Origin of the sequence: Aeromonas sp. DNRA1 (genome assembly GCF_963888745.1) — a bacterium.
GTDB lineage: Bacteria > Pseudomonadota > Gammaproteobacteria > Enterobacterales > Aeromonadaceae > Aeromonas > Aeromonas hydrophila.
In genome coordinates, this window is the sequence record NZ_CAWPKQ010000003.1 from 286,489 (window position 1) to 401,831 (window position 115,343).

Annotated in this window: 88 protein-coding genes, 1 other RNA gene and 1 pseudogene (1 of these 90 running past the window's edge); 46 read left to right on the top strand and 44 right to left on the bottom strand. The window is 61.3% G+C overall.

The genetic code is table 11. The features are described from left to right. Positions 1-32: 32 nt before the first annotated feature. Positions 33-785 (top strand): hypothetical protein, encoded by a 753-nt coding sequence (locus AACQ43_RS11330; RefSeq protein ID WP_168967314.1) that lies wholly within the window; start codon positions 33-35, stop codon positions 783-785. 60 nt (positions 786-845) lie between these two features. On the opposite strand, the gene AACQ43_RS11335 is transcribed toward AACQ43_RS11330, so the two are convergent. From AACQ43_RS11335 to AACQ43_RS11345, 3 genes are all read right to left on the bottom strand, one after another. Then, a complete protein-coding gene (locus AACQ43_RS11335; RefSeq protein ID WP_043166862.1) occupies positions 846-1,316 on the bottom strand; it encodes a DUF2919 domain-containing protein in 471 nt (156 codons plus the stop codon). A 142-nt stretch (positions 1,317-1,458) separates the two neighbouring features. Beyond that, positions 1,459-2,406, bottom strand: coding sequence for a magnesium/cobalt transporter CorA (gene corA, locus AACQ43_RS11340; protein WP_011705843.1), 948 nt, complete (start codon positions 2,404-2,406; stop codon positions 1,459-1,461). A 511-nt stretch (positions 2,407-2,917) separates the two neighbouring features. Continuing rightward, positions 2,918-4,561, bottom strand: coding sequence for an electron transfer flavoprotein-ubiquinone oxidoreductase (locus AACQ43_RS11345; RefSeq protein ID WP_168967315.1), 1,644 nt, complete (start codon positions 4,559-4,561; stop codon positions 2,918-2,920). 124 nt (positions 4,562-4,685) lie between these two features. On the opposite strand from AACQ43_RS11345, the gene AACQ43_RS11350 reads away from it, so the two are divergent. The 5 genes from AACQ43_RS11350 (at position 4,686) to aroG (ending at position 10,502) form a co-directional block, all read left to right on the top strand. Beyond that, a complete protein-coding gene (locus AACQ43_RS11350) occupies positions 4,686-5,435 on the top strand; it encodes an electron transfer flavoprotein subunit beta/FixA family protein (protein WP_026080108.1) in 750 nt (249 codons plus the stop codon). 100 nt (positions 5,436-5,535) lie between these two features. Then, positions 5,536-6,462, top strand: a complete 927-nt coding sequence (locus tag AACQ43_RS11355) for an electron transfer flavoprotein subunit alpha/FixB family protein (protein WP_168967316.1) — start codon at positions 5,536-5,538, stop codon at positions 6,460-6,462. A gap of 223 nt (positions 6,463-6,685) precedes the next feature. Further along, positions 6,686-7,774, top strand: a complete 1,089-nt coding sequence (gene serC, locus AACQ43_RS11360; RefSeq protein ID WP_024943986.1) for a 3-phosphoserine/phosphohydroxythreonine transaminase — start codon at positions 6,686-6,688, stop codon at positions 7,772-7,774. Between the two features lie 171 nt (positions 7,775-7,945). Next, on the top strand, positions 7,946-9,229 hold the full coding sequence (aroA, locus tag AACQ43_RS11365; RefSeq protein WP_168967317.1) for a 3-phosphoshikimate 1-carboxyvinyltransferase: 1,284 nt from the start codon (positions 7,946-7,948) through the stop codon (positions 9,227-9,229). Between the two features lie 217 nt (positions 9,230-9,446). Then, positions 9,447-10,502, top strand: coding sequence for a 3-deoxy-7-phosphoheptulonate synthase AroG (gene aroG / locus AACQ43_RS11370; protein ID WP_168967318.1), 1,056 nt, complete (start codon positions 9,447-9,449; stop codon positions 10,500-10,502). A 106-nt stretch (positions 10,503-10,608) separates the two neighbouring features. Here aroG and AACQ43_RS11375 read toward each other — a convergent pair whose 3' ends face one another. Then, positions 10,609-12,204 (bottom strand): methyl-accepting chemotaxis protein, encoded by a 1,596-nt coding sequence (locus AACQ43_RS11375; protein WP_065018078.1) that lies wholly within the window; start codon positions 12,202-12,204, stop codon positions 10,609-10,611. 262 nt (positions 12,205-12,466) lie between these two features. On the opposite strand from AACQ43_RS11375, the gene hutW reads away from it, so the two are divergent. After that, positions 12,467-13,837: a heme anaerobic degradation radical SAM methyltransferase ChuW/HutW gene (hutW, locus tag AACQ43_RS11380; protein ID WP_168967319.1), complete on the top strand. Its 1,371-nt coding sequence runs from the start codon at positions 12,467-12,469 to the stop codon at positions 13,835-13,837. A gap of 74 nt (positions 13,838-13,911) precedes the next feature. Here hutW and xseA read toward each other — a convergent pair whose 3' ends face one another. From xseA to AACQ43_RS11410, 6 genes are all read right to left on the bottom strand, one after another. Continuing rightward, entirely contained in the window at positions 13,912-15,276 is a 1,365-nt protein-coding gene (gene xseA, locus AACQ43_RS11385) for an exodeoxyribonuclease VII large subunit (protein ID WP_168967320.1), read from the bottom strand. Positions 15,277-15,383: 107 nt separating this feature from the next. Further along, on the bottom strand, positions 15,384-16,292 hold the full coding sequence (locus AACQ43_RS11390) for a DMT family transporter (protein ID WP_168967321.1): 909 nt from the start codon (positions 16,290-16,292) through the stop codon (positions 15,384-15,386). Between the two features lie 138 nt (positions 16,293-16,430). After that, complete coding sequence (locus AACQ43_RS11395) at positions 16,431-16,850, bottom strand: ExbD/TolR family protein (RefSeq protein ID WP_011705855.1); 420 nt, start codon at positions 16,848-16,850, stop codon at positions 16,431-16,433. Further along, the gene (locus tag AACQ43_RS11400; protein ID WP_010633777.1) at positions 16,850-17,605 is read right to left on the bottom strand and encodes a MotA/TolQ/ExbB proton channel family protein; all 756 of its coding nucleotides are present in this window, start codon (positions 17,603-17,605) and stop codon (positions 16,850-16,852) included. Before AACQ43_RS11400 ends, AACQ43_RS11395 begins: the two co-directional genes overlap by 1 nt. A gap of 2 nt (positions 17,606-17,607) precedes the next feature. Beyond that, positions 17,608-18,387, bottom strand: coding sequence for an energy transducer TonB (locus AACQ43_RS11405; protein WP_168967322.1), 780 nt, complete (start codon positions 18,385-18,387; stop codon positions 17,608-17,610). 250 nt (positions 18,388-18,637) lie between these two features. Beyond that, positions 18,638-20,506: a potassium transporter Kup gene (locus tag AACQ43_RS11410; RefSeq protein WP_211162535.1), complete on the bottom strand. Its 1,869-nt coding sequence runs from the start codon at positions 20,504-20,506 to the stop codon at positions 18,638-18,640. Positions 20,507-20,972: 466 nt separating this feature from the next. On the opposite strand from AACQ43_RS11410, the gene guaB reads away from it, so the two are divergent. The 4 genes from guaB to AACQ43_RS11430 all read left to right on the top strand — a co-directional run bounded on the left by guaB (position 20,973) and on the right by AACQ43_RS11430 (position 26,503). After that, positions 20,973-22,436: an IMP dehydrogenase gene (gene guaB, locus AACQ43_RS11415; RefSeq protein ID WP_011705859.1), complete on the top strand. Its 1,464-nt coding sequence runs from the start codon at positions 20,973-20,975 to the stop codon at positions 22,434-22,436. Between the two features lie 83 nt (positions 22,437-22,519). After that, positions 22,520-24,109, top strand: coding sequence for a glutamine-hydrolyzing GMP synthase (gene guaA / locus AACQ43_RS11420; protein ID WP_168967324.1), 1,590 nt, complete (start codon positions 22,520-22,522; stop codon positions 24,107-24,109). A 378-nt stretch (positions 24,110-24,487) separates the two neighbouring features. Next, the gene (locus AACQ43_RS11425; RefSeq protein ID WP_010633780.1) at positions 24,488-24,760 is read left to right on the top strand and encodes a hypothetical protein; all 273 of its coding nucleotides are present in this window, start codon (positions 24,488-24,490) and stop codon (positions 24,758-24,760) included. Positions 24,761-25,858: 1,098 nt separating this feature from the next. Then, on the top strand, positions 25,859-26,503 hold the full coding sequence (locus AACQ43_RS11430) for a hypothetical protein (RefSeq protein ID WP_168967325.1): 645 nt from the start codon (positions 25,859-25,861) through the stop codon (positions 26,501-26,503). 336 nt (positions 26,504-26,839) lie between these two features. Here AACQ43_RS11430 and AACQ43_RS11435 read toward each other — a convergent pair whose 3' ends face one another. Beyond that, a complete protein-coding gene (locus AACQ43_RS11435; RefSeq protein ID WP_106552449.1) occupies positions 26,840-27,667 on the bottom strand; it encodes a bifunctional transcriptional activator/DNA repair enzyme AdaA in 828 nt (275 codons plus the stop codon). Positions 27,668-27,718: 51 nt separating this feature from the next. Next, the gene (locus tag AACQ43_RS11440; RefSeq protein WP_168967326.1) at positions 27,719-28,483 is read right to left on the bottom strand and encodes an SDR family oxidoreductase; all 765 of its coding nucleotides are present in this window, start codon (positions 28,481-28,483) and stop codon (positions 27,719-27,721) included. A 311-nt stretch (positions 28,484-28,794) separates the two neighbouring features. On the opposite strand from AACQ43_RS11440, the gene AACQ43_RS11445 reads away from it, so the two are divergent. Together AACQ43_RS11445 and AACQ43_RS11450 are read left to right on the top strand one after the other, a co-directional pair. Next, entirely contained in the window at positions 28,795-30,144 is a 1,350-nt protein-coding gene (locus AACQ43_RS11445) for a leucine-rich repeat-containing protein kinase family protein (RefSeq protein WP_168967327.1), read from the top strand. 215 nt (positions 30,145-30,359) lie between these two features. Further along, complete coding sequence (locus AACQ43_RS11450; RefSeq protein ID WP_168967328.1) at positions 30,360-31,013, top strand: thiopurine S-methyltransferase; 654 nt, start codon at positions 30,360-30,362, stop codon at positions 31,011-31,013. 308 nt (positions 31,014-31,321) lie between these two features. Here the strand turns inward: AACQ43_RS11450 and AACQ43_RS11455 are convergent, their stop codons facing one another. Continuing rightward, positions 31,322-34,096 carry an insulinase family protein gene (locus tag AACQ43_RS11455; protein ID WP_168967329.1) on the bottom strand — a complete coding sequence of 925 codons (2,775 nt, stop codon included), beginning with the start codon at positions 34,094-34,096 and terminating at the stop codon, positions 31,322-31,324. Between the two features lie 162 nt (positions 34,097-34,258). On the opposite strand from AACQ43_RS11455, the gene sixA reads away from it, so the two are divergent. The 3 genes from sixA (at position 34,259) to AACQ43_RS11470 (ending at position 36,184) form a co-directional block, all read left to right on the top strand. Then, positions 34,259-34,726, top strand: a complete 468-nt coding sequence (gene sixA / locus AACQ43_RS11460; RefSeq protein ID WP_045526853.1) for a phosphohistidine phosphatase SixA — start codon at positions 34,259-34,261, stop codon at positions 34,724-34,726. A gap of 133 nt (positions 34,727-34,859) precedes the next feature. Continuing rightward, complete coding sequence (locus tag AACQ43_RS11465; protein WP_016350921.1) at positions 34,860-35,066, top strand: DUF1107 domain-containing protein; 207 nt, start codon at positions 34,860-34,862, stop codon at positions 35,064-35,066. 200 nt (positions 35,067-35,266) lie between these two features. Further along, complete coding sequence (locus AACQ43_RS11470) at positions 35,267-36,184, top strand: DMT family transporter (RefSeq protein WP_168967330.1); 918 nt, start codon at positions 35,267-35,269, stop codon at positions 36,182-36,184. 48 nt (positions 36,185-36,232) lie between these two features. On the opposite strand, the gene AACQ43_RS11475 is transcribed toward AACQ43_RS11470, so the two are convergent. Continuing rightward, positions 36,233-37,849 carry a peptide ABC transporter substrate-binding protein gene (locus AACQ43_RS11475; protein WP_168967331.1) on the bottom strand — a complete coding sequence of 539 codons (1,617 nt, stop codon included), beginning with the start codon at positions 37,847-37,849 and terminating at the stop codon, positions 36,233-36,235. A gap of 384 nt (positions 37,850-38,233) precedes the next feature. Between AACQ43_RS11475 and fbp the strand changes: the two genes are divergently transcribed. Further along, the gene (fbp, locus tag AACQ43_RS11480; protein ID WP_029300647.1) at positions 38,234-39,268 is read left to right on the top strand and encodes a class 1 fructose-bisphosphatase; all 1,035 of its coding nucleotides are present in this window, start codon (positions 38,234-38,236) and stop codon (positions 39,266-39,268) included. Positions 39,269-39,354: 86 nt separating this feature from the next. Here the strand turns inward: fbp and mfd are convergent, their stop codons facing one another. Then, positions 39,355-42,819, bottom strand: a complete 3,465-nt coding sequence (mfd, locus tag AACQ43_RS11485) for a transcription-repair coupling factor (protein ID WP_168967332.1) — start codon at positions 42,817-42,819, stop codon at positions 39,355-39,357. Between the two features lie 9 nt (positions 42,820-42,828). Next, positions 42,829-43,404: a PilZ domain-containing protein gene (locus AACQ43_RS11490; RefSeq protein WP_168967333.1), complete on the bottom strand. Its 576-nt coding sequence runs from the start codon at positions 43,402-43,404 to the stop codon at positions 42,829-42,831. Positions 43,405-43,480: 76 nt separating this feature from the next. Here AACQ43_RS11490 and AACQ43_RS11495 point away from each other — a divergent pair, with 76 nt between their 5' ends. The 3 genes from AACQ43_RS11495 (at position 43,481) to lolE (ending at position 46,732) form a co-directional block, all read left to right on the top strand. Then, positions 43,481-44,716 (top strand): lipoprotein-releasing ABC transporter permease subunit, encoded by a 1,236-nt coding sequence (locus tag AACQ43_RS11495; protein ID WP_168967334.1) that lies wholly within the window; start codon positions 43,481-43,483, stop codon positions 44,714-44,716. Positions 44,717-44,792: 76 nt separating this feature from the next. Beyond that, complete coding sequence (lolD, locus tag AACQ43_RS11500; RefSeq protein ID WP_043166342.1) at positions 44,793-45,491, top strand: lipoprotein-releasing ABC transporter ATP-binding protein LolD; 699 nt, start codon at positions 44,793-44,795, stop codon at positions 45,489-45,491. Continuing rightward, the gene (lolE, locus tag AACQ43_RS11505; RefSeq protein WP_168967335.1) at positions 45,491-46,732 is read left to right on the top strand and encodes a lipoprotein-releasing ABC transporter permease subunit LolE; all 1,242 of its coding nucleotides are present in this window, start codon (positions 45,491-45,493) and stop codon (positions 46,730-46,732) included. The genes lolD and lolE overlap by 1 nt, the downstream gene beginning before the upstream one ends. An 86-nt stretch (positions 46,733-46,818) precedes the next feature. Here lolE and yfbR read toward each other — a convergent pair whose 3' ends face one another. Together yfbR and AACQ43_RS11515 are read right to left on the bottom strand one after the other, a co-directional pair. After that, positions 46,819-47,409 (bottom strand): 5'-deoxynucleotidase, encoded by a 591-nt coding sequence (gene yfbR, locus AACQ43_RS11510; RefSeq protein WP_168967336.1) that lies wholly within the window; start codon positions 47,407-47,409, stop codon positions 46,819-46,821. A gap of 73 nt (positions 47,410-47,482) precedes the next feature. Next, positions 47,483-47,917: a YccF domain-containing protein gene (locus tag AACQ43_RS11515; RefSeq protein ID WP_011705879.1), complete on the bottom strand. Its 435-nt coding sequence runs from the start codon at positions 47,915-47,917 to the stop codon at positions 47,483-47,485. A 428-nt stretch (positions 47,918-48,345) separates the two neighbouring features. On the opposite strand from AACQ43_RS11515, the gene tig reads away from it, so the two are divergent. The 6 genes from tig to ppiD all read left to right on the top strand — a co-directional run bounded on the left by tig (position 48,346) and on the right by ppiD (position 56,861). Then, positions 48,346-49,656, top strand: coding sequence for a trigger factor (tig, locus tag AACQ43_RS11520; protein ID WP_016350912.1), 1,311 nt, complete (start codon positions 48,346-48,348; stop codon positions 49,654-49,656). A gap of 86 nt (positions 49,657-49,742) precedes the next feature. Next, entirely contained in the window at positions 49,743-50,366 is a 624-nt protein-coding gene (gene clpP, locus AACQ43_RS11525) for an ATP-dependent Clp endopeptidase proteolytic subunit ClpP (RefSeq protein ID WP_005301526.1), read from the top strand. 146 nt (positions 50,367-50,512) lie between these two features. Further along, positions 50,513-51,787, top strand: coding sequence for an ATP-dependent protease ATP-binding subunit ClpX (clpX, locus tag AACQ43_RS11530; RefSeq protein ID WP_005301524.1), 1,275 nt, complete (start codon positions 50,513-50,515; stop codon positions 51,785-51,787). A gap of 141 nt (positions 51,788-51,928) precedes the next feature. Further along, positions 51,929-54,283, top strand: a complete 2,355-nt coding sequence (gene lon, locus AACQ43_RS11535; protein WP_011705882.1) for an endopeptidase La — start codon at positions 51,929-51,931, stop codon at positions 54,281-54,283. Between the two features lie 240 nt (positions 54,284-54,523). After that, the gene (gene hupB / locus AACQ43_RS11540; protein ID WP_005315375.1) at positions 54,524-54,796 is read left to right on the top strand and encodes a nucleoid-associated protein HU-beta; all 273 of its coding nucleotides are present in this window, start codon (positions 54,524-54,526) and stop codon (positions 54,794-54,796) included. Between the two features lie 151 nt (positions 54,797-54,947). Next, the gene (gene ppiD / locus AACQ43_RS11545; protein ID WP_168967337.1) at positions 54,948-56,861 is read left to right on the top strand and encodes a peptidylprolyl isomerase; all 1,914 of its coding nucleotides are present in this window, start codon (positions 54,948-54,950) and stop codon (positions 56,859-56,861) included. 225 nt (positions 56,862-57,086) lie between these two features. Here ppiD and AACQ43_RS11550 read toward each other — a convergent pair whose 3' ends face one another. The 5 genes from AACQ43_RS11550 to AACQ43_RS11570 all read right to left on the bottom strand — a co-directional run bounded on the left by AACQ43_RS11550 (position 57,087) and on the right by AACQ43_RS11570 (position 63,404). Continuing rightward, the gene (locus tag AACQ43_RS11550; protein ID WP_011705884.1) at positions 57,087-58,679 is read right to left on the bottom strand and encodes an ABC-F family ATPase; all 1,593 of its coding nucleotides are present in this window, start codon (positions 58,677-58,679) and stop codon (positions 57,087-57,089) included. Positions 58,680-58,914: 235 nt separating this feature from the next. After that, a complete protein-coding gene (locus AACQ43_RS11555; protein WP_017408234.1) occupies positions 58,915-60,570 on the bottom strand; it encodes a cation acetate symporter in 1,656 nt (551 codons plus the stop codon). Next, the gene (locus AACQ43_RS11560; protein ID WP_168967338.1) at positions 60,567-60,878 is read right to left on the bottom strand and encodes a DUF485 domain-containing protein; all 312 of its coding nucleotides are present in this window, start codon (positions 60,876-60,878) and stop codon (positions 60,567-60,569) included. Before AACQ43_RS11560 ends, AACQ43_RS11555 begins: the two co-directional genes overlap by 4 nt. A 109-nt stretch (positions 60,879-60,987) precedes the next feature. Then, positions 60,988-61,614 (bottom strand): 3'-5' exonuclease, encoded by a 627-nt coding sequence (locus AACQ43_RS11565; RefSeq protein WP_146062823.1) that lies wholly within the window; start codon positions 61,612-61,614, stop codon positions 60,988-60,990. Between the two features lie 2 nt (positions 61,615-61,616). Further along, positions 61,617-63,404 carry a putative nucleotidyltransferase substrate binding domain-containing protein gene (locus AACQ43_RS11570; RefSeq protein ID WP_168967339.1) on the bottom strand — a complete coding sequence of 596 codons (1,788 nt, stop codon included), beginning with the start codon at positions 63,402-63,404 and terminating at the stop codon, positions 61,617-61,619. A 175-nt stretch (positions 63,405-63,579) separates the two neighbouring features. On the opposite strand from AACQ43_RS11570, the gene AACQ43_RS11575 reads away from it, so the two are divergent. The 3 genes from AACQ43_RS11575 to AACQ43_RS11585 all read left to right on the top strand — a co-directional run bounded on the left by AACQ43_RS11575 (position 63,580) and on the right by AACQ43_RS11585 (position 67,275). Beyond that, positions 63,580-64,386, top strand: a complete 807-nt coding sequence (locus AACQ43_RS11575; protein WP_168967340.1) for a crotonase/enoyl-CoA hydratase family protein — start codon at positions 63,580-63,582, stop codon at positions 64,384-64,386. Positions 64,387-64,797: 411 nt separating this feature from the next. Continuing rightward, complete coding sequence (locus AACQ43_RS11580; RefSeq protein WP_168967341.1) at positions 64,798-65,049, top strand: ogr/Delta-like zinc finger family protein; 252 nt, start codon at positions 64,798-64,800, stop codon at positions 65,047-65,049. Between the two features lie 282 nt (positions 65,050-65,331). Further along, a complete protein-coding gene (locus tag AACQ43_RS11585; protein ID WP_168967342.1) occupies positions 65,332-67,275 on the top strand; it encodes an acyltransferase family protein in 1,944 nt (647 codons plus the stop codon). Positions 67,276-67,984: 709 nt separating this feature from the next. Here the strand turns inward: AACQ43_RS11585 and AACQ43_RS11590 are convergent. Together AACQ43_RS11590 and AACQ43_RS11595 are read right to left on the bottom strand one after the other, a co-directional pair. After that, positions 67,985-68,999, bottom strand: a pseudogene (locus tag AACQ43_RS11590) (replication endonuclease); the annotation flags it as partial. Positions 69,000-69,091: 92 nt separating this feature from the next. Continuing rightward, a complete protein-coding gene (locus AACQ43_RS11595) occupies positions 69,092-70,591 on the bottom strand; it encodes an alanine/glycine:cation symporter family protein (RefSeq protein WP_024943954.1) in 1,500 nt (499 codons plus the stop codon). 314 nt (positions 70,592-70,905) lie between these two features. Here AACQ43_RS11595 and AACQ43_RS11600 point away from each other — a divergent pair, with 314 nt between their 5' ends. Continuing rightward, positions 70,906-71,343 (top strand): GNAT family N-acetyltransferase, encoded by a 438-nt coding sequence (locus AACQ43_RS11600; RefSeq protein ID WP_168967343.1) that lies wholly within the window; start codon positions 70,906-70,908, stop codon positions 71,341-71,343. A gap of 18 nt (positions 71,344-71,361) precedes the next feature. Next, positions 71,362-72,171: a zinc-dependent peptidase gene (locus AACQ43_RS11605; protein WP_168967344.1), complete on the top strand. Its 810-nt coding sequence runs from the start codon at positions 71,362-71,364 to the stop codon at positions 72,169-72,171. Between the two features lie 82 nt (positions 72,172-72,253). Here the strand turns inward: AACQ43_RS11605 and AACQ43_RS11610 are convergent, their stop codons facing one another. The 9 genes from AACQ43_RS11610 to AACQ43_RS11650 form a co-directional block, all read right to left on the bottom strand. After that, positions 72,254-72,850 carry an acetate uptake transporter gene (locus tag AACQ43_RS11610; protein ID WP_011705937.1) on the bottom strand — a complete coding sequence of 199 codons (597 nt, stop codon included), beginning with the start codon at positions 72,848-72,850 and terminating at the stop codon, positions 72,254-72,256. A 668-nt stretch (positions 72,851-73,518) separates the two neighbouring features. After that, positions 73,519-76,419, bottom strand: coding sequence for a DUF748 domain-containing protein (locus AACQ43_RS11615; RefSeq protein WP_168967345.1), 2,901 nt, complete (start codon positions 76,417-76,419; stop codon positions 73,519-73,521). 48 nt (positions 76,420-76,467) lie between these two features. After that, on the bottom strand, positions 76,468-77,229 hold the full coding sequence (locus AACQ43_RS11620; RefSeq protein ID WP_168967346.1) for a substrate-binding periplasmic protein: 762 nt from the start codon (positions 77,227-77,229) through the stop codon (positions 76,468-76,470). 37 nt (positions 77,230-77,266) lie between these two features. Next, a complete protein-coding gene (locus tag AACQ43_RS11625) occupies positions 77,267-77,689 on the bottom strand; it encodes a MerR family transcriptional regulator (protein ID WP_017408247.1) in 423 nt (140 codons plus the stop codon). A gap of 11 nt (positions 77,690-77,700) precedes the next feature. Beyond that, positions 77,701-78,657, bottom strand: coding sequence for a hydroxymethylglutaryl-CoA lyase (locus tag AACQ43_RS11630; protein ID WP_043161733.1), 957 nt, complete (start codon positions 78,655-78,657; stop codon positions 77,701-77,703). Beyond that, complete coding sequence (locus tag AACQ43_RS11635; protein WP_168967347.1) at positions 78,654-80,618, bottom strand: acetyl/propionyl/methylcrotonyl-CoA carboxylase subunit alpha; 1,965 nt, start codon at positions 80,616-80,618, stop codon at positions 78,654-78,656. The genes AACQ43_RS11630 and AACQ43_RS11635 overlap by 4 nt, the downstream gene beginning before the upstream one ends. Before the next feature lie 109 nt (positions 80,619-80,727). Then, complete coding sequence (locus AACQ43_RS11640) at positions 80,728-81,567, bottom strand: enoyl-CoA hydratase-related protein (RefSeq protein WP_168967348.1); 840 nt, start codon at positions 81,565-81,567, stop codon at positions 80,728-80,730. Between the two features lie 9 nt (positions 81,568-81,576). Beyond that, positions 81,577-83,178, bottom strand: coding sequence for a carboxyl transferase domain-containing protein (locus AACQ43_RS11645; RefSeq protein WP_168967349.1), 1,602 nt, complete (start codon positions 83,176-83,178; stop codon positions 81,577-81,579). Then, entirely contained in the window at positions 83,175-84,323 is a 1,149-nt protein-coding gene (locus tag AACQ43_RS11650; RefSeq protein WP_168967351.1) for an isovaleryl-CoA dehydrogenase, read from the bottom strand. Before AACQ43_RS11650 ends, AACQ43_RS11645 begins: the two co-directional genes overlap by 4 nt. A gap of 243 nt (positions 84,324-84,566) precedes the next feature. Here AACQ43_RS11650 and AACQ43_RS11655 point away from each other — a divergent pair, with 243 nt between their 5' ends. The 9 genes from AACQ43_RS11655 to ffs all read left to right on the top strand — a co-directional run bounded on the left by AACQ43_RS11655 (position 84,567) and on the right by ffs (position 94,095). After that, positions 84,567-86,078, top strand: coding sequence for a CoA-acylating methylmalonate-semialdehyde dehydrogenase (locus AACQ43_RS11655; RefSeq protein ID WP_168967353.1), 1,512 nt, complete (start codon positions 84,567-84,569; stop codon positions 86,076-86,078). Positions 86,079-86,142: 64 nt separating this feature from the next. Next, on the top strand, positions 86,143-87,300 hold the full coding sequence (locus AACQ43_RS11660) for an acyl-CoA dehydrogenase family protein (RefSeq protein WP_026080114.1): 1,158 nt from the start codon (positions 86,143-86,145) through the stop codon (positions 87,298-87,300). A 137-nt stretch (positions 87,301-87,437) separates the two neighbouring features. Next, positions 87,438-88,250 (top strand): enoyl-CoA hydratase, encoded by an 813-nt coding sequence (locus AACQ43_RS11665; protein ID WP_168967354.1) that lies wholly within the window; start codon positions 87,438-87,440, stop codon positions 88,248-88,250. Between the two features lie 59 nt (positions 88,251-88,309). Continuing rightward, positions 88,310-89,413 (top strand): enoyl-CoA hydratase/isomerase family protein, encoded by a 1,104-nt coding sequence (locus AACQ43_RS11670; protein ID WP_168967356.1) that lies wholly within the window; start codon positions 88,310-88,312, stop codon positions 89,411-89,413. A 27-nt stretch (positions 89,414-89,440) separates the two neighbouring features. Next, a complete protein-coding gene (mmsB, locus tag AACQ43_RS11675) occupies positions 89,441-90,361 on the top strand; it encodes a 3-hydroxyisobutyrate dehydrogenase (RefSeq protein ID WP_168967359.1) in 921 nt (306 codons plus the stop codon). 68 nt (positions 90,362-90,429) lie between these two features. Then, positions 90,430-91,191 carry an SDR family oxidoreductase gene (locus AACQ43_RS11680; RefSeq protein WP_168967361.1) on the top strand — a complete coding sequence of 254 codons (762 nt, stop codon included), beginning with the start codon at positions 90,430-90,432 and terminating at the stop codon, positions 91,189-91,191. 389 nt (positions 91,192-91,580) lie between these two features. Then, positions 91,581-93,017: an arginine-ornithine antiporter gene (arcD, locus tag AACQ43_RS11685; RefSeq protein ID WP_168967363.1), complete on the top strand. Its 1,437-nt coding sequence runs from the start codon at positions 91,581-91,583 to the stop codon at positions 93,015-93,017. 90 nt (positions 93,018-93,107) lie between these two features. Continuing rightward, entirely contained in the window at positions 93,108-93,896 is a 789-nt protein-coding gene (locus tag AACQ43_RS11690; RefSeq protein WP_168967365.1) for a sulfite exporter TauE/SafE family protein, read from the top strand. A gap of 102 nt (positions 93,897-93,998) precedes the next feature. Then, an RNA gene (gene ffs / locus AACQ43_RS11695) (signal recognition particle sRNA small type) lies at positions 93,999-94,095 on the top strand. A 475-nt stretch (positions 94,096-94,570) separates the two neighbouring features. Here the strand turns inward: ffs and AACQ43_RS11700 are convergent. The 6 genes from AACQ43_RS11700 to AACQ43_RS11725 form a co-directional block, all read right to left on the bottom strand. Further along, a complete protein-coding gene (locus tag AACQ43_RS11700; RefSeq protein WP_168967368.1) occupies positions 94,571-98,743 on the bottom strand; it encodes a putative Ig domain-containing protein in 4,173 nt (1,390 codons plus the stop codon). Positions 98,744-98,857: 114 nt separating this feature from the next. After that, on the bottom strand, positions 98,858-99,394 hold the full coding sequence (locus tag AACQ43_RS11705; protein WP_168967370.1) for a GNAT family N-acetyltransferase: 537 nt from the start codon (positions 99,392-99,394) through the stop codon (positions 98,858-98,860). Beyond that, a complete protein-coding gene (locus AACQ43_RS11710) occupies positions 99,394-99,933 on the bottom strand; it encodes a phage tail protein (RefSeq protein ID WP_168967372.1) in 540 nt (179 codons plus the stop codon). The genes AACQ43_RS11705 and AACQ43_RS11710 overlap by 1 nt, the downstream gene beginning before the upstream one ends. 30 nt (positions 99,934-99,963) lie before the next feature. After that, a complete protein-coding gene (locus tag AACQ43_RS11715; protein WP_076360655.1) occupies positions 99,964-100,539 on the bottom strand; it encodes a phage tail protein in 576 nt (191 codons plus the stop codon). A 35-nt stretch (positions 100,540-100,574) separates the two neighbouring features. Then, the gene (locus AACQ43_RS11720; protein ID WP_076360656.1) at positions 100,575-101,129 is read right to left on the bottom strand and encodes a phage tail protein; all 555 of its coding nucleotides are present in this window, start codon (positions 101,127-101,129) and stop codon (positions 100,575-100,577) included. Positions 101,130-102,054: 925 nt separating this feature from the next. Beyond that, complete coding sequence (locus AACQ43_RS11725; protein ID WP_168967374.1) at positions 102,055-102,957, bottom strand: LysR family transcriptional regulator; 903 nt, start codon at positions 102,955-102,957, stop codon at positions 102,055-102,057. Positions 102,958-103,114: 157 nt separating this feature from the next. Between AACQ43_RS11725 and AACQ43_RS11730 the strand changes: the two genes are divergently transcribed. Then, positions 103,115-104,548, top strand: coding sequence for a glycoside hydrolase family 1 protein (locus tag AACQ43_RS11730; protein WP_076360658.1), 1,434 nt, complete (start codon positions 103,115-103,117; stop codon positions 104,546-104,548). Positions 104,549-104,655: 107 nt separating this feature from the next. Here the strand turns inward: AACQ43_RS11730 and AACQ43_RS11735 are convergent, their stop codons facing one another. Next, a complete protein-coding gene (locus AACQ43_RS11735; protein WP_168967376.1) occupies positions 104,656-106,581 on the bottom strand; it encodes a putative bifunctional diguanylate cyclase/phosphodiesterase in 1,926 nt (641 codons plus the stop codon). Continuing rightward, positions 106,581-107,066 (bottom strand): molybdopterin-dependent oxidoreductase, encoded by a 486-nt coding sequence (locus AACQ43_RS11740; protein ID WP_168967378.1) that lies wholly within the window; start codon positions 107,064-107,066, stop codon positions 106,581-106,583. Before AACQ43_RS11740 ends, AACQ43_RS11735 begins: the two co-directional genes overlap by 1 nt. Before the next feature lie 303 nt (positions 107,067-107,369). Between AACQ43_RS11740 and AACQ43_RS11745 the strand changes: the two genes are divergently transcribed. After that, positions 107,370-108,659 carry an HD-GYP domain-containing protein gene (locus tag AACQ43_RS11745; protein ID WP_168967380.1) on the top strand — a complete coding sequence of 430 codons (1,290 nt, stop codon included), beginning with the start codon at positions 107,370-107,372 and terminating at the stop codon, positions 108,657-108,659. Positions 108,660-108,703: 44 nt separating this feature from the next. Here the strand turns inward: AACQ43_RS11745 and AACQ43_RS11750 are convergent, their stop codons facing one another. After that, positions 108,704-109,459: an SDR family NAD(P)-dependent oxidoreductase gene (locus tag AACQ43_RS11750; RefSeq protein ID WP_168967382.1), complete on the bottom strand. Its 756-nt coding sequence runs from the start codon at positions 109,457-109,459 to the stop codon at positions 108,704-108,706. Positions 109,460-109,585: 126 nt separating this feature from the next. Here AACQ43_RS11750 and AACQ43_RS11755 point away from each other — a divergent pair, with 126 nt between their 5' ends. Further along, entirely contained in the window at positions 109,586-110,512 is a 927-nt protein-coding gene (locus tag AACQ43_RS11755; RefSeq protein WP_168967384.1) for a LysR substrate-binding domain-containing protein, read from the top strand. Here the strand turns inward: AACQ43_RS11755 and AACQ43_RS11760 are convergent. Then, positions 110,492-111,502, bottom strand: a complete 1,011-nt coding sequence (locus tag AACQ43_RS11760; protein WP_168967386.1) for a helix-turn-helix transcriptional regulator — start codon at positions 111,500-111,502, stop codon at positions 110,492-110,494. The two genes, AACQ43_RS11755 and AACQ43_RS11760, sit on opposite strands and share 21 nt — an antisense overlap. Before the next feature lie 231 nt (positions 111,503-111,733). Here AACQ43_RS11760 and AACQ43_RS11765 point away from each other — a divergent pair, with 231 nt between their 5' ends. The 3 genes from AACQ43_RS11765 to AACQ43_RS11775 all read left to right on the top strand — a co-directional run. After that, positions 111,734-113,770 (top strand): glycoside hydrolase family 3 protein, encoded by a 2,037-nt coding sequence (locus AACQ43_RS11765; RefSeq protein ID WP_168967388.1) that lies wholly within the window; start codon positions 111,734-111,736, stop codon positions 113,768-113,770. Between the two features lie 168 nt (positions 113,771-113,938). Continuing rightward, entirely contained in the window at positions 113,939-114,784 is an 846-nt protein-coding gene (gene nfo / locus AACQ43_RS11770) for a deoxyribonuclease IV (protein WP_168967390.1), read from the top strand. A gap of 33 nt (positions 114,785-114,817) precedes the next feature. Further along, a protein-coding gene (locus AACQ43_RS11775; protein WP_168967392.1) for a Gfo/Idh/MocA family protein crosses the window boundary here: on the top strand, positions 114,818-115,343 show its 5' portion. It continues 464 nt past the right edge of the window; the window shows 526 of its 990 coding nt (coding positions 1-526); the start codon lies at positions 114,818-114,820; the stop codon falls past the right edge of the window.

Genomic DNA, 115,343 nt, shown 5'->3' on the forward strand with positions numbered 1-115,343 from the left:
CAGTTGGCCGCCGAGTGGGACGGGAGGAGAAGATGAGAAGATGGCGCGGGTTTGGATTCTGGCTGCTGTGGGGGCTCTGGTGCCTGCCGCTGCGGGCCGAGGTGAAGGTGATCCCGGTATTCGAGACCCAGGCGGCGGTGCAGACCCTCAAGGATCTCTATCCGGAGCTGGGGGTGAGCGCCATGGGCAACCAGCTGGTGCTGAGCGGCAGCGCCGCCCAGCTGCAGGAGGCCGAAGCGGCGCTGGCCAAATTCAACCAGCCGCCCCAGAGTCTGCTCATCGAGTGGCGGGTGGACGGCGCTTCCAGCAGTCAGCAGGCCGGTGTGGGGCTGGGCCGGGATGCCGCCAAGCGGCAGTGGCTGCTGGAGGGAAATGCCCAGCAGTATCAGCGCAGCCAGAACGACAGCTGGCAGGTACGCGGCCTGTCGGGTCGGCCGGTGCTATTGCAGATGGGCACCTATCAGCCGGTCACCTTCTATCAGTGGCGCGGAGGTCAGGTAGTGGGGCTGATGCCGCTGGTGAACGGCCTCTACGCCACGGCTACCCTGATTGGCGACAGGGTGCAGATAGCGCTTAGCAGCGAGCAGGCCAGGCTGGAGCAGGGCACCATCAACCGGGGGCAGAGCGCCACCGAGGTGAGCGGTGCCTCCGGTCAATGGCTGACGGTGGGGGAGCTCTCCACCAGCGCGGTGCAGCAGGGCAGCAGTCTGGGCACCCAGTTGCAGGGGGGCAGTGGCAGTCAGAGCGATCGCCAGACCCTGCAGATCCGGGTCACGCGCCAGTGAGGTGCCAGACTGATTTCGTCGTTCCTCGGGTGCCTGGCCATTCTGGTTGAACCTGTCTGATCAGTTGCTGGCGTGGGGCTGATCGGCCGCGTATTCACGCAGCTGGCGGCTGCGCAGCAGATACCAGAGCGACCAGAGGGTAGCGACCAGCACCAGAGCGGTGGGCCAGCTGAACGACCACTTCTGCAGATTGAGGCTGTGCAGTTGCATCAGCAGGCCACTGACGGCAGAGCAGAGCAGCAGCAATGGGCTGTGGCGCCTGAGCCAGGCCCGGAGGCTGCGGGTCTGCTGATAGGTGCCGCCGCAGGCGAGCAGCGCCAGTATGGCTGGCACGTCGGTCAGCAGGCTGATGTAGAGGGCGAGCCTGTCCGGGTAGAAGAGGGTCAGGATGGCGCTGCCGCTCTCGCGGGTGACGCCGGCCATCAGAAACAGCCAGACCGAGCGGGTCAGCAAGAGGGCGATGGGCCAGAACCAGAGCGGGGGACGCAGCTGGCCGTGATCGTCGTATCTGTGTTCGGGGTAGAGGGTCATGGTTGCCCGGGGTCGTCTGTGCAAAGGATGAAGGGGATATGGGGCGAAGGGGCGCCCTTTGCAAGGCGGGCGAGGGGCGGGAATTAATCGGGGGGCCATGCCCCCCAATCCGCTTATCTCTTTTCGTGTCAAGCCGCCGGCGTCACAGCCAGCCTTTTCGCTTGAAGAACAGACCGGTGCCGAGCGACGACATCACCATCAGTACCAGGGAGAGCGGATAGCCGTACTCCCAGGCGAGTTCCGGCATGCGGCCGAAGTTCATGCCGTAGATACTGGCGATCAGCGTCGGCGGCAGGAAGATGACCGCGGCCACCGAGAAGATCTTGATCACCTTGTTCTGCTCCAGGTTGGTGACCCCCATGGAGGCTTCCAGCTGGAAGTTGATCTTGTCGAACAGGAACTGGGTGTGGGGCAGCAGTGACTCCACGTCGTGCAGCATCTCGTCGATCCACTTGTTCTGCTCGTTGCTCATCCGCTGGCGCAGGCTGCGCTTCAAGAAGCGCAGGGCGCGACGGGTATCGTGCAGGGAGAGACGGATCTGGCCGTTGGCCTCTTCCTGGGCCATCAACTCCTTGAGCATGGGATTGATCTGATCCGGCTCGAAGATCTGATCGGCGGTGTTTTCCAGGGTCTTGTAGCCATCTTCGATGAGATCGGAGAGGTATTCGACTTTCAGATTCTGCACCTCCAGCAGGATGTCGAGGGCGTCCTCCACCTCCAGCCGATCCTGGCGCATATAGTGGCGCAGCAGGCGCACCAGACCGATGTCATCCTCGCGGATACTGATCAGCAGGTTGTTGCGCAGGGTAAAGGAGACGTGGACACCCTTGGTGTCACGGCCGATCCGCTGGGGAAACAGGGAGTGAATGTGCAGACCGTCGGTATCCCAGTAGAAACGGGCGGATGCTTCGATGTCATCGAGCTCCTCCTTGTCGGGCACCTCTTCCAGAAACAGGCCCGTCAACCATTCTCGTTCCGCCGTGTCCGGCTTGTAGGCATCCAGCCAGACGGTGTTGTCAGGCACTATGTCGTCAGGCCCGAGCGTGACTATGTCCAGTACCTTGTTATTGAGAATGTAGGCGGTGATCATCTGTCCCCCCTTAAGAAGTCATGGGTAATCAGGGATGGTTGCACAGGTCATGCGGCCTTAGAGCGCGTAGAAAGCGATCCCGTGGACAAGCTGAACGGGCCGATGGAAAACCTGAATGCGGCGAACTATACAGGGGCGGGCCGCGCTTGTCAGGGCCTATTCATCGGAGGTTCAGCCTGTTCGCTCAAAAAAACAGCGAGGTCGGAGCAGCCACGCCGACCTCGAAACGGGCGATCCCGGCGTCGCCTCCTTTATTCCCCCTGGTATGTGGGAGGAATCGGGCTCACTGGCCGGGATGGCAGGCTCCCGAGCGCCCTGCGACAACCCCCGGCCGTGTGCCGGAAACCGCCTCCATTTGATGTGTTGGGGCTGAGCATTTTTGTTGTCTGCACAGCGGTGTTTTCATCACATATTGGGGTAGTTGGGGCCGCAGCCGCCCTACGGCGGTGTCCAGACGATGTTCTGGGCTGTGCATCCTTGTTATCTGCGCAGGTCTGCATGGGCAAGCCTGTTACATGTTGGGATAGTTGGGGCCTGAGCCGCCCTGCGGCGGTGTCCAGACGATGTTCTGGCTCGGATCCTTGATGTCGCAGGTCTTGCAGTGGATGCAGTTGGCCGCGTTGATCTGCAGGCGGGGCAGGCTCTCTGAACCCAGGATCTCGAACACCCCGGCCGGGCAGTAGCGCTGGGCGGGTTCGGCCCAGGTGGGCAGGTTGACCGCCACCGGGATAGTCTCATCCTGCAGCTTGAGGTGGCAGGGCTGATCCTCGTCGTGGCTGGTGTTGGCGAGATAGACAGACGAGAGCTTGTCGAAGCTGAGCTTGCCGTCCGGCTTGGGATAGTCGATGGGTTGGCAGCGGCTGGCCATGCGCAGTTGGCGGTAGTCCGGCTCCTTGTCCAGCAGGGTGAACGGCGAGGTGCGAGCAAACAGCCGCTGCTCCAGCCAGTTGAAGGTGCCGCCGAGCCAAGGGCCCCAGCGGTGCAGGGCGGCGCCGAAGTTGCGCGCTGTTTTGAGCTCATGGGCCAACCAGCTCTGTTGCAGCGCATCGCCGTATTCGGCCAGATCCCGCCCTCCTTCATCGCCGCCGCGCAGACTCATGGCGACGGTCTTGGCCGCCAGCATGCCGGACTTCATGGCGGTGTGGATCCCCTTGATGCGGGAGAAGTCGAGGGTGCCGGCATCGCAACCGATGAGCAGGCCGCCGGGAAAGTGCATGCGGGGCAGGGAGTGCCAGCCTCCCTTGGCGATGGCGCGGGCGCCATAGCTGATGCGCTCGCCCCCCTGCAATGCCGCGGCGATGAGCGGGTGGTGCTTGAGGCGTTGAAACTCGTCAAACGGGCTGAGCCAGGGGTTGCGATAGTTGAGATCGACGATGAGACCGACCGCCACCTGATCCTGCTCCAGATGATAGAGATAGAAGCCGCCCTGGCTCTTGTCTTCTTTCCCCTCAGAGAGCGGCCAGCCGCTGCCGTGCAGCACCCGGCCCGGTTTGCCCTGACCGGGGGGGAGCTGCCACAGCTCCTTGAAGCCGATGGCGTAATGCTGCGGCTGGGCGGTGTTTTCCAGCTGAAAATCGGCGATCAGCTGCTTGCCGAGATGGCCGCGCGCCCCTTCGGCAAACAGGGTGTAGCGACCGAGCAGCGCCATGCCGGGCACGTGATCCGCTTTCGGATTGCCCGCCCGATCCAGCCCGAGATCGCCGGTGATCACACCCTTGACCCGTCCCGCTTCCATGATGAGTTCGCTTGCGGTAAAACCCGGGTATATTTCGACTCCCAGCTGTTCGGCCTGCTGACCGAGCCAGCGACAGAGGTTGCCGAGGCTGATGATGCTGCTGCCCTCGTTGTGCATGCGCGGCGGTACCGCCCAGTTGGGCAGTTGCAGGGCGCGGCTGTCGCTTTGCAGCAGGTGCACCTGATCGTCGTTGACCTTGACCCCGAGCGGGGCCTGTTGCCAGCTCTCTGGCAGCAGCTCCTTGAGGGCGACGGGATCCAGCAGGGCGCCGGAGAGCAGATGGGCGCCGATCTCCGCCCCCTTCTCCAGCAGGCAGACCGACAGATCGGCATTGTGTTGTTTGAGGGCGATGGCGGCACTGAGTCCCGCCGGGCCGCCACCGACGATGACGACATCAAATTCCATTGCTTCGCGTTCCATCTTGCCTCTGTGCTCGACTTGGCCTAGGGTAGTGCTGGTAGTTTACGTAAACGTAAAGTAAATGTAAGCAAAAAAATGTGAGGGTTTTCATGGATTCACTCAACAGAAGCGAGGGATGCGCGTCATGAAGCTGCTGGTCGCGGTCAAGCGGGTGCTGGATTACAACGTCAAGGTCCGGGTCAAGAGCGATGGCTCAGACGTGGAGCTGGCCAACGTCAAGATGGGGATCAACCCGTTTTGTGAAATTGCGGTGGAAGAGGGGGTCAGGCTGCGCGAAGCCGGCGTGGCGAGCGAGCTGGTGGTGGTGACCTTCGGCCCCGAGGCGGCGGCTGAACAACTGCGTCACGCCCTGGCGCTGGGGGCGGATCGGGCGCGTCATTACGTGACTGGCGAGACCCTGACCCCGCTCACCGTGGCTCGCGCCCTGCAACAGGTGTGCGAGCTGGAGCAGCCCGATCTGGTGCTGCTCGGCAAGCAGTCCATCGATTCTGACAACAACCAGGTGGGCCAGATGCTGGCCGCCCTCAATGACTGGCCGCTCGCCACCTTCGCCTCCGCCATCAAGCTGGTGGAGGGGGAATTGCAGGTGACTCGCGAGATCGACGGTGGCCTCGAGACTCTCGGCATGCCGCTGCCGGCGGTGGTGACCGTGGATCTGCGCCTCAACGAGCCGCGCTTTGCCTCGCTCCCCAACATCATGAAGGCCAAACGCAAGCCGCTCGAGAGCGCGCCCTTTGCCGACCTCGGCGTTGAGCCGGCCGCTCAGACCCGGCTGCTCGGGGTGATGGCCCCCGCTGCCCGCAGCGCCGGCATCATGGTGGGCTCGGTGGATGAGCTGCTGGACAAACTCAAGCACGAAGCGAAGGTACTCTGATGCTGCCAGCAATCAACAGAACTCCACCCGTCGGCGGCAAGCTCGAGGGTGTGATGGGCGCACAGGCAGGGACATCAACGGACGATAGCAAGGGGCAGTCATGAGCGTATTGATCATTGCCGAACATCATCAGGGCCAGTTGGCCGACAACGTGGCCCGTCTGGTCACCGCCGGGAGCCAGCTGGGCGGCGAGGTGCATCTGCTGTTGCTGGGGCAGGGGCTGACCGAGGCGGGCGAGCAGGCCGCCGCCCTGCAGGGAGTGAGCCGGGTACTGCTGGCCGAGCACCCCAGGCTGGCGGAGGGGCTGAGCGACGGGGTCGATCCGCTGCTGGCCCATATCGCGCGGGATTATCAGCACTGCCTGATGGCCGCCAGTACCCAGGGCAAGGATCTGCTGCCACGGGTGGCGGCCAGGCTCGGGGTGGAGATGCTCTCCGAGGTGACCGGCATCGAGAGCGATGATACCTTCCTGCGCCCCATCTATGCGGGCAATGCCGTGGCCCGGGTGGCGAGCAGCGCCCCCATCAAGGTGCTGACCATCCGGCCCACTGCCTTCGCCAAGGCGGCGAGCGGTGGCCAGGCTCAGGTAGAGCGGTTGCCGGTGAGCGAGGTGGCCTGCCGTACCCGCCTCATCGAACGGCGCGCCGTGCGCTCCGCCAGACCCGAGCTCGCGGCGGCGCGGGTGGTGGTCTCCGGTGGGCGGGCGCTGGGCTCCAAGGCGCAGTTCGCCCTGATCGAGGCGCTGGCCGACAAGCTGGGCGGCGCGGTGGGGGCATCGCGGGCCGCGGTGGATGCGGGCTTTGTCGCCAACGATCTGCAGGTGGGCCAGACCGGCAAGGTGGTGGCTCCCGAGCTCTACATCGCGGTCGGTATTTCCGGCGCCATCCAGCATCTGGCGGGGATGAAGGAGTCGAAGGTGATCGTCGCCATCAACAAGGACAGCGAGGCCCCCATCTTCCAGGTGGCCGACTACGGGCTGGTGGGGGATCTCTTCACCTTGCTGCCGGAGCTTACCGCCAAGCTGTAACCTGGTAAAAAAGGGGGCCGGGGGCATTGAGCGCCGGCAAGCGCCCGTTTCCACGCATGTTCTCTGCAAGCCCTGACCCGTTCAGGGCTTTTTTCTGCCAACTGCGCTGGCGGCGGGTCGACAAAAGGTTGAGCCAGCTCCCAAAAAGCCTTTGATCCGGGGGCTGCACTTGTGTAAAACCAGACAAGTCACCGATCACACTCATCCACTCACGGAAAGCGTCATGAGCAAACAGATTTACAACTTCTGCGCCGGCCCCGCCATGTTGCCGGTCGAAGTCATGGAGCGCGCCCAGCGCGAATTTTGTAATTTCCAGGGGCTGGGAGCCTCTGTCATGGAGCTCTCCCACCGCGGCAAGCCCTACATGGCGGTCGCCGCCAAGGCCGAAGCCGATCTGCGCGAGCTGCTGGCGGTGCCAGACAACTACAAGGTGCTGTTCATGCACGGCGGCGGCCGTGGCCAGTTCTCCGCGGTGCCCATGAACCTGCTCGGCGGCGCCAACAAGAAGGCTGACTATCTGCTGACCGGCGTCTGGGCTGCGAGTGCCGTGGACGAGGCGCGCAAGTACGGCGATATCCAGACCTTTGACGGGGTGGCCAAGAGTGCCGAGGGCATTTCCCACCTGCTGCCGACCCCGGCGTTTCGCGCCGATGCGGCCTATGTGCACTACTGCCCGAACGAAACCATCGATGGCATCGAGATGTTCGACATCCCGGCTACCGGTGACGTGCCGCTGGTGGCGGATCTCTCCTCCACCATCCTCTCCCGTCCCATCGACGTGAGCCGCTTCGGCATCATCTATGCCGGCGCCCAGAAGAACATCGGCCCCTCTGGGTTGGCCATCGCCATCGTGCGCGACGATCTGCTGAACCAGGCCCGCGCCGATGTGCCGTCGATCTTCGACTACCAGCTTACCGCCAAGAACGACTCCATGTTCAACACCCCGCCCACCTACGCCTGGTATCTGGCCGGGCTGGTGTTCGAGTGGTTGAAAGAACAAGGCGGCCTCGCCGCGATGGAAGCGCGCAACAAAGAGAAGGCCGATTTCCTCTACGGCTATCTCGATCAGTCGAGCTTCTATGGCAACCAGGTGGATGCCAGCTGCCGTTCGCGGATGAACATCCCGTTCCAGCTGAAAAATGCCGAGCTGGACAAGCTGTTCCTGGCCGAATCGGAAGCCGCCGGCCTGCTGGCACTCAAGGGCCACCGCATCGTCGGCGGCATGCGCGCCAGCCTCTACAACGCCATGCCGCTGGAAGGGGTGAAGGCGCTGGTCAGCTTTATGGACGGCTTTGCCAAGCGCCACGGCTGAGGCGTTTTTCCCCGATTGCCGACGCCGGGGACTCCCCGGCGTCTGTTTTTTCCGTGATGCCGGACCGGCCGCCCCCGCTGCCTGCTTTTGTGCCACCCGCAGTCTTGCCGAGCAGGGCGCGGGCTGCTAACGTCCGGTCAGGTCATTTTTTTGAGATCGTACAGGAAGTCTATGAATTCGTTGCGTTTGGAACCTATTTCTCGTGTGGCCGGTGAGGTCAATCTGCCCGGCTCCAAGAGCGTGTCCAACCGGGCGCTGCTGCTGGCAGCCCTGGCCCGTGGCACCACCCGGCTCACCAACCTGCTCGACAGCGATGACATTCGTCACATGCTGGCGGCGCTGACCCAGCTCGGGGTCAAGTACAAGCTCTCCGCCGACAAGACCGAGTGCACAGTGCACGGTCTGGGTCGCAGCTTCGCGGTATCGGCGCCGGTCAATCTGTTCCTCGGCAACGCAGGCACCGCCATGCGACCGCTGTGCGCAGCGCTGTGTCTGGGCTCCGGCGAATACACCCTGGGCGGGGAACCGCGCATGGAAGAGCGCCCCATCGGTCATCTGGTGGATGCCCTGCGCGAAGCGGGCGCCCATATCCAGTACCTGAAGAAAGATGGCTATCCGCCGCTGGTGGTGGATGCCAAGGGGCTGTGGGGCGGTGACGTGCACGTCGACGGTTCCGTCTCCAGCCAGTTCCTGACGGCGTTTTTGATGGCGGCGCCGATGGCGGCGGGTGACACCCGCATCCACATCAAGGGGGAGCTGGTCTCCAAGCCCTATATCGACATCACCCTGCACATCATGAAGCAGTTCGGGGTGGTCATCGAGCACGACAACTACAAGCTGTTCTACATCAAGGGCAACCAGAGCTACGTCAGTCCGGGTGACTTCCTGGTGGAAGGGGATGCCTCCAGCGCCTCCTACTTCCTCGCGGCGGGCGCCATCAATGGCAAGGTGCGGGTCACCGGCATCGGCAAGCACAGCATTCAGGGCGATATCCACTTCGCCGACGTGCTGGAGAAGATGGGCGCCCGCATCACCTGGGGCGATGACTTCATCGAGGCCGAGCAGGCGCCGCTGCACGGCATCGACATGGACATGAACCACATCCCCGATGCGGCCATGACCATCGCCGTGGCCGCACTGTTTGCCGAGGGGCCCACCTCGATTCGCAACATCTACAACTGGCGGGTGAAGGAGACCGATCGCCTGCACGCCATGGCGACCGAGCTGCGCAAGCTGGGCGTCGAGGTGGAGGAGGGGCGTGACTTCATCACCGTCACCCCGCCAGCACAGCTCAAGCATGCGGCCATCGATACCTACAACGACCACCGCATCGCCATGTGCTTCTCGCTGGTGGCGCTGTCCGATACCGCCGTCACCATCAATGATCCGGGTTGTACCTCCAAGACCTTCCCGGACTATTTCGACAAGCTGGCCAGCATCAGTCAGCGCGCGTGATGAACCCAGGCCCGCCTCGCTGCGGGCCTGTTTCTTTGGGCTGTCCCGCTCTGCTACCTCTCTCTCTCTCTTTACCCTCGCCTAGCAGCATTATTAAAACTTGCAAGGCAGGATAAGAAAATTCTTTCCTAGATAATGTAATTTTCTATTTACACCGCTGTCCGTGCGGGCTAGATTGAAGTCTCTTTATCGCAGTCATCTAGCAGGAAGCCTTGTCATGCAGCATCAAACCGACGACGTTCGTATCAGTGAAATCAAAGAGTTATTACCCCCGGTTGCGGTGCTTGAGAAGTTTCCGGCCACCGAGACCGCATCAAGTACCGTCTTTGAATCCCGTCAGGCCATCCATCAGATCCTGGCCGGTGAAGATCAGCGCCTGCTGGTGGTGATCGGCCCCTGCTCCATTCACGACCCGGCCGCCGCGCTGGAGTACGGCAAGCGCCTCAAGGTGCTGCGTGATGAACTCAAGGGCCAGCTGGAGATCGTGATGCGGGTCTACTTCGAGAAGCCGCGTACCACGGTGGGCTGGAAGGGGCTGATCAACGACCCTTACCTCGACAACAGCTGCCAGATCAACGACGGCCTGCGCATCGGTCGCAAGCTGCTGCTGGATCTCAACGACATGGGGCTGCCGACCGCCTCCGAATTCCTCGACATGATCACCCCGCAATACGTGGCGGATCTGATGAGCTGGGGCGCCATCGGTGCCCGAACCACCGAATCCCAGGTACACCGCGAGCTGGCCTCCGGCCTCTCCTGCCCGGTGGGCTTCAAGAACGGCACCGACGGCACCATCAAGGTGGCCATCGACGCCATCGGGGCCGCCAGTGCGCCGCACCACTTCCTGTCGGTGACCAAGTACGGCCACTCCGCCATCGTCGCGACCCGAGGCAACGCGGACTGTCACATCATCCTGCGCGGCGGTCGTGAGCCGAACTACAGCGCCGCTCACGTGGACGAGGTGGTGAAGGGGCTGGACAAGGCCGGTCTGCCGCAGAAGGTGATGATCGACTTCAGCCACGCCAACAGCAGCAAGCAGTTCAAGAACCAGATGCTGGTGGCCGAGGACGTGGCCGGTCAGCTGCGTGCCGGTAGCCGGGCTGTGTTCGGCGTCATGGTGGAGAGCCATCTGGTGGAAGGGCGTCAGGATCTGGTGGAAGGGTGCGAGCTCACCGTCGGTCAGAGCATCACAGATGCTTGCATCGGCTGGGCCGACACCGAAATCCTGCTGCGCAATCTGGCCGATGCGGTGGCCACCCGCAACGCAGGCTGATTACGGCCTGACTGCGCCGCGTGGCGCGCCTGAACTACGGCATACAAAACAAAAGCGCGACCCTGGGTCGCGCTTTTTTATTGGCCAGAGCGGGCGGCAGGCATGATCACCAGCGGTAGGTCTTGAGCAGCTGCTCGAGCTTGCGGCACTGCTCCACCAGCTGGACGCTGGCGAGGTTGGCGGCGTGGGCCTGACCCAGGGTATCGTTGGAGGTGTTGCGAATGTCGCTCACCGAGCCGTCCACCTCGCTGCAGACCCTGTCCTGCTCCTCGGCGGACTGCGCCATCTGGGCGTTGAGATCGTTGATGCTGCTGATGCGGCCGATGATGTTCTGCATGGCGGCCAGAGTCGCCTCTGTCTTGTGGATGCTCTCGTCCGCTTTGGCCTTGGCATCCCCGATCACCGACACCGCGCTCTGGGCCTCGTTCTGCAGGGCGGCGATCATCTGGGAGATCTCCTCGCTGGCGGCGCGGCTGCGGTTGGAGAGGGCGCGCACCTCGTCGGCCACCACCGCAAAGCCGCGGCCTTGTTCGCCGGCCCGGGCCGCCTCGATGGCAGCGTTGAGGGCCAGCAGGTTGGTCTGATCCGCAATGCCCTTGATCACCTCCAGCACCCCGTCGACCGCCAGACAGCGATTGTCGAGCTGCTGGATCACCTTGTCGACTCGCTCGATCTCTGCCGACATCTCGCCCATGTCGTTGATGGAGTGCTGGGCAAGGCGACTGGTGTTGGCAGCATCTTGGTTGGTGAGGGCGGAGAGCTCGGCGCTCTTGCGGGCGTGCTCGCGCACCTCGTGGGAGCTGGCGGCCAGCTCGCTCACGGCGGCGGCCACCTGTACCGTCATGCTCTCCTGCTGGCGGGCCGAGCCTTCGGTCTGGGTCGCCACCTGGCGGATCTGGTTGGACTCCTGATAGAGCTGGTGGGTGGCGCTCTCCACCTCCTGCAGGCTGTGGCGAAACCCTTGCACCATGTCGCTGACGGCGCGGGTCATCTCGCCCAGCTCATCCCGGTTGGGATTGATCAGGGGGAGGGAGAGATCCCGCTCCTTGGCCATGCGGGTCATGGCCAGCTGCAGATGGCGTACCGGCCGCTTGATGTAGCGTTGCAGCACCCAGCCCAGCAGGCCAAAGCCCAGCCCGAACACCGCCACCAGGCTGCCGCTCAGGATCAGGTTGTTGCGGTGGATCTCGCCAAAGGTGTGGCTGAGATCATAACTGATGCGCACCGCCCCCATGACGGTGCCTTCCGCCACCTGATGGCAGGTGGTGCACTGAGTACCGCGGTACTCCTTGTAGGCCTTGAAGGGCTTGATCAGGGTGAGCTGGTTGCCCTGCTGCTCGAGAATGGTCTCGCCCTGGTTGATGGCGCGCTCATCCAGCTTGTCTTCAATCTGCTGATCCGGGTGGCCGGGGCCGAACAGGCTGGTCACCGCCGGGGCGCGGATCAGACGGGCCTCGACGATGCCGGCCTCGCTCTTGAGCTTGGTCTGCACGATCTGGCGGTTGGCGATGGCCCCCGTCATCATCAGCACGTTGAGCTGATCCATGTAGGTGTTGGCGGCGCTCTCCACCTTTTCACCCGCCAGCCGGATGGCGAGATCCCGTTGCAGCCAGGCGGAGAGCTCGAAGCTGAGGGCGAAGGTGCAGCCGATGACCAGGGCGAGGGGGAGAAAGATTTTCCAGTTCAGAGACAGATTTTGCATCGTTGGCAGGTCCATGCGCAGGTGAGCGATCGTCAATGGTTGATGACTCTCCCCGCGTTCGCTCATCAGAACGGGGGAGATGGTTCTCTATCGGCACACCCTACCTCATCTTGAGTAAATTATCTGTTAACTGGATCTTTGTTGGAGGTTAATGGTGCGTAGCAAACGAGAGCTGTTCGTCGTTGAGTTGATCCAGCACAAACTTGGTGATTATTGATAGTGGTTATCATTTGCATTATTTCACTTGATAACCCTGCCTGCGATGACACCACTGCTGACCCCGACCATGACCGGTCTTGCCACCCCGGATCCCCTCAAGTTCGCCTTTGGCGCCAAGACCTCGGCCCACGCCAGTCGCGGCGGCATGCGCCCGCTCACCCTCGACCATGTCGACTGGCAAGCCTGGTGGCGCCGCGAGAGCGAGGCGGATGAGCGAGCGCTTTATATCCATATCCCGTTTTGCCGCAAGCGCTGCAGCTTCTGCAATTTCTTTGAAAATGGCGCCAACCCGGCCCGCATCACCCGCTATGTCAATGCGCTCTGCCGTGCGCTTGCCAAGGCGGCCGAGACACCCTTCACCCAGAGCCGCCCCTTCTCGGCCGTCTATGTGGGGGGCGGCACGCCGACGGACATGAGCGCCGACGAGCTGGCGATGCTGGCCGCCGCCATCCGTCGTTTTCCTTTGACTTCGGATGCGGAGGTGACCCTGGAGGGGCGCCTCAACGGCTTTGATGATGCCAAGTGGCACAATGCGCTGGCGGGCGGCTTCAACCGCTTCTCGTTCGGGGTGCAGAGCTTTGATACCGAGGTGCGCCAGGAAGCGGCCCGCTTCGATGACCGGGCGACCCTGCTGACCCGGCTGGGGGAGCTGACCCGTCACGACGATGCGGTGATCGTGGCCGATCTCATCTTCGGCCTGCCTGGCCAGGATGATGCCGTGTGGCGTCAGGACATCGCGGATGTGATGGCGAGCGGGGTGAACGGGGTGGATCTTTATCAGCTCATCGCCATGGCCGGCACCAATTTGGCCCGTGCCGAGGCGAGGGGCAAGCTCGGCTGGGCCGCCGACGGCCAGCAGCGGGCCGCCATGTATGCCTATGGCGCTCAGACGCTGGAGCAGGGGGGTTGGCAGCGGCTCTCCTGCAGCCACTGGCGGCGCGGTGAGGCCGAGCAGAGCCGCTACAACCAGATGGCCAAGCGCGGTGCCGAGATCCTCCCCTTCGGGGCCGGGGCGGGCGGCAACGTGCATGGGCACGGCCTCATGTATGGCCGGGATCTGACGCTCTGGCACGAGGCGCTGGCGGCGGATCAGCGGGCCCCCGGCATGGTGATGGGGCGCAATCCCAATGGCCGCCTTGATGGCCTGCTGCGCGGCGCGCTCGACAGCGGCTGGCTGGCGCTGGCCCGTTTGCCGACGTCGCTGCGGGCACATCTGCAACCCTTGTTCGAGGCCTGGCAGCAGCATGGGCTGGCGATGCTGAGCGAGGATCGGCTCGAGCTCACCCTGGCGGGGCGCTTCTGGAACGTCAATCTGCAGGCAGGGCTGTTTGAATACTTGCAGCTCAACCCGCTGACGGGGTTGGGTACGGTACCTGCCGATCCGGCGCAGGCAGTGCGCCATTCACTGGTGTGAGTGCGCTGGCCGAGAGGGCCGGGCAACGAGGAGATGATAAACAAGGGGGGCACCTGATGTGCCCCCCTTGTTCGTTATGGCTGGTGTACCTCTTCCACCCGCACTCGCAGTTGCCCCTCTGCAAGCTGGGTGACCAGCGTCTGGCCGGCATCGACCTGGGCGGCGCGGCTGATCACCTCACCGCTTTGGGTGCGGGTGATGGAGTAGCCGCGCCTCAGGGTGGCGAGCGGGCTCACCCCGTCGAGGCGGGCGCTGAGCATGGCGAGGCGGTGGCTAGCAAGGTCTTGGCGTTTGGCGATGAGGGCATGGAGGCGCTCCTCGGCCAGCTGGTGGCGGCGCTTGCCGGCGGCCAGCAAGCGCTCCGGGCTCTTGCCCTGCAGGCGCAGCTCTAGGTTGGCGAGGCGCCGCTCCCCCTGATGCAGTTTGTGATTCATCAGCTGCTGCAAACGGGCGGAGAGCTCGTCGAGGCGCTGGGATTGCTGCTCCAGCCGCCGCTTTGGATCCTGATGGTCGAGCCGCTTTTGCAGCAGGATGAAATCGTGGCGGGCGGCGGTCTGCTGGCGGTTCATCGCCTGCAGCAGTTGCTGCTTGAGATGGGCGAGGCGCTGGGCGCGGGCGCTCTGATCCGGTGCCACCAGCTCGGCCGCCGCCGACGGGGTCGGGGCGCGCAAGTCGGCGGCAAAGTCGCTGATGGTGACATCCACCTCGTGGCCCACCGCGCTCACCACTGGTATGGCGGAGCCGGCGATGGCGCGCGCCACCGCCTCTTCGTTGAAGCACCAGAGATCTTCGAGCGACCCGCCGCCGCGCCCGACGATCAGCACATCCACCTCGGCGCGGCGGTTGGCCAGGGCAATGGCAGAGACGATCTGGCCGATGGCGGCGCTGCCCTGCACCTGGGTCGGGTAGATAAACACCGGCAGATCCGGCGCGCGGCGCTTGAGCACGGTCAGCATGTCGTGCAGGGCAGCACCGGTGGCGGAGGTGATGAGGCCCACCGCGCGCGGTTCGCGCGGCAGCGGTCGCTTGCGCCCCTCGCCGAACAACCCCTCGGCGCCAAGGCGACGCTTGAGCTCCTCAAAGCGCAGCGCCAGCACGCCATCACCCGCCGGCTGCATCGATTCGATGATCAGCTGGTAGTCGCCGCGCGGCTCATAGAGGGAGACCCGCGCCTGCACCAGCACCTGCATGCCATCCTGCGGGCGAAATGCTACCCGCCGGTTGTTGCCCTTGAACATGGCGCAGCGCACTTGGGCTGACATGTCCTTGAGGGAGAAGTACCAGTGGCCGGAGCTTGGCATCGCCAGGTTGGAGAGCTCACCGGTCAGCCACACCAGCCCCAGATCCTGCTCCAGGATCATGCGCACGGCGCTGTTGAGGCGGGTGACGGTAAAGACCTGCTGTTGTCTGCTTTGACTCGGTTCGTTGCGGTAGTTCAAGGCTGGTCCTGCACTGTGTGCCCCGCCTTGGGGGCGGGGGCATAAAACAATGGTGCCATCTTAACGCAGTTCGGGGCGAACGCCGAGCGGCGCAGCCCCTGTCGGGTTCAGCGTGCGTCCGGATCCTGAGGCTGCGCCCGGGCCTGGCTGGTCACCAGCCAGACCGAGAGGCAGACGACCAGGCCCCCCAGCACGAAGCCCTGGCTCAAGGTCTCGCCCAGCACCAGCGCGCCCCACAAGATGCCAAAAGGGGGAATGAGGAAGGTGACGGTGAGGCTGCGCAGCGGGCCGATATCGGCGATCAGTCGAAAATAGAGCAGATAGGCGAGGGCGGTGCAGACCACGCCGACCGCCAGCACGCTGGCCCAGGCGGTGGGCACGGCCCAGTCGACCGCAGGGCAGGCCGCCAGCTGGTAAGCGAAAAAGGGCAGCAGGAACAGGCAGGCGCCCAGCTGGCTGCCAAAGGCCACCAGTTTGGCATCGAGTCCGCCGCGATGGGTGATCCAGCTGCGGGTGAGAAAGCCGGCGAGGCCGTAGCAGGCGGTGGCAAACAGGCAGGCCAGCACCCCGGACAGCAGATGCCCACCGGCACTCACCTCGCCGGTGGTGGTGATGAGGCTTATCCCGATCACCCCCAATACCACCCCCAGCCATTTGCGCCTATCAAGGCGCTCGTTGAAGCAGGAAAAGCCGATGAGGGCCCCCATCAGCGGCGTGGTGGCGTTGAGGATGGCCGAGTAGCCGGCCGGCAGCCAGAGGGCGGCGATGGCGTACATCAGAAACGGGATGGCGGAGTTGATGACGCCGAGCAGCATGGCGGACTTGAGCTTGCCCTGAAACCCCATGGGGGCGCGCATCAGCAGGAGCATGACAGCAAGCCCGATAAGGGCGAACAGGACCCGCAGGAAGGTGGTGTTGACGGCGCCAAACGCCGGGGCGGCGATGCGCATGAACAGGAAGCTGGCGCCCCAGATGGCGGCCAGCAGGAGCAGGCGCCCATAATCGGCAGCTTTCATGGTGTCGTCCTTGAGGTGATGGTGGCCAATATTGGCGCTGCGTCCGCATGATGCCGACAAGGTGCCTGTGCTGGCAACTGCCAGGATGGTAGCAGGGCATCCATGCCCTGCCATACCAGTGTGTGGGCGAAGGGAGCGTTACGGCTCCGGCTGGCTCACGAAGGCAATCTTGTGCAGACCGTGCTGGGAGGCCTGGGCCATCACCCTGGCGATGATGCCGTACTCCACTTTGCGATCGATGCGCAGCTGGATCTCGGGCAGCTCCCCCTCGGCCTGGCCGGCGCTCTCCATCTTGGCGAGCAGGGCTGCCTCGTCGACCTCCTGATCGTTCCAGTAGATCTTGCCGGCCCCATCGATGGCGAGGTTGATGTCCTGCTTGTCTGGCTGGTTGAGCTGGCTGCTGGCCTCTGGCAGCTCGAGCTTGACCGCGTTGGTGAGCAGGGGGGCGGTGATCATGAACACGATGAGCAGCACCAGCATGACGTCGATCATCGGGATCATGTTGATCTCGGAGAGGGGTTGATCGTCCCCCTCGTCCGACAGTTTGCCAAATGCCATCAGCCGCGCCCCTGTCTGGTTTCCCGCTCGACCAGCGGGGTGACGTTGTTGGTGGCAACCTGCTCGAAGCCGGTCACCAGCAGGGTAAACAGGTCGTGGCCAAACTCCTCCAGCGCCGCGAGCCTGAGGCGATTGCGCCGCACGAAGAAGTTGTAGATGAGCACGGCCGGCAGGGCGACCGCGAGGCCGAAGCCGGTCATGATCAGCGCCTCGCCCACGGGGCCGGCGACCTTGTCCAGACTGCTCTGGCCGGCGGCGCCGATGGCCAGCAGGGCGTGGTAGATACCCCAGACGGTGCCGAACAGTCCGATGAAGGGGGCTGCCGAGCCCACCGAGGCGAGGAAGGCCAGCCCCTGCTCCAGCCGCACCCGCTCCTGGGTGATGGCCCGGCGCATGGCGCGCAGCAGATATTCATCCGGCGAGCCCAGCTTGCAGCTGACCGCACGCTCCTCGGCCCGGTTCAGCTGGGCCACGGCCGCCAGCGCGGCGCCGGTCAGCCGGCCATAGGCTTCCTGCGGCGGCAGGTGGGCCAGCTGGCGCTCCATCTCCTGCACGCTGTCATGCTGCCAGAAATCGGCGACAAAGCGGGCGTTGAGGCGTTGTTCCCGCTGCGCGAGGTAGCCCTTGAGCAGGGCGTAGTAGCAGGTGCCAAGGGACATCAATACCAGCAGGATGAAGGGGATCAGCCCCACACCGCTGTTCTGGCTGAGCAGGTGGGCGATGCCCATGCCGTTGCTTGCGATTTCAGGATCCATGTTCAAGCCCTTAATTTGAAAATGATGGTGACTTTTGCCGAGGCCTCGATGGCCACGTTGTTCTGTTTGGCAGGAATGAATTTCCAACGGCTGACGGTCTTGCGGGCCGTCATGTCCAGCCGCCGATAGCCGCTGCTCTTGTCCACCTCCACCGAGGCGGCGGTGCCCTCGGCCGTCACCCGCACATTGAGGATGACCCGCCCCTCTTCTCCCCGTCGTCTCGACTCATAGGGATATTGGGGCTCGGGGTTGTTGAGCCGTGCATCGCGGGCGATGGGGGCGCTGTTGCCCGCGCCGCCGCCAGCCTTCTGGGCAGGACTCTGACTGGCGCCGCTCGCCTGTGCGGCCGTTGCCGCCGTCGCAGGGGCGGGCGCACTGACCGGTGGTTGCGGACTGCTCACCGGCATGATCTTGGCGGGCTGCACCGGCGGGGTACGGTTTTTAAGCGGTTTGACCACCGGCTTGACGCTTTTCTTGACTGGCTTGGCCGGCGGTTTTTTGGGTGTCGGCAATGGCTTGGCTTTTTGCTGCACTTGTTGTACTTGCTGCACTGTAGGAGCAGGAGCAGGAGCCGCCTTGGCTGGCGCGTCATTGGTTGCGGCCTCACCGACCCAGCGGGCCGACAGGGTCAGCGGCAAGGGCGGGGTGATGGGCGCAGGCTGGTGCGCATAGAGCCACCAGAAGGCGGCAAGATGCAGGGCGATCGCGATGGCAAGGCAAACGAGACGGGCGGCGTCGGGATCGTTGGCGGGCAGTGTTGGTCTCGGGTTGCAGGAGTCCATCACTTCTCTCCCTTCCAAGTCTTCATATTCATACTCAAACGGCTAGTGTGAAGGCGCCAGAACAGGCGTCAGGCCGCTAGCATGCCTGACAACAAGAATGGCAAACAACAACCATTATCAATCGCATTTTAATCGTGGCGAGGCTGACTCGCAGAAAATAAGAAGCCGAGTCGGCAAGCGGCGTTCCCGGCTGGCAATGGATTGAGCGGTGTGTGTTCGCAGCGGTTTTGCCCTCTGTTGGCTGGCGGCGTCACAACTCCAGCAATACCCCCAGTTCGACTACCCGGTTGGCGGGAATATGAAAGAAGTCGGTCGCCTTGAGGGAGTTGCGGTTAATCCAGACGAACAGGCCCTCTCGCCAGCGCGCCATGCCGGGCAGATCGGTGCTGACCAGGTTTTCGTGGGAGAGGAAGAAGGAGGTCTTGGCCATGGTGACCTTCAGATCCTCCTGGGCGCAGGCCTGGAAGATCTCCTCCATGGAGGGCACCTCCTTGTAGCCAAAGTGGGCGACCACCTGCCAGAACCCCTCGCCAAGGTGGGTGAGTTCGATGCGCTCCTTGAAGGAGATCCAGGGTTCGTCCTTGATCTGAACGGTCAGGAAAATGACCCGTTCGTGCAGGATCTTGTTGTGTTTGAGGTTGTGCAGCATGGCGTGGGGCACTGCCTGCACCGACTTGGAGAGAAACACGGCGGTGCCGGGTACCTGCAGCGGCGGGTGTGCCTGCATGTTGTCGACAAACCCTTTCAGCGCCAGTGACTTGTGCTCCAGCTTGTCGAGCACCAGCTCCCGTCCGCGCTTCCAGGTGGTCATCACTATGATGGCCAGCAGCGCAAACAGGATGGGGAGCCAGCCACCGGCCAGAAACTTGGTGGTATTGGCGGCAAAGAAGGTGACATCGACCAGCAGCAGCGGCGCGCACACCAGCGCGATCAGCCAGCGCGACCATTGCCAGCGGCGGGCGGCCACCACCATCAACAGCAGGGTGGTCAGCGCCATGGTACCGGTCACCGCGATGCCGTAGGCGGCGGCCAGGTTGCTTGAATTCTGGAACCAGAGGATGACGATGACGATGCCCCCCAGCAGCAGCCAGTTCACCAGCGGCAGGTAGATCTGGCCTATCTCGTGCTCCGAGGTGTGACGGATCTCCTGGCGCGGCAGGTAGCCGAGCAAAATGGCCTGGCGCACCACCGAGTAGGTGCCCGAGATCACCGCCTGGGAGGCGATGACAGTGGCCAGGGTGGCGAGGATCAGCAGGGGAAAGGCCAGCCAGGAGGGGGCAAGCAGGTAGAAGGGATTCTCGATGGCGGCGGGATTGCGCAGCAGCAGGGCTCCCTGGCCAAAGTAGTTGAGCAGCAGGGCGGGCATCACCAGAGAACCCCAGGCCAGCTGGATGGCGCCACGGCCAAAGTGACCCATGTCGGCGTAGAGCGCCTCCGTACCGGTGACGCAGAGCACGACGGCCCCCAGGGTGATGAAGGCGATACCCGGTCGGCTGATCATGAAATCGAGGGCGTAGAGCGGGTTGACCGCCTGCAGGATGGCGGGGTTTTGCGCGATCTCATAAGCCCCGAGCGCCGCCAGCACCCCGAACCAGAGCAGCATGATGGGGCCGAACAGGCGACCTATGCCGGCGGTGCCGTAATGTTGGGCCCCGAACAGGATCACCAGCACGGTGAGGGTGATGGGCAGCACGAACGGCGCCAGCTCCGGGGTGATCACCTGCAACCCTTCGACCGCCGAGAGCACCGAGATGGCGGGGGTGATCACCGCATCCCCGATGAACAGCCCCACGCCGACCAGACCGAGCAGCATGAGCAGGGCGCGTGGCTTGGCCGGAAGGCGGCGGGAGGCCAGCGAGGCGAGGGTGAGGATCCCCCCTTCTCCCTTGTCGTCGGCCCGAAGCACCAGCAGCACATATTTGAATGAGACCACGATCATGATGGTCCAGAAGAAGAGGGAGACGATGGAGAGGAGCCCCTCCGGCGTGGGCTGCAGACCCAGGTGCCCGGCGAAGCTCTCCTTGAGGGCATAGAGCGGGCTGGTGCCGAGATCGCCATAGACGACCCCCAGTGCCGCCAGGGTAATGGCCATGCGCCCTTGCTGGTGTCCGTGGCTCATCATGAAATTCCATTTCAATTCAGACTGTTAATCATGATACGCAGGCACAGGCTCAAAGCAAACCCGTGCCCCGAAAAGGCCCCTTTCGTTTGGGGTGCCGGTTTGGGTGAATTACCCAGGGTGTTGCTCTGCTGGATTCAGTGTTTGAGGGGGACGGCCAGGCGCGCATGAGCTGGTTGTCGAGAGTGCTCGAGCAGGGCCAAACGGTCTGCAATGGGGGAGGGGAAGCGGGGCTGCCTGAAAAAATGAAACGGGAGCTTTTTTGCATAAAACCGCAATGAGACAACTCTTTTGTCCCCAAAAGGCTGTTTTACGACTGAAAATGTTGGTTTTTTAGCGGCTTGGCGGCTGAAAAGGCCAAAACGCCATAAAAAATTCAAAAAACTTCTTTACCAGTGACCAATGCGTGAGTAAACTTCGTCGGCAATATTTTACACCCCCACTTCCTCAACGGTGAGATATTGCCATGCTCAGGATTGCCAAAGAAGCGTTAACCTTCGACGATGTACTGTTGGTTCCCGCCCACTCCGAAGTTCTTCCCAATACTGCCGATCTGCGTACCAAGCTGACCTCTGCCATCAGCCTGAACATCCCCATGATCTCCGCTGCCATGGACACAGTGACCGAAGCCCGTCTGGCTATCGCACTGGCCCAGGAAGGCGGTATCGGCTTTATCCACAAGAACATGTCCATCGAGCAGCAGGCTGCCGAAGTGCGCAAGGTCAAGAAGTACGAGAGCGGTGTGGTCACTGACCCCGTCACCGTACGCCCCGACATGACCATCGCCCAGATCAAAGAGCTGAGCCACAAGAACGGTTTCGCCGGTTATCCGGTGGTGACCGAGGGCAATCAGCTGGTGGGCATCATCACCGGTCGTGATGTGCGCTTCGTGATCGATCTCTCCCAGACTGTCGAACAGATCATGACCCAGAAGGATCGTCTGGTCACCGTGCGTGAAGGCGCCCCCCGCGAAGAGGTGGTTGGCCTGATGCAGAAGCACCGTATCGAGAAGGTGCTGGTGGTCAACGCCGACTTCAAACTCAAGGGCATGATCACCGTCAAAGACTTCCAGAAAGCCGAGCGCAAGCCGAACGCCTGTAAAGATGACAAGGGTCGTCTGCGGGTGGGTGCTGCCGTCGGTGCCGGTGCCGGCAACGAAGAGCGCGTCGCCGCCCTGGTGGAAGCCGGTGTGGACGTGCTGCTGATCGACTCCTCCCACGGCCACTCCCAGGGCGTGCTGGATCGCATCAAGGCGACCCGTGAAGCCTACCCTGATCTGCAGATCATCGGCGGCAACGTCGCCACCGCCGCCGGTGCCAAGGCGCTGGCCGCTGCCGGCGTCAACGCCGTCAAGGTCGGTATCGGCCCGGGCTCCATCTGTACTACCCGTATCGTGACCGGCGTGGGCGTGCCTCAGATCACCGCCATCTCCGACGCCGTCGACGCGCTGGAAGGTACCGGTATCCCGGTGATTGCCGATGGCGGCATCCGCTTCTCCGGTGACGTGGCCAAGGCCATCGCCGCTGGCGCCAGCTGCGTCATGGTAGGCTCCATGTTCGCCGGTACCGAAGAGGCGCCGGGCGAGATCGAGCTCTACCAGGGTCGCTCTTTCAAATCCTACCGTGGCATGGGTTCTCTGGGCGCCATGTCCAAGGGCTCCAGCGACCGCTACTTCCAGACCGACAACGCCGCCGACAAGCTGGTGCCGGAAGGGATCGAAGGCCGCGTGCCGTACAAGGGCCGCCTCAAAGAGATCATCCACCAGCAGATGGGCGGCCTGCGCTCCTCCATGGGGCTGACCGGCAGCGCCACCATCGACGACATGCGCACCAAGGCCGAATTCGTGCGCATCTCGGGCGCCGGGATGAAAGAGTCCCACGTTCACGACGTGACCATTACCAAAGAAGCCCCCAACTATCGGATGGGCTGATAAAACGGGGCTGCGGCCCCGTTTCTCCACCGCTTTTTTATCCCGTGCTTTTTGTGACAACAGCAGCCTGATGCAGGAATAAAATGACTAAAGACATTCACCAGCACCGTATCCTTATCCTCGACTTCGGTTCCCAGTACACCCAGCTGATCGCCCGCCGCGTGCGCGAAATCGGCGTCTACTGCGAACTGTGGGCCTGGGATGTGACCGAAGAGCAGATCCGCGATTTCAATCCGAGCGGCATCATCCTCTCCGGCGGCCCCGAGTCCGTCACCGAAGCGGGCAGCCCGCGCGCCCCCGAGTACGTGTTCAACGCCGGCGTGCCGGTGTTCGGCATCTGCTACGGCATGCAGACCATGGCCGAGCAGCTGGGTGGCAAGGTGCAATCTTCCACCGAGCGTGAATTCGGCTACGCCAAGGTGGAAGTGCTGGGCAACTCCGGCAAGACCAGTGCCCTCTTGCGCAACATCGAAGATGCCATCGCCGACAACGGCAATGCGCTGCTGGATGTGTGGATGAGCCACGGCGACAAGGTCACCACCATCCCGGCCGACTTCACCACCATCGCCCAGACCGCCACCTGCCCGCACGCCGCCATGGCCAACGAAGCCAAGCGTTTCTACGGCGTGCAGTTCCACCCGGAAGTGACCCACACCCGTCAGGGTGCCCGCATGCTGGAGCACTTCGTCAAAGACATCTGCGGCTGCGAATGCCTGTGGACTCCGGCCACCATCATCGACGACGCCGTTGCCCGCATCCGCGAGCAGGTGGGTGACGACGAGGTGATCCTCGGCCTCTCCGGCGGTGTCGACTCCTCCGTGGTCGCCATGCTGGTGCACCGTGCCATCGGCGATCGCCTGACCTGTGTCTTCGTTGACAACGGTCTGCTGCGCCTGAACGAAGGCCAGCAGGTGATGGAGATGTTTGGCGATCACTTTGGTCTGAACATTGTCAAGGTCGACGCCGAAGAGCGCTTCCTCTCCGCCCTGGCCGGTGAAGATGAGCCGGAAGCCAAGCGCAAGATCATCGGCCGCGTCTTCGTCGAAGTGTTTGACGATGAAGCGAAAAAGCTGAAAAACGCCCGCTGGCTGGCGCAAGGCACCATCTACCCGGACGTCATCGAATCGGCCGCCAGCAAGACCGGCAAGGCCCACGTCATCAAGTCTCACCACAACGTCGGCGGCCTGCCGGAAGAGATGAAGATGGGTCTGGTGGAGCCGCTGCGCGAGCTGTTCAAGGACGAAGTGCGCCGCGTTGGCCTCGAGCTGGGTCTGCCCTACGACATGCTCTACCGTCACCCGTTCCCGGGCCCGGGTTTGGGCGTGCGGGTGCTTGGCGAAGTGAAGAAAGAGTACTGCGATATCTTGCGCCGTGCCGATGCGGTCTTTATCGAAGAGCTGCGCAAGGCCGACCTCTACAATCAGGTCAGCCAGGCGTTCGCCGTGTTCCTGCCGGTGCGCTCCGTTGGCGTGATGGGCGATGGTCGCAAATATGACTGGGTCATTGCGCTGCGCGCCGTCGAAACCATCGACTTCATGACCGCCCACTGGGCACACCTGCCGTACGACTTCCTGGGTCACGTCTCAAATCGCATCATCAACGAGATCAACGGTATCTCCCGCGTGGTGTACGACGTCTCCGGCAAGCCGCCCGCAACCATCGAGTGGGAATAAGCGGCTAACGCCCTTTCACCCTTCAAGCATAAAAATGTAAAAAAGACGCCCTTGCGGCGTCTTTTCTTTTTCCAATCGTTTGCGCCTCACTTTTCCGCTCGCTAGCTGCTTTCTCACCTCCCTGCCTCTGTCATTTCTGACAGGGGGTGTTTTATGGATCTCGCACTAGGCTCAGCTATGCCAATTGAGACCGATGCTGTGAGGCGAGGGTCGTGGCAGTAGGGGAGGGTGACGACAGCAACGTCTTCATGTGCGCTGTCGACACTGGACATACCAAATCTGGTATGGCCCCCGGTGGAGTCCGGACACCACTTGAATAAACGGGGCGGAACCCGAACAGCCAAACGAGTAGGGACAAGAGATCACGGAGGGTTTGTTATGTCAGAACAAGCAGTGTTGTTGGGCGGATGGACTGCCTACCACAAGCTGAGCGCAAAAGATCAGGCCGTATTCAACCAGGCGCTGGAAGGATTTGTCGGGGTGCAGTACACCCCCTTTGAAGTCTCCACCCAGGTCGTCGCCGGTACCAACTATCGTTTTAAATGCAAAACCACGGTGCCGCTGCCCAACCCGATCCACGGGGAAGCCGTGGTGCAGATCTTCCAATCCCTGGATGGCTCGGCCCATATCACCTCCATCACCCCGATCTGATTTGGTGGTGGGGCAAGGCGGGGAGGAGGAATAGCACCTAACCGGTTTGACCCACATCTCAGTGATAAGAAAGACGCCTTAGGGCGTCTTAGTTTATCTGTGATCCTACACCTCTGACATGTTGCCAGCATGATTGTTATCATTATTCATAGAGCTGAAATATTTTTCTTTTCCATATCACACTCGCCCTATTGAATTGTGATTTATCTATCACACAACTCTTGTGGCTACTTATTTCTACATATAACAACATTGCATTTAGAAGATAATCAATGGATCTTTAAATATAATGAAAATATGAAATGATTTTTATATAGGTGGTAGTAAATATAAATGAGCATGTGAGCTAACAAATTAGCGTTTAAAAACGTGGTGAAGAATTATTTTTAATGGTTTTGATGACATTTTAAGAAGGAGATGCGTTATGAGAAAAGTTCAGTTATTGGACGGGTAGTGTATCCAATCTAATCATTATCATAAGTCCATAGGAGGATCGTACCAGTGACAGAGTTTGAAACCATAGATATTACGATGGAAATTATCCTTAACTGTATTATAGTAAGTTGTGTGTTGCGAAAAGAAACACCGACACTACCGAAATGAAAAAATACCAAAAGATACTTTGATGCGCTTGAGAAAGGAGTTACACATATAGAAGAAATTTCATATGTAGCGATAAAGTACTGGGTGTTGATAGTGGAATGTATGCGAATGGTATAGTAAAGAACGCCAAAAAGAAAAATAGGAATCATTTTATATGGTTAAAATGGAGTTCTTAAATATGCAATGATTGTAACGGTATCAACGGTATCAACGGTATCAACGGTATCAACGGTATCAACGGTATCAACGGTATCAACGGTATCAACGGTATCTGAGTTTCAACTATCGCTATGAGGGAGCGCTCCTGCTTAAATCAAGAGATTGTCCAGAGTTTCTAAAGGTTATATGGAGAAATTGTTATGTTGATAAGTCTGGGCGAAACGAAGATAATATGGAGGATGTTCATGATGATTTTCTTAAATTTAGTGGGTATCATTTTTAATTGTTCGTGATTATTGGTTTAGGTTTTTTTTCTTTGACGGGATGGAAGAACAAATGGATAGCACTCTTGTGATTTTGGAAAAGGTAAATCAATTTTACTCGTCGTCATTTGGGCAATTGGTTAGCATTACAATTGGATTGCTCGCATTTGTTGGTGTAATTGTACCTATGTTAATAACCTTTTACCAAAATCGTCAATTTAAGCAAGAGCAAGATTATATATTACGCAAGCTAGAAGAAAGTAAGTCGGAACTTTTTAAACATATTGAAACAGAAGTTTCGAGAAAGTTTGAATCAGAAAAGGAAAAAAGAGTTAAAGAAATGGCTGAACTTAGGGAGGAACTACTAAAAGAAGCATCAAAAAGCAAAGGTGGGGCTTTTTTCATTCAAGCAAATCTACAATTAGACAGTGCTGATATCACCAATGCTATTGAAAGTTATATATATGCAATTCAGAATTTTATGCGTGCGGAAGATGAGTTAAATTTACAGAGAGCCTTAAAGAGGTTAACTTATGATTGCCTTCCTAAAGCATGGAATACAATATTTCAACGCTGGGGTGATTACGAAAAAGACATTAAATCTATAGCTGATGAATTAGGAAAAAGGAATAATAATGGAAGATATACTGATGTAAGAATGGCTTTGGTTGACGCCTTAAACCAAGCGTTGCAACGTACGCATACGTCTAACAAGTAGCTTCGGTAGCTGTACCGTATGGTGCAATAAGTGCCGTAGCCGTAGGGTGCAATGAAATTGCACCTCTACTTTTGTTTCTCATACCTTGCACAAAAGCCGCTCTGCAAACGGTGCAATGAGCTGCGCTTATTGCACCCTACCTGTTTCGTTAATTTGCTGGGGTGGTGTTGCTAATCGCCATGCCTCGCCAAGGCAATAAAAGGGCGATCTGCGCCCCGACTCTTCTAATGCCCCCGCTTTATATCACTGCCTGCTCGTCCGGCATGGTTTGATAGTCTGCTGACTCACTACCAAGATTCCTGTTTTCCTCATCAGGGCGAGCAGAGAAAACCACTTTCACTCATATCTCGCCGCTTCCCAGGCGTGTATCGCCTGTTTGCGGGTTTCTCCCCAGTGATAGCCGCCGAGTTTGCCGTTTTGCTGAATGACTCTGTGGCAAGGGATCATCAAGGCGACCGGGTTGGCACCCACCGCCAGTCCCACGGCGCGGGCGGCCTTGGGGTTGCCGACGGCGCTCGCTACCTGGGCGTAGCTCACCACCTTGGCGGGCGGGATCTGCAGCAGCGCCCGCCAGACGCTGATCTGAAAGTTGGTGCCGCTCACGTGCAAGGAGATGGGGCGATCCGGCGCCTTGCTGCCATCGAACATGGTGTTGATGACTCCCTGGGTGCGTGATGGCGCCTCCCGCAGCTCCGCTTCGGGCCAGCTGTGGGCGAGGGCGGCCAGTGGCGCCTCTGGGGCCTTTTCATCGAGAAACGAGAAGTTGCACACCCCCCGCGGGGTCAGGGCGACAAACGCCTGGCCGAAGGGGGTGTCGTGCACCCCGTGATCGATAACCAGCCCGGCCCCGCGCTGTTTGTACTCGCCCGGCGTCACCGCTTCGAGCTGCACGAAGTGATCATAGAGCCGCGAGCCGCTGCTCAGGCCCAGGGTATCGGCCACCTCCAGCAGCGGGCGCGACTCCTGCAGCAGCGCCTTGGCCCGCTCCAGGGTCAGCACCTGCAGATAGCGTTTTGGCGTCACCCCGGCCCAGCGGCTGAACAGCCGCTGGAAGTGAAAGGGGCTTAAGTGAACGTGCGCCGCTATCTCGTCCAGGGTGGGCTGGCGCGCTACCTGGCTTGCGATAAAACGGATGGCATCGGCGATGCGGGCGTAATCAGACATAAGGCGCTCTCACGATAGGTTTGCAGCCGCAGGATCTTGGGTGCGACAAGGTCATGTGCGACAAATAGATACCCCACCATCGGCCAGCAGGGCAATGCCGGTGGTAAAGCTGGATGCATCGGACGCCAGATAAAGGGCCGAGCGGGCGATCTCCTCCGGTTGGGCCAGCCGTTTGAGGGCATGCATATTCTGCACAAAGGCGAGGCTCTCAGGCGTATCGGTAAAGGCTCGTCCCATGGGGGTGTCGGTGCCCCCCGGCAGCAGGGCGTTGACCCGCACCCCTTGTGCCCCATATTCGGCAGCCAGCACCTTGGTCAGGCCGATGAGGCCCGCCTTGCTCGCGGCATAGGCCGCCATGCCGGGCAGCCCCAGGGTATGGCCGACGAAGGTTGAGGTAAAGATAAGCGAGCCGCCGCCGCGTGCCTGCATGGCGGGGATCTGGTACTTGGCCCCCACAAAGGCGCTGGTGAGGTTGGTATCCAGGGTCTCCTGCCACTGCGCCAGTCCAAGCGCCGGCACGCTGCCCGGTGTCCCCGTGATGCCGGCGTTGTTGAAGGCGATATCGAGCCCGCCGAAACGGGTTAGCGCGAGATCCACCAGGGCGCGGGCGTAAGTCTCGCTTCTGACGTCTCCCGCCAGGCTCACCGCCTGGCCCCCCTCGTGGAGGATCTCCTTCACCAGCAGATCCAGCTCGGGCTGGCGGCGGGCGCCGACGACCACGCTGGCCCCTTCCCGGGCAAACAGGATGGCACTGGCGCGGCCGATGCCGGAGCTGGCGCCGGTGATGATGGCGACCTTGTTGGACAGTAATGACATGGCAGTTCCCTCGCAGGTGTGTTGTGCGGGCGCACAGGGTTGGCAGTGGGTTGAAACCTCAATAGATTCGACCCCACTCTGGTTTGACCCCACTATGGCAACCGGCCCTCGCTGACACGACCCGGATCTTGCTCTCTTTACCCCCTATCACGGTACCGTGCGCCGATGCAGGCCCTCGCGGCAACAAAACAGGGGATCTTCGGCCGTCATTCTCTATAATGCCCCCTCTTTTTTTGACTGCCGGTTTGACTGCGGGCCAACCACCGGCAGCGCCGTTGGCCGCGAGCCGACCACCCGATAGAGACGATGTCATGCATACCCTGGAACAGCTGCGCGCAGGTAAACTCTGCGGCGCCCGCCACCTCAAACTCGCCGAAAACCTGACGGAGTTCCCGCCCGAGATCTTTAGTCTCAAAGCAACGCTGGAGGTGCTGGATCTCACCGGCAATCAGTTGAGTCGGCTGCCTGACGAGCTGGCCGAGTTCAGCAAGCTGCGCATCATTTTCTGCTCCGAGAACCGCTTTACCGAGCTGCCCGAGGTGCTGGGGCGCTGCCCGGCGCTCACCATGGTGGGCTTCAAAGCCAACCGGATCGCCACTGTGCCTGCTGCGTCGCTGCCGGCGGGGCTGCGCTGGTTGATCCTGACCGACAACGCGGTGGAGCAGTTGCCCGACGAGCTGGGTCAGTGCGGCGCCCTGCAAAAGCTGATGCTCTCGGGCAATCGCCTGCGCGAGCTGCCGGTGACCCTTGCCAACTGCCAGCGTCTGGAGCTGGTGCGCATCGCCGCCAACCGGCTCGACGCGCTCCCGGATTGGCTGGCGAGCCTGCCGCGCCTTGCCTGGCTGGCGTATGCGGGCAACCCCTTCAGCGACAAGCAGGAGCAGCGGCTGGGCCAGTGTGCCTCGGTGGCCGACATCCCGTGGGATTCACTTAAGGTGGGCGAGCTGCTGGGGCAGGGGGCATCCGGCGTCATCCATCGCGCAGAGCTGGCTACGCCGGCGGGGCCGCGGGCGGTGGCGGTCAAGTGCTTCAAGGGGGCCGTGACCAGCGATGGGCTGCCCCGCTGCGAGCTGGCGGTGTCGCTGGCGGCTGGTCGTCATCCCCATCTGGTTGGGGTCGAGGGGCGGGTGGGCGATCACCCCTCCGGCATTCCTGCGCTGGTGATGGCGCTGATAGACCCTGATTTTATCAACCTGGCGGGGCCGCCGAGCCTGGACTCCTGCACTCGCGACATCTATCAAGCCGATGCCCGCTTTACCCCGGCTGCGCTGCTGGCCATGGTGCAGGGGGTGGCGAGCGCCGCACTGCATCTGCACGGGCGCGGCATCCTGCACGGCGATCTCTACGCCCACAACATGCTGCACTCCTCACAAGGGGAAGGGCGGCTGCTGCTCGGGGATTTCGGTGCCGCCTCCTGTTATGAGCGAACCGACGGCGAGCTGGCCGGCTTGCTGGAGCGATTGGAAGTGAGGGCCTTCGGCTGCCTGCTGGAAGAGCTGCTGGCCCGCTGTGCCCTCTGTGATGACAGGCTGGATGCCCTGCATGCGCTGGTGGATGACTGTCTTGCCGAGGCGGTGGCGGCGCGCCCCGACTTTGCCGAGATTGTGGCAAGGCTTGCTGCGGTGGCGCCGGTCATCTGCGCCGAGCCAGTTTTGCTCTGATCCGACTCGCCCTGCCGTCGCTGTAGTCGCAGGCACAAAGCAGGCGAGAAAGAGCAGGAGTGGATGACAAAAAGATGTCAAAAGGGGGCCTTGGGGCCCTTTTTTGTTTTGTTCCGCTTTTTTGGGCAAAAGTTACGGCTGCCGCCTTGTTGGTGCTTGCGTGTGCCGGGCTAAGTTGTGATATTGAGGCATCTTTACATGACAGGGGTTACTGGATGGAAGCGGCATTTTGGCATCAGCGTTGGGAAGAGAACCGGATCGGCTTTCATCAGGCGGATTTCAATCGCTGGCTGCAATCCTGGTGGTCGGCCCAGCAGCAGGGCGAGCCCGTGCTGGTACCCCTGTGCGGCAAGTCCCGCGACATGCTCTGGCTGAGCGGGCAGGGCCATCCGGTCGACGGGTTCGAGCTCTCGTCCGTCGCCATCAACAGCTTTTTCAGCGAGAACAAGTTGAGCGACACTGTGAGTGCCGAGGGGCCCTATCAGTGCCATCAGCACGACAGCCTGCGCATCTATGAGGGGGATTTTTTCGCCGCCCCCGAACTTGGCCGCCGCTATCGGCTGGCCTACGACAGGGCGGCCCTCATCGCCCTGCCGACCGCCATGCGCCGTCAATATGCCGAGCTGATGAGCCGGCTTATCGAGGCGGGTGGTCAGATCCTGCTGGTGACTCTGGAATATCAGCCGGAGCAGCAGCGCCAGCCGCCGTTCTCGGTGGGGGAGATGGAGGTGCGTACCCTGTTCGAGCGCCACTTCCAGGTAGAGGTGCTGGGGCGAGCGGCCGAGCTCGATCACCCCAGGGTGCTGTCGGGTCAGCTCTCCTACTTCGACGAGGTGGCCTACCGGCTGGTGCGCCGTCCAAAGGCCTGACCAAAAGCGTGAGCTGAGGCGATAAAACTGGCTATAAAGCTGCAGCTGGTTGACTCTTTATTACCTCCTTTGACATAGATCAACGTGACAAGGGAGGGGAGTGCCTAAGATGAGCCTGTTTCTCAATCACTGTTGTCATCGGCAGGCGCGCTCTGGTTTGGGACTGCCCGCCGACCATCAACTCAGTGTCTGATTTTCACGCTCATGTTCACTTTTGGCGGCTCTGGTCGCAATTGATTATGGTTTTTCCAGCCGACCCCACGGGGTCGGCTTTTTATTGGCTACAAGAAGGGGAACCGGAGGCCTGATCAGGCCTCGAAGGTGGCGGCGTTGAGCCGGAATGCGCGCGGGTCGTCGATGAACTGGCCGGTGATGCGCTCGTCGTGCTCGTGGCCCTGGCCATAGCTGCAGAGGATCAGCCGATCCGACGTTCTCGATCTCAGCTGGGTGATAAAGCGCACCAGATCGGCGCGGCTCAGGTTGCCCACCTCCTCGCACACCCTTTCGCGCTGATCAAAGCCGAGATCCTTGTTGCCGATGCTGACCCACAGCCGTTGGCCCCGACTGCGCAGGTTGGCATCCCGCTCGCTCAGCTGGGCCTGCAGGCCCGCCTTGCTGTCCTGCCACTGACGGGCAGTGAGCTCGAGCATGGCCAGCGGAAACAGGTCGATGAACTCCTCCACCGCATCCAGCAGGATCTGCGGCCCGGCCACCGGCGACTGGATGTAGAAGATGAGGCCGGGATGGCGGTTGAGGGGCAGGTTGCCGGCCCCCACCACGTAGCCGAGCTGCTGACGGGTGCGCAGCTCGTGAAAGAAGGTGGAGGACATGATGTGGTTGGCCAGGGTGAAGCAGGCCAGATCCCGCGCCCGGGTGGTGCGCGACTGGTAGTAGACCAGCAGGGCCGAGTCTTCATGCTCGCAGCCCTGTTCGCGAATGAGGGTGCCCCTGTCCTGAATGGAGATGAGTGGACGACGGGTCTCGGCACTGGGCTGGCTGTTGACGCCGAGGTGGCGCTCCAGCAGGGCGGCAAGCTCGAGGGCCTCGGCGGCGGTCCAGTCACCGTGCACCAGGGTCTCTACGTGCACCTCGGCAAAGAGACTCGCCACAAAGGCAGGCATCTCGCCCAGCTCGACGCTGCGCAGGTGGCGCAGCAACTGCTCGAACGGCGGGTTGTTGGGCTGCAGCAGGCTGGTGAGCTGGTTGAACAGCTGGGAGATGGGGCGCGCCTTGGACTGGTTGTCCCAGTTGCGAATGAGCTGCTCCTTGATCTCGCTAAAGCGGGCCGGATCCGGGTAACCCAGGGTGCGGTTGCCGAGGATCATGTCGAGCAGCAGCGGCTGCTTGTCGGCAAAGCCGCTCAGGTTGATGGTAAAGCCACCCTGGTGAGCATAGATCTGATAACCGAGCCCCGCCAGCTCCGCCGGGTAGGTGAGGGCGTTGAGGTGGTCGGTGAGCAGCTCTACCGCCAGCCGAGCCATGGCGATGTGGCGCGGGCTCTTGACCGCATGCTCGCTGTCGATGGAGATGTAGAGGTTGCCCTTGGGCACGCTGAACTGATGCTCGTGCAGGTGCCAGAGCCGAAAGCCGGGCCGATCAATGAGGCAGGCGGGCATGTCGGCGGTGAGCTCGGGTGTACGCACGTCGAGCCGGTTGCTGATAAAGGGGTTGGGCAGCGGCAGGGCCAGCGCCGGATCCGGTTCGCTCTGCTGCCAGCGGATCTTCTCCGCCTCGGTGATGGTGGTCACGCTGTAGGGGGTCTGATACCAGCGGGCCAGGCGATCCGTGGCCAGCTCCGGCGCCGTGATGGTCAGGCGCAGGTTGTGTGGCGTGAGCTTGGCGAGCAGGCGGCGAATGAGCGGCTCGTCGTATGCGCGCATCATGTAGTCGCCGTAGAGCAGGTCGTCGGGAGCATAGCTGAACAGGTTCAACACCAGCCCGGAGACGGTGTCGAGCGCCCGGCCCCGCTCCTGGAAGCGGAAGGCGGACTCAAGCACGGTGCGCTTCTCTTCATAGCGCCAGGCTTCGACCCCGCCGCGCTCGATGAGCTTCAAGTAACCGAACAGGGCCGCCACTATCTCGTTGACGTGTTCGAGCCCGAGCGGGGTCAGGCCGAAGTTGACGCCAAAATCCTTGAAGTTGGCGCCGCTGATGCCACCGCCGGCGGAGAGCTGGTTGACCCAGCCCTTCGCTTTCAGCAGAGAGAGCAGGCTGCCGTCCCCTTCGTAGCCGATGAGGTGGCTCAGGAAGGTGAGGGGCTTCTTGTCGTAATACTCGTCCACGTTGGGCAACGGGAAGGTGAGCGCGAGTTTGCGGGTCTCCTTGACCGGGTTGATCTGGATGCGAATACCCAGGTCATCGAGCCGGTAGAGGGGCATCTCGAGGGTCGGCGTTCCCAAATTGCGATTCAAAATGGGAGCGAAAAAGCGATCGCACCAGCCGAGCTGGGTCTCGATGGTGGCTGGCGAGATCATCACCAACGCCATGCGATCCGCGCTGTAGTGGGTTTCGTAAAACCGGATGAGGTCGGAGCGCAGAACCCGACCGGGCAGATCGGCCAGGGTATCCAGGTTGCCCACCGAGAATTTGGCGAAGGGATGGGCGGGATTGACCGTCTCTTTATGCACCTGGTAGCTGCGGCGCACGTCGTCCTGCAGCTTGAGGCGGTATTCGGAGTCGACCGCGTTGCGCTCCTTGTCTACCCACTCGGGATCGAAGGTGGGGCAGATGAAGAACTGGGAGAAGCGGTCCAGCCCGGCCTCGAAGAAGCCGTTGTCGATCTCGAAGAAGAAGTTGGTGAACTCGGTGCCGGTCCAAGCGTTGTTGCTGCCGCCATGACGGCTCATAAATTGCTGGTATTCACCAGGTTTGGGATAGGTGCAGGTGCCAAGGAACAGCATATGCTCAAGGAAATGAGCCATCCCCTGCCGGTCCGCCGGATCGTCAAAGTGGCCGGTGTTGACGGCCAGGGAGGCGGCAGACTTGTCGGTGTCGGGATCGCAGATCAACAAGACCCTGAGCCGGTTTGCCAGCTCCAGATAGTGGTACTGCCGATGGTCGTTGGGACTGGCATATGGGCTCATTGGCGCGTGACTCTTGTTGGATTTATTTGAATTTAAACATGATTATCGACCCCGCTACCCGGTGAGGCAAACCCTTTTCTGAGAGGTAGCGCAATTGTTTCCCCCGGCATGGCGGGGTAAGATCCCCCCGCTATCAAAACAGGCCCGTTGGGCGAGGTTGTAATGAAAATCTACATCATGCGTCATGGCCAGGCTGGCATGAATGCGAAAACAGATGAACAGCGTCCACTGACCGAGCAGGGAATCGAAGAGTCCATCCACATGGCCCGCTGGCTGGCCCCCCAGCTTGGCGACCAGCTGGATCGGGTGATCCACAGCAACTATCTGCGCGCCAAACAAACCTGGCAGAGCATATGCAGTGAATTACCCAAGGCTGGGGCCGTCGAAGAGAGTGGTGACATCACCCCCTATGGCGATCCGGCCTTCGTGGCAAGTTACCTCACTGCGCTGGCGGCCAAGCACGACAGCATTCTGATGGTGAGTCACCTGCCGCTGGTGGGCTATCTGGTGCAGAGCCTCTGTCCGGCGGCCGGTGCCCCCATGTTTGCCACCTCAGGTCTGGCCTGTATCGAGTGGCAAGATGGCAAGGGGGTCTTGCTCTGGTTGGAAGGACCACATACAATACGCTAAAAGTTAATAAAAAGTTATAGATTGGTTTTTTGGGGAAGAGAGTCGCGATTTTTCCGGATTTTTATACAGAATTTACGGAATTATTTCGCAGAAGCTGCTGTCATACGGATACAACTGCAAGAGGTTGCAAACGATGAGAGTGTTCAAGAAGTACCTGCCGCTGATGGTGGCAAAACATGTCAAAACCTTCTTCAAGGGGCGGATTTATATCCACGGCAGAGGACGCTTTGATTTCCAGTCCGGCCTGCTGATGATGCCCACGTCGGCGGACATTCCCCACCGTCAGACCGTGGTCGAGGTCAACGAGTTGATCTCGAGACTGCACATGGATGCGGCGTGATTGCTTCGTCACCTCGCTGATCCGCGTCATGCCCGCCACTGTGCGGGCATGACTGTTTTTGGGCCCACGCCGGCCTCTTAAGCGCTGTTCGACCCCCTTTATGTCAGCCAATTCTGCCCTGACGGTACGGCGCTTGCTAATCCTGTTGACCCCCCTATACTGCCGCCAGAAATACCCGCTGCTTTTTTCTGGATATAGCGATGCCACTTGCCTTCTTGTTTCCCTTCTCCTGCATGGCCATCTGGGCCGGCAACGCCATCGTCAGCAAACTGGCGGTGGGGGTGCTCTCGCCGGCGGCGCTGGCCTGGTCGCGCTGGATGGTGGCCGGCATCATCTTGACGCCGTTCCTTGCGCACCGGGCCTGGCGAGATCGCGCCAAGCTGCGCGCCGGCTTCTATCAGCTGGCGGCGTTGGCTCTGCTCGGCATGGTGCTCAACCAGACCTTTGGCTACTACGCGGCGCAGACCCTGGGGGCCACCGAGATCGGCCTGATGATGGGGCTGACGCCGCTGATGACGGTGCTGCTCAGCATCTGGTTGCTGCGCGAGCGTCCCACCTGGGGGGCGCTGCTTGGCGGTGTCATCTCCATCCTGGGGCTGGCGATCTTGCTGGGGCAAGGGGATCCCGCTCGCCTCTTTACTCAGGGCATCCACATCGGCTCCGTCTACATGCTGCTGTCGGCGGGCACCTATGCGCTCTACAGCGTGCTGCTCAAGAAGTGGGATCTGGGGCTCGACAACTGGTCCATGCTCTACGGCCAGGTGCTCTGCAGTCTGCTGTTCCTCACCCCATTTTATCTGCTGGTGGATGGACACTGGCCGGACGGGCGGGCGCTCTGGCTGATCCTCTATGCGGGGATCCCGACCTCGGCCCTGTCCCCCTGGCTCTGGATGCAGGGTATCGCCCTGCTCGGGGCAAGCCGCACCGCCATCTTCATGAACCTGTTGCCAGTGATGACAGCGGGCCTGGCCATCAGCTGGCTCGGCGAGAGATTGACCAGCTACCACCTGATCGGCGGCGGCATGACCCTGTTTGGGGTCTTGCTGGCCCAGTTGCTGGTGCAACCTGTGGTGCTGCGCCGGCGCAGTGTGGCGCTGGCCACCTGCCGGGAGGATTGAAAAAAAGACCGCCGAATGGCGGTCTTTTTTTATGCGGGATATCTAGCCTCACTGCGCGGTGAGGTAGAGGTCCTTCGAGTAGACCAGATCCTGCGGGTTTTGATAGGGGTAGCCCTTGATGTTGGGTTTGAGCAGGCGGGATTTGACGTAGAAATAGACCGGGGCGATGGGCGCTTCTGCATCGATCAGGGCCTCGGCCTGCTGATAGAGCTGGTTGCGTTCGGCCGGATCCCTGGCGTCATGGGCCTTGGCCAGCAGGGCGTCATACTGCTGGTTGAACCACTTGCCGCTGTTGGCGCTGCTGCTGGAGGTCATGATGTCGAGGAAGGTGGAGGCATCGTTGTAATCCCCGTTCCAGGCGTAGCGGCTGACCCCGAAGTCCCCTTCGTTGAGGGCCGACACCATGGTTTTCCACTCCATGTTGTTGAGCTTGGCCTGCACCCCCAGGTTGTGTTTCCACATGGAGGAGATGGCCAGCGCTATCTTCTTGTGCCCCTCGTTGGTGTTGTAGAGGATGTCCACATCCAGCGGCTTGCCAGGGCCATAACCCGCTTCGGCGAGCAGCGCCTTGGCCTGCTTGATCCGCTCCTCCTTGCTCATCTGCTCGCTGGCCGGTCGCTTGAGCTCGAAGCCGTCCACTATGGGAGGCGTCAGGCTGAAGGCGGAGATCTGACCCTGCCCCAGGAGCTTCTCGGTGATGGTGTCCCGGTCGATGGCCAGGGAGAGCGCCTTGCGCACCTTGGGATTGTCGAACGGTTTGCGCTGGGTGTTGAACACGTAGTAGTAGGTGGCCAGGGTCGGCACGCTCACCAGCTCCTGCGGGCTCTGCTGCTTGAGCTGCTTGTACTGCTCGAGCGGATAGCTGGTGTAGTGCAGCTCGCCGGCGCGATAGCGGTTGTAGGCGGCGGTGTCGGAGACGATCTCCAGATAGAACACCTTGTTCAACACCGTATGCTGGTTGTCCCAGTAATGGGGGTTGCGCTCGGCGATGAGACGCTCGTTGGGGGTCCACTCCTTGAGCACGAAGGCCCCGTTGGAGACGATGTTGCCCGGCTTGACCCACTCATGACCGAACTTCTCGATGGTTGCCCTCGGCGCCGGGAAGGTGGTGTAGTGGGAGAGGGTCTTCAGGAAGAAGGGGACCGGGTTTTTCAAGGTGATCTGCAGGGTATGGGCATCGAGCGCCTTTATGCCCAGCGTATCCGGGCTCTGTTTGCCCTGAATGACCTCGGCGGCATTGGTGACGCCGGTCAGCTCGATGAACCAGGCGTAGTTGGAGGCATTCTTGGGATCCGCCGCCCGCTGCCAGCCATAGACGTAATCGGCCGCCGTCACTGGCTCGCCGTTGGACCATTTGGCATCGGGTCTGAGCTTGAAGGTGTAGACGGTGCCCGTGGGGTCGAGCTGGTAACCCAGGGCGCCGGCAGGCTGCAGCTTGCCGTCCCCGTCCAGGGTGTAGAGTCCCTCGAACAGGTCGTTGACGATTTCGCTGCCCGCGCTCTCTTCCACCATCTGGGGGTCGATGGAGGCGGGTTCGGTACCTATGTTGCGGATGAAGGTTTGCTGTTCTGCCGGCAGCAACTTGGTACCGGCCGGCACCTGGGCTGCCAGGGCGGGGAGTGCGAACAGGGCGGCAACCGTGCCGGCAATGAGTGTCCTTTTCATTGAATATCCTTATGTTTTTTTGCTTCCAAAGCTGGGCCAGTGTGCGGGATTGATGGCGAGATCTCAAGAGGCAGACAGGTCCCCCATGGCATGGGTCCCAGATAGGGGGCATGGCGGGGATCTTGCCACCCTCATGACGACCTCTTCGTGAGTTTTTGCCACGAATTAACATCGAAAAAGTTATCGATTGAAACCAGATTGAGGGCTATTTCGGGCGAAAAAGGTGGGGGAGATGTGCGTTTATTCAGCGGCTTAATTCGCTGCAAAAACAAAAAACAGGCGTTACATTAGGTTACAAAACAAGGCTGCCGAGGATCGGCACTTTTTTTGTCTATGCGTGCAAACGTTTTCAAAGCCAACGGAAACGATCTTAAAGGAACAATAATGCGAAACATGATCACCATGGGCGAGTTCATCGTCAAAAAGCAGGCGGATTATCCCACCGCGACCGGCGAGCTGACCTCGCTGCTCAGCTCCATCCGCCTGGCCGCCAAGGTGGTGAACCGGGAGATCAACAAGGCGGGGCTGGCGGACATCATCGGCTCCATGGGCGCTGAAAACGTACAGGGCGAGGTGCAGCAGAAGCTGGACGTTTACGCCAACGAGCGTTTCAAGGCGGCGCTGGAAGCCCGTGGCGAAGTGTGCGGCATGGCCTCCGAAGAGGAAGAAGACTTTGTCTCCTTTGATTCCGAGCTCTCCCGTCACTCCAAGTACGTGGTATTGATCGACCCCCTCGATGGTTCCTCCAACATCGACGTCAACGTCTCCGTCGGCACCATCTTCTCCATCTACCGCCGGGTCAGCAAGCCGGGCGCCGGCGTCACCCTGGAAGACTTCTTGCAGCCGGGCAACCGCCAGGTGGCGGCCGGTTACGTGGTCTACGGCTCCTCGACCATGCTGGTTTACACCACCGGCTTTGGCGTCAACGGCTTTACCTACGACCCTTCCATCGGCTGCTTCTGCCTCTCCCACGAGAACATCCGCATTCCGGAGGAGGGCAAGATCTACTCCATCAACGAGGGCAACTACATCAAGTTCCCGGATGGGGTGAAGAAGTACCTGAAATATTGTCAGGAGCGGGACGAGGCGACCCACCGTCCTTACACCTCCCGCTACATCGGCTCGCTGGTCTCCGATTTTCACCGCAACCTGCTCAAGGGCGGCATCTACATCTATCCGTCCGGCACCAACTCGCCGAACGGCAAGCTGCGTCTGCTCTATGAGTGCAACCCCATGGCCTTCCTGGTGGAGCAGGCCGGTGGCAAGGCCTCCGATGGCTTTGGCCGGATCATGGATATCCAGCCCACCGCACTGCACCAGCGTACCCCTTATTTCGTGGGCTCCACCAAGATGGTGGAGCGGGCCGAGGCCTTCATGCGGGAGTTCTCCGCCCACGAGAACCCGGCCAATCAGGTATGACGGTCAACGTCACGGGATAAAAAACGGGAGCCATCAAGGCTCCCGTTTTATTTGGGTGAGCGGCTGGCCGCCTCATCACCACCCCCTCAGGGGTTGGCGTGGCTGGCGAGATCCGCCAGCAGGCCATCCACCAGCTTGAGGCGCATGGCCCTGTCCTGGGTCGGAACCTGGAAGCGCAGCCGGGTCGGCCCGTCCATCTTGTAGATGCGCGGCTGCTCTGAGAGCAGCTTGACCAGATAGGCAGGGTTGACCCTGGTCTCCTGGGTAAAGTCCAGATAGCCGCCGCGCTCGCTCATCTCCACCCGGCGAATGCCCAGCGCCGTGGCGCGCTGGCGGAAGGCGGCCAGCTCCAGCAGGGTTTTGGTTGGCTCCGGCAACAGGCCGAAGCGGTCGATCAGCTCCACTTTCAGTTCGCGCAGCTCCTGCTCGTCCGCCGCACTGGCGATCCGTTTGTACATGGAGAGCCGCATGTTGACGTCCGGAATATAGTCGTCCGGCAACAGCGCCGGCAGGCGCAGCTCCACCTCGGTGTGCTGGCTCATGAGCTGTTCCAGCGACGGCTCCTTGCCCGATTTCAGCGCCTCGACCGCCTGCTCCAGCATCTCCATGTAGAGGGTGAAGCCGACCGATTCAATCTGGCCGCTCTGATCGTCACCGAGCAGTTCGCCGGCGCCGCGGATCTCCAGATCGTGGGTGGCCAGTGCAAAGCCGGCGCCGAGATCTTCAAGGGACGCAATGGCCTCCAGCCGCTTGGCCGCATCCTTGGTCATCAGTTTGGGATGGGGGGTGAGCAGGTAGGCATAGGCCTGGTGGTGGGAGCGACCGACCCGGCCCCGCAGTTGGTGCAGCTGGGCCAGACCGAGATGATCCGCCCGATCCATGATGATGGTGTTGGCGCTTGGCACGTCGATGCCGGTCTCGATGATGGTGGTGCAGACCAGCAGGTTGAAGCGCTGGTGGTAGAAGTCCGACATCACCCGCTCGAGCTCGCGCTCGCGCATCTGACCGTGAGCGATGCCGATGCGCGCCTCCGGCACCAGCTCGGCAAGATCCGCCGCGCACTTCTCGATGCTCTCCACGTCGTTGTGCAGGTAGTAGACCTGGCCGCCGCGCTTCAATTCCCGCAGCACCGCCTCGCGGGTGACCACCGGCTCCTGCTGGCGCACGAAGGTCTTGATGGCCAGGCGCTTGGCGGGCGGGGTGGCGATGATGGAGAGATCCCGCATGCCCGACATCGCCATGTTGAGGGTACGCGGAATGGGGGTGGCGGTGAGGGTGAGGATGTCCACATCGGCCCGCAGCGCCTTGATCTTCTCCTTCTGGCGCACCCCGAAGCGATGCTCCTCGTCGACGATGAGCAGCCCCAGATCCTTGAAGGTGAGCTCGGCGCCGAGCAGCTTGTGGGTGCCGATGATGATGTCCACCTTGCCTTCGGCGAGCTCTTTCATCACGGCGGTCTGCTCCTTGGCGGAGCGGAAGCGGCTCAGTACCTCGACCCGCACCGGCCAGTTGGCGAAGCGGTCGCGGAAGTTGTCGTAGTGCTGCTGGGCGAGCAATGTGGTTGGCACCAGCACGGCCACCTGCTTGCCGCCGTGCACTGCCACAAATGCCGCCCGCATCGCCACTTCGGTCTTGCCGAAGCCCACGTCGCCGCACACCAGCCGATCCATGCTCTTGGCCTGGCACATGTCGCCGAGCACCGCATTGATGGCGTTGAGTTGATCATCGGTCTCCTCGAACGGAAAGCCGGCGGCAAACTGGCGATAGGCTTCGCGGTCGTGCTTGAAGGCAAAGCCGTGACGGGCCGCCCGCATGGCATAGACATCCAGCAGCTCGGCTGCCACGTCGCGCACCTTTTCGGCCGCCTTGCGCCGGGCCTTGACCCAGGCCTCGCCGCCGAGCTTGTGGCTGGGCGGGTTGTCCGAGCCGGTATAACGGCTGATCAGGTGCAAACTGGTGACTGGCACGAACAGCTTGTCGCCGCCGGCATATTCGAGGGTCAGAAACTCGGTGGGCAGGCCGCCGGCATCGATGGTTTCCAGCCCCAGATAGCGGCCGACCCCGTGATCCAGGTGCACCACCGGCTGACCCTGGGTCAGCTCGCCGAGGTTTCGGATCACCGCATCCGAACTCAGGTTCTTGCTCTTCTCCCGTTGCCGTTTGCTGCGGATCTTGCCGCCCAGCAGTTCGGTCTCGGTGATGAGCGCGAGCTCCTCTTGCCCAGGCTCTCGCAGCAAGAAGCCGCGCTCGAGCGGTGCTACCAGCAGGCCGTGACGGGCCTTGCTGGTGATGAAGGCATCGAGTGATGCAAACTCCTTGGGCTGCAACGCGATGCGGGCCAGCAGATCGCCCAGTACCTCGCGCCGCCCCTCGGACTCCACCACAAACAGGGTGCGGCCGGCAAAACCTTGCAGGAACTGGTTGAGGGCCAGCAGCGGCTGCTCCTTGCTGTGATCGAGCTGCAGCTCGGGCAGCGCCGAGACAGGCAGGTCGTGCTGGCCCGCATCACCGGCGGTGGGGGCCTCCTGCAGCCGCACGGCCGCGTACTGGCCGAGCGCCGCAAACAGCTGTTCCACCGGCAGATAGATCTGCTGGGGTGGCAGCAGGGGACGGGTATTGTCCCAGCGCCTGTCCTCGTAGCGCTGGCTGATGTCGTTCCAGAAGCGCTGGGCGGCGGGGTAGATCTCCCCCACGGTCAGCAGCAGGGTGTTGTCCGGCAGGTGGTCAAACAGGCTGGCGGTCTGCTGGAAGAAGAGTGGCAGATAGTACTCGATGCCGGCCGGCCAGCGCCCCTTGCTCACCTCCTGATAGACGGAGCCCTCTGCGCGGGAGATCTCGAACTGTTCGCGATACTGGCCGCGAAACAGCTCGATGGCACCCTCGTCGGTGGGAAACTCCCGGGCCGGCAACAGGCTGACGCTCTTGACCGGCTCGCTGGAGCGCTGGGTCTCGGGGTCGAACGGGCGGATGGAGTCCACTTCGTCGTCGAAGAAGTCGATGCGATAGGGGCTGCTGCTGCCCATGGGGAAGAGATCGAGCAGGGAGCCGCGGGCGGCAAATTCGCCGTGCTCCAGCACCTGCTCCACTGCCACATAGCCCGCCTCGGCGAGGCGCGTGCGCAGCTGCTGCAGATTGAGGCGCTGGCCGCTTTTCACCATCAGGCTGTATTTGTCGAGATAGACCCGGGGCGCCGTGCGCAGCATCAGGGTGGAGATGGGCACGATCAGCACGCCGCTGCTCATCTGCGGCAGCTTGTAGAGGGTCTCGAGCCGCTGGGAGATGATGTCCTGATGGGGGGAGAAGGTGTCGTAGGGCAGGGTCTCCCAGTCCGGGAACAGCAGCACCGGGCAGCCCGTGTCGGCCAGCAGGTATTGCAGTTCCTGTTCGAGGCGCAGGGCGCTCGGGGTATCGGCGGTCACCAGCAGGACGGGGCGATGAGCCTCCTGCGTGAGGCGGGCGGCCATCAGCGAGAGGCTGCTGCCTGTCAGCTGGCCGAGCGTTAACTTTTGGCCCGCCTTGGCGGGCAAGGCGGGAAGCTTCATTGGCATCATTCGATTCTTTTAACGTTGACGGTCTTGCGCACGAAGTTTGAGCTGTTTGGACTGGATATGCAGGCTGGCGCGTACCAGCAGTTCACGGTCATCCTCGCGGAGCCGCACATAGTCGAGCATCACGTGGGTACCGTGCTCGCTCGGTTCCAGCTGCTTGACCTGGCCGTAGCAGTAGACGGCGGACGCCTCTTCGCGCAGGAAGATCTTGAGCCGCACTATCTGGTGCAGGTGTGGCACCTCGCCGTGGCCCTGATGGGGATGCAGATAGGTCAGCTGGCCAGCACCAAAGCGCAGAGTGTGAAAGCGATGTTCCGGGTGATCCTGTACCGACAGCACATAGCCCATGATCATGTCGATCTTGCGCGACTGCTGGTTGATGATCTCCACCAGATCGTGCATCGAATCGTTCTGATTGCGGATCAGGCGGCTGGTCACCATGTCGATGGAGGTAATGGCGGAGGCGATGCGAAAGGGTTCGGGCAGCTCGGCCTCCAGTGCTTCCAGCGAGGGCAGATGAAAGTCACCGGGCATGGGGATCACATTGACCGGTGTGGCATGGGTGACACTGAAGAACTGTTCCTGCATGGAGGCTATCCCTTGTTGTCATAGACGGTTTCCCTTTATTATCCGGTATCTTATTTTGTTGGCAATGTAGATATCCTTGAAGACTGGACTTTTTCAGCCACTGTCGCTGGCCATCGGCCTGCGTTATGCAGGCTCGCGACGCAGCAATCGCTTCGTTTCATTTATCTCCCTGTTTTCCACTTTCGGCATCGCCATCGGGGTCGCCGCCCTGATGGTGGTCATCTCGGTGATGAACGGTTTTGAAGGGCAGCTCAAGGGGCGCATCCTGGGGGTGATCCCCCATGTGGTGGTGACCAGCCCGGCGGGGCGCATCGATGCCGCGCCGCAGGGCCTGCCGGACCTGGCCAGGCTGCCGCACGTGATTGCCCATGCCCCCATGCTCGACAGTGAAGGCATGCTGCAAAGCCCCGGTCAGCTCACCGGCGTCAGTGTGCAGGGTATCGATCCCGCCCAGTGGCCCAAGGACGACATCCTGCACGTCCAGATGCAGATGGGGCGTCTGGACAGCCTGCAGGCCGGCGAATACCACATAGTGCTGGGGCAGGGGGTGGCCAATCGCCTCAAGGTCTCCATGGGCGACCAGGTCCGTCTGATCCTGACCGAAGGCACCCGCTTCACCCCGTTTGGTCGGGTACCGGCCCAGCGCCTCTTTACCGTCTCCGGCATCTTCGGGGTCGGCGCCGATGTGGACAGCCAGGTCGCCCTGATTGCGCTGGGGGATGCCCAGCGGATGCTGCGCCTGCCTGCGGATCAGGTGGGCGGCATCCGCCTCTGGCTGGATGACCCCTTCGCCGCCGACGAGGTGGTGAAGACGGCGCTGCCGGACGGGCTGGAGTGGCAGGACTGGCGCCGCGAGCGCGGCGAGCTGTTCCAGGCGGTGGCCATGGAAAAACGGATGATGGGATTGATGCTGGTGCTGATCATCGCGGTTGCCACCTTCAACATCCTCTCAGCCCTGGTGATGGTGGTGACCGACAAGGAAGGGGAGGTGGCCATCCTGCGCACCATGGGTATGAGCGAGGCCGGCATCGTCAAGATCTTCATGGTGCTGGGGGCCTCCAGCGGCGTCATCGGCGCCCTGTTCGGCGGTCTGGCTGGACTGGCGCTCTCCATGGGGCTCAACCCCTTGCTCGATGCGGTGGGGCTCAACCTCTACATGACGGCCGGCGGCTCGGGCCTGCCGGTCATCGTCGAACCCGCCCAGGTCGTGACCATTTTGCTGGGCGCCGTGCTGCTCAGCTTCAGCGCCACCCTCTACCCGGCGGCCCGTGCGGCCCGTGTCAAACCGGCCGAGGCGCTGCGTTATGAATAATTCATCTTCTGTTGTTACTGGTACCGGCGTTGCTGCCGGCACCAGCGTTGTTACAGGTGCAAGTGGAGCCTCCTTTATGAATCAATCCGTCTCCTGCGAGCCGCTGCTGCGCTGCCAGGCCCTCAACCATGTCTACAAAGAGGGCGATCTGGAGACCCAGGTACTCAAGGGCATCGATCTTAGCGTGGCACCCGGCGAGATGCTGGCGGTTGTGGGCAGCTCGGGTTCCGGCAAAACCACCCTGCTGCACCTGATGGGGGCGCTCGACAACCCCTCCAGCGGCGCCGTGCTGTTCAAGGGGCAGGACATCCATCGCTGGGACAGCCGTACCCAGGCGAAGTTTCGCAATCAGGAACTGGGTTTCGTTTACCAGTTCCACCACCTGCTCTCCGAGTTCAGCGCGCTGGAAAATGCCGCCATGCCGCTGCTGATCGCCGGTGAGTCGGTGAAGAGCGCGACCGACAAGGCGAGCCGGATGCTGGGGCGGGTAGGGCTCTCCCACCGTCTCAACCACAGACCGTCCGAGCTTTCCGGTGGCGAGCGCCAGCGGGTCGCCATCGCCCGTGCCCTGGTCAACGAACCCAGCCTGGTGCTGGCAGACGAGCCCACCGGCAACCTGGATCACGCCAGCGCCACCGCCGTTTATGAGCTGCTCTGCGAGCTCAACCGCGAGCTCGGCACCGCGTTCGTGGTGGTGACCCACGATCTCAGCCTGGCAGCCAAGCTCCATCGCCGGGTGACCCTGGTGAGCGGCGTGATGGCGGAGGTCGCCTGATGTTCAAACCGCTGCCCCTGTTTCTGGGCCTGCGTTACAGCCGCTCTCGCCGTCGCAACGGCTTCATCGCCTTTATCTCCGCCTCCTCCCTCATTGGCATCGCCCTCGGGGTGATGGCGCTGATCCTGGGACTCTCCGCCATGAATGGCTTTGAGCGAGAGCTCAAGAACCGGGTGCTCTCCGTGGTGCCTCACGGCGAGCTGATGGGGATGGAAGCTCCACTCCCCAACTGGCCCAAGCTGCGGGACTACCTGCTGGCCCAGCCCGGGGTGGAGGCTGCCGCCCCGGTGATCCGGCTCGACGGCCTGCTGGAGCACGGCAGTGCCCTCAAGGGGCTGCAGGTGCGCGCCGTGTTGCCGGAGCTGGAAGCCAATCTGTCCGATGCGGGCAACTACATGACGGGGCGTGGTCTGCGCGAGCTGGAAGCCGGCGAGCACGGCCTCATCCTCGGCAAGACCATCGCCGACAAGCTGGGGGTCAAGATAGGGGACACTGTCACCTTGTTGCTGCCCCAGGGCAGCGATGCAGCCGGCATCAAGAACCCGAAGCGCGAGTCTCTCAAGGTGGTGGGGCTGCTCGAGATCGGTGGCCAGCTTGATGGGGTGCTCGGCTTCATGCATCTGGCGGATGCCCAGGCCATTACCGGCATGGGCAGTGCGATAGAGGGCTTCAGCCTCAAGGTGAACGACGTGCTCAAGGCGCAGTCCATCACGGTGGCAGCCGCCCAGAAGTTCCCGCACTACGTCTACATCAGCAGCTGGATGAGCCGCCAGGGTTATCTCTATCAGGACATCCAGATGGTGCGCACCGTGATGTACGTAGTGATGCTGATGGTGGTAGCGGTGGCCTGTTTCAACATCGTCTCCACCCTGGTGATGGCGGTGAACGAGAAGCGTAGCGAGATCGCCATCTTGAAGACCATGGGGGCGAGCCCGGGCCAGATCCGGCTCACCTTTGTCATTCAGGGAATGGTAAACGGGGTGGCGGGTGCCTTGCTCGGCGCCCTGCTGGGCGGCCTGCTCTCCAGCAAGCTGACCCAGATCCTGGGTGTCATCGAGAAGCTCATTGGTCACCGCTTCCTCAACCCGGACATCTATTTCATCGACTTCCTGCCGACCGAACTGCACATTCAGGACTTGCTCATCGTGACCGGCGCCGCCATCCTGATGAGCCTGCTGGCCACCCTCTACCCCGCCTGGCGGGCAAGCGGACTGGTGCCGTCGCGCGAGTTGGGACACTGATAGGCGGCATCTTGTCTGCTGATAAAAACGAAGGGCCCGTCGGTGCAAACCGGAGGGCCCTGCTGTTTTGAGGGGCGCTGGCTGGTTTAGTGGGCGTTGAGTTCATCCAGCGGCAGCGAGAAGCTCGCCACGAAGATGTCGATGAAGTAGCGCATCTCGTCGCTCATCCGGGCCGCCAGCATCTGCTCGAGGCGCTTGCGCGCCGGCTCGAACTCCCGGTTGCCGGCATTGATCTCTTCCAGGCACTTGGTATAGGCGCAGAGGGTATCGGCATCCTTCACCAGCCTGGCCAGCTCGCCATCCTGGGCTGCCGAATCGAGCAGCGGGCGAAAGTCCTCGACCAGCTCCGGCGGCAACATGCCGAGCAGGCGCTGCTCGGCGGCCAGTTCAATCTTCTTGTATTCGCGGGCAATCTCGGGATTGAAGTACTTGACCGGGGTGGGCAGATCGCCGGTCAGTACCTCGCTGCTGTCGTGATAGAGGGCCATGACGGCGGCGCGATCGGCATCCACGCGGCCACCAAAGAGCCGGTTTTTGATGAGGCCGAGGGCGTGGGCCACCATGGCTACCTGCAAACTGTGCTCGGCGATGTTTTCGGGCTGGATGTTGCGCATCAGCGGCCAGCGGTAGATGAGCTTCATGCGGGCGAGATTGGCGAAGAAGTGGCTGGGCAGCATGGATGACCTCGAAGATGGCAATGAAAAAGGGCAGACCCTAGTCTGCCCTTTTTTACGGCTGGCGGCATCGCCTTCAGCGAATATAACGGCCGGATTCTGCTTCCTGATTGGTGACGATCATCTGGCCGATAGGGGCCAGGCTGATGAGCGCCAGCTTGAGGTGCTGGATGCCGAAGGGGATGCCGACGATGGTGACGAAGCAGGCTAGCGCCGAGGCGATGTGGCCGATGGCCAGCCAGATCCCGATCAGCACGAACCAGATGATGTTGCCAATCAGCCCCATGGTACCGGTACCCATGTCGCTCAGACCGGTCATGGTCTTGCGGTTGACCGCCTGCTTGCCGAACGGGAAGAAGGTGAAGGTGCCGATGACGAAACAGGCGCGTCCCCAGGGGATCCCGATGAGGGAGATAAAACAGATCAGCCCGGCCAGCCACCAGGCCAGCCCCATGAAGACGCCTCCCAGTACGAACCAGAGCAGATTGAACAAGAAGCGGAAAAAGGCCATGTCGGTGACTCCAGACTTATCAAGATGGCTGCCACCATAACGAGCGATGGTCATGGACGCAATGGTTGAAGGGGCGGGGTGGACAATTTGGGTCGCAGGGGGTGAAAAGAGACCGCGATGGAGAGATATGAGGTGAAAAAGTAGGCTCTTGCACGAAAAAAGGTGAGCAAGTGCAAATTCTTGCGGCTTGCGTGCTTGAAGTCGGCCCCGCGATTCCCCATATAAGGGGCAGTTTGGCGGGAATTGTGCCATCCCCTGCCCGGTTGGGGGACGTGTGGCTCGACTCGATCAAAGTGCGCCGCTATAATGTCGCGTCATATTTTCTCATCACAAAGACAGTCGTTGTCTTTATAAACAGGAAGACTCCGGGCTTTGCCCAGGGGCAATAAAGGGTCAGCACGCAGTGCTGAGTTGAACGAGGTAGAAGAATGCAAGTTTCTGTAGAGACAACCCAGGGTCTGGAACGCCGTCTTACCATCACCGTACCGGCCGCTACCGTTGACGCCGCCGTGCGCAAAGAATTGAACGGCCTGGCCAAAACCCGTCGCATCGACGGTTTCCGTCCTGGCAAGGCTCCGGTTGCCATCATCAAGAAGATGTTCGGCGCCATGGCTCATGCTCGCGTTGCTGACGAAATGATGCAGAGCAACTTCATCAAGGCCATCATCGAAAACAAACTGAGCCCGGCCGGTGCCCCGACCATGGATCCGAAAGAGATCCAGGAAGGTCAGGACTTCGAATTCACCGCGACCTTCGAAGTGTACCCCGAGTTTGAAGTGGCTGGCCTCGAGACCATCAAGGTCGAGAAGCCGGTTGCTACCGTGAAGGATGAAGATCTGGCCAACATGATCGACACCCTGCGCAAGCAGCACGCTACCTGGAGTGAAGTGGACGCCGCCGCTGCCGATGGCATGCGTGTGACCATGGACTTCGTCGGTTCCATCGACGGTGAAGAGTTCGACGGCGGCAAGGCCGAAGGCTTCAACCTGGTACTGGGTGCCGGTCGCATGATCCCGGGCTTCGAAGACGCCATCATGGGCAAGAAAGCTGGCGACGAGTTCACCATCGACGTGACCTTCCCGGCTGACTACCACGCTGAAAACCTGAAAGGCAAAGCCGCCAAGTTCGCTTCCAAGCTGAACAAGGTTGAAGAGCAAATCCTGCCTGAGCTGACCGAAGAGTTCGTCAAGCGTTTCGGCATCGAGAGCGGCAACGTTGAAGAGCTGAAAGCCGAAGTGCGCAAGAACATGGAGCGCGAACTGGCTCAAGCCCTGAAAAACAGCGTGAAAGAGCAGGTTCTGAACGGTCTGGTTGAAGCCAACCAGATCGATCTGCCGAAGGCTGCCGTTGCTCAGGAAATCGATGCCCTGCGTCAGCAGGCGCTGCAGCGTTTCGGCGGCTTCCAGGGCGGCAACGCTCCTGAACTGCCAGCCGAGCTGTTCCAGGGCCAGGCCGAGCGTCGTGTACGCGTAGGTCTGCTGCTGGGCGACGTGATCCGTACCAACGAGATCAAGGCTGATGAAGCGCGCGTCAACAGCATCATCGAATCCATGGCCACTGCCTACGAAGATCCGAAGGAAGTGATCGAGTACTACCAGAAGAACGAACAGATGCTGAACGGCGTTCGCAACCTGGCAGTTGAAGATCAAGCCATCGACCTGATCCTGTCCAAGGCCCAGGTGACCGAGAAGGAAGTTGCATTTGACGAAGTGATCAACAAGTCCGGTGCCGCTGCCTAAGAACATTTGACTTAAGGTCAAGACTGTTAAGTATAATGGCTCGTGTGATCTCCACTCGGGCCATTTTATTTTAGGGACAATGCCTTATGTACAAGAACTATAACGATGTGACTGAATCCCCACGCAATGCGCTCATCCCGATGGTGGTAGAGCAAACCGCGAAAGGGGAGCGTTCCTACGACATCTATTCTCGTCTGCTGAAGGAGCGGGTGATCTTCCTGACCGGTCAGGTTGAAGATCACATGGCGAATCTGGTGGTGGCTCAGCTCTTGTTCCTGGAGTCTGAAAATCCGGATCAGGACATCAGCATCTACATCAACTCTCCGGGTGGGGCCGTCACTGCAGGTATGTCCATTTATGACACCATGCAGTTCATCAAGCCGGACGTCAGCACGGTGTGCATGGGGCAGGCCTGCTCCATGGGTGCCTTCCTGCTGGCCGGTGGTGCCAAGGGCAAGCGTTTCTGCCTGCCCAATGCCCGCGTGATGATCCACCAGCCGCTGGGCGGTTTCCAGGGCCAGGCATCTGATATCCAGATCCATGCCCAGGAGATCCTGAAGATCAAGAATACCCTGAACGAGCGTCTGGCCTTCCATACCGGTCAGGACATGGCCACCATCGAGCGTGACACCGACCGTGACAACTTCATGTCGGCCGAGCAGGCCGTGGCCTATGGTCTGGTTGACGGTGTCCTGAGCCGCCGCGGCTGAGCCACGAGCTAGCCCGTACCATCATCGAGGGCATCATCTGGTTTGATGATGCCCTCAATCGGCAGATCAGGCATGGGCAGGGTGTTCCGGACTGTTGTAAACTCAACAGGACAATCCATCCTCTATTGATAAAACGAGGTTGCTGAATGACAGAAAAACGCAAGGGTGAGGGTGATAAGCTGCTCTACTGCTCTTTTTGCGGCAAAAGCCAGCATGAAGTGCGCAAGCTGATCGCTGGCCCTTCCGTCTACATATGTGATGAGTGTGTCGAGCTGTGCAACGACATCATCCGCGAAGAGATCCGCGAGATCTCGCCCAAGCGCGATGGTAGCGAGCTGCCGACCCCTCATGAAATCCGCGCTCATCTGGATGACTATGTGATCGGGCAGGAGTACGCCAAGAAGGTGCTGGCGGTAGCCGTCTACAACCACTACAAGCGGCTGCGCAGCGGCAGCGAGTCCGGTGGTGTAGAGCTTGGCAAATCCAACATCCTGCTGATCGGTCCGACCGGCAGTGGCAAGACCCTGCTGGCTGAAACCCTGGCTCGTCTGCTGGATGTTCCCTTCACCATGGCCGACGCCACCACCCTGACCGAAGCCGGTTATGTGGGCGAGGACGTGGAGAACATCATCCAGAAGCTGCTGCAGAAGTGCGACTACGACGTAGAGAAGGCCCAGCGTGGCATCGTCTACATCGACGAGATCGACAAGATCTCCCGCAAGTCGGACAACCCCTCCATTACCCGCGACGTGTCCGGGGAAGGGGTGCAGCAGGCCCTGCTCAAGCTGATCGAAGGGACCATCGCTTCCGTGCCGCCGCAAGGTGGTCGCAAGCACCCGCAGCAGGAGTTCTTGCAGGTTGATACCTCCAAGATCCTGTTCATCTGTGGTGGCGCCTTTGCCGGTTTGGACAAGGTGATCGAGCAGCGCTCCGTCAAGGGCACCGGCATCGGTTTTGGTGCCGAGGTCAAGTCCAAGAGCGCCAAGGCAACCTTGAGCGAGAGCTTTGCCAAGGTGGAGCCGGAAGATCTGATCAAATACGGTCTGATCCCCGAGTTCATTGGCCGCCTGCCGGTGGTAGCGACCCTGACCGAACTGGACGAGGCAGCCCTCATCCAGATCCTGAAAGAGCCGAAGAACGCGCTGACCAAGCAGTATGCCGCGCTGTTCGATCTGGAAGGGGTGGAACTGGAGTTCCGTGACGACGCGTTGAACGCCATCGCCCGCAAGGCGATGGAGCGTAAAACCGGTGCCCGCGGTCTGCGTTCCATCGTGGAAGCCGTGCTGCTCGATACTATGTATGACCTGCCGTCGCTGGACGGTGTCAGCAAGGTGGTGATCGACGAAACCGTGATCAAGGGGGACTCCGCGCCCTTGATGATCTACGAAAATCCCGAGACCCAGGCCGCCGCATCAGAGTAAATGTCTGATTTTTAATCAAATGAAAGGGGCTTTTTGCCCCTTTCATGCTTTTTGCGGTTTCGGCGATTGAATCTCATCTAAGCGCCCCCATATACTCAGCCAAGCGCTTTGCCAACGGTATAACAAGCCGAGAGGACATATATGAACCTAGAGCGTTCAGAACGCATCGAGATTCCCGTCCTGCCTCTTCGTGACGTGGTGGTTTACCCCCACATGGTCATTCCACTCTTTGTGGGGCGGGAAAAATCCATTCGCTGTCTGGAAGCGGCCATGGAGCAGGACAAGAAAGTTCTGCTGGTGGCCCAGAAGGATGCGTCAACCGATGAGCCGACGGTGGAGGAGATCTTCTCCGTCGGGACAGTGGCCAATATTCTACAGATGCTCAAGCTGCCCGATGGCACCGTCAAGGTGCTGGTGGAAGGGGGCCAGCGTGCCCGTCTTGAGCGGATGATCGACGACCGGGACTTCTTCGTTGGCGAGGCGCAGTACATCGCCTCCAAGGCGATTGAGGAGAAGGACCAGGATGTACTGGTGCGCTCCGCCATCGGTCAGTTCGAAGGCTATATCAAGCTCAACAAGAAGATCCCGCCCGAGGTGCTCACCTCGATTTCGGCGATCGATGATGCGGCGCGCCTGGCCGATACCATGGCCGCCCACATGCCGCTCAAGCTCGAAGACAAGCAGAAGGTGCTGGAAATCGCCTCCGTGTCCGAGCGCATCGAGTTTCTGATGGCCATGATGGAGTCGGAGATTGACCTGCTGCAGGTCGAGAAACGCATCCGCTCCCGGGTCAAGAAGCAGATGGAGAAGAGCCAGCGCGAGTACTATCTCAACGAGCAGATGAAGGCCATCCAGAAAGAGCTGGGTGAGCTGGAAGACAGCCCGGATGAGTTCGAAGCCCTCAATCGCAAGATTGAAGAGGCCGGCATGCCGGAAGATGCCCGTGAGAAGGCGCAGGCCGAGCTTGCCAAGCTGAAGATGATGTCGCCCATGTCGGCCGAGGCCACCGTGGTGCGCAGCTACGTCGACTGGATGGTACAGGTGCCGTGGAAGGCGCGCTCCAAGGTCAAGAAAGACCTGGGCAAGGCGCAAGAGGTGCTGGATGCCGACCACTATGGCCTGGAGAAGGTCAAGGATCGCATTCTCGAGTATCTGGCGGTGCAGGCGCGCGTCAACAAGCTCAAGGGACCGATCCTCTGTCTGGTAGGGCCTCCCGGCGTGGGCAAGACCTCGCTCGGTCAGTCCATCGCCAAGGCCACCGGTCGCAAATATGTGCGCATGGCGCTCGGCGGGGTGCGTGACGAAGCGGAGATCCGTGGTCACCGCCGTACTTATATCGGCTCCATGCCCGGCAAGCTCATCCAGAAGATGGCGAAAGTCGGCGTGAAGAACCCGCTGTTCCTGCTCGATGAAATCGACAAGATGAGCTCGGACATGCGTGGCGATCCCGCCTCAGCCCTGCTGGAAGTGCTGGATCCCGAGCAGAACAACAGTTTCAACGATCACTATCTGGAAGTGGATTATGACCTGTCGGACGTGATGTTCGTGGCCACCTCCAACTCCATGAACATCCCGGGTCCGCTGCTGGACCGGATGGAAGTGATCCGCCTCTCCGGTTACACCGAAGATGAGAAGCTCAACATCGCCAAGCAGCATCTGGTCTCCAAGCAGATCCAGCGCAACGGCCTGAAAGAGTCCGAGATCACCATCGAGGATTCCGCTCTGGTCGGGGTGATCCGCTACTACACCCGCGAGGCGGGGGTGCGGAGTCTGGAGCGCGAGATCTCCAAGATTTGTCGCAAGGCGGTCAAGCGCATCCTGCTGGACAAGAGCATCAAGCATGTTCAGGTCAATCAGGCCAACCTCAAGGAGTTCCTCGGGGTGCAGCGCTTTGACTACGGCAAGGCCACCGATCAGAACCAGGTGGGTCAGGTGTGTGGTCTGGCGTGGACCGAAGTGGGGGGCGATCTGCTTACCATCGAAACCACCAACATGCCGGGCAAGGGCAAGCTCACCTATACAGGTTCCCTGGGTGACGTGATGCAGGAGTCCATCCAGGCCGCCATGACGGTGGTACGGGCCCGTGCCGAGAAGCTGCGCATCAATGCCGACTTCTACGAGAAGCGCGATATCCACGTGCACGTACCGGAAGGGGCGACCCCGAAAGACGGTCCGAGCGCCGGTATCGCCATGTGTACCGCCCTGGTCTCCAGCTTGACCGGTAATCCGGTTCGTGCTGATGTGGCCATGACGGGGGAGATCACCTTGCGCGGCGAAGTGCTGCCTATTGGCGGCCTCAAAGAGAAGCTGCTGGCAGCCCATCGCGGTGGCATCAAGCGGGTGCTGATCCCGAAAGAGAACGAGCGTGACCTCGAGGAGATCCCGGACAACGTCAAACAAGACCTTGAAATCTATCCGGTTCGCTGGATTGACGAGGTGCTGGAATTGGCGTTGCAGGACAATCCGCAAGGGTTTGAGCGCGTTTCTGTCGTGTAAATGTTGATGCGCCGCAAATTTGGCGCATTCGGGGGGTGGTTAAGGCTTGCATGCGCCGGATAACGGAAGTAGCCTTGACCACCGATCGGGTACTCATGATGAGTCGCAATGCGTGATGTGGCGCGGGTTTGCGCTAGATTGTCACTTGCAACTGATCAGGAGGCTTGCTATAAAACCTCCACTTGTTGTGGCCAGGGAAATCGGCGCCGCAGCGATGTTCGATAAAAGGGGAATATAAGAGTGAATAAATCTCAACTGATTGACAAGATTGCAGACGGTGCTGATATCTCCAAAGCCGCTGCTGGCCGTGCGCTGGATGCTTTCATTGACGCCGTGGGTGAAGCCCTGAAAGAGGGTGACCAGGTTGCTCTGGTAGGTTTCGGTACTTTCGCCGTGCGCGAGCGTGCTGCCCGTTCTGGCCGTAACCCGCAAACTGGCGCGACCATCGAAATCGCCGCTGGTAAAGTTCCTGCCTTCAAAGCCGGTAAGGCCCTGAAAGACGCTGTCAACTAAGCCGGGCGCTGATATCACATCGGCCACCGTCCTTGGTCACAGACCAGACAAGTGAGAGGGCTCTCCCTCATACTGATTGACCAAGGCGCATCGCAATCGGTGCGCCTTTTCATTATTTACGCCCATCGAGTTCGGGAGCATAAGTACAAACATGATGTTGGATAAACTACGCGAAGGGGCGCAGGGCAAGGTAGCCAAGGTTATCTTGGGCCTGATCATCCTCTCCTTTGCCTTGGCCGGTGTAGGTAGCTACCTCAACGGCCCGGCTCGTACCGCCCCCGCCACCGTCAACGGCAATGACATCAGCTCCGCTGCGCTGGAAAATGCCTATCGCAACGAGCGGGCCCGCATGGAATCCCAAATGGGGGAGTCTTTCAGCCAGTTGGCCGCCAATCCTGACTACATGAAGCAGTTCCGCCGTGGCGTGCTGGACCGTCTGATCGATCAGGCCCTGTTCGACAGCAAGGCCCGTGAACTGGGTCTGCGCGTCAGCGATGAGCAGATCAAGCAGGCCATCGTCGCCATGCCCGAGTTTGCCGAAGATGGCAAGTTCAACAACGATCGCTATCTGCAACTGATCCGCCGTGCCGGCATGACCCCGGAGATGTTCCGTGACTCCCTGCGCCAGGACATGGTTCGCCAGCAATTGATGGGCGCCCTGCTGGGTACCGAATTTGCACTCAAGGGTGAAGCCGAGCAACTGGACAAGCTCTACAACCAGACTCGCGATCTGCGTCTGGTGCGCCTGGCCGCATCTGCCTACCTGGGGGACGTGAACGTTTCCGATGAAGAGGTGGAGCAGTACTACAAGGCCAACAGCAGCCACTTCATGAATGATGAGCAGGTCAAGGTTGACTACCTGCTGCTGGACGCCGCCACCCTTGGCAAAGACGTCAAGGTGAGCGAGCAGGATGCCCAGGATTACTACGATCAGCATCAGGATCTGTTCCAGCGTGCCGAGCGTCGTCATGTGGCTCATATCCTGATCCCGTTCGGCAAGGACGAGAAAGCCGCTGAGCAGAAGGCCGAGGCCGTGCTGGCCAAAGCCAAGGCCGGTGACGATTTCGCCGCGCTGGCCAAGGCTGACTCTTCCGATACCTTCTCCGCCAAGAAGGGCGGTGAGCTGGATTGGTTCGAGAAAGGGGTGATGGATCCGGCGTTCGAGAAGGCCGCGTTTGCACTGGCCAAGGCCGGCGATCTCTCCACCGTGGTGAAGAGCCCGTTTGGTTTCCACGTCATCAAGCTGCTGGGGGTTGAACCGGCCCAGACCAAGCCGTTTGTCGATGTGAAAGCAGAGACCATCAGCCGTCTGCAGGCAGACAAGGCCAAGGAGCTGTTCTTTGCCGAGCAGCAGAAGATGGCCGACAGCAGCTTCGAGAACCCGGATTCGCTGGACTTGACCGCCGAGACCATGGGTCTGAAGGTGCAGTCCACCGGTTACTTCAGCCAGGCTGATGCACCGGCACCGCTGAACGATCCCAAGGCACTCTCCGCCGCCTTCTCCGAGCAGTTGCGCGATGACAACACCAACTCCGACGTGATCGAACTGGCAGATGGCAAGGCGCTGGTCATGCACATCACCGGTCACCAGCCGAAAGCGGCCAAACCGCTGGCGGAGGTGAAAGAGCAGGTGATTGCCGCCATCAAGCACGACAAGGCCAGTGAAGTGGCCCGTGGCAAGGCGCAGGGTCTGCTGGACAAGCTCAAGGCTGGCGAGAATATCCAGGCCGAGCTGACCGCGCTGGGTCTGAAGGTGGAGAATCATGATGGGGTAGCCCGCTTCGCTCAGGATCTGGATCAGAACCTGGTGGCGCAGGCCTTCCGCATGCCTCATCCGATCGACGGCAAGCCGAGCGTCGAGCTGGTGACCGAAGCCAATGGCGACCGCGTGGTGGTTGCGCTGGACAAGGTGACAGTCGCCAAGGAGCCGTCTGGCATGGCCAAGCTGCTGCAAGGCCAGCTGGGTCAGGGCAAGGCTCAGGTGAGCTACAAGTCTCTCATCGACGAGCTGCGCAAGTCTGCCAAGATCGAGTACTTCACCGATGTGGAAGCCACGGTCGAATAAGTCGAACCGACTCCAATCCATGTGAAAACGGCCCCTTGATGGGGCCGTTTCTTTATCTGCGAGGCGCCGTTCAGTTTCCTTTCTGGCGGGATGACAACCGGCCCTGGCAGGGGGAAGGGCATATGGCACACGGGATGATCCGTATCGTCCGGCAGATATCACAGGCATAAAAAAACCGGCACTGAGGTGCCGGTTTTCATTGACGGGATGTGCGGGTAGGAGGGGTTACACCACGCCTTGGGTGCGCAGGTAATCCTCGTAGGTGCCGCCGAAGTCGCGGATGCCATCTTCAGTCAGCTCCAGGATGCGGGTCGCCAGGGAGGAGACGAACTCACGGTCGTGGGAGACGAAGATCAGGGTGCCCTTGTACATCTCCAGCGCCAGGTTCAAGGATTCGATGGATTCCATGTCCAGGTGGTTGGTCGGCTCATCCATGATCAGGATGTTGGGGCGCTGCATCATCAGCTTGCCAAACAGCATGCGGCCCTGCTCACCACCGGACAGCACCTTGACCGGCTTCTTGATGTCGTCCTGGGAGAACAGCAGACGGCCCAGTACGGAGCGTACCGCCTGCTCGTCTTCGTTTTCCTGTTTCCACTGGGCCATCCAGTCGAACACGTTGAGATCGGTGTCGAAGTCCTCGGCGTGATCCTGGGCGTAGTAACCGATCTGGGCGTTTTCGGACCACTTGATGGTGCCGGTGTCCGGTGCCAGCGCGCCCACCAGGGTTTTGATCAGGGTGGATTTACCGATCCCGTTGGTACCCAGAATGGCGACCTTCTCGCCCACTTCCAGCATCATGTTGAGGCCCTTGAACAGCGGAGCCTCGCCATAGCCTTTGGATACGCCTTCGATCTCCAGGATGTTGCGGTAGAGCTTCTTCTCCTGCTCGAAGCGGATGAAGGGGTTCTGCCGGCTGGAGACCTTCACTTCCTCAATCTTGATCTTGTCGATCTGCTTGAGGCGGGAGGTGGCCTGGCTGGACTTGGAGGCGTTGGCGCTGAAACGCGACACGAAGGATTGCAGATCGGCGATCTGGGCCTTCTTCTTGGCGTTGTCGGCCAGCAGGCGCTCACGGGCCTGGGTGGCGGCCGTCATGTACTCGTCGTAGTTGCCCGGGTAGACGCGCAGCTCGCCGTAGTCCAGATCCGCCATGTGGGTGCAGACGGAGTTCAGGAAGTGACGGTCGTGAGAGATGATGATCATGGTGCTCTCGCGATCGTTGAGCACCTGCTCCAGCCAGCGAATGGTGTTGATGTCCAGGTTGTTGGTCGGTTCGTCCAGCAACAGGATGTCGGGGTTGGAGAAGAGGGCCTGTGCCAGCAGCACCCGCAGTTTCCAGCCTGGTGCTACTTCGCTCATCGGACCGTTGTGCTGCTCGATGGGGATGCCGGCACCCAGCAGCAGCTCGCCCGCGCGGGATTCGGCAGTATAGCCGTCATACTCGGCGACCAGGCCTTCGAGCTCGGCGGCTTTCATGTAGTCGTCGTCGGTCGCTTCCAGGTTGGCGTAGATGGCATCGCGCTCGGCGATGGCGGCCCACAGCTCGGTGTGACCCATCATGACCACGTCCAGTACGCGCATCTCTTCGTAGGCGAACTGATCCTGACGCAGCTTACCGATGCGTTCGTTGACGTCCAGGCTCACATTACCGCCAGTGGGCTCCAGATCGCCGCCGAGGATCTTCATAAAGGTGGACTTGCCACAGCCGTTGGCACCGATAAGGCCGTAGCGGTTGCCGCCGCCAAACTTGACGCTGATGTTCTCAAACAGCGGCTTGGCGCCGAACTGCATGGTGATGTTGTTACTCGAAAGCACTGGAATGTCCCGGTTGATCTGTCAAATGGCGCGCATTATGGCACAGATCCCCCGAAAGTTTTAGCAAGAACTGTGATCCGGGCCTATTGCAGAGGGGATAGAGAGGGTGGTGCTGTGCGCTCGCGCCCCCTGGCGGCCATAGCCGCGTCGATCGGATTGCAACGGGCGCTGACCGCTGCCTGTCGGCATGAAAAAAGCCGGCCCTGGGGCCGGCTTGCAACCGTCAATCGAAGGTTCAGTGGGAGCTGGCGCTGGCTGCCCCCAGTCCGGTCTGGGAGCGGACGAACTGCGGGAAGAACTTGGCGTGCTCGTCGAGCGCATTTTGCGACTTGTCGGTGACCGAGAACAGCCAGATCCCGACGAAGGCCACCGCCATGGAGAAGAGGGCGGGGTACTCGTAGGGGAAGATGGCCTGAGCATGGCCCAACACCTTCACCCACACGGTCGGGCCCAGGATCATCAGGCTGACCGCGCTCACCAGCCCCAGCCAGCCGCCGTAGACGGCGCCGCGAGTGGTCAGGCGAGACCAGAACATGGAGAGGAACAGCACCGGGAAGTTGCAGCTGGCGGCGATGGAGAAGGCGAGCCCCACCATGAAGGCGATGTTCTGTTTCTCGAACAGGATGCCAAGGCCGATGGCCACCACACCCAGCACCACAGTGGTGTACTTGGAGACGCGCAGCTCGTCGGCTTCGTTGGCCTTGCCCTTCTTGATGACGCTGGCATAGAGGTCGTGGGAGACCGCCGAGGCGCCGGCCAGGGTCAGCCCGGCCACCACCGCCAGGATGGTGGCAAACGCCACGGCGGAGATGAAGCCGAGGAACAGGCTGCCGCCCACCGCATCGGCTAGGTGGATGGCGGCCATGTTGGTGCCGCCCAGCAGGGCGCCGGTGGCATCCTTGAAGTCCGGGTTGGTGCTGACCAGCAGGATGGCGCCAAAGCCGATGATGAAGGTCAGGATGTAGAAGTAGCCGATAAAGCCGGTGGCGTAGAACACGCTCTTGCGCGCTTCCTTGGCGTCACTCACGGTGAAGAAACGCATCAGGATGTGGGGCAGGCCGGCGGTGCCGAACATCAGTGCCAGACCCAGCGAGATGGCGGAGATGGGATCGGCGACCAGGCCACCCGGGCTCATGATGGCGATGCCCTTCTCATGCACCTTGACCGCTTCACTGAACAGGGTGCCGATGTCGAAGTTGACCGACTTCATCACCATGATGGCCATGAAGCTGGCACCGGAGAGCAGCATCACCGCCTTGATGATCTGCACCCAGGTGGTGGCCAGCATGCCGCCGAACAGCACGTAGAGCACCATCAGAATGCCGACCAGCACCACGGCCACATGGTATTGCAGGCCGAACAACAGTTCGATCAGCTTGCCGGCGCCCACCATCTGAGCGATCAGGTAGAGGGCGACCACCACCAGCGAGCCGCTGGCGGAGAGGGTACGCACCTCGGTCTGCTTGAGGCGGTAGGAGGCTACGTCGGCAAAGGTGTACTTGCCGAGGTTGCGCAGCCGCTCCGCGATCAGGAACAGGATGATGGGCCAGCCCACCAGAAAGCCGATGGAGTAAATCAGTCCATCGTAGCCGGAGGTGTAGACCAGCGCGGAGATGCCGAGGAAGGAGGCGGCTGACATGTAGTCACCGGCGATGGCCAGGCCATTCTGGAAGCCGGTGATGCGCCCGCCGGCGGCGTAGTAGTCGGAGGCGGAGCGGTTGCGCTTGGAGGCCCAGTAGGTGATGAACAGGGTGGCCGCCACGAAGATCACGAACATCACGATGGCGGAGATATTGAGCGGTTGGCGATGGACCTCGCCGGTCAGCGCATCGGCTGCCAGCAGGGGGGAGGAGGCCAGCGTGGCCAGCAACAGCAGAGACTTGCCTTTCATGATTTGGCTCCCTTGAGGATCTTCTGGTTCAGTTCGTCAAACTCGCCGTTGGCCCGAAACACATAGATGCCGGTCAACACGAAGGAGGAGACGATGAGGCCGACTCCGACCGGGATACCGCGGGTAATGGTGGACCCTTCGCTCAAGGGGGTGCCAAGCCAGCCGGGGGCGAAGGCGATGAGCATGATGAAGGCCAGATAGAGCCCCAGCATCAGGATGGAGAGGGACCAGGCAAAGCGCTGGCGCTTGGCGACCAGCTCCTGAAAGTTGGGATCTTTTTGGATCCGAAGATACGGTTGCTGTTCCATTGCAGTGCTCCATGACATTGAGTGTCGACGGTGAATGAAGGGAGGTCCCTACCGAGCAGCAGGACTGCTCATGTAATCAAAATGTGAATCAAATGTTATTCGTGGACAATTAGACTTTGGGATAAGCCAGTGGGCCGCCCCGGGTGAGGCGCAAGAAGATGAGGGCCGCGGTGATGGCATCGCTCAGGGCGTCGTGGGCGGGCAGGGCTGGCAGACCGATATGGCTGCTGATGGCGGCCAGATGCAGGTCAATGGCGGCATCGGGATAGCGGCGATAGAGGTGATCGTGGTAGAGCCGGCTCACCTCTATCCCGCGCTGCGCCAGGGTCAGCCCCCAGTATCGCTGGCAGGCGAGATTGAGGATGCGCAGGTCGTAGGCGATGTGATACCCCACCAGTTCGCGCGGGCCGATAAAGTCCAGAAGCAGGCGCAGCGCGGCTTCCAGCGTCATGCCCTGTTGCAGATCCTGATGGCGCAGACCGTGGATCACCACCGAGTGTTCGTTCAGGCTGGCCGGCGCTTGCACCCGGATGGACAGCGCCTCGCCGGTCAGCACCCGGTTGCCCTGGATGCGCACCGCGCCGATGGCGACGATCTCGGCCTGGTCCGGGTCCAGGCTGGTGGTCTCGAAGTCGAGTGCCACCCACTCGTCGGCGAGCGGGTCGGCATAGAGCGGGGCAAACGCCGGATCTTTGACACGGCGACCATACCAATGACGGCGCAGACGGCTCAACATGGCTATTGCCTCAGACGAAAGTGCAAGGTGAGCCACTGCTGGAACTTCTTCACCTGATGCAGCGCCTGGCGCAGCAGATCCCGCTCACCGTGGCTGAGATCATTGACCTGCACCCGGCTCTCTCCCTCCTTGAGCTGGCTGCGCAGCCGCAAGCGGACGAACAGCCTGAACGCCTCCGCCAGATTGTCGCCAAAGCCGGCGCTGAGCCGTCCGGCCGTCACCAGCGCTTCGATTCGTGCCAGAGTAGAGGTCTCCAGAATGGCGGCTTCCAGCGCTAGCATGCGAATGCCGTGTACCAGTGGGAAGAGGCCGCCACGTTTCAGATCCAGCCCCTCCGGCGCCCGTTCCAGACGACCAAACAGGGTGAGCGGCGCATGAAACGCCACCGCCGGTCGCACCATCTCCGCCAGCAGATCTCGCCGCTCGGCCATCTGCTCGCGCAACTTGCGGGCGAGAGGAGGAAGCAGGGCGCGATCGCCAGCGATGGGGTGGGCGTCGGCCAGGGTGGCGAGCCAGAGCAAGTCTGCTTCACTGGCCTCGACGCAGGCCCGCTCGATCTCCTGCTGCCAGAGCGCCAGGGGCTTCACCCAGGCAGGATTGTTGACCATCACCCGGCCGGGGCAGGGCGGGTAACCGAGCCGGGCCAGCAGATCGCTGAAGGCGGCCAGGTCGGCCTGCTGGGTCGGCCAGTACAGGTCGGCAGGCAGGATCAGGGCATTGTCCTGATCGGTTTTGAGGATCTGCTCGCCGCGCCCCTCCGAGCCCAGCATCAGCAGGCAGACCCGCTCCTGCACCGCAGGCGGGATCACCAGTGCAAAGGCCTTGGCGATCAGCTGCTCGTTGATGGTGGCGATGAGCTTCATCAAAAAGGCGGTGTGGATCCCCTGGCCGAACAGCGAGCGGGTCAGCTGTTGCTGCTCCCGGGCCACCGCTTCCAGCGCTGGCAGGGTGTCGGCGCGGGCGATACGCAGGGTCAGCACATGGGAGTGGGTGGAGAAGAGACCGAGCACCTGGGTCAGGTGCAGGATCCCCGCCACCTCCTGCCCCTGCCAGACTACCAGTCGCTTGATGCGATGGCGGGTCATCAGCAGCAGGGCGTCGAACAGATAGCTGCCTAGCGGCAGGCCGATGAGCGGAGTCGGATCCAGCACCGCCAGCGGCGTCGTCAGCGGCAGTCCCTTGAGCGTCAGGGCGTGCAGCAGCGTCTTGCGGGTCGCCAGACTCAGGCTGCCATCCGTGGCCGGGTAGAGCAGGCAGTCGGTGCCCTTGGCCACCATAGCCTCGGTGGCGGCCAAGAGCGACAGGCGGCTGTCGACGATGAGCGCTGACTGCAGATGGCCGGGCTCGATGCGGGTCAGGATGAACTCCGCCAGATTCTTCTGTCCCAGCTGGGCGCGCTGCTCCTGCTGTTGTTGCCGCTGTGCCAGGCTGGCGGTGAAGTAGCGGGCGAAGGCGGGATTGCCCTCGCACAACTCGATGAAGGTGCCTCTGGGGATCAGCTGGCAGAGCAGATCTTCCAACGCACTGAACTGGTGGCGGCAGTGGCCGTCGAACTGGGCGCGCACGTCGAACAAGTCCCCTTCGCCATAGTCGCCAAACTGGTGATGGGGGCTCGACTCCTCCACCGCTCCCTTGAGGACGAGATAGAGGCCGGGGGGCGCATCGCCCGCCTTGAGCACCGCTTGGCCGGCGCGAAAGTAGCATATGGAGAGGTGCTGCTCGAGCCGTTGGCGCTCCTCTTCGGTCAGGCAGTCAAACGGCGGGCGGGCAAAGTTGAACAGGCTGGTCATGGCAATCCTTGGCCGGTGGCGTCAAGCCAGTCTGACAAAGCGGCGCCTGACCAGCCAGCCGACTTTAGTAGCACGCGCCGTAGCTGTGGGAAACCGGCTCCTCGCTGTACCTGGCGATAACACTCTGATAACGTAGTGGTATGACCAGTGTGAACTCAGGAGAGGACAGGGGAAAATGGAAAAACCAAGGGTCAAATGCGAGATCCGGGACGGCATCGCCGAGGTGATGCTGGCGCGGGGCGACAAGCTCAATGCGCTGGACAGAGCCATGTTCAGCGCCATCGACGGGGTACTCGACCAACTGCGCCAGCACAAGGGGTTGCGGGCGGTGATCCTGCACGGGGAGGGGCGGGCCTTTTGTGCCGGGCTGGATGTGAAATCCATGCTCAAGCAGCCGGTGGCGGCGCTCGAGATCTTAAAACGCGAGGCGGATGAAGCCACCAACCTGGCCCAGCGGGTGGCCTATGGCTGGCATCAGTTGCCGGTGCCGGTGATCGCCGTGACTCAGGGGGTCTGCTTTGGCGGCGGGCTGCAGATCGCGCTCGGCGCCGACTTTCGCTTCAGTACCCCTGATTGCCGCTTCTCGGTGATGGAGATCAAGTGGGGCATCATCCCCGACATGAGCGGCAGCGTCACCATGCGCAACCTGATGGGGGTGGATACCGCCATGGAGCTGGCCATGAGCGGGCGCGAGCTGCCGGCGCCGGAGGCCAAGTCTCTCGGGCTGGTGAGCCGGGTCTGCGACGATCCGCTGGCCGAGGCGCGGGAGTTCGCGAAGACCCTCATCACCAAGTCGCCGGACGCGCTGGCGGGGATCAAGCTGCTCTACAACCAGGCCTGGGCCCGCAGCGACGAGGCCATGCTGAAAGAAGAGACCCGGTTGCAAAAGCAGATCCTGGGACGCCCCAACCAGTGGCGCGCCACCCTCAACAGCCTGTTTCGCTGGCGCCTGCCGTTCGGGCCACGCCGCAATGCGCTCTGACAGGTAGGGATAAACAAGAAATGGTATCGATCTGGTGCAAGGCCATTGAGGGCCCCCAGCATCTGATCGAACTGTTCTGGTTTTATTTCCTTATCCGCGGGTTGGGCCCATCGGTGACGCCGAGGCCCAGCAGGTAGGTATGTCCCAGGTGGTGACGTTCTCGAAGAGCTTGATGAAGCAGAGCTGATACTAGGCGCTTTGGCTCCAGTAGATGAGATCCCGATTCGGGCAGGGGATGGCGTACAGCTTGAGTTTGCCATCGACCTCTTCGGTTTTGAGCGGTGTACGGGGTGCCGTCGCTGGACCCGCGATCGTGCTCCGGCCAGATGACGGAGGTGTAATAGGTCGGATCGCAGGCCTCAGCGTTTGCTGTGGCAAGACAGGTTGTTGATTTGGATAGCAAAGGGGGCAATGCGGGTTTATTGCAAAGTGTGTGGCCAACGGGGCCGCATTACCAAGACCAACCGACTGAGCGATGATGTCTCGGATCTCTACTGCCAGTGCACCGATGCAGAGTGCGGCCACAGCTGGGTGGCCACCTTGTCGTTTGCCCACACCTTAAGCCCCTCGGCCAAGACCACCAACAAGCTGGTGCTTAGCTTGATGGGTTCGCTGACGCCAGAGGGGCGGCAGTTGGTACTGAAAGGACTGGGGGCGCAATAGCGCCCCCTCCTCGGCTGCCCGCTTTATGTGTGGAAAACCATGCAGGTGAACGACTGGGGTAGAGTATCTGTTCCCCGCACCAGCATTAGCCGCATGATGGAATCTTGCAAAACAGTCTGTAATAAAGACATAAGCGTCAACCTGCTTTCAAGTTGTAATGGTTTGCATATAGAAAAATCAGGGGGCCACTGTATGAAAAAATCTAGATCATCCTTTACAAAAGGATATGATATAATAAAACAATTTTATTTTTCCTTAATGCTTGCTTGGGTTGTATTTTAAATGTATAGAGAGTCTCATTCTAGGGAATTTAGAAATGATATAAATGGTCTTCGGGCATGGTCTGTCCTTGCTGTTGTATTATATCATTTTAATGTGCCAGGGTTTCAGGGGGGATTTGTTGGTGTAGATGTTTTTTTTGTGATCTCCGGTTTCTTGATGGCAGGGATTGTTATTCCTAAAGTAGCTTTAAATCGATTCTCTTTTTTTGATTTTTATTTTCGTAGAGGATTGAAGATTGTTCCACCTCTAATTCTTATTGTTATAAGTGTTTTGTTGTATGGCTGGTTTTTCTTGCCATCATCTGAGTATTATTTTGTAGGAAGGCAGGCGTTATCCGCAGTTTTATTTATTTCAAACTTTTTATTCTATAATGAGGTTGGGTATTTTGAAACACTGGCACATGAAAAGTGGCTTTTGCATACTTGGTCTTTATCTGTTGAGTGGCAGTTTTATTTAATTTTTCCAATTATTATTATGGCGATATTTAGATTTGGTAGCCAGAAGATCTTGGTTTCAGTATTGCTCATATTGTTTACCTTATCTTTGTATTTATCATTCTCTTATACAGAAAGTGAACCACAATATGCATTCTATTTGTTACCAACTCGAGCTTGGGAACTATTGGCTGGTGTAGGAATATGGGGCTTCATGCAGGGGAGGCGCTTTTCAAAAAGAACTTCTATATGTCTTGAATTGCTAGGTTTATTCTTAATAGTAGTCTCTATTTATACATTCAATTCAAGCTATGCTTGGCCTAGTGGTTATGCGCTGTTACCAATTGCAGGTGGGGGATTGGTAATTGTGGCCAACAGAATGGATTCATGGCTCACAAATAATTATTTGTTTCAAAAAATAGGTGAGAGCTCTTATTCTATTTATCTTATTCATTGGCCAATAATGATATTGTTTGCTTTGCACAGTAAATATGATAGCGCTTATGTTACAGCAATGGCTGTGTTGTTATCATTAGTAGTGGGCTTTGGTATATATTACATATTAGAGCGAAACGTCAGAGTTCTAGGGCGTGAGTTATCGCAAGGATTTATGACTTTGATGCTCGGTGTCCCTGCTATTGTTATTGTGTTATTCACAACTTTCTGTATTTATACAAATGGCATTGATCAACGCTTCAGAACATTTTCAGATGAAATTAATTATGTTGAGAAGTATAGTAGAGACAAATATTTAACTGGTGAACTTTATCATGAATATCGTTCAGAATGTAATTTCTTTGATGATAGAGAAAAATTTATAGCTAAGCCCGCGATTAGCAATGAGTGTTATGATACAAAAGGAAAATCAAAGACATTAATGCTATGGGGAGATTCACATGCTCAGGCATTAAGCCATGGTATAAGAAGTCATTTACGTGATGGCACAGGTTTTATCCAGATCGCATCTTCTGCTTGTGCTCCTCATATTGGTGTTGCGCCGGGACTTTCGGGTGAATTTAGTCTTGCGTGCGAACGCTCTAACAATATGGCATGGGACGTAATCAAAAAATCAACCCCTGATGTGGTTGTGATGGCTCAGAGGTGGATGCATGAACAAAATGATTACGTTGGTATAGTTGCGAAATTAAAACAATTTGGAGTCAAAAAAATAATAATATTAGGGCCCGTTCCTCAATGGAGAATAGCGCTTTCCAACATCATTGCGTTAAGACATTTTGATGATAATGAAACATCATTTAATGATAAAGCTATTGATGTAGACATATTGAACACTAACCGCCTGATGCGTGGTTTAAATTATGATGACTCCATAGTTAGGTATGTGTCCATTATTGATTCTTTATGTAAAGGTGATAAATGCTTGGCAAAAGTAGATGGTAATAACACCCCCTTATCATGGGACTATGGTCATCTAACACTCGAAGGTTCTGATTATGTTGTATCTAAGGTTATTATTTCAAGCGGTGGGTTGAATGAATATCTGAAGTAAATAATGCTTTCTAAGCGGTATAGAGTCGGGTTAGGGAGGTGTACCCCCTCCCTTTACTCACATATAATTTGATATGTTCTCGTTGTAGTTCACGGGATTTTGTCTGTGCAGAATAGTTCTAAAATATTATACTCATCAACCAAAACGCTCCGCCAGCTATGATTCTTTTAACTGATTTCATACATCGCTTTTTAGGTGATCACATTACTACATGGTATTATATTGGTGGTTTGTATGCTGGGTTTATCCGCTCGGTAGCCGCGGGGTTGATGATATTCAGTGGGAATACCCGGGTGTTATACAGAGTATGCGGTCTATGGATGGTGCCGTTCTGATCGATGTTTAGTGGCACTAGGCCATCCACCACGCCTAGCTTGCCCAGGTGGCGCCCATCGGCGGAGAGCTGCGGGAGTATCGACTTGTGGATTTTCTTGCAACTTTGATGGCTTGAGGCACAGGTAGTTAGATCTACATGCTCTGGCCAGTAGAACCGGTGCATCATGGCGATAGCCACACCTCTAATATGCTGTGTTTGTTCTTGCAACCACTCAAACATCAATTCCTGTGACCATGCCGGTGTGCCGTCAATCTGGGCCCCATACGGTAAATCTGGTTTTCCAGTGCATCATATTGTGGCGCCGTAAGCGGTTTGTTGGTGTGCGATACATCAGGCCATTCGCCCTGCAGGGCTTCCAGCATGGAAAAAAGATCAGTCACACGCTACCTCGATCATCAGTTCGTAAAACAGTGGACTTTCCACTTCGTGTCGGTCTGCCCAGTCTAATTTATCAAGTACTCGCCAGAGTTCCCATTGATATGGGTTAGGCAAAGCAGTGATCCACTGATGGCATGCCTCGAATCCGCAGGCGTTAAACAGCTCGAAGCAATCCATCACCAGCGTCGGCCAATGCTCATCATCGGGAGGAAGGGGGTCGGGCTGTTCGTCAGGTTCTGGTGCACCGACCATTGCGCGCAGCCATTCCCGCTCGATAAGTGGGTCGTCATCGTCCGATGGGGTCAAGCGGCTCGACTGCACCTGTCCGTTCTCCAACCAGAGGGTGAAGCCGTCCACAGTGACGTTGGAACCCGCCCTCAATCGGTCAATGGAGAAGGATGATAACCCCCATTGTTCCCTTCATGATCTGGTCTGCGAAGGCATCAGGATCTGGCCGAGTACAGTTATTGTCAGAGCTCCAAGGTGCCGGGCTGTCGCCAGTCTTAACCCCAACCCCCCAAGCCGAGCCCCCGGCGGCCTTGGTGGCCTCGAAGGTACCGGCAGGCACTACTTCCCACCCGGTCAAACGGGTACGTACACCTAGGCGGGCGGTGTGTAGGCCCATCAGGTGCTTGATGTCTTCGCCTTGAGCATTGGCCTGCTCCTCGATAAGGTGGGTCAGCTTGATGGGGTGTTCGGCACGGGTGGCCAGTGCGCCGCCCATGGTGTGCAGGTAGCAGCGAAAGATACCGTTATCCGCGGCAAAGCGGGTCGCCTTAAAGTGCGGGTCTTGCAGCACTGGCTTGGGTGGGTAATCCAGTTCGGCATGCTTCTTGGCGTTGCTGATGCGGCGCAGCTAGCGCCATACCCCGACCGGGGCGCCCCCGATCTGCTGGAAGGTGCGAATGCCCCACCAACTGGCCCAGGCCACGGCGTGCAGGGCACCCTCATCGGCGGCAGTGCCGGCCTCTTCGTCATTGTCTAGGTAGGCGCCGTCGATGCTTTTGGCACTCAAATAATGGATGTTGATGCAAGCTATTGATATTAAACAAATAAAAATGGCAGCCGAGGCTGCCATTTTTGTTGGGGAGTGGTGCGCGATCAGGAGATCTTGCGATCCTGGTCCGGTTCGAAGGGGTGACCGGATTTCTCCTGCTCCAGGTTCTCTTCGGAGCGGTGACCGGCCCAGTAGTCGGCGTTCTTGATGCCGAGCTTCTCCGGGTGGAACACCGGATCCAGCCCCTTGGCTTGCTGCGCTTCATAGTCGCGCAGGCAGGCAAAGGCGGTCTTTTGCAGCAGCAGGATGGCGATGATGTTGAGCCAGGCCATCAGCCCGACGCCGATGTCACCCATGCCCCAGGCGAGCTCGGCGGTCTTGACGGTGCCATAGACGGTGGAGGCCATCAGGGTCAATTTCAGCACGAAGGTCAGCCAGGGACGGTTCACCTTGCGGTTGATGTAGGCGATGTTGGTCTCGGCGATGTAGTAGTAGGCAACGATGGTGGTGAAGGCGAAGAAGAACAGCGCGATGGCCACGAACATGCTGCCAAAGCCAGGCATCATGCTCTCCATGGCGGTCTGCACGTAGCCCGGGCCTGCAGCCACGCCGGCGATGCCGGTGTAGAGGGCGGCGCCGTCCGGACCCTGCACGTTGTAGAGGCCGGTGATGAGCAGCATAAAGCCGGTGGCGGAGCAGACGAACAGGGTGTCGATGTAGACCGAGAACGCCTGCACCAGGCCCTGTTTGGCCGGGTGGCTTACCGCGGCGGCGGAGGAGGCGTGCGGCCCGGTACCCTGACCCGCTTCGTTGGAGTAGACCCCGCGCTTGACCCCCCACATGATGGCCAGACCCAGAATGGCGCCAAAGCCGGCATCAAAGCCGAAGGCACTCTTCCAGATCAGCAGGATCACGCCGGGCAGGGCGTGGATGTTGAGGGCGATGATGACGCAGGCGACGATGATGTAGCCGAGCGCCATGAAGGGCACCACGGTACTGGCGAAGTTGGCGATGCGCTTGACACCGCCGAAGATGATGAAGCCGAGCAGCAGCGCCAGACCGGCGGCGGTGACGTTCGGATCGATATCAAACGCGGTCTGCAGACTGGCGCCGATGGAGTTGGCCTGCACCCCCGGCAGCAATACGCCGCAGGCAAAGATGGTGGCGATGGCGAATGTCCAGGCGTACCACTTCATGCCGAGCCCCTTCTCGATGTAGAAGGCCGGGCCGCCGCGGTATTCGCCGTTGATCTTCTCCTTGTAGACCTGACCCAGAGTGGACTCCACGAAGGCGGAGCTGGAGCCGAGGAAGGCCACCATCCACATCCAGAACATGGCACCCGGGCCGCCGAAGGTGATGGCGGTGGCGACCCCGGCGATGTTGCCGGTACCGACCCGGCCAGCCAGGGTCATGGCCAGCGCCTGGAAGGAGGAGACCCCCGCATCCGTGCTCTTGCCATCAAACATCAGCCGGATCATCTCCTTGATGTGACGCAGTTGCAAAAAGCGGCTGCGCAAGGAGAAGTAGAGGCCTACCCCCAGACACAGATAGATGAGCGCCGGGCTCCAAATCACACCATTGATGGCATTGACGATCTCATTCATGTACAACAACTCCTTTGTTGTGCTGTCTTGTTGGCGGGGTCTGTGCCCCGCTCCCTCAAATAGGTGGTGACCCTGGGGTCACTCGTTATGGTGTGGGACGGGTCGGTGGATGTTTCCACTGGCCAGTCCGCGGGTTTTAACATATCGATTTGTGCTGGGGCTTCCCAGCGAAATATGTTGTTATCTTGTTAATTTGTGAATTGACATTAACAAATGGCCGGTGCAACTGGACAGAATGCGGTGCCGGCCCGGTATCATCTCCTCTTTCATCGGCGCTCTGCGGTGGGAGAGGGAGAGCAAAATCAAGGCCAAGGATGAAGATGGAGCAAGAAATAGCGATGATCCGCCCGGCGTGTGCCGAGGATACGGCCGCCATGGCCGACCTGTTCGGCCAGCTGGGTTATCCGGTCAGCCCGCAGGTGCTTAGGGATCGCTGGCTGGCGCCGGATCCGTCCCGCGAGGTGCTGGTGGCCAGCCTGGGGGAAGCGATAGCGGGCGTGCTGGTGTGGCACTGGCTGAGCCCGCTGCATGTTGCACCAGCGTGGGGCCTGATCTCGGCGCTGGTTGTCGATGAGGGTGCAAGGGGACGCGGCGTTGGCGCCGACCTGCTGGTGGCGGCAGAGGTGCGGGCGCGAGCGCAGGGTTGCAGCCAGCTGGAGCTCTCCAGCAGCCTCAAGCGGGAAGGGGCCCATCGCTTCTATCTGGCGCAGGGGTATGTCGAGCGTCCGAAACGGTTTGTGAAAACAGTCTGATCAGCAAGAGGAGTCTGCGTGTTCTGGTCCCGTTTACGAAGTGTGTTTGGTGGTGCGTCCCGGCAAGATGGCAATGGGCCTGGCGCGCTGGAGTGGCAGCAGGCCCTGGCCTCGGTGCCCATTTTGCAGGGTTTTTCCCAAGAGGAGGAGCAGACCCTGATCGGGCTTGCGCAGCAGCTGCTGGCCCGCAAGACTCTCACCCAGCTCGGGGTGTCGCTCACTCCCCGTCAGCAGGCGGTGCTGGCCCTGCAGGCGGCGCTGCCCATTTTGCATCTGGGGCTCGACTGGTATCGGGGCTTTCACGAGATCATCCTGATCCCCGAGCCGGTGGTGCGCCGGCAGCAGGTGCAGGACGAGTTCGGGCTGGTGAGCGAGGTTGAAGAGGAGAACGCCGGAGAATCCTGGCCGCAGGGGCCGCTGGTGCTGGCCTGGAGCGAGCTGCAGCAGGATGGGGACTGGGACGGCTTCAATCTGGTGATCCACGAGCTGACCCACAAGCTCGACATGCTGGGAGGGGAGGCAGACGGGGCGCCGCCGCTGCCGGCAGGCATGGATCCGCGCCAGTGGACCGATGCGCTACAGGCGGCATTCGATGCCATGCAGGCGCAACTGGATCGTCACGAGCCTACCGCCATCGATCCTTATGCCGCCTCGCACCCGGCCGAATTTTTTGCGGTGTGCAGCGAGTGCTTTTTTACCGATCCGCTGCGCCTGCGCGATACCTATCCGGCGGTGTACCAGCAGTTCACCCTCTTCTTCGGCCAGCAACCGGCAGCGCGTTTTCCTGCCACCCGGCTGCTGGCGGGGGAGCCCGAGCATCACGGCTAGCCGGGCGATCCTGGTAAATCGCGCCCAACAAAAAGGCACCCCGCGGGGTGCCTTTTTCGTGACAGCTGTGTCGGCCGGGTGCTTAGGCAGCGGCTTTGAGCTGAACGGCGGCGGCTTTCTTGTGATCGCCGATCGGCATCACGGTGCGGCCGAACTGCTCGTTGATCACGGTGGCCATGGCCAGGTAGATGGCGCTGGCGCCACAGATGATGCCTTCGAAACCGGCGATGGTGCCGATCAGGGTGCTGCCGGTGAAGTCACGGGCGGCCAGCAGGAAGAACAGCACGGTCAGGGAGGCGAACACGAACTGCTTCACGCGCGGGTAGTTGACGGTCCCGATCAGCATGAACAGGGTGAACATGCCCCACATCAGCAGGTACCAGCCCATGTAGGCGTGCGGGGTGGCTTCGGCCAGACCCATGGTCGGCATCACCAGCAGGAACACCAGGCTCCACCAGAAGGTGCCGTAGGAGATGAAGGCAGTCACACCGAAGGTGTTGCCGCGCTTGTACTCCATGATACCGGCGATGATCTGGGCCAGACCGCCATAGCACAGGCCCATGGCCAGGATCATGGCGCTGATGGGGAAGAAACCTGCGTTATGGATGTTCAGCAGAATGGTGGTCATACCGAAACCCATCAGACCCAGAGGGGCAGGGTTGGCCAATTTTTCGCTCACGTGGCGTTCTCCAAAAATAGAGGTGGGGGTTGATAAAAGACGCGCGATTTTAGGCAGGCTCTGGGCGCTGGGCAAGGGGGGGAATGACCGAAACGGTAAAAAAATAACGGGAATTTTTACCTGACTGACCATTCGTGCGATCCAGGTAGATGGCAGGTGAATGAATGGTGCGGACAAGGTTGAAAAATTGTATTGAGCAGCACGATTCTGAAAGTTTCATACAAATACAGCCGATGGCCTGAGCAGTGCCGTCAACGGGATGCCCATTGCCAAGCCCGAGCACATTTGAGACTAAAAAATACTCTCATATGCCATCAGACAAGAGACGTTCATTGCTTGACTAAGACAAACGGCCAAGCTGTCTGTTCGCAGCATCGACAAGGTCGAGCAGGGGCCTTTGTGCCGGACTGGTTCGCTTAGGGAGCTGAGGTGTGATAGGGGGCTGAGTGAGAAAATCCTGGCCCGATAAGTGGCTGTGGCAGTGTCATCGCGCGCAGGCGTGCCCGTGCAGTGGCTAAATGGCCGAAGAGTCAGTGGCCGGTCGAAGAAGGGGGAAAAGCAAGGTTGCGGCGAGACTATGCATATAGCGGCAGGCGCGAGAAGAAGGCGAGCGTGCCACGTACAGGATGAGGGGATGGCATCCCCCTCATCCTGCTGATGTCAGCGGCTCAATCGTCCAGGGTCAGTACCACCTTGGCCTCCTTGTCGGCCTCCTTGACCTGGCTGTCCAGAACGAACAGCCGCTCCGGTGCGATCCCCTGACGGTCCACCAGAAACTCCTTGGTGTTCTGGGCGCGGCGCATGGCCAGATTGCGCAGGGACTTGGCGGTGATGAGCTGTTGATCCCGCAGCAGGAGAACCGCCTGGGCGCGCAGGGCCGGACTCTCTTCATCGAGTTTCAGCCGATCGGCCAGATCCCCGAGATTTTCGTTGAAACGGGCCTCATAAGCTTGTGCCAGCGCCGATTGCATGGCGGGGTCCTGCTCCAGCAGCTCGAGGTCTACCGGGCCGCCGGTGATCTTGGCCAGCGCTCGCTCCAGCTTCTGGCGCTGCAAGATGGGGCGCTCCTCGTTGAAGTTGACCTTGCCGCGAATGTTCATGCTGAGCTTGGGCCTGTCCTTGAGGGCCTGCGCCAGTTTGGCCAGCTTCTCCTGCTGGGTGGGGGTGAGATCCGGCTCACCGGGCAGGAAGGGCAGCTCATCGAGATCCTCGCTGCCGCCCGCCAGGGAGGCGAGCAGCGAGAAGGGTGAGGTGACCGCCTTGCGCAGGGTGTTGCCGAGCACATCCCAGAAGATGTTGCCGAGGCTGAAGTCCGGCTGATCCAGGTTACCCTTCACCTTCAGGTTCATCTGGATGACGCCGTTGGCATCGCTCAGCAGGGCGACCGCCAGCCCCAGCGGCAGATCTTTGGCCTGCTCGCTTTTGACCTTTTCCCCCAGTTGCAGCTTCTTGATGGTGATGTCGTTGTCCCCCTCCAGCCGGTTGCCTTGCAACTGGTAGTTGAGCTTCATGGAGAGCTGGCCCTTGTCGATGGCATAGCCAGCGTAGGTACTGGAGTAGGGGGTGAAGGTGGTGAGCTCCAGATTGTTGAAGGTGACGGCCACGTCCAGCACCGGCTGCTCGATCAGCAGGTTGGTGCCGCCGCGGATGGTCACCGGGGCGTAGCGGTCCACCTTGCCGTTGAAGGCCAGCTCGGAGCGCTGGCCGGGGATGTTGCTGATGTGGCGGCTCTGGCCGCTGAGGGCCGCGATGTCCACCACGAATTCCGGGCTCAGGCTGCGATCGGCAAAGCGCAGGTTGCCTTGCTCTGTGCGGACCTGGGCGATGCTGACGCGAGGGGCTGGCCCGCTGCTGGCGGGCTTGGCCGTAGCGGGTTGCGGCAGCAGCAGTTGCTGCACGTTGGTGACCCTGTCTTCGTTGATCTCGATGCGGGCGAAGGGTTTGCGCAGCAGGATGTCGTCGATCTTCACCTGCTGGCTGATGCCGTCATAGTGCAAGCCGCTCAGCTGCAACTGCTCAATTTGCAGCAGGCGCTGATTGTCGGCCCGATCCAGCACGTTGAGCCGCTCGATATCGAGCCCGCCGCTTAGCTCCAGCTTGCTCAATGCCCCCTTGGCATCGGTGGCCAGCACCAGCTTGGTGCGACTGGCAAGCTGGCCGTCGCGCACGCTGATGCGCAGCAGATCCTGCAGATAGGGCTGGGCCCAGCTGAGCGGCAGGCCCTGTTGCCTGATCTCGCCGTTGAGGCTGAAGGGGGTGAGGGCGAGGTCACCGTCAAAGTCCAGTTTCGCCTGGTTGTTGAGCGCCCCGCTCAAGGTCAGCGGGCTGGTCTGTCCGCTCTGGCTGCCCAGCGGACCCAGCGCCAGCGTCAGGGCGGAGAGCTCGCGCAGCAGCGGTTTGCCGCTGCTCGATTCGGTCAGCTTGAGCTGGCCCTGCTCGATGCGGGTCTGCTTGAGGCTCCAGCGCCAGGGTTGGCCCGGCGTCGCCGGTTTGTCGGCTTTACTGGTGTTGACCGGCGGCTGGGGGAGCAGCAGGGTGGCCAGATCCAGCTGCTGGTTGGCATCGAGCACTGCGCTGACGGCCGGGGCCTTGAGCGCCAGCCGGTCTATCTGCAGCGCCTGCTTGTTGCCGTCGAGCACGATGCCGGTCAGCGCCAGCTGCTTGAAGCGGGCAAATTCGCCGCCCTGGCGACGCTGGAGCTGCCAGTCATTGAGGGTCAACTTGCCCTTGGATAGTTGCCAGCTCAACCCCTGCTTACCCTCGGCTATCTGGTAGGCCAGCTCGGCGTTGGCCTCGCCCTTGGCCAGCTTGATATCGAGATAAGGCGCCCAGAGCGGGGCGAAGGGGGCGAGCGCCAGCTTGCCGAGGCTGATCTTCCCCTTGCCGGCGCCGCTCATGATGTCGAGCTCACCGCTCGCCTTGAGCGGGCTCTGCTGATTGAGAGTGGCGGCGAGCACGAAGGGGGTGGCGCGGCCAGGGGCGGTGGAGAAGGTCGGCAGTTGCAGGTCGAGCCCGCTCAGGGTCAGGGTGGGCACCCAGCCGGTGCTGCTCTGCTTGCGGCTGTCTTGATAGGCGATGTGACCCTGCTCTGCCGCCAGTTGGTTGATCTGCACCAGCAAGGGGGCACTGCTGTCGGTGTCCGTGGTTTCACTCGGGGTGAGCAGGCTGGCCAGCGCCTCGGTCAGGTTGAAGCGAACGGTTTTGCCTTGATCCGCCAGCCGCACCAGGTTGACGGTTGGCTTGACGAGGCGCGCCTCGTCGAGGATCAGGGCGCGCTGGCGCCAGCTTTCCCCAATCAAGGGGGTGAGTTGCAGGCGCTCAAAAGCGACAAGGGGCTGCTGCTGGTCATCGAACAGGGTGGTGGGGCCGATGGCGAGGGAGGGGTGGCGCAGGCCGACGTCGATCTCCCCCAGACTCAGGTGCAGGCCGTAGTGTTTGGCCAGCCAGCTCGGCAGGTGGCGCTGGGTCAGCGTGGGGGCTTGCCATAACAGAATAAGCAGGGAGATCAGCAGGGCGGCGCAGAGGTAGAGGGCGTAGCGCAGCAGACGGGCACGCAGAGGCTTGGGCATGAGGGTCTCCAATTGATGCGCATAGGGTAACAAACTTTCAGGGCATGATCATGGTGCCACTTGATGCTGTACGCCGTACTTTGTCCAAAGGCTTGCCAATTTCCCGCTCTCTTTCAGCTGCGCCAGCCACTGTTCCAGCTGCTGCACCGAGATCCCGGCGTCCGGGCTGAGCAGGGCGCGCAGCTCATACTGCTGATCCCACCGGTTGGAGCGCAGCAGCTGGTCGGCCTGCTCGGGGTACTCCTTGTCGAACTGGTTGAGGTAGGAAAGGTTGAGGATGGCCACCTCGCCGCGCCCCTTGAACAACCCCTGCAGGGCGCTGATGTTGTCCTTGACCAGGGTGATATTGAAGCGCTGTTTCAGGGTGCTCGCGCTGGCGTCGAAATCGGCGATGCCGTAGTGATAGCCGCTGACCCCGATCAGCTGGCGCTGGGCCAGGTTGTCAAAGAAGGATTGATCCCGCCCCGGTGCCTTGAGGGCGACGTAGCGCTCGCCACCCAGCAGCAGCGGACGGCTGATGCGCACCTGATCGGCATTCCAGTCCCAGCGGATATCTTCGAACAGCATCAGCGAGAAGCGGCCGAGGGTCAGCGCCTTGTAGCGGTGGGGGGCAGAGGTGGGCACGAACACAAAGTGCACATCCTGCTGGATGTCGTTGAGCAGGGCGATGAGATCCAGGGTCAGCCCGTGATAGTGGCCGCTGTCGTCCTTGACGACGAAGGGGGCATAGGGGTAGCCACCGACCCGGATCAGCGGGTGGCCCCATGCCGTACAGCAGAGCAGCAGCAACAACCAGCACCAGCGTTTCATGGGATCTCCCAGGAGGCAGAGATGATCCCAGATTCGGTTAATCTGCGCTGGTTTTCAAGCTGTTAAGGGAATTAACGCAGCGCTGCTCGGCCGCCTCCAGTTCGGCCATCACCATCTGGATATCCTCCAGCTGCTGGCGCAGGGAGTGACGCTTGGCCTCGATGAGCTGGATCATGGAGTTGAGCTGGGTCTTGCTGGAGCGGTCGGTGTCATACATGTCGAACAGCTCGCGGATCTCCGCCAGGCTGAAGCCGAGGCGCTTGCCGCGCAGGGTCAATTTCAGGCGGATCTTGTCCTTGTGGCTGTAGATGCGGGTCTGTCCCTCCCGGGTCGGGGTGATGAGCCCCTCGTCCTCGTAGTAGCGGATGGTGCGCGGCGTGATGTCGAACTCGTGGGCCAGCTCGGAGATGCTGTAGGTCACCTCCTTGCCGGCGAGCCCGTGGGCGAGGGTATTGGGCATGGCGGGGCTCCTTATTGCGGGGATGGCTGGCACAGCCGGGTGCGCAGCCGCTCGGCATTGGCGTGCAGGGCCCGGCCGACCCGCGAGCCGTTGGGGCGGCCGAGCTGCTCGCTCACCCACTGGCCGGTGGCGGCCAGCTGGTCGAGATCGACGCCGGTGCTCATGCCAAGGCCGTGCAGCAGGTAGACCACCTCCTCCGAGGCGACGTTGCCGGAGGCACCGGGGGCATAAGGGCAGCCGCCAAGCCCGGCCACCGAGCTGTCGATGGTGCGGATGCCGCGCTCCAGCGCCGGCAGCAGGTTGGCCAGCCCCTGGCCATAGGTGTCGTGAAAATGGACCGCGAGCCGGCCGGCCGGGATCTCGTGCAACACCGCATCCAGCATGGGGGCCACGGTGCCCGGGGTGCCGACGCCGATGGTGTCGCCGAGCGATATCTCGTGGCAGCCCAGATCCAGCAGTCGCTCGGCCATGGCGGCGACCCGCTTGGGCCGGGTGGGGCCATCGAACGGGCAGGCGATGACGGTGGAGAGGTAGCCGCGCACCTTGATGCCGAGGCTGCGCGCCTCTTTCACCAGCGGGGCGAAGCGCACCAGCGACTCCTCCACGCTGATGCCGATGTTGGCCCGGGTAAAGCCGTCGGAGCAGGCGGTGAAGAGACCTATCTCGTCGGCGCGGGCGGCAATGGCGGCCTGCAGACCCTGCAGATTGGGCACCAGGGCGCCATAGCGGGTCGGTCCCCTGCGCGGCAGGGCATTGAACAGTGCGGCGGAATCCGCCATCTGCGGCACCTTCCTGGGCGACACGAAGGCGCCCACCTCGATGCGCTGCAGCCCGCTCTCGGCCAGGCGGGCGATGAGCTCCAGCCGCTGCACCAGCGAGAGGGTCGCGGCCTCATTTTGCAGGCCATCCCGCGGCCCCATCTCCACCAGGCTGACCTTGTCGTCCCGGCTCTCCTGTGCTCGGCTCATGAGCGCTCCTCCTGCGCGGTATGTTGCTCGGCAAAGCGCACCAGCAGGGCGCCCTGACTCACCTGTTCGCCCTGGCGGCACTGCAGCGCCTCGATCACTCCATCCCGGTCGGCCTTGAGGACGTGCTCCATCTTCATCGCCTCCAGCACCAGCAGGGGCTGCCCCTTGCTGACCGGCTGGCCGGCCTCGACCTGCAACGCCACGACGATGCCGTGCATGGGGGCCAGGATGCCGAGGGCATCGCCTGCCTCGTGATCATGGTGCAGTTGATGATGCTGATCATCGGCCGAAAAACGGATGCGCCTGCCCGCCAGGTGCAGCAGATAGTCGCCCTCGCCGAGGGTGTGCAGCGGGTAGCGCTGCCAGTTGCCGGCTTGCTGCAGGCGGATCTGATCCGGCCCGAGCTCGAACGGGATCTGCTCGCCCTGCCAGAGCAGGCTACCTGCCCGCTCGGTGAGGGTCAGCACGCGGGCCTCCTCGCCGATGCGCACCGCCGCGCTAAAGCTGCGGGTGGGGCCAAGCCGAAAGCCTGCGGCCTGCTGCCAGGGGGAGGCGCCGTGCTCGCGAGTGGCGAGCCAGATGGCGGCGAGCGGCCAGGCGAGCGCCGGGACGGGCAGGGGGTCGGTGGGAATGGGCCACTGGGTGTGGTGGCCCATGGCCAATACTTCTGGCTCTTCGCACAGGCGCAGCAAGAGCGGGCCGTTGTGCACCAAGGGGCCGAGTTCCAGCGCCGCCAGCGCGTCTGCCAGGCTGGCAAAGGCTTCGCTGCGGCTCGGTGCGTAGGCGATCAGCTTGGCGATCATGGGATCGTAATAGGGGCTCACCGTATCGCCAGCGCTGACGCCGGTGTCGATGCGCACGCCATCCGGCCAGTGGAGCCAATTGATGGGGCCGCTGGCGGGCAGAAAACCGGCGGCCACGTCCTCGGCGTAGAGGCGCGCCTCCACCGCGTGGCCGCGCAGCACCACCTCATCCTGGGTGAGCGGCAGCGGCTTGCCTTCGGCCACCGCCAGCTGCCAGGCCACCAGATCCTGGCCGGTGACGGCCTCGGTGACCGGGTGTTCCACCTGCAGCCGGGTATTCATCTCCATGAAGAAGAACTCCTCTCCGCACAGCAGAAACTCGATGGTGCCGGCTCCCCGATATGTGATGGCCCGGGCAGCGGCGACGGCGGCTTCGCCCATGGCACGGCGCAGCACTGGTGCGATGTCGGGGGCGGGGGCCTCCTCGATCACCTTCTGATGGCGGCGCTGCAACGAGCAGTCCCGGTCCCCCAGATAGATGGCGTTGCCAAGGGTATCGGCAAACACCTGCACCTCCACGTGGCGGGCGCGGGCAAGATAGCGCTCCAGCAGCACGTGGTCGTCACCGAAGGCAGCGCTTGCCTCCCGCTTGACCGCCGCCAGGGCGTCGTCAAAGTCAGCGAGCTGATCGACCCGGCGCATCCCCTTGCCACCGCCGCCGCTGGCCGCCTTGATAAGGAGCGGGAAGCCCACCTGGCTCGCCTGATCGCGCAAAAAGTCTGGGTGCTGATCCGCGCCGTGATAACCGGGCAGCACCGGCACGCCGGCTGCCTGCATCAGCGCCTTGGCGCCAGACTTGTCGCCCATGGCGAGAATGGCGGCGCCGCTTGGTCCGATGAAACGCACGCCCCGCTGCTCGCAGGCGGTGGCAAAGTCGCTGTTCTCGGACAGAAAACCGTAGCCCGGATGGATGGCGTCGGCGTTCGCCTGCTGGGCGATGCGCAGCACCTTGCCGGTGTCGAGGTAGCTCTCCCGGGCGGGGGCCGGCCCCAGATGCCAGGCTTCGTCGGCTTCCCGCACATGCATGGTGTGGGCGTCGGCGTCCGAGTAGAGGGCGATGGTGTGAATGCCGAGGCGCCGGGCGGTCTTGATGATGCGCACGGCGATTTCGCCGCGGTTGGCGATCAGCAGGCGCTTAATTGGAGTGTGATGGGTCATGCTGGCTCCCTGTTGTTCAAGGCGCACAAGTGCGAAGCGTGTTGATCCACACTCCCGTTATATTGAGCACAGTTGGCAATCAGTAGGTGCTTGATGGAGTGGTATTGAGTCATGCTTCGTCCTTGAAACGGGAGCGCCAGGCGGGGGGGCGTTTGTCGAAGAAGGCTTGCATCCCCTCCTGGGCTTCGAGACCGACCCGTACCCGGGCGATGGTCTCGACGGTTTTCTCTTCGTGCAGGCTGGCGCCGTGGCTCTCGAGGGCGGCCAGCAGCCGCTTGGTCTCTTTCATCGCCTCCGGCCCGTTGCGGCACAGGCGCAGGGCCTGCGCGCGTCCTTCGGCCAGCAGCTGATCCGGCGGGCAGCGCCGGTGCGCCACATTGAGCCGGCAGGCGGTCACCGCATCGAACGGTTCGGCGCAGAGCATCAGGGCGCGGGCCTGGCGCATCCCCATGGCGCGCACCACGTAGGGGCTGATCACTGCGGGCACCAGCCCGAGGCTCACCTCGGAGAGGCAGAAGCGGGCGTCATCGGCGGCCAGCACCAGATCGCATGCGCAGATGAGGCCCAGCGCTCCGCCGTAGGCGGCGCCCTGTACCAGCGCCACCGTGGGGAAGGGGAGCTCGTCCAGGGTTTGCATCAGCCGGGCCAGCACCCGGGCGTCTTCCCGGTTGTGCTCGAAATCGGCATGAGCCAGGTTGCGCATCCAGTTGAGGTCGGCGCCGGCGCAAAAATGCTTGCCTTCGGCCCGCAGCAGCAATGCGTGGGGGCGATCGGCGAGGGCCTGGCCGTGGGTGTGGGCAAGCTCGTCGAGGCAGTCGAGCAGTCCCAGCATCAGGTCGGCGTCAAAGGCGTTGTGGCGGGCCGGGCGGTCGAGCACCAGCTCGGCCAGCGGGCCGTGTCGCTCCAGCCGAAAACCGGGCTGGAGAGCGTGGCTGAGTGGATCGGACATGTGAACTCCTTACATCCGGAAGATGCCGTACTGTTCCGGGCCGGTCTCGGCCCCCTGACAGGCCGCCAGCGCCAGCGCCAGCACGGTGCGACTCTGGGCCGGGTCGATGACGCCGTCATCCCACAGGCGAGCGCTGGCGTAGTAGGGGTGACCCTGGCGCTCATACGGCTCGATCACCGGGGCGCGGATGGCGGCAGCTTCCTGCTCGCTCAGGCTCTTGCCCTCGGCCGCCAGCTTGTCCCGGCGCACCTGCACCAGCACCCCGGCTGCCTGCTCGCCGCCCATGACGGAGATGCGGCTGTTGGGCCAGCTGAACAGAAAATCGGGGTCGTACGCGCGCCCGCACATGCCGTAGTTGCCGGCACCGAAGCTGCCGCCGACGATCAGGGTGATCTTGGGCACCCGGCTGCAGGCCACGGCGGTGACCAGTTTGGCGCCATGCTTGGCGATCCCTTCGCGCTCAGCTTGGCTTCCCACCATAAAGCCGGTGATGTTCTGCAAAAAGATCAGCGGGATGGCGCGCCGGTTGCAAAGCTGGATGAAGTGGGCCCCTTTCTGGGCGCTGTCGCTGTGCAGCACGCCATTGTTGGCGAGGATCCCCACCGGCATGCCGCAGATCCGGGCAAAGCCGGTCACCAGGGTGGTGCCGAACAGCGCCTTGAATTCGTCAAAATCCGAGCCATCTACCAACCGGGCGATCAGCTCCCGTGCGTCATAGGGGCGCTTGAGGCTGGTGCCCACCAGACCGTAGAGATCCTCGATGGGGTAGCAGGGGGGCTCATAGCCGTGGCTGGTCTCTACCGGCTCGTTGCCCAGATGGGTCACCAGAGTACGGGCGATGGCCAGGGCGTGGCCATCGTCACGGGCCATGTGATCAGCCACCCCTGAGTGGGCGCAGTGCACCTCGGCGCCGCCCAGCGCCTCGGCGCTGATCTCCTCGCCGGTGGCGGCCTTGACCAGCGGCGGCCCCGCCAGAAAGATGGTGGCCTGCTCCCTGACCATGATCGACTCGTCCGCCATGGCGGGCACATAGGCGCCACCGGCGGTACAAAGCCCCATCACCACCGCCAGCTGGGGGATGTTCTGGGCCGACATGCGGGCCTGGTTGTAGAAGATGCGGCCAAAGTGATCCCGGTCGGGGAACACCTCGTCCTGCATCGGCAGGAAGGCACCGCCGGAATCCACCAGATAGAGGCAGGGGAGGCGCAGCCGCTCGGCGATGGCCTGGGCGCGCAGGTGCTTTTTCACCGTGAGCGGGTAGTAGGTGCCGCCCTTCACGGTGGCGTCGTTCACCACCAGCATGCACAGGCGCCCCGAGACCCGGCCGATGCCGGTGATGAGGCCGGCGGCGGGCACCGGCTCGTCATAGACCTGCCAGCCGGCCAGCGCCGAGAGCTCGAGAAAGGGGGAGCCCGGATCCAGCAGCTGGTTGATGCGCTCGCGGGGCAGCAGCTTGCCACGGGCCTGATGGCGGGCGTTGTTGGCAGCACCGCCGCCCAAGGCTATCTCCTCCAGACGGGCATTGAGATCGTCGACCAGGGCCTGCATGGCGGCCCGATTGGCCTCATAGTCGGGGCTGGCGGTGTCGAGGCGGGAGTGGATCCTGCTCATGCGTTATCTCCCATCAGCTCGCGGCCGATGAGCCAGCGGCGGATCTCCGAGGTGCCGGCGCCGATCTCGTAGAGCTTGGCGTCCCGCAGCAGGCGGCCGGTGGGGTATTCGTTGATATAGCCGTTGCCGCCGAGCAGCTGGATGGCATCGAGCGCCATCTGGGTGGCATTTTCGGCGGCAAACAGGATGGCGGCGGCGCAATCCTTGCGGCTGGTGCGGCGCTGATCGCAGGCGCTCGCCACCGAGTAGACCAGCGCCCGGCTGCTGGCGAGGCGGGTATACATGTCGGCGAGTTTGCCCTGCACCAACTGGAACTCGCCGATGGGCTGGCCGAACTGCTTGCGCTCGCGCACATAGGGCAGCACCACGTCCATGCAGGCCTGCATGATGCCAAGGGGGCCCGCCGCCAGCACCACCCGCTCGTAATCCAGCCCGCTCATCAGTACCTTGACGCCGCCATGCAAGGGGCCCAGCAGGTTCGCTTGCGGCACCCGGCAGTTGTCGAACACCAGCTCGCAGGTGCTGGAGCCGCGCATGCCGAGCTTGTCGAGCTTCTGGGCGGTAGAGAAACCGGGGGTCCCCGCCTCGACGATAAAGGCAGAAATCCCTTTGGGACCGGCGGCGGGATCGGTCTTGGCATAGATGACGAAAGTGTCGGCATCGGGCCCGTTGGTGATCCACATCTTGTTGCCATTGAGCACGAAGTGATCCCCCTCGCGCACCGCGGTGAGGCGCATGCTCACCACGTCGGAGCCGGCGCCCGGTTCGCTCATGGCCAGCGCCCCCACATGCTTGCCGCTCACCAGCGGGGGCAGGTAGCGCGCTTTCTGCTCCGCCGTACCGTGGCGGTGGATCTGGTTGATGCAGAGGTTGGAGTGGGCGCCGTAGGAGAGGCCGACCGAGGCGCTGGCGCGGCTCACCTGCTCCATCACCAGCACGTGGGCCAGATAGCCGAGGTTCACCCCGTCATACTCCTCCGCCACCGTGATGCCGTGCAGACCCAGCTCCCCCATACGGGGCCAGAGATCGCGGGGGAAGACGTTGCTTTGATCAATCTCGCTGGCGCGCGGCGCGATCACTTTCTGGCAGAAGGCCTCGACCTGCTCGGTCAGGGCGCACAGGGTCTCGTCCATCACTGCATGCATCCTTGCTCTCCTCATATGAAGGGTGACAGCTTGGCGGCCGAGCTGAAACAGGGGGCCAAACTGGTCAGTCCATTTGTGATTTAAGTTTACGTTAGCGTAAACGTAAATTGATTGTTAGTCTAAGGTAAATTTGTTGCGCCATGACGGCAAGGGCGATTGCCCGGTCGTGATGGCCCCCGTCACAGGAGTGCCCATGGTCCGCTCGCAAACGGCCCATGATGTGCCAGCAAGGAGAGAGTGCCCATGAACAACCATCAGACCCGGTTCGGCGACGTGCCGCTGCACATCGGCGGGGAGGCGTACCCTTCCGCGAGCGAGCAGTGGATCGAGGTGACCGACCCGGCGGATCAGAGCCTGCTGGCACGGGTGCCAAAAGCCACCTCGGCGGAAATTGAACTGGCGGTGCGCACCGCTCACGACGCCTATCTGCTGTGGCGGGAGGTGCCGGCCTCCGAGCGAGCCCGGGTGATGTTCAACTACCAGCATCTGTTGAAAGTGCATCACGACGAGCTGGCGGCTCTGCTGGCCCAGGAGACTGGCAAGAATCTGGCGGATGCCAAGGGGGATGTGTGGCGCGGCATCGAGGTGGTGGAGCAGGCCTGCGCCATCGCCAGCCAGACTCTGGGGGAGACCATGGGCAACGTGGCGCGGCGGGTCGATGGCCACTCCTGGGTGCAGCCGCTTGGGGTCTGCCTTGGCATCACTCCCTTCAACTTTCCGGCCATGATCCCGCTCTGGATGTTCCCGCTGGCGGTGGCCTGCGGCAACGGCTTCGTGCTCAAGCCCTCCGAGCAGGATCCGCTCACCCCCATGCGGCTGGCCGAGCTGTTTGCCGAGGCGGGGGCCCCCAGGGGCATCCTGTCGGTGGTGCACGGCGGCGCCGAGCAGGTGGATACGCTGCTGGCCCATCCCGACGTCAAGGCGGTCAGTTTCGTCGGCTCGGCCCGGGTCGGCGGCCACGTCTATCGCAGCGCCACTTCCCGGCTCAAGCGGGCCCAGTGCTTTGTCGGTGCCAAGAACCACATGGTGATCATGCCGGATGCCAACAAGGCGCAGGTGCTCAGCAACCTGGTGGGGGCCGGGGTCGGCGCCGCCGGTCAGCGCTGCATGGCCATCAGCGTGGCGGTGTTCGTGGGCAGTGCCCGGGAGTGGATCCCCGAGCTCGCCGCCGAGTTCGCCAAGGTGAAACCCGGCGTCTGGCACGATCCCGAGGCCGCCTACGGCCCCCTCATCAGCCCGGAGGCCAAAGTCAGGGTGGAGGGGCTTATCGAGGCGGGGATCGCCGAAGGGGCCGAATGCCTGCTGGACGGCCGTTTTTGCGACGTGCCCGGCTACCCGGTGGGCAACTGGGTGGGGCCGACCCTGTTTCGCGGCGTGACGCCGGAGATGCGCATCTACCAGGAGGAGATCTTCGGGCCCGTGCTGGCCTGTCTCGAGGTGGCGAGCCTCGACGAGGCGCTCGCCCTCATCAACGACAACCCCTACGGCAACGGCACCTCCATCTTCACCGGCTGCGGCGCTGCCGCCCGCAAGTTTCGTCACGAGGTGGCGGTGGGCCAGGTGGGGATCAACGTGCCCATCCCGGTGCCGCTGCCGTTTTTCTCCTTCACCGGCTGGCGCGGCTCCTTCTACGGAGATCTGCACGCCTACGGCAAGCAGGCGGTGCGCTTTTATACCGAGACCAAGACGGTCACCGAACGCTGGTTCGACGAGGACATTCCCAGCGGCCCCAACATGACCATTCAGCTGCGCTGATGCAGGTTGCCCGGACGCACCCACTGACAGAAACGGATCGAACAAGTACAAGGAAGCAAACAAGATGGATTTTACGTTGACCCCGGATCAGCAGGCCTATGTGGAGGCCGCCAGCGCTTTTGCCGAGGAGGCGCTCAAGCCCCACGCCGCGCGCTGGGACAAGGAGCATGAGTTCCCCATCCCTACCATCAAGCAGGCGGCGGCACTCGGCTTTTGTGGCCTCTACACCCCGGAGCAGTACGGTGGCCTCGGCCTGCCGAGGCTCGATGCCAGCCTCATCTTCGAGCGCCTCGCCATGGGCTGCACCTCCACCACCGCCTATCTGACCATCCACAACATGGTGAGCTGGATGCTGGGCAGCTGGTTGCCTGCCGAGGTGGCCGAGGAGTGGGTACCCAGGCTGGCCAGCGGCGAGCTGTTGGGTTCTTATTGCCTCACCGAGCCGGGCGCCGGATCCGATGCCGCGGCCCTCAAGACCCGTGCGGTGCGCGATGGCGAGGATTACCTTCTCGATGGCAGCAAGGTGTTCATCTCGGGCGCCGGCAGCACCGACGTGCTGGTGGTGATGGCTCGCACCGGTGGCGAGGGGGCGAAGGGGATCTCCGCCTTCATGGTACCGGCCCAGACGCCCGGCGTGAGTTATGGCAAGGCGGAGGAGAAGATGGGCTGGAACAGCCAGCCGACCCGGGAGGTGAACTTCAGCGCCGTGCGCATTCCCGCCCGTTACCGGCTGGGGCAGGAGGGGGAAGGGTTCAAGTTCGCCATGCAGGCGCTCGATGGCGGGCGCATCAACATCGCCACCTGCTCGGTCGGCACTGCCCAGCAGGCCCTCGACGATGCCCTGGCCCATGTACAGCAGCGCCAGCAATTTGGCCACCCGATCAGCGAATTCCAGAGCGTGCAGTTCCGCCTGGCCGACATGGCCACCGAACTGGCGGCTGCCCGGCTGCTGGTGCGTCAGGCGGCCGCCAGGCTCGATGCCGGGGCGCCGGACAAGAGCGCCTGGTGCGCCATGGCCAAGCGTTTTGCCACCGACGTGGGGCACCGCGTCTGCGACGACGCCCTGCAACTTTTTGGCGGCTATGGTTATATCCGCGAGTACCCGCTCGAGCGCTACCTGCGCGATACCCGGGTCCACCGCATTCTGGAAGGGACGAATGAAGTGATGCGGCTCATCATCGCCCGCCGCCTGCTGGCCGAGCCCGGGCTGGCGCTGGAGTAGCGGGAGGGCCGCCGTGCCCGGCAGCCCGCCCTGACGACGCGGCTGGCGTGGCTCGTCGTCAGGCTTTGTGAGCCAGCCGTAGGTCGGCTCCATTCAACCCTGTCATATGGGGCAGGTTTTTTGACAAGGACAACGCAATGACAAGGATCAGGCTCGAATATCACGGTCACGTGGCCTATATCACCCTCGATCATCCTCCCGCCAACACCTGGACCCTCGCCAGCCTGCAGGCCTTCTTGCAGATGATGGTGGAGCTCGACAGCCGCCCCGACGTGGTGGCACTGGTGATCCGCGGGGCCGGGGACAAATTCTTCTGCGCCGGCGCCGATCTCAACATGTTTGCCGACGGCAACCTGGAGCACGCCCGCGAAGTGGCCGAGGCCTTTGGCCGAGCCTTCGAGGCGCTGGCCCGCTTTCACGGGGTCAGCATCGCCGCCATCAATGGCTACGCCATGGGGGGCGGCCTCGAGGTAGCGTTGGCCTGCGATATCCGCATCGCCGAGCAGCAGGCCAAGCTGGGCCTGCCGGAGGCCTCGGTGGGCTTGCTGCCCTGCGCCGGCGGCACCCAGCGCCTGACCGAACTGGTGGGGCCGGGCTGGGCCAAGCGGATGATCCTCTGCGGCGAGAAGGTGAGCGCCACCCTGGCCTACGAGATGGGGCTGGTGGAGGAGGTGGTGAAGGAGGGCCATGCCTGGGAGGCGGCGCACCAGATGGCCCAGCTGGTGGAGCGCCAGAGCCCGAGCGCCCTGCGCGCCTGCAAGCAGCTCATCAACCAGGGGCGCAGCAGCCATCGGGACGCGGCACTGCCGCTCGAGCGCAGCCTGTTTCTCACCCTGTTTGACGATGCCAACCAGCGTGAAGGGGTGACCGCCTTCCTCGAGAAGCGAGCCCCACGCTGGCATTACGACCAATCCAAGCCGGTGAAGAGTGAGGGAGTGAAGGATGAATGAGGTAATGATGGTGGCCCACCATGTCGCAGGGGCTGATACCCGGTCTGCGGGGGCTCGCCATGAGTGAGCCTGTGCGCATCGAGACCCACCCCACGGCGGATGGCCGCCACATCGGCATGTTGACCCTGGACAGCCCCGCCTCCCTCAACGCCCTGAGCCTTGAGATGATCCAGTTGTTGCAGGCGGCGCTGACCCGCTGGGAGCAGGATCCGGCCATCGTCTGCGTGCTGCTGCAGGGGGCCGGCGAGAAGGCGTTTTGCGCCGGTGGCGACATCCGCTCCTTCTACTACCGCAAACAGGAGGCGAGCGAGTCGGCACTGTTTGGCTATGCCCGCGACTTCTTCCTGCAGGAGTACCGGCTCGATCATCACATCCATCGCTACAGCAAGCCCCTCATCTGCGTGGCGGACGGCATCTGCATGGGGGGAGGTATCGGTCTCTTTGCCGGGGCTGGTTTTAGAGTGGTGACTGAAAAGAGCCTGTTCGCCATGCCGGAGGTGACCATCGGCCTCTACCCCGATGTGGGGGCCAGCTGGTTTTTGAGCCGCATGCCGGGGCGGCTCGGGCTCTGGCTCGGCCTCACCGGGGCCCGCTTCAACGGGGCGGACGCCATCGGCCTGGGTCTGGCGGATCACGCCATGGCGAGCCACGAGCGGGTGGAGCTGCCGGCGCGCCTCGCCGCCCTCGACTGGTCTGACTCTGCCGATAGTGGCGAGCAGATCGAGGGGCTGCTCGCCGGTTTGCAGCGATCCCTTGGCCAGACGCTGCCGGCCCCCGTGCTCTTGCCCCACCAGGCTTGCATCGATGCGCTGTTGGCCGGCCGCTCCCTGCAAGGGGTGTTGGCACGCCTCGCGGGCGCCGAGCTGGCTGAGCCGACGCTGGCCCTGGCGCGGGAGACTTGTCAAAGCGGCAGCCCCATCAGCTGTGCCATCCTCTGGCGCCAGTTCTGGCAGGCACGGCGCCAGTCGCTGGCCGAGGTGTTTGCCGACGAGTTGGCCCTCTCGGTCAACTGCGTACTCAAAGGGGATTTTGTGGAAGGGGTACGGGCCCTGCTCATCGACAAGGACAAATCACCCCGCTGGCAGGCCCCGCAGGCGGGCGAGGCCTGGCTGGATGACTTCTATCGTTGGCCCGAGGGGAACAACCCCCTGCGTCACTGCTGACGGGCGATCACACACAAGGAACAGACCATGACAAGGATTGGATTTATCGGGCTTGGCAACATGGGGGGCCCCATGGCCGCCAACCTGGCCAGGGCGGGGCACACGGTGCAGGTGTTTGATCTGGTGGCCGAAAGCCTGACCCGGGCCATCGAGGCCGGCTGCATCGCCGCCGGTGATGCCCGCGAGGCGGTGAGCAGCTGCGAGCTGGTGATCAGCATGCTGCCGGCGGGGGAGCATGTGCGCAGCCTCTGGCTGGGCGAGGGTGCCGGTGAGCGGGGAGGGCAGGATCTGCTGGCGGCCCTGCCGCTCGGCGCCCTGGTTATCGACTGCTCCACCATCGACGTGGCCTCGGCCCGTCAGGTGGGAGCGGCGGCGCAGGCGCGCGGAATCCGTTTTCTCGATGCCCCCGTCTCGGGGGGCGTGGCCGGCGCGGCGGCGGGCACCCTCACCTTCATCGTCGGTGGCGAACAAGCGGATTTTGAGGCGGCCAGACCCGTGCTCGCCTGCATGGGGCAGAACCTGTTTCACGCCGGGGCGCTCGGCGCCGGCCAGATCGCCAAGATGTGCAACAACATGCTGCTCGCCATCCACATGGCGGGCACCGCCGAGGCGCTGGCGCTTGGGGTCAAGGAGGGGCTGGATCCGGGCGTGCTCTCCACCATCATGGGCAAGAGTTCGGGCAACAACTGGAGTCTCGAGCGCTACAACCCCTGGCCCGGGGTGATGGAAAATGCACCGGCGTCGCGCAACTATCAGGGGGGCTTCATGACCCGGTTGATGGTCAAAGATTTGGGGCTCGCCATGGCCCTGGCCGAGCATGCCCACAGCGCCGTACCCATGGGGGCGCTGGCCCGCAACCTCTTCAACCTGCACGCCACCAAGGGGCAGGGGGCTCGGGATTTTTCCAGCATCGTCGAACTCTATCTGGACAAGACAGAGCCGGGTTAAGGGCCGCTATCTACCTTTTTACCCGATAGTCTTTGACTCGGTCACCGGCCATCTCACCAGGAGCATTTATGGATATCACACAGAAAGTCATTGCCATCACGGGGGCGGGCAGGGGGCTGGGCCGCGCCATCGCCCTGAGTCTGGCGGAGCAGGGGGCGCAACTTGCGCTCATCGACGTCAACCACACCGATCTGGAGGTGACCGAGGCGGAAGTGCGCAGCCGTGACGGCCAGTGCGCCCTGTTCGTCTGCAACGTGGCGAGCGAGCCGGAGGTCGAGGCGACCTTCGCCGCCATCAAGGGGCAGCTCGGTGCCCTGCACGGCCTCATCAACTGCGCCGGCATTCTGCGCGACGGCATGCTGATCAAGGTGAAGGAGGGGGCGCTGACGGAGAAGATGAGCCTGGCCCAGTGGCAGAGCGTCATCGACGTCAACCTTACCGGCACCTTCCTGTGCGGGCGCGAGGGGGCGGCGCTGATGGCCACCGGCGGGGAGGGGGGCGTCATCATCAACATCTCCTCCATCGCCCGTGCCGGCAACATTGGCCAGAGCAACTATGCCGCCAGCAAGGCGGGGGTGGCCTCGCTGGTGGTCACCTGGGGGAAGGAGCTGGCCCGCCACGGCATCCGGGTGATGGGCATCGCTCCCGGGGTGTTTGCCACCGATATGACGGCGGCGATGAAACCCGAAGCCATGGCCCGCATGCAGCAGGCCATCCCGGTGGGGACCCTAGGGCAGGCGGCGCAGCTGGCCCAGACGGTGCATTTTATTCTCGCCAATGACTATCTGTCGGGGCGGATGATCGAGCTGGACGGCGGCTTGCGCCTCTGAATATCGGCGCTCTGTTGCAGATGCCCCTGGCCCTCGGCGCAGGGGCATTTTTATTGAAACGTTTGTCAGCAGCCGGGTCTGCCGACCTCGGCTGCAAGCTGCATTCTCATGCAGGTCTGATCCGTAAAAACGGGGCTCAGGTCATGGAAAAATGTGAAATATCAACGGGTCTTTCTTAATTTGAACCAGCTCACAGGCCCCCGGGGTCAGTGCTGTAAAATTGCGCGCGGTCAAGACGGTGCATGATTGACGGTACGAGGGATTGCGGTCGGAATAGTCATGCAATATAGTTGCCGCCTTTTTCACGGGGTACGGATTTCTAGCCCCTCCCATATTGCGCGCAGTATGAATACGGACGCTCTGCCGCCGCCTAATTAAACAGGATTGAGATGGACAAGAAACTGGGGCTTGGTGCCCTCATCTCGCTGGTGATCGGCTCCATGGTCGGTGCCGGAGTCTTCAGTCTGCCGCAAAACATTGCCGCTCATGCCAGTGCCGGGGCCGTCGCGCTGGGATGGGCCATCACCGGTATCGGCATGATCTGCCTCGCGCTGGTGTATCAGAACCTCTCCATGCGTCGCCCGGATCTCGATGGCGGCATCTTCAGCTATGCCAAGGCCGGTTTCGGCGATTTCATCGGCTTCAACGCCGCCTGGGGCTACTGGCTCTGTCAGCTGCTAGCCAACGTCTCCTACGCCATCGTGGTGTTCAGTGCGCTGAGTTACTTCTTCGACACGCCGGACAAGGTCATCTTCGGTGACGGCAACACGCCGGTGGCCATCACCTTGGCGTCCATTCTGATCTGGTCGGTGCACGCCCTGGTGCTGCGCGGCATTCAGGTGGCGGCGCTGGTGAACATCGTCACCACCATCGCCAAGATGGTGCCGCTCATCGTGTTCTGCGTGGCCATCCTGCTCGCCTTCAATATGGAGACCTTCACCCTGGATATCTGGGGTCAGGGCACCCCTGAACTGGGTTCGGTGATGGATCAGGTCAAGTCCACCATGAAGGTGACGCTCTGGGTCTTCATCGGCATCGAAGGGGCCGTGGTGGTCTCCGCCCGTGCCCGTCATCGCAAGGACGTGGGCAGCGCCACCGTGCTGGCGCTGCTGGGTGCCCTGGCGCTCTACGTCATGGTGACCCTGTTCTCGCTGGGGGTCATGAACCAGCCGCAACTGGCGGCCCTCAAGAATCCCTCCACCGCCATGATCCTGGAGGCCGTGGTTGGCCCCTGGGGCGCCTGGCTCATCAACATCGGTTTGGTGATCTCGGTGATGGGAGCCCTGCTGAGCTGGACCGTGCTGGCGGCGGAAGTGCCTTACATCGCGGGCAAGACCGGCGTGTTCCCCGGCTGGTTTGCCAAGGAGAACAAGAACGGCTCGCCGCAGGTGTCGCTCTGGTGCTCCACCTGCCTGGTACAGACCTTCCTTATCATCATCTACTTCCAGAGCAGCACCTATCTGGCGCTGGTCAACATCGCCACCTCGGCGGCGCTGGTGCCCTACGTCTTCTCGGGTGCTTACGGCCTCAAGCTGGCGCTGAAAGGGGAGACCTACGCAGGCCAACCCCATCAGCGCAAGCGCGACCTGTTCCTGGCGCTGGTGGCCACCGGCTACGGCTGCTGGTTGGTCTATGCCGCCGGGGTCGAGTACCTGCTGCTGGTGGCGCTGCTCTACAGCCCCGGTATCTTCATCTACTGGAAGGCGCGCCAGCACCACGGGCTGCGTGGCCTCAACCGGCTGGAGCAGGGGATGACGGCGGCCCTGCTCGGTTGCGCGGTGCTGGCCTTCTACAAGGTGATGGACGGTACCATTCCCTTGAGTTAACCGGCACAATAAAGAGATGGCCCAAGGGCCATCTCTTTTTTTATGTGCAGCGCCATCTTTGTTCGCTGCACTGCCTCGGAAGGAATTTTTATGCTGTTTATGGGTTATCTGTTGCTGGGGGCGTTCGCCGGCATGCTGGCGGGATTGTTCGGCATCGGCGGCGGTCTCATCATAGTGCCCGTGCTGGTGCTGAGCTTTCACGCCCAGGGCGTTGCGCCCGACATCATCACCCATCTGGCACTCGGCACCTCGCTGCCCACCATGATCTTCACCGGCTTCAGCTCGCTGCGTGCCCACCAGGAGGCCGGTGCGGTCGACTGGGTGATGATCCGCCGGCTCGGCGCCGGTATGCTGATCGGGGCCTGGCTCGGCGGCATGACCGCCAACCTGCTCAGCGCCAGCACCCTCAACATCATCATCGGCTGCTTCGCCTGGACCATGGCGCTGCAGATGGGGCTCAACCTCAAGCCCAAGGCGGAGCGTCATCTGCCGGGGGCGCTCGGCACCGGCATCGCCGGCACCGTGATCGGCTGGATGTCGGCCTTGTTCGGCATCGGTGGCGGCTCGCTGACCGTGCCTTATCTGAGCTGGAACAGCGTGCCGATGCGCAACGCCGTGGCGGCCTCCGCCGCTTGCAGCATGCCCATCGCCCTGGCAGGCAGCCTCAGTTACCTCTACGCCGGCTGGAACCATCCAGACCTGCCAGAGTGGAGCCTGGGATTCATCTACCTGCCGGCGCTGCTCGGCATCGTGCTCACCAGCACCCAGTTTGCCCGGGTCGGGGCCAAGCTGGCGCACCGGCTCTCTCCCCAGCGGCTCAAGCAGGCGTTCGCCCTGCTGATGCTGCTGGTGGGTGCCAAATTCATGCTGTTTAGCTGAACCCTTGGCCAGATTGTTGAAAAATAAGGCGAACGGCACGATCGAGGGCAGAAAGCCGTTGCATTGAGAGGCCAGTTTGCCTATTCTCCTCGCCGGTGGTCCTATTGGTCCTCTCGCATTGATAACCCGTCGACCTGGTCAGGACCGGAAGGTAGCAGCCAAGGCGGGGGACTCGAGTGCCGGGATGTGGCTGGTAGGGCCACCACCTGTTTCTGCCATTCAACAAGTTACAGCTAATACCCCCTTCAGACCTCTTGGTAATCCACTTTGTGTGGATGAATCAGGAGTCTTATCTGTGAATCTCTGGCTCTCTCCGCAAGGTATCTGGTACTACCGCAAGGTGACTGTGCTTCCCTGTGCGCGTTCTTGGGTAAAACCTGAGTCTGTCCAACCAGAACCTCAGCCAAGCTCCCTGCCGGAGCCTCAGCGGCTACAGCAACAGACACCATCTGCGACCAAGCCAGCCCCTCAGTCAGTCCCTGCGACTTCTTCTGCTATTTCATCCCCTGTGCCTTCAGAACTCAGTGAGCGTTACCTGATAGAGGGGGCTGTCTTGGTCATCCAAAGAACTCAGCGATTCGAAGCACTACATCGGTTAAGTCATCAAAGCAAATGCACAACACTTAGCAGGGGCGCGGAGTGTTGTGCATTGTTGTTATCTCTTGGATCTGGGTTCAGAAGCTGCCATTTAAACCCACTCGGAAAGAGTCGTTGCGTTCATTTGAACCAAGGTTGGTTTTGTATGAAATTCCTAGTAACCAAGCGTGTCCCAGGTTGAAATCGAGACCCATATCCAGGCTTGCTAAATCGCTCTCCCGATCATCGGGCTTGAGGTTGTAGAGGATGCCTTCGTCCCCCTGGTCGGTATAGCGCATCTTGTAGTCGCTGCTACGACTGAAGTTATGGCCCCACGCCAGGCCAATCTTTGGTGTTACCACCCCAAGCGGGGCCATCAGGTCATAGCTGGTACGCACCCCGAGGTAAGATGTGAAATTCTCTTGGCGGTGACCTTCGTAGGACAGACCGTAAATACCGCCACCATTTTCACGGTAAGCCTCCATGAGGGTTGTGCTGGCATTCAAGCGGCTGTAGGGGGCCAGTGACAGAGGCCCATTGCGATATTCATAGCTGGCAGTCAGGGATGCGAAGAATTGATCTGCACCCCGTGAGCCACTGGCAAATTCATCATCACTGCCGGTGATGTAGCGGTACGAGTCCAAGCTGATGCGGTTGTAGCCCAGCAGGCCATCGACATACACCTGCGGCACCTGACTCAGGCTTAGATAAGTGGCAATACCGATGGCATCCCCATCGCTGCGAGTGTTGTTCTTGCCAATATCACTGCGGTCGTTACCGATACCGATACCGATACCGACAATCGCGGTTGGTGATATGCGATAGTCAAAACCAGCGCTCAGGCCCAGTGTCGTGAAGCTATTGTCTTGCGCGCCCAGCGCATGGGTCGAGCCGACGTTAACGAAGCCATCGCTCCAGAATGCCAAGGCATCCTGTTTGCAACCATTCTGTACAGAGGTTACGGCCTTGTCTTTTTCCAGTTGTGTCTGATAGGTGGGTTCTCCCTGCTGACTCTGGATAGCTTTGGCGATCTCGCCGAGAGGCATATCACGGTCATCCTTGCGCAAACTGGCATTGAACGAAGTGCGGTCGCAATTTGTTTGATGCAACTGCTCAAGACGTCGGTTGAAGTTGTCCATCTGAGTGCTGGCGAAGCGCTCTGCTGTTCGGGTCTGAGCGTTAAGCAGGCCGATAACTTCGGCATCTTTGGTCGGGTCTGGACGTTCCTGAATGACGAAACTGATGGTGCTTGCTGAGCTGGCTCCGCTACCGTTTCGCAGCCTGAAGCTGACGATTGCCGTCCCGGCGAAGGCGACTGACGGTACAAAACGCATCGAGAATGGCCCCATCATCATTGCTCGCCCGGCGGAAGCTGGGGTGACCGAACCCAGTGTTGCTTGGGTGAACGGGCCACCAGTGGCACCTTGGGTCAAGTCGACAGTGGCAGATTGCCCCGCCGCCAGGGTCTGGCTGGATGCTGGTACGGAGATCTCCATGGCAGATATGGTGATCGAGAAGTTTTGCAAGCTGGTAGCTCCGTGGGCATCAGTTACTGTGATGGCCAGCTCGGTAGTACCGGCTGTGCTTGGCGTACCGCTAATGAGGCCGCTGGTTGCATTCAGGCTCAGCCCTTCAGGCAGGGCTCCGGCGGTGATCGCATAGGAGTAGGGCGCGCTGCCGCCAGAGGCGGTGATGGTCTGGCTGTAGGCCGTGCCGACGCTGCCGTTGCTCAGGGTGCCGGGGTTTAGGGTAATGCTCGGCGTGCTGACGGTAATTGTTACAGTGGCGGGACTGGAGGTACCGCTGGCGTTGGTGGCGGTGTAGGTAAAGCTGTCGGGGCCGGAGAATCCGGCGGTCGGGGTGTAGGTGATGCTGGTACCGCTGGCGGTGGCGATGCCATTGCTGGCGGTGCTGGCCACGGCCACGCTGGTGGCTGTGCCGGTGATGTTCAGGGTGATCGAGTTGGCGCTGCTGTTGGCCGCTACCGTGGCGCTGACGGCGCCTGCTACCGGCACCAGGCCGTTGATCACCAGGCTGTAGGCCTGGAATCCGCTGGCGCTGTTGGCGTCGGTGGCGGTGACGGTCAGGTTGAAGGTGCCGCTGGCGCTCGGTGTACCGCTGATCAGACCACTGCTGGTGTTCAGGCTCAGGCCGGCCGGCAGGCTGCCAGCGGTGATCGCGTAGGTGTATGGCGCGCTGCCGCCGGTGGCGGTGATGGTCTGGCTGTAGGCCATGCCGACGCTGCCGTTGCTCAGGGCGCCAGGGCTCACGACGATGCTCGGCGCGCTGACGGTAATGGTCACGGTGGCGGGGCTGGAGGTGCCGTTGGCATTGGTGGCGGTGTAGGTGAAGCTGTCGCTGCCGGCGTAACCGGCGGCTGGGGTGTAGGTGATGCTGGTGCCGCTGGCGGTGGCAGTGCCATGGTTGGCGGCGCTGGCAATGGCCACGCTGGTGGCGGTGCCGGTGATGTTCAGGGTGATCGAGTTGGCGCTGCTGTTGGCCGCTACCGTGGCGCTAACGGCATTGGCCACCGGTGGCAGGCCGTTGATCACCAGGCTGTAAGCCTGAGAGCCGGTGGCGCTGTTGGCGTCGGTGGCGGTGAGGGTCAGGTTGAAGGTGCCGCTGGCGCTCGGCGTACCGCTGATCACGCCGCTGCTGGTGTTCAGGCTCAGGCCGGCCGGCAGGCTGCCGGCGGTGATCGCATAGGTGTAGGGCGCGCTGCCGGCGGCGGCGGTGACGGTCTGGTTGTAGGCCGTGCCCTGGGTGCCGTCGGGCAGTGTCGTCGGGGTTATCGCCAGGGTGGGCGTGCTGACAGTAATGGTCACCGTGGCGGGGCTGGAGGTGCCGCTGGCGTTGGTGGCGGTGTAGGTAAAGCTGTCGCTGCCGGCGTAACCGGCGGTCGGGGTATAGGTGATGCTGGTGCCGCTGGCAGTGGCAGTGCCATGGCTGGCGGCGCTGGCCACGGCGACGCTGCTGGCAGCGCCGCCGGTGATGTTCAGGGTGATCGGGTTGGCGCTGCTGTTGGCCGCTACCGTGGTGCTAACGGCATTGGCCACCGGTGGCAGGCCGTTGATCACCAGGCTGTAAGCCTGAGAGCCGGTGGCGCTGTTGGCGTCGGTGGCGGTGACAGTAAAGTTGCCGGTACCGCTGGCGCTCGGTGTACCGCTGATCACGCCACTGCTGGTGTTCAGGCTCAGGCCAGCCGGCAGGCTGCCGGCGGTGATCGCGTAGGTGTAGGGCGTGCTGCCGCCGGTGGCGGTGACGGTCTGGCTGTAGGCCGTGCCCTGGGTGCCGTCGGGCAGTGTCGTCGGGGTTATTGCCAGGGTGGGCGCGCTGACAGTAATGGTCACCGTAGCGGGGCTGGAGGTGCCGCTGGCGTTGGTGGCGGTGTAGGTAAAGCTGTCGCTGCCGGAGTAACCGGCGGTCGGGGTGTAGGTGATGCTGGTGCCGCTGGCGGTGGCGGTGCCATGGCTGGCTGCAGTGGCCACGGCCACGCTGCTGGCGGCACCGCCGCTCAGGCTCAGGGTGATCGGGTTGGCGCTGCTGTTGGCGGCCACTGTGGCGCTGACCGGCCCGACGGTCGGGGCTGGCACTGTGTAGGTATAACCGTTGGTCAGGGTCGCGGTGCCGCTCGGTGTGGTGACCACCACGTTCACCGCGCCGGCTGCGTGGGCCGGGGTGGTGGCAGTGATGGTGGTAGCGTTGTTGACGATGTAACCGGAGGCGGCTGTTCCACCAAAGCTCACTGCTGTGGCGCCGGTAAAGTCGGTGCCGGTGAGAGTAACGGAGGTGGCGCCAGCAGTGCTGCCGCTGTTCGGTGCAACGGAAGTGAGGGTCGGTACTGCGGAGCTGGTGACCACCAGGGTATAGGTTGCGACACCGCCCTGATTCAGGCCGTCATTCAGGGTGATGCTGAATGTGTAGGTGCCGGCTGTAGTTGGTGCGCCGTGGAGCGTAGTGGTCGAGCTACCCGGCGACGGGTCGAGGATCAGGCCGGGTGGTAGGCACGGCGTCACGCCATCGTAGTTCGGGTCGTTGGCATCGCACTCAACCCATTGGTCCAGCGGCAGGGCACCGCCAGTCGAGCTGATGGGAATACTCATGGACTGACCTACCGCCACGCTAGGTAGGGTACTACCCGAAGCTGGACTGGTGATCACGGGAGCTGCGGCCACTGCCTGGGTGGGCAGTGCCAACATTACCAGTAATATAATGAGTGAAATCAGTGGGCCTTTTACCTTGGTACCGAGTGTGGCAACTGGTGTTTTCATGAGGGCTTCCTGCCTTGCGACCGGTTCTTGGGTCGAATCCAACGTAAATGTTGATAAAGGTCCTACGGTTACAGCGTGGTTACAGCCAGTCAAACCACCTGTTCTTGCATGCGTTCAAGGGTTATTTAGGTGCTGATTGACAGCAGCCCTGGCGGGTCGCTGCATCTGGATATAAAGGCCGCTGTCGGTACTGGTCTGGAAGCCCAGTCGTTGATAGAGCCTGCGAGCTGGGTTACCTCGTTCGACGCTCAGACTGCAGGTGTGGTGATCGGCATCCGCCTCGGCGAGCAATGAGTACAGCAACTGCGTACCTATGCCCCGGCCGTGCCAGGCCGGGAGCAGGGCAATGTCGACGATATGCACATCGTGCGCCTGGCGATTCACGCACAGGCGTCCGATGGGCATTCCTGCCTGCTCGATGATCAGGAAGTCCGACTTGGGGTAGTGTTTTTCATAGTGCTGGCGTTGCAGCTCGGCCTGGGACGCCAGAAAGGCACGACGTTGATCGTCATGCCAGCCGGGCACTGCGCTGACCTCGGCCCAGCGGCGTGACAGGTACAGCTCATGCAAAAAAGCCCGGTCGTGGTCGTCCTGCTGTCGCAGTTCGACCACTCGGCTTGTGGTTGCGGGCAGGTGGATGAAGTGTGTCATCAGTTTCTCATCGGGTACTCGCCATCCAGGCAGATGCAATAAACCAGCGTCAGGAAGGGTTGCATGGTGTTGCGCATGATCGGCGGTATCGTAGCGTTGCCGCTCGGCATCACCGTGCCTGGTGCCAGCTTGGGGTCAGTCGCGGACGGAGTGGTGTTGTTGTACAGACGCACATTGCGTGGTTGTGCCAGGTAAGTGCTGTTGCTGGGGGTGTCGACGGCCGCTGCTGTCTCGCTGCCGTCTTTGGCCAATACCGTGTGGCTGTGGGACGAGATGTTATTGGGCACCAGCTGTATCCGGTCGGCGCCCTGTTGAGTGCCGGGGATGGAGCCTATGGTTCCTCCCGTACCCATGGCGACCCGTCCGTTGAGATTGGGCAGTTTGAAGTTCTGTCCCGGAGTGCCTCCATACAGGGTGCCAATCACCGAATAGAGTGCCGGATTCTGCTGGACAAGAAGGGTCGTTCCATCGCAATAGGCCCAGTTTTGCGGGGCGAAGTTGTAGGGGAACAGTCTGATTTCACCGGTAAATGCATCCATGGTCGGTCGTTCCAGATTGAGTGATGAAAGTTACTGGGGGCGAGTCGGGTACAGGCCGACCAGGCAAATGATGTAGCTGATGCTCAATGAACCCATCAGATTCGAATGAGGGGTCGCATTGATGCTGGGGGGAATCAGTGCCGTGCCGAGAAAGCCCGAGTTCAGGCTGTGGGTCGCTGAGGTACCGCTCGACTTGCTGTACAGGCCGGTGATGATGCCCGCTCCCGGGAACTTGCCGAAGGTCATTTTTCCGGGCGAAGTGGCGGGTGACGGCTCCGCGGAGGTGGCGGCGCCGGTGTTGGCCATGAAGGCATGGGTATGGCTCGGCGTGTTCTCCGGGCGCATGGTGACTTCTGCCAGGCCTGTGGTTGTCGACAGCACCCTTGGGGTCAGGCCCGGACCAGTCCCTGCCCCCACAACGAGTCGGCCGGAGTAGTCCGGCACTGCGAACGTATTGCTGCCGTTGCCACCGTACAGGGTGCCCAGTAACGAATACAGGGCTTGATTGTCGTTGATCGACAGCAGTTTGCCGTCACACAGCGTCCAACCTTCAGGCGCGTAGTTGCCGGCGAACATGCGGATTTCTCCGACGAATGCTTCAGACATATCAATTTCCTTGCTTGAGGGTCTGTTAACTGCCGTTAAGGCCGCGGTGGGTAGTAGCCGGTCGTGGCGATGCAGAAATAGCCCACGATTGAAGGCTGCATGTTCGGCATCGGCAAGCCCTGGGTTGGAACGACAGTGGTGCTGATCAAGGACACCAGCACACTGTCCGCGGCGTCCTCCGAGGTGTAGGTCGGTTTCGAAACCGCGCCTAGGGAGTTGGAGCTGATGGCAGGAATGTTGCCGGCGGGGCCAGCGTTGCCGGGGGTGTTCGAGACATGGGTGGTATGGGTGTGGGCGAGCAGCGAGTTTTGCGGCATCGTCACGGTTTCGCTACCGCCCATGGTGCCCCGTGCATGGGTGTCCATGATCGGAGCGACAGGCGAGGCCTGGACGTTCTGCCCCAAGGCGACCCGGCCACGCAGGTCCGGCAGGCCGAAGGTGGTGCTGCCATTGCCACCATAGGTATTGCCCAGCAGGGAGGCCAGCGCCACATTGCTTTGGAACGGCAGGACCTGGCCCTCGCAAGCGAGCCAGCCTTCAGGTGCCCAGCCCCAAGGGAACAGGCGAATTTCACCGAGAAAAGGATCCATGTTTTTCTCCTTGAACAAGATAATGGCGCCTAAATCCATTTACTGCAGGAGAGTAGCAAGCGCTCTTTTAGAGAATAGACTGGCTTGGATTCATTTGGCAAGTATGTCTTCATATTTAATAGTGCATACGACGAATAACTAATAGTTGATATAATTACTCAACATATTTTTTCATAAAAGCCCATGTGGTGGCTTAGAGTGCATTCGCATGCTATGTCGTAAATGTATTGATTGAAAACTAGTATCCATACTGCACTATCAGAGTGAAATGATCAGCTGACAGCATTGATACATGCGTAAGTATTCTTCTATAGCCACTACGATGACTTGCATCAATATCATCCAACTCGATGCCGAGCAATGAGTGGTCACTCCTGAATAGATGAAAGCTATTATATTTCAATGGTTTGTGGTGTTTAATTAAAAAATACAACTGTATTGATTTAGTCATCCCGGACACAAGTTTAGATGGCAAAGTCGTTTGCATGTCCAGATGTGAAAGCTACGTTGTTTATTTAAGGCTGAATTCAAACTGAAAGACAGGCTAAAAAATAGTGAGTATTGATATTTTCCTACGCCTTGACTGTTCCAGAACCCTTATCATGAAAAGAGAACTATTTTATGACGAATCATGTGGGTGTCTGCTGCAAGCAGAAAGTAAAATTAGGTAGTCTATTACATCAATTTCGGCATCTTGGTGACTTTTGATATGGTGGGATAAGATGCCTTTTAACTGAACCAATAACCCTCTTCGCATGTTTTCCGATCCTAGCGCAAGGTGGCCCATCGTTTTCACAATGTTGGTATGAACTTCTTGATATTGTGGCCATGGCAAAGAGATGTCAGCGCTATCACGAAGCAACGGGTTAGCTTTGAACCTATGTATCAGGTGAAGAGACAAGAGCTGACCATAACGCCAGCTGGCTCATGCCTGCTCTGAAGAAGGCCCCGCTTGCAGCGTGGGAGTAGGCTCACTCAGATCGGCGACAATTTGCCAGAAGGTGTCGATGAGTAGGCCCTTGCTGTGGGGCGGGCGGATGAGGCCGATGATCCAGCTCGCCTCGGCATCACGCAGTGGCAGGGTCAGCACATCCGGGTGTTCTATGGTGGTGGAGGAGGGCACCAGGGTCCAGGCGATGTCGGCGGCGGCGGTGGCGACGCCGGCGGCGAAGTCGTTGACATACTGGATATCGCGAAAGCGCAGCCCGCTCTGGGCCAGATAGTTCATCAGGTGATCATAAAACGAGGGGGCCTTGTCCCGGCGCAAGATAGCCAGCGGCTTGTCCACCAGATCCGCCAGTTCGTTCACGCCAGCGTAGCTGGCCGGCAGCACGGCGACAAAGTGCGCCCGCATCACCGGCAGACAGTGCCATCCCTTGGGCGCGGGCAGGCGGCAAAAACCGAGGTCCAGCTTGCCCTCGCTCAGAGCCAGCAACTGGTGGTGAGTAGAGAGATCGTTGAGCTCTATGGTGACCTGCGGGCGTTCGGTGCGAAAACGGGCGATGGCGGCGGGCACCAGGATCTTGGTGGCAACGCCAAAGCCGATGCGCAGGGTGCCGCTGTTGCCTGCCAGCACGTCACGGGCGGTGCGACCGAGTTGCTCGCTGGCCGCCACCAAGGCGCGGGCATCCTGATAAAGGGCCCGCCCCAGCACGGTGAGGCGGGTACTGCTGGCATTGCGCTCGAACAGCTCGCCGCCCAGCTCCTCTTCCAGCCGCCGTATTTGCTTGCTCAGGGCCGACTGGGTGACGTGCTGGCGCACCGCTGCCTGACCGAAGTGCAGCACTTCTCCCAGGGTAACGAAGGCTTTCAGATCCCGTAACTCCATCCCGGCTCCTATGATTCCTGTTTGGAATGTTGAATGGTTTAATTTGTCATTGGACGGAATTTTATAACTGTTCGATGCTTATGCCAATTCCATTGGGCGCCGCCAGTCGGCGCGATAGAGGTGGCAGGTGCCACCGCCGCAGAAGGAGCAACCCCAGATGCATCACCACAAGTTCAACGACTTCCCCGCCGATTTTCTGTGGGGCGCCGCCTCCGCCGCCTACCAGGTGGAAGGGGCCTGGAACGCCGATGGCAAGGGCCCCTCGGTGTGGGATCTGTTCACCAAGCTGCCGGGCAAGACCTTTGAGGGAAGCAATGGCGACGTGGCGGTGGATCACTATCACCGCATGGAGGAGGACGTGGCGCTGATGGCGGAAATGGGGCTCAAGGCCTACCGCTTCTCGGTGAGCTGGCCGCGCATCTATCCCACTGGTCGCGGCGAAGTGAACGAGGCGGGGCTGGCCTTTTACGAGAAACTCATCGACACCCTGCTGGCGCACCAGATAGAACCGGTGCTCACCCTCTATCACTGGGATCTGCCCCAGGCGCTGCAGGATGAGTACGGCGGCTGGGAAGACCGACGCATCATCGAAGATTTCGAGCGCTACTGCGTGACCCTCTATCAGCGCTTTGCCGGCAAGGTGAAATATTGGGTGTCGCTCAACGAGCAGAACTACAACCTGACCAACGCCTATCAGCTCGGTACCCATCCGCCCGCAGTGCAAGACCGCAAGCGCTTCTTTGCCGCCAACCACATCGCGTTTTTGGCCAATGCCCGGGTCATCAAGGCGTTCCGCCAGTATGTACCGAACGGCTTGATTGGCCCGAGCTTTGCCTATTCACCCGCCTATCCGGCGTCGTGCGATCCCAAAGACATGCTGGCGTTTGAAAACGCCGAGGAGTTCACCAACCTCTGGTGGCTCGATGCTTACTGTTTTGGCCGCTATCCGCAGGCGGCGCTCGCCTACCTGCGGGAGAACGGCGAAGCGCCGGATATCCTGCCCGGTGATCTCGAGCTGCTGCGGGAAGGGACGCCCGATTACATCGGCGTCAACTACTACTACACCCTGACCTTCACCGACAACCCGCTCGGCGGCCAGACCCTGCAACGCATCAACACCACGGGGCAGAAGGGCACCACCCCCTCGAGCGGCATTCCCGGCCTCTACAAGACGGCCCCCAACCCGCACCTGGAGACCAGCAACTGGGACTGGGCCATCGACCCGACCGGGATGCGCATCGCCCTGCGCCGGCTCTCTTCCCGCTACGGTCTGCCGCTGATGATCACCGAGAACGGCCTCGGCGAGTTCGACAAGCTGGCAGCGGGAGATCGGGTGCACGACGACTACCGCATCGACTATCTGCGCAGCCACGTCAAGGCGTGCCAGGAGGCGCTGCAAGACGGGGTGGAGCTGCTGGGCTATTGTGCCTGGTCGTTCACCGACATTCTGAGCTGGCTCAACGGCTACCAGAAGCGCTACGGCTTCGTCTTCGTTGAGCGTGACGAGCAGGGCGGCTCCCTGCGCCGGCTCAAGAAGGACAGTTTCTACTGGTACCAGACGGTCATAAGCTCGGGCGGCAAAACGCTCTAAGCAAATCAGCAGTACTTTGACAGGCTCCGCCTACCAGCGGGGCCTGTTGTTTTTGGTGGGAACGATACGGTGAGACGAAAGAGGGGGGCCTGCCACGGGATGTGAGGTCAGTGATAGCTGGCGTCCATGCTCTCTTCGGCGTTGTGGGCCAGATGGGTCATGGCATAGATGAAGAATTCGGCAGGGGAGAGCGGCTTGGAGTAGTAGTAGCCCTGGATCTCGTCCACCCCGATATGGGCCAGTTGCTGCAGTTCATGCAGGCTCTCCACCCCCTCGGCCACCACCACCAGCCCCAGCTGATGGGATAGCTTGGTGATGGACTCGACGAACATGAATTGCCGCGGGTCGGTCTCGATGTTGCTGACGAAGGACTTGTCAATCTTGAGCTTGTCAAAGCTCAGGGACATCAGATAGGAGAAGGAGGACCAGCCGGTCCCGAAATCATCCAGCGCGATGCGCACGTGGATGTGTTTGAGCTCCTTGAAGATGCGCTGGCTGAGCGGTAGATCGTCGAGTGCGATGGTCTCTGTCAGCTCCAGAATAAGCTGTTCGGCGCGCAGCGGGCTCTGTTGCAGCATCTCGTTGACCTGGTGGAACAGGGCCGGGGTGAACATGGAGTTGGAGAGGTTGATGGCCAGCTCCAGCTTGTCCACGAAGCTGGCCGGCAGTTGCGACATGTCGTGGTTGACCCGGCTGAATATCCATTTGCCAAGCAGCTCGCCGAGGCCGTTCTCCTCCGCCATGGCGATGATGTCCAGCGGGTTGATGAAGCCGTATTCGGGGTGATGCCAGCGGATCAGCACCTCCGCCCCCATGTTGTAGGCATTGCCCGGTTTTATCACCGGCTGATAGTGCAGGTAGAGGCTGCTGTTGGAGATGATATTCAAATGTTCACGCAGCTCGGCGGCCAGTTTCCGGTTGCGACTGTAGTGCTCGAACATCTGGTGGTTGAACACCTGCAGGTGGTTCTCCTTGAGCTTTTTGGCATTGGCGAGAGCAATGTCGGCGAACAGGATCAGCTCCTCGATTTTGTGTGCCGTGATGGGGTGTTGGCTTATTCCCATGCTGACATGCACCCGGTGCGCCGGATCGGCCTGAAAGACGATGGGCTTCAATTCATCGAGCAGTCGGACAAGGTAGGGAACACGGTGTTCGATGGGCATGGCGCCATAAATGAAGAGGGCAAATTCATCGCCGCCCATGCGGGCGATGAAGGTCTGGTTTTGCGCATACTCTCTGAGCTGGTTGGCCACCATGGTGAGCAGTTCATCCCCGGCGGCATAGCCTAGGCTGTCGTTGACCTCTTTGAAGTTGTTCAGATCGATCAGGCAGATGGTCAGGGTACAGTCGTCGGGCTGCTTGCCCTTGGCCAGCCGCGTCAGCCGGGCAATGAAGGCGGCCCGGTTGGGCAGCAGGGTCAGCGGGTCATTCCAGGCCAAAAAGTGCTGCAGCTTCATCTCCCGGGAGACCACGAACAGGATGAGCAGACCAATGGCCAGCAGGGCGATCAGGACCAGAACATGGCCTTCTCTGGTCTGCTGCAGCTCCTGGCGTTGTTTGATGGCAGAGGGGCCGGTGAAGTTCATCACCATCAGATCCCGGATGGAAGGCAGCAGCTTGTTCATTCTGTTGTCCATCTCGGCCAGTCGGGGGGCATCTGGCGCAGGAGTAACGACGTCCTGCTCATACTCCTTGATCAACTCAAAGAAGGTGTTGACCTTCTCGCTGGCGTTGAAGCGCTCGCGAATGAGGGCCGTCTCCTGACCGGTCAGGAAGATGTCCAGCCGGTTCCAGGCGATGTCATAGGCCTTGTTCAGCTGCGCGGCATCGGATTCACCGCTGCGATACAGCGACAGCTGCTCTTCGAAGCTGTGTAGCTCCAGCTCCAGTTGAGCTAAAGACCAGGCAGAGAGCTGGTTGTATTTCACCAGCTCGCTGAATGCCCGATCGTAATTAAAGAGTGACCAGATGGTCACCCCCATAAAGGAGACCATGATGAAGGCAAGGGAGATGAACTTGCCCTTGATCATCATTACATCCCTTCAAGTTTGATGACTTGCCACACCATCAGGCTGTGATATTGCTCGATATCCAGCTCAGGGTGATCCGACAGGGGGTAGATGACCCAGACCGGGCCCTTGTTGCGCAGCGTCAGTGCCTTGCCATCTTCCTCGATAGCCAGCAGTACGGGGTATTTCTCGGCATCTTCTCGCGGGATCACGGCGAAGTAGTCGTTCTGAGCCATCACTTTTATCTTGTCGGCGCTGATGCCGAGGGTATCGAGTACGGTTTTGAGCAGGACGCCGCGATAGACATGGGGGCCTTTGGTCCAGGGGGTGGTGGTGGTGACGCTGGCTTGCGGCAGCGCCTGCAACTGGGCGCGGCTGTACTCCATCTTGCCGGCGTTGTTGCAGCAACCCTTGGCGGCGACGCTGAGGATGACCTCATCGGCGCTGTAGGCCTGACTGCAAAACAGTAAAGACAAGAGGTAAAACAGGGGGAGGGTTAGCGCTTTCATGTTTGACTCCTTCATGGGCAACTTATTGATATCCAGCCAGTTGAGGCCGTTTCGCTCTAACCATAGACCATTTCCGAATGAATATTACTGATGGTTTAAGGTAACCACAAAGCCTCATTTCATTTACAACCATTACACAACCGGCACGTACCTTGCCAGATTGATCCAACTCATACTTTTGTCAATTAGATGTGGGTGCCGCGGTGAGGCGCCCCCCTGGGGTCCATATCCTGATTTAAATTCAAGGTGTTTATCCGGATCCAGACACAGGATGTGTCACGTTGGCAGAGGTGGAAGCGCATCATGAACAGCAACACTCCTCACACCCGCAGCGGTGAGCTTATTTCCCAGCAGGTTGACTTGCGCCAGGTGGTATATGCCTTGTCGGCGTCGCTGGATCTGGTCGGCATTGGCGATGTGGCGCATGGCAAGCGGGTAGGCATCATGGCTGCCGAGTGTGGCAAGGCACTGGGGGCGAGTGACAGCGAGCGAGCCTGCCTGTTCGAGCTGGGGGTGCTGCATGACATCGGGGTCTCTTCCACCTTTATTCATTGTCATCTGGTCAGTGAATTTGACTGGGAGTCCTCCCAACGCCATTGCGAGGTTGGTTATACCCTGCTCAAGGACTTTCCGCCGCTGGCGCCCCTGGCGGAACCCATCCGTTATCACCACACCCACTGGCACCAGCTGCTGCAAACGCCAGGATTGGCGGCCAGCGTGATGCGCCAGGCCAACCTCATTTTCCTGGTCGACCGGGTGGATGCCCTGGCGGCGCCACATTACGGCGACGGCTCCCTGTTGATGCACACCCATGAGATCCGGCAACGGATCGAGGCGTGTGCCGGCGAGTTTTTCGATCCCGAGCTGGTGGCGGGCTTCCTCTCTGCTTCCCGCTCGGAGGCGTTCTGGCTGCAACTGGAGGGGCGCGCCATCACCGACTACATGCGCGACATGCTGAGCGAGCGGGAGCCTTGTCTCACCAGCAACGGTGAGCTCAAGCAGCTGGCACGGATCTTCTCGGCCATCGTCGATGCCAAGAGCCCCTTTACCGTGGCTCACTCCCTCGGCGTGGCAAGATTGGCCCGGCTGCTGGCCGAGCTGATGGGCATTGACGAGGGACGCTGCGAGCAACTGGAGATTGCGGGGCTGCTGCACGACCTCGGTAAACTGCGGGTACCCGACGAGATCCTGGACAAGGCAGGAAAGCTCGATGAGCGGGAGCGGGCCATCATCAATACCCACAGTTTCGAGACCTATCAGATCCTGCGCCATATCGACGGCTTCGAGGCCATCGCCCTGTGGGCTTCCTATCACCATGAAGAGCCCAATGGCTGCGGCTACCCTTTCCACCTCACCGCCGAAGCGATGCCGCTGGAGGCGAGGATCCTGCGGGTGGCAGACATCTTCCAGGCCATGGTGCAGAACAGACCTTACCGGGAGGGGTTGAGCGCCGGGCAGGCGCTCGACTTTTTACAGCAACTGGCCAGTCAAAACCGGGTTGACATCGCCGTGGTCGAGACGTTGGCCACCCATCTGCCGCAGGCGCTGTGTGCCGCCTGCGGGCAGGCTCCTGAAATCAGTTCAAGCCACTGACGAGCTGCCTCTGTTGGCAGGGGGTATCCTCTGTGCAGGCAGGTTTAGAGGAACATGCCGCCCGAGGCTTCGATGCGCTGGGCATTGATCCAGCGGCTGTCAGGGGAGAGCAGGGCGGCAATCACGCCACCTATGTCTTCCGGTTGGCCCACCCGTCCCAAGGCGGTCTGACTGGCGATGAAGTCGTTGACGGCCTGATTGTCCCGCACCACACCCCCGCCAAAGTCGGTCTCGATGGCCCCCGGCGCCACCACGTTGACGGCGATGCCGCGCGGCCCCAGTTCCTTGGCCAGGTAGCGGGTCAGCACTTCGACACCCCCCTTCATGGCCGCATAGGCGGCATAACCGGGCAGCGCAAAGCGGGTGAGCCCGCTCGACAGATTGAGGATGCGCCCGCCATCGCGGATCAGCGGCAACAGCTGTTGCGTCAGAAAGAACACTCCCTTCAGGTGAATGTTGAACAGGGTATCGAACTGCTGTTCGGTGGTCTGCTCTATGCTGGCGTGAATGCCGATGCCGGCGTTGTTGACCAGAAAATCGATCTGCTGGCGCTGCCATGCGCTCAGCAGCTCCTGTACCTGGCGGGCGAAGGTGGCAAAGCTGCTGCTGTCGGCCACATCGAGGGGGAGGGCGTGGGCCTGGACGCCAAGTGCGATCGCCTCGGCCACCACGGCCGCCGCTTCATCGGCCTGACTGCGATAGGTGATGATGAGATCGACGCCGCGGGCGGCGAGGGCCAGCGCCGCCTGTTTGCCAAGACCGCGGCTGGCGCCGGTGATGAGTGCGATGGGGTGGGCCATGAGGGGACTCCTGTCTGTGGGTAATGCGCTCGGGATGAGCCGGTGTGATCACTCTATTGTTCGTTGTTGATTGGATAAATACGGCGATAATGAATGCACTGTTCCAATTGGCGAGACAATAGCGGCATGGATCAACTGGATGCGATGAGGATGTTTGTGCGGGTGGCGGAGCTGGAGAGCTTTACCCGCAGTGCCGAACAGCTAGGTATCCCCAAGGCGACGCTCTCGGCGACCATTCGGCGGCTGGAGGAGCAGATGGGCACCCGCTTGTTGCAGCGCACCACCCGGCGGGTGCAACTGACCCCGGATGGCAATCTCTGCTACGCCCGCTGCCAGGATCTGTTGGCGGACATGGAGGAGTTCAACGGGCTGTTTCGCCAGCAAGGGCAGCTGAGTGGCCAGCTGCGGGTGGACATGCCGAGCCGGATGGCCCGCCATCTGGTGATCCCGGCGCTGCCCGCCTGGCTTGCGGCCCACCCCGACCTGCAACTGCTGCTGAGCAGCACGGACCGGCGGGTCGATCTGGTGCGGGAGGGCTTTGACTGCGTGATCCGGGTCGGGGCACTCGAGCCCTCCAGCCTGGTGGCACGCCCCCTCGGTCACTACCGTCAGATCAACTGTGCCAGCGCTGGCTACCTGGCCCGCCATGGGACACCGCGCAACCTGAGCGAGCTGAGCGGCCACCATCGGCTGGTGCACTACGGTGGTGGCAGCGGGCCCAGGGAGAGCGGTTTCGAGTATCTGCAGGCGGATGGCTCGCGCACCGTGCTGTCAATGAGCGGAGCGCTCACGGTGAACGATAGCGAATCCTATCTGGCGGCGGCGCTGGCCGGGCTTGGCATCATCCAGTTGCCGCGGGTCGGGGTGGAGCCACTGCTGGCCAGTGGCGAGCTGGTGGCCATTCTGCCAACGTGGCAGGCGCCCCCGCTGCCCATTCACGCCCTCTATGCCCATCGCCGCCAGCTGGCCCCCCGGGTGCAGGCGTTTATCCATTGGCTGGCAGAGCTGCTTGCCAGGGCCCTGGCCGGGGAGTCAGAGTCGGCTGCGCCTTGAACGAAATTCCCTCGGCGAGAGGGCAAACGCCTCCCTGAAGAAGCGGCTGAAGCTGCTCTGGCTGGCAAACCCGAGGCGTCCGCCCACCTCCTGTAGCTGCAGGGTGGGGTCTTGCAGCAGACGACAGGCCTCCTCACGTCTTACCTGCTCCAGTAGGGCGGAGAAGTGGCACCCTTCCTCGCGCAGATGGCGGTTGAGGGTCCAGCGGGTCAGTCTGAGGGCGTCGCAGACCCCTGCCAGCAGGGTGGGCGAATCGACGCACTCCTGCCAGAGTCGCTGCCGGATGAGCCCAAGCACCCGCTCCCGATAGTGGTTGCTCGGGCGCAGCAGCCGCATCTGGCCATCGAGCTCCCCCAGCAGCAGGGGTTGCAGGGGAAGGTTGCACTGCCCGTGAGCGAGATCGAGCAAGGATGCGGGGAAGCGAAGTTCAAAGCGCTCTCCCCGTTGCAGCCGCTCCCCCAGCCAGTTTGCCAGCTCGCGCCATAGCTTGGGCCGCACCGGGGTGGGCAGCACCAGCAGCCCCTGGCCCGGGTGGTAGAACTGCAGCAGGGCATAAAGGTGGCCAAGGTTGGCCAGGCTGCTCATGGCGATGACGTCCGGGTGATCGGACTCCGAGTGGTAACTGAGCCTGGCCTCTCCCTCTTCCTCCCGCAGGACGATTCGATCGCACTCGCCGATGAGAGGGCGGTAGGCGAGAAAGAAGTGCAGGGCCTGGCGCAGGTTGGCGGCGTTGCAGCACAGGCTCGCCAGCGGCAGGTAGTCGGCAAAGAGCCCCGAGAGCGAGGGTGGCGACCATTTGTGGGCCAGATCCACATGCGGGGCGACCTGGATCAGCAGCCGGAAGTGGCGCTGGGCGTCGATCCTCCCATGGGGGAGCAGCAACTCTTCTCTGGCAATACCGGCTTCTTGCAGGAGCTGGGCCGGATCCCGTCCCTCTCTCTGACAGTGGTTGAGGCAGTGCAGGGCAATCCGGTTGGAAACTGTCTTCACGGCAAAAATCCTTGTCAGCGGTGGCCCACCATCATCCGCCAACGACCATGAATTGCCGTGAGCCAGGTTCGGCTTCATGTTTCTGAAATGTAACCAAGGGTAACCCTGCAACCCTTTTCACACTTTTCGATGCTGCTCCCAACCGGCAACTTCCTGCACCCGACGGGCAAGTGAGGGGGGCCACTTTTGCATAAAGTGGCCACTCCTACACACACAAGGAAGATAACAACAATGAAACACCACTCGCTCTCCCGAACCCGTGTTGCCCTCGCCATTGGGGCCCTGTTGCTGGCAGGGTGCAACGACAACGACTCCACCCCCAAGCCCGAGCAGCCGGTTCTGGGCCACCGCACCGCCACCTTGATCGAGCAGGATGGCCTGCAATTCAAGGATCTCGATGGCAACGGTACCCTGACTCCCTACGAGGACTGGCGCCTCGGCGCCGCCGAGCGGGCGCGGGATCTGGTGGGCAGGCTCACCCTGGCCCAGAAGGCGGGGTTGATGATGCATGGCACCCTGGTGCTGGACGGGAAGGGGCGGGTGAACCTAGCGGCCATGGACAAGATGCTGCGCGAGGACGGGGTCAACACCTTCATCACCCGCATGGCCGGGGATCCGGCGGCCATCGCCGCGGACAACAACACTCTGCAGGCCCTGCTGGAAGGGGTGGGATTCGGTATTCCCATGACGGTGAGCACGGATCCCCGCAACCACTTCACCCATGATCCCAACGCCACCAGCATCGGTGCCGGGGCTTTCTCCCAGTGGCCCGAGACCCTGGGACTTGCCGCCATCGGTGATGCCGCCCTTGTGCAGCGCTTTGCCGACATCGCCCGTCAGGAGTACCGGGCCGTCGGCATCCATGAGGCGCTCTCGCCCCAGGCGGATCTCGCGACCGAGCCGCGCTGGGGGCGCATCAACGGCACCTTCGGGGAAGACAACCTGCTCGCCAAGTCTCTGGTCAAGGCCTACATCGAGGGCTTCCAGCAGGGGAACCAGGGAATAGGCAAGGAGAGCGTGCTCACCGTGGTCAAGCACTTCGCCGGGGCCGGTCCCCAGAAGGACGGGCTGGATGCCCACAACCCCTGGGGCAAGGAGCAGATCTACCCCGGCGGCCAGTTTGCCTACCATCTGGTGCCCTTCGAGGGCGCCTTCGAGGCCAAGGTGGGGGCCGTGATGCCCTATTACGCCATGCCCCTGGGCCTGACGCAGGATGGGCAGCCCGTCGAGGAGGTGGGGTTTGGCTTCAACCGCCAGATCATCACGGATCTGTTGCGGGGCCACTTCAAGTTTGACGGCGTGGTGCTGAGCGACTGGGGCATCGTCAATGACTGTGACAGCCGCTGCGAGCAGGGATTGACCCAGGAGGAGGTCAATGCCGGAGTGAGCCCCTGGACCGTGCCCTTTGGCATGTCTTGGGGGGTGGAGAAGCTCACCAAGGCCGAGCGTTATGCCAAGGCCATCGACGCCGGGGTGGATCAGTTTGGTGGCGTTGAAGACCCAGCCCCCTTGCTGGCAGCGGTGCAGAGCGGCCTGGCGACCGAGGCGGCCATCACCACCTCGGCCGAGCGGATCCTGGAACAGAAGTTCGCCCTGGGACTGTTCGAGAACCCCTATGTGGATACCCAGGCCGCGGTGGCCCTGGTGGGCAAGGCCGAGTTCCAGCAGGAAGCCCAGGCCGCCCAGGCGGCATCCCACGTGTTGCTGAAGAACGAGGGAGCCCTGCTGCCGCTCAAGGCGGATGGCAAGCGGGTCTACCTGCACAATGTCAACGCCGAGGTGGCCAGGGCCAACGGCTATACGGTGGTGACGAGCCTGGCCCAGGCGGAGCTTGCTATCGTGCGGGTCAACGCACCGGGTGAGCAGGATCCCCGTTTCCCGTTTGGCAGCATCCACTTTGGCCAGCTCGGTTTTGCCAGCAATGACCAAGTGGTGCAGGAGACTGCCCACGATGGGGTCTACCGCGGCGCGGATGACTATGCGGCCATCCAGGCCATCGAGCAAGCCGGGGTGCCCATGGTGCTCTCCGTCTATCTGGACAGACCCGCCATCCTGACCGAGGTGGCCCCGGCGGCCCGGGTGCTGCTCGCCAACTTCGGTGCCCTGGATCAGGCGCTGTTTGATGTCATGAGCGGCACCCAGAAGGCACGCGGCAAGCTGCCCTTCGAACTGCCCTCCAGCTGGCAGGCGGTGCAGAACCAGCACCCGGACGTGGCGAAGGACTCCGCGAACCCGCTCTATCCCTATGGTGCCGGTCTGGCCTATTGAGGACTAGCTTGACATCTGCCATCACCAAGGCGCCTGCGGGCGCCTTTTCCATTGCCGCCATCGACAATCCCGGTTTGGCGCCGGCCGGGCAGCTTGGCATAATGGCGCCCCATGTTGGCCGCCCCTTTGCTGCGCGGCCAGACCCAGCAACAGTGCAGAGGAGATGAGATGAAATTTATCGGAGCCCACGTCAGTGCGGCCGGCGGGGTGGAGAACACCATCGCCCGTGCCCAGGCCATCGGCGCCAATGCCTTCGCCCTGTTTACCAAGAACCAGCGCCAGTGGCAGGCGGCGCCGCTTTCCGAGGCCAGCATCCGCGCCTTCAAGCTGGCCTGCGAGAAGGGGAGCTTTCGCCCCGAGCAGATCCTGCCCCACGACAGCTACCTCATCAATCTGGGTCATCCCGACCCCGACGGCCTCGCCAAGTCCCGTGACGCCTTTCTGGACGAAATGAAGCGCTGCGAACAGCTGGGGCTCTGCTACCTCAATTTTCATCCGGGCAGCCACCTGAAGCAGATCCCGGAGGCGGCCAGCCTCAAGCTGGTGAGTGAATCCATCAACTGGGCGCTGGAGCGCAGCCAGGGGGTGACGGCGGTGATCGAAAATACCGCTGGCCAGGGCACCAACCTCGGCTGGTCGTTCGAGCATCTGGCCACCATCATCGACGGGGTAGAGGACAAGAGTCGGGTCGGCATATGCTTTGACACCTGTCACGCCTTTGCTGCCGGTTACGATCTGCGTACCCCCGAGGGGTGCGAGGCGGTGTTTGCCGACTTCGACCGTATCGTGGGGTTCGAGTACCTCAAGGGGATGCATATCAACGGCGCCAAGTGCACCTTCGGCAGCCGGGTCGATCGTCACCACAGCCTGCGCGAGGGGAACCTGGGGGAGGCGGTGTTCCATCACATCATGAATGACCAGCGCTTCGACGGCATTCCGCTGATCCTGGAGACCATCGATGAGTCCATCTGGGGTGACGAGATCCGCTGGCTGCGCAGCCTGGCGAAGGCATAATGACCGACCGGCAGACAGCATAAGGAAACAGGGATGCAACAGAGATCAAGCGACCAGCCGCTGCGCTGGGGGGTTGCCGGGGCGGGGGCCATTGCCCGCCGTTTTTGTCAGGATGTGAACGGGCACGCCAGTGGCAGCCGGGTAGTGGCGATCGCCGCCCGTGATCAAGCGCGGGCGCAGGCCTTTGCCGACGAACAGGGGTTGCCCCACGCCCATGGCAGCTATCAGGCGCTGGCGGCCAGCCCCCAGGTGGAGGCGGTCTATGTGGCGGTGATCCATCCGGAGCATACCGCCCTGATCGAACTCATGCTGCTGGCGGGCAAGCACGTGCTGGTGGAAAAACCGGCGGTGACCAGTGTGGCGGATTGGGATCGGCTGGTGCGGCTCGCCGCCGAGCGGGGCCTGCTGTTGATGGAGGCGATGAAGGTGATGTGCTTCCCCGCCATGCGCGAATTGCTGGGGCGACTTGCGGCCCTGCCGGCACCCGACAGGCTGCGGGCCGCCTTTGGTTCGGTGCAGGCGCGGGATGGCAAGCTGTTCGACCCGGCGCTGGCCGGCG

Bases quoted from the DNA above. Each gene is read 5' to 3' on its own strand.
- lolE (WP_168967335.1), top strand. From the start codon at position 45,491: ATGTTCAAACCGCTGCCCCTGTTTCTGGGCCTGCGTTACAGCCGCTCT.
- AACQ43_RS11445 (WP_168967327.1), top strand. From the start codon at position 28,795: ATGCATACCCTGGAACAGCTGCGCGCAGGTAAACTCTGCGGCGCCCGC.
- AACQ43_RS11625 (WP_017408247.1), bottom strand. From the start codon at position 77,689: ATGCCCAATACCCTCGCCCACGGGCTCGCCGGCAAGGAGGTGACCTAC.
- serC (WP_024943986.1), top strand. From the start codon at position 6,686: ATGAGCAAACAGATTTACAACTTCTGCGCCGGCCCCGCCATGTTGCCG.
- lolD (WP_043166342.1), top strand. From the start codon at position 44,793: ATGAATCAATCCGTCTCCTGCGAGCCGCTGCTGCGCTGCCAGGCCCTC.
- AACQ43_RS11745 (WP_168967380.1), top strand. From the start codon at position 107,370: ATGAACAGCAACACTCCTCACACCCGCAGCGGTGAGCTTATTTCCCAG.
- AACQ43_RS11740 (WP_168967378.1), bottom strand. From the start codon at position 107,066: ATGAAAGCGCTAACCCTCCCCCTGTTTTACCTCTTGTCTTTACTGTTT.
- mmsB (WP_168967359.1), top strand. From the start codon at position 89,441: ATGACAAGGATTGGATTTATCGGGCTTGGCAACATGGGGGGCCCCATG.
- AACQ43_RS11470 (WP_168967330.1), top strand. From the start codon at position 35,267: ATGCCACTTGCCTTCTTGTTTCCCTTCTCCTGCATGGCCATCTGGGCC.
- AACQ43_RS11600 (WP_168967343.1), top strand. From the start codon at position 70,906: ATGAAGATGGAGCAAGAAATAGCGATGATCCGCCCGGCGTGTGCCGAG.
- ppiD (WP_168967337.1), top strand. From the start codon at position 54,948: ATGATGTTGGATAAACTACGCGAAGGGGCGCAGGGCAAGGTAGCCAAG.
- AACQ43_RS11350 (WP_026080108.1), top strand. From the start codon at position 4,686: ATGAAGCTGCTGGTCGCGGTCAAGCGGGTGCTGGATTACAACGTCAAG.
- AACQ43_RS11615 (WP_168967345.1), bottom strand. From the start codon at position 76,419: ATGCCCAAGCCTCTGCGTGCCCGTCTGCTGCGCTACGCCCTCTACCTC.
- AACQ43_RS11330 (WP_168967314.1), top strand. From the start codon at position 33: ATGAGAAGATGGCGCGGGTTTGGATTCTGGCTGCTGTGGGGGCTCTGG.
- AACQ43_RS11450 (WP_168967328.1), top strand. From the start codon at position 30,360: ATGGAAGCGGCATTTTGGCATCAGCGTTGGGAAGAGAACCGGATCGGC.
- AACQ43_RS11690 (WP_168967365.1), top strand. From the start codon at position 93,108: ATGCTGTTTATGGGTTATCTGTTGCTGGGGGCGTTCGCCGGCATGCTG.
- AACQ43_RS11710 (WP_168967372.1), bottom strand. From the start codon at position 99,933: ATGGATGCATTTACCGGTGAAATCAGACTGTTCCCCTACAACTTCGCC.
- AACQ43_RS11645 (WP_168967349.1), bottom strand. From the start codon at position 83,178: ATGAGCAGGATCCACTCCCGCCTCGACACCGCCAGCCCCGACTATGAG.
- AACQ43_RS11755 (WP_168967384.1), top strand. From the start codon at position 109,586: ATGGATCAACTGGATGCGATGAGGATGTTTGTGCGGGTGGCGGAGCTG.
- guaB (WP_011705859.1), top strand. From the start codon at position 20,973: ATGCTCAGGATTGCCAAAGAAGCGTTAACCTTCGACGATGTACTGTTG.
- AACQ43_RS11580 (WP_168967341.1), top strand. From the start codon at position 64,798: ATGCGGGTTTATTGCAAAGTGTGTGGCCAACGGGGCCGCATTACCAAG.
- AACQ43_RS11355 (WP_168967316.1), top strand. From the start codon at position 5,536: ATGAGCGTATTGATCATTGCCGAACATCATCAGGGCCAGTTGGCCGAC.
- AACQ43_RS11475 (WP_168967331.1), bottom strand. From the start codon at position 37,849: ATGAAAAGGACACTCATTGCCGGCACGGTTGCCGCCCTGTTCGCACTC.
- hutW (WP_168967319.1), top strand. From the start codon at position 12,467: ATGACACCACTGCTGACCCCGACCATGACCGGTCTTGCCACCCCGGAT.
- AACQ43_RS11410 (WP_211162535.1), bottom strand. From the start codon at position 20,506: ATGAGCCACGGACACCAGCAAGGGCGCATGGCCATTACCCTGGCGGCA.
- AACQ43_RS11715 (WP_076360655.1), bottom strand. From the start codon at position 100,539: ATGTCTGAAGCATTCGTCGGAGAAATCCGCATGTTCGCCGGCAACTAC.
- AACQ43_RS11425 (WP_010633780.1), top strand. From the start codon at position 24,488: ATGTCAGAACAAGCAGTGTTGTTGGGCGGATGGACTGCCTACCACAAG.
- AACQ43_RS11560 (WP_168967338.1), bottom strand. From the start codon at position 60,878: ATGGAACAGCAACCGTATCTTCGGATCCAAAAAGATCCCAACTTTCAG.
- arcD (WP_168967363.1), top strand. From the start codon at position 91,581: ATGGACAAGAAACTGGGGCTTGGTGCCCTCATCTCGCTGGTGATCGGC.
- AACQ43_RS11640 (WP_168967348.1), bottom strand. From the start codon at position 81,567: ATGTCCGATCCACTCAGCCACGCTCTCCAGCCCGGTTTTCGGCTGGAG.
- nfo (WP_168967390.1), top strand. From the start codon at position 113,939: ATGAAATTTATCGGAGCCCACGTCAGTGCGGCCGGCGGGGTGGAGAAC.
- AACQ43_RS11735 (WP_168967376.1), bottom strand. From the start codon at position 106,581: ATGATGATCAAGGGCAAGTTCATCTCCCTTGCCTTCATCATGGTCTCC.
- aroA (WP_168967317.1), top strand. From the start codon at position 7,946: ATGAATTCGTTGCGTTTGGAACCTATTTCTCGTGTGGCCGGTGAGGTC.
- guaA (WP_168967324.1), top strand. From the start codon at position 22,520: ATGACTAAAGACATTCACCAGCACCGTATCCTTATCCTCGACTTCGGT.
- AACQ43_RS11345 (WP_168967315.1), bottom strand. From the start codon at position 4,561: ATGGAACGCGAAGCAATGGAATTTGATGTCGTCATCGTCGGTGGCGGC.
- AACQ43_RS11765 (WP_168967388.1), top strand. From the start codon at position 111,734: ATGAAACACCACTCGCTCTCCCGAACCCGTGTTGCCCTCGCCATTGGG.
- clpP (WP_005301526.1), top strand. From the start codon at position 49,743: ATGTACAAGAACTATAACGATGTGACTGAATCCCCACGCAATGCGCTC.
- AACQ43_RS11680 (WP_168967361.1), top strand. From the start codon at position 90,430: ATGGATATCACACAGAAAGTCATTGCCATCACGGGGGCGGGCAGGGGG.
- AACQ43_RS11725 (WP_168967374.1), bottom strand. From the start codon at position 102,957: ATGGAGTTACGGGATCTGAAAGCCTTCGTTACCCTGGGAGAAGTGCTG.
- AACQ43_RS11660 (WP_026080114.1), top strand. From the start codon at position 86,143: ATGGATTTTACGTTGACCCCGGATCAGCAGGCCTATGTGGAGGCCGCC.
- fbp (WP_029300647.1), top strand. From the start codon at position 38,234: ATGCGAAACATGATCACCATGGGCGAGTTCATCGTCAAAAAGCAGGCG.
- AACQ43_RS11595 (WP_024943954.1), bottom strand. From the start codon at position 70,591: ATGAATGAGATCGTCAATGCCATCAATGGTGTGATTTGGAGCCCGGCG.
- AACQ43_RS11375 (WP_065018078.1), bottom strand. From the start codon at position 12,204: ATGCAAAATCTGTCTCTGAACTGGAAAATCTTTCTCCCCCTCGCCCTG.
- AACQ43_RS11650 (WP_168967351.1), bottom strand. From the start codon at position 84,323: ATGCATGCAGTGATGGACGAGACCCTGTGCGCCCTGACCGAGCAGGTC.
- AACQ43_RS11490 (WP_168967333.1), bottom strand. From the start codon at position 43,404: ATGCAGGAACAGTTCTTCAGTGTCACCCATGCCACACCGGTCAATGTG.
- AACQ43_RS11565 (WP_146062823.1), bottom strand. From the start codon at position 61,614: ATGTTGAGCCGTCTGCGCCGTCATTGGTATGGTCGCCGTGTCAAAGAT.
- AACQ43_RS11570 (WP_168967339.1), bottom strand. From the start codon at position 63,404: ATGACCAGCCTGTTCAACTTTGCCCGCCCGCCGTTTGACTGCCTGACC.
- AACQ43_RS11390 (WP_168967321.1), bottom strand. From the start codon at position 16,292: ATGAAAGCTGCCGATTATGGGCGCCTGCTCCTGCTGGCCGCCATCTGG.
- AACQ43_RS11405 (WP_168967322.1), bottom strand. From the start codon at position 18,387: ATGGACTCCTGCAACCCGAGACCAACACTGCCCGCCAACGATCCCGAC.
- mfd (WP_168967332.1), bottom strand. From the start codon at position 42,819: ATGATGCCAATGAAGCTTCCCGCCTTGCCCGCCAAGGCGGGCCAAAAG.
- corA (WP_011705843.1), bottom strand. From the start codon at position 2,406: ATGATCACCGCCTACATTCTCAATAACAAGGTACTGGACATAGTCACG.
- AACQ43_RS11440 (WP_168967326.1), bottom strand. From the start codon at position 28,483: ATGTCATTACTGTCCAACAAGGTCGCCATCATCACCGGCGCCAGCTCC.
- sixA (WP_045526853.1), top strand. From the start codon at position 34,259: ATGAAAATCTACATCATGCGTCATGGCCAGGCTGGCATGAATGCGAAA.
- AACQ43_RS11575 (WP_168967340.1), top strand. From the start codon at position 63,580: ATGGAAAAACCAAGGGTCAAATGCGAGATCCGGGACGGCATCGCCGAG.
- AACQ43_RS11720 (WP_076360656.1), bottom strand. From the start codon at position 101,129: ATGGATCCTTTTCTCGGTGAAATTCGCCTGTTCCCTTGGGGCTGGGCA.
- AACQ43_RS11400 (WP_010633777.1), bottom strand. From the start codon at position 17,605: ATGGATCCTGAAATCGCAAGCAACGGCATGGGCATCGCCCACCTGCTC.
- aroG (WP_168967318.1), top strand. From the start codon at position 9,447: ATGCAGCATCAAACCGACGACGTTCGTATCAGTGAAATCAAAGAGTTA.
- AACQ43_RS11335 (WP_043166862.1), bottom strand. From the start codon at position 1,316: ATGACCCTCTACCCCGAACACAGATACGACGATCACGGCCAGCTGCGT.
- AACQ43_RS11395 (WP_011705855.1), bottom strand. From the start codon at position 16,850: ATGGCATTTGGCAAACTGTCGGACGAGGGGGACGATCAACCCCTCTCC.
- AACQ43_RS11730 (WP_076360658.1), top strand. From the start codon at position 103,115: ATGCATCACCACAAGTTCAACGACTTCCCCGCCGATTTTCTGTGGGGC.
- AACQ43_RS11670 (WP_168967356.1), top strand. From the start codon at position 88,310: ATGAGTGAGCCTGTGCGCATCGAGACCCACCCCACGGCGGATGGCCGC.
- clpX (WP_005301524.1), top strand. From the start codon at position 50,513: ATGACAGAAAAACGCAAGGGTGAGGGTGATAAGCTGCTCTACTGCTCT.
- AACQ43_RS11705 (WP_168967370.1), bottom strand. From the start codon at position 99,394: ATGACACACTTCATCCACCTGCCCGCAACCACAAGCCGAGTGGTCGAA.
- AACQ43_RS11430 (WP_168967325.1), top strand. From the start codon at position 25,859: ATGGATAGCACTCTTGTGATTTTGGAAAAGGTAAATCAATTTTACTCG.
- AACQ43_RS11635 (WP_168967347.1), bottom strand. From the start codon at position 80,618: ATGACCCATCACACTCCAATTAAGCGCCTGCTGATCGCCAACCGCGGC.
- AACQ43_RS11655 (WP_168967353.1), top strand. From the start codon at position 84,567: ATGAACAACCATCAGACCCGGTTCGGCGACGTGCCGCTGCACATCGGC.
- AACQ43_RS11455 (WP_168967329.1), bottom strand. From the start codon at position 34,096: ATGAGCCCATATGCCAGTCCCAACGACCATCGGCAGTACCACTATCTG.
- AACQ43_RS11620 (WP_168967346.1), bottom strand. From the start codon at position 77,229: ATGAAACGCTGGTGCTGGTTGTTGCTGCTGCTCTGCTGTACGGCATGG.
- AACQ43_RS11630 (WP_043161733.1), bottom strand. From the start codon at position 78,657: ATGAGCCGAGCACAGGAGAGCCGGGACGACAAGGTCAGCCTGGTGGAG.
- AACQ43_RS11585 (WP_168967342.1), top strand. From the start codon at position 65,332: ATGTATAGAGAGTCTCATTCTAGGGAATTTAGAAATGATATAAATGGT.
- AACQ43_RS11750 (WP_168967382.1), bottom strand. From the start codon at position 109,459: ATGGCCCACCCCATCGCACTCATCACCGGCGCCAGCCGCGGTCTTGGC.
- yfbR (WP_168967336.1), bottom strand. From the start codon at position 47,409: ATGCTGCCCAGCCACTTCTTCGCCAATCTCGCCCGCATGAAGCTCATC.
- AACQ43_RS11435 (WP_106552449.1), bottom strand. From the start codon at position 27,667: ATGTCTGATTACGCCCGCATCGCCGATGCCATCCGTTTTATCGCAAGC.
- lon (WP_011705882.1), top strand. From the start codon at position 51,929: ATGAACCTAGAGCGTTCAGAACGCATCGAGATTCCCGTCCTGCCTCTT.
- AACQ43_RS11465 (WP_016350921.1), top strand. From the start codon at position 34,860: ATGAGAGTGTTCAAGAAGTACCTGCCGCTGATGGTGGCAAAACATGTC.
- AACQ43_RS11555 (WP_017408234.1), bottom strand. From the start codon at position 60,570: ATGAAAGGCAAGTCTCTGCTGTTGCTGGCCACGCTGGCCTCCTCCCCC.
- tig (WP_016350912.1), top strand. From the start codon at position 48,346: ATGCAAGTTTCTGTAGAGACAACCCAGGGTCTGGAACGCCGTCTTACC.
- AACQ43_RS11665 (WP_168967354.1), top strand. From the start codon at position 87,438: ATGACAAGGATCAGGCTCGAATATCACGGTCACGTGGCCTATATCACC.
- AACQ43_RS11700 (WP_168967368.1), bottom strand. From the start codon at position 98,743: ATGAAAACACCAGTTGCCACACTCGGTACCAAGGTAAAAGGCCCACTG.
- AACQ43_RS11515 (WP_011705879.1), bottom strand. From the start codon at position 47,917: ATGGCCTTTTTCCGCTTCTTGTTCAATCTGCTCTGGTTCGTACTGGGA.